This is a genomic window from Photobacterium sp. GB-210 (assembly GCF_003026075.1).
Lineage (GTDB): Bacteria > Pseudomonadota > Gammaproteobacteria > Enterobacterales > Vibrionaceae > Photobacterium.
In genome coordinates this window covers 230,686-346,028 of sequence record NZ_PYNU01000002.1, presented here as the reverse complement: position 1 = coordinate 346,028, position 115,343 = coordinate 230,686, and the positions used below count along the sequence as shown (strand labels likewise).

At 40.0% G+C, this 115,343-nt stretch carries 99 protein-coding genes, 1 pseudogene and 1 riboswitch (1 of these 101 running past the window's edge); of the genes and pseudogenes, 59 read left to right on the top strand and 41 right to left on the bottom strand.

Annotated elements, in window-relative coordinates; all coding sequences use genetic code 11:
• From oppC to moaA, 8 genes are all read right to left on the bottom strand, one after another.
• A protein-coding gene (gene oppC / locus C9J38_RS05215; protein ID WP_107206468.1) for an oligopeptide ABC transporter permease OppC crosses the window boundary here: on the bottom strand, positions 1 to 274 show its 5' end (the start). 638 nt of this gene lie to the left of the window's left edge; 274 of the gene's 912 nt are visible here — the first part of the coding sequence; the start codon lies at positions 272 to 274; the stop codon falls past the left edge of the window.
• 16 nt (positions 275 to 290) lie between these two features.
• Entirely contained in the window at positions 291 to 1,211 is a 921-nt protein-coding gene (gene oppB, locus C9J38_RS05210; protein WP_107206163.1) for an oligopeptide ABC transporter permease OppB, read from the bottom strand.
• 84 nt (positions 1,212 to 1,295) lie between these two features.
• Positions 1,296 to 2,927, bottom strand: a complete 1,632-nt coding sequence (locus C9J38_RS05205; RefSeq protein WP_107206162.1) for an ABC transporter substrate-binding protein — start codon at positions 2,925 to 2,927, stop codon at positions 1,296 to 1,298.
• A 458-nt stretch (positions 2,928 to 3,385) separates the two neighbouring features.
• The gene (locus tag C9J38_RS05200; RefSeq protein ID WP_199187014.1) at positions 3,386 to 3,550 is read right to left on the bottom strand and encodes a hypothetical protein; all 165 of its coding nucleotides are present in this window, start codon (positions 3,548 to 3,550) and stop codon (positions 3,386 to 3,388) included.
• 529 nt (positions 3,551 to 4,079) lie between these two features.
• Entirely contained in the window at positions 4,080 to 4,523 is a 444-nt protein-coding gene (gene moaE, locus C9J38_RS05195; protein WP_199189316.1) for a molybdopterin synthase catalytic subunit MoaE, read from the bottom strand.
• A 3-nt stretch (positions 4,524 to 4,526) separates the two neighbouring features.
• Positions 4,527 to 4,772 carry a molybdopterin synthase sulfur carrier subunit gene (gene moaD, locus C9J38_RS05190; protein ID WP_107206160.1) on the bottom strand — a complete coding sequence of 82 codons (246 nt, stop codon included), beginning with the start codon at positions 4,770 to 4,772 and terminating at the stop codon, positions 4,527 to 4,529.
• Entirely contained in the window at positions 4,769 to 5,248 is a 480-nt protein-coding gene (gene moaC, locus C9J38_RS05185) for a cyclic pyranopterin monophosphate synthase MoaC (protein WP_005368821.1), read from the bottom strand. The genes moaD and moaC overlap by 4 nt, the downstream gene beginning before the upstream one ends.
• 90 nt (positions 5,249 to 5,338) lie before the next feature.
• Positions 5,339 to 6,343, bottom strand: a complete 1,005-nt coding sequence (moaA, locus tag C9J38_RS05180) for a GTP 3',8-cyclase MoaA (RefSeq protein ID WP_158259265.1) — start codon at positions 6,341 to 6,343, stop codon at positions 5,339 to 5,341.
• A riboswitch (molybdenum cofactor riboswitch) is annotated at positions 6,317 to 6,485 on the bottom strand. (Overlaps the previous gene by 27 nt.)
• A gap of 184 nt (positions 6,486 to 6,669) precedes the next feature.
• Between moaA and C9J38_RS05175 the strand changes: the two genes are divergently transcribed.
• From C9J38_RS05175 to yvcK, 3 genes are all read left to right on the top strand, one after another.
• Positions 6,670 to 6,897, top strand: coding sequence for a hypothetical protein (locus C9J38_RS05175; RefSeq protein WP_107206158.1), 228 nt, complete (start codon positions 6,670 to 6,672; stop codon positions 6,895 to 6,897).
• A gap of 212 nt (positions 6,898 to 7,109) precedes the next feature.
• Positions 7,110 to 7,685: an LON peptidase substrate-binding domain-containing protein gene (locus C9J38_RS05170; protein ID WP_107206157.1), complete on the top strand. Its 576-nt coding sequence runs from the start codon at positions 7,110 to 7,112 to the stop codon at positions 7,683 to 7,685.
• Between the two features lie 106 nt (positions 7,686 to 7,791).
• Positions 7,792 to 8,688: a uridine diphosphate-N-acetylglucosamine-binding protein YvcK gene (gene yvcK / locus C9J38_RS05165; protein WP_107206156.1), complete on the top strand. Its 897-nt coding sequence runs from the start codon at positions 7,792 to 7,794 to the stop codon at positions 8,686 to 8,688.
• On the opposite strand, the gene C9J38_RS05160 is transcribed toward yvcK, so the two are convergent.
• The 4 genes from C9J38_RS05160 to pepE all read right to left on the bottom strand — a co-directional run bounded on the left by C9J38_RS05160 (position 8,650) and on the right by pepE (position 14,781).
• A complete protein-coding gene (locus C9J38_RS05160) occupies positions 8,650 to 9,009 on the bottom strand; it encodes an Hpt domain-containing protein (RefSeq protein ID WP_107206155.1) in 360 nt (119 codons plus the stop codon). The two genes, yvcK and C9J38_RS05160, sit on opposite strands and share 39 nt — an antisense overlap.
• Positions 9,010 to 10,452: a quorum-sensing sigma-54 dependent transcriptional regulator LuxO gene (luxO, locus tag C9J38_RS05155; RefSeq protein WP_107206154.1), complete on the bottom strand. Its 1,443-nt coding sequence runs from the start codon at positions 10,450 to 10,452 to the stop codon at positions 9,010 to 9,012.
• Positions 10,453 to 10,854: 402 nt separating this feature from the next.
• Positions 10,855 to 12,882, bottom strand: coding sequence for an excinuclease ABC subunit UvrB (gene uvrB, locus C9J38_RS05150; protein WP_107206153.1), 2,028 nt, complete (start codon positions 12,880 to 12,882; stop codon positions 10,855 to 10,857).
• Between the two features lie 1,161 nt (positions 12,883 to 14,043).
• Complete coding sequence (gene pepE, locus C9J38_RS05145) at positions 14,044 to 14,781, bottom strand: dipeptidase PepE (RefSeq protein WP_107206152.1); 738 nt, start codon at positions 14,779 to 14,781, stop codon at positions 14,044 to 14,046.
• 395 nt (positions 14,782 to 15,176) lie between these two features.
• On the opposite strand from pepE, the gene rsxA reads away from it, so the two are divergent.
• The 7 genes from rsxA (at position 15,177) to nth (ending at position 21,859) form a co-directional block, all read left to right on the top strand.
• A complete protein-coding gene (gene rsxA, locus C9J38_RS05140) occupies positions 15,177 to 15,758 on the top strand; it encodes an electron transport complex subunit RsxA (RefSeq protein WP_045083337.1) in 582 nt (193 codons plus the stop codon).
• Positions 15,758 to 16,342 (top strand): electron transport complex subunit RsxB, encoded by a 585-nt coding sequence (rsxB, locus tag C9J38_RS05135; RefSeq protein WP_105059814.1) that lies wholly within the window; start codon positions 15,758 to 15,760, stop codon positions 16,340 to 16,342. The genes rsxA and rsxB overlap by 1 nt, the downstream gene beginning before the upstream one ends.
• A 2-nt stretch (positions 16,343 to 16,344) precedes the next feature.
• Entirely contained in the window at positions 16,345 to 18,675 is a 2,331-nt protein-coding gene (gene rsxC / locus C9J38_RS05130; RefSeq protein ID WP_107206151.1) for an electron transport complex subunit RsxC, read from the top strand.
• A 2-nt stretch (positions 18,676 to 18,677) separates the two neighbouring features.
• Positions 18,678 to 19,724, top strand: coding sequence for an electron transport complex subunit RsxD (gene rsxD / locus C9J38_RS05125; protein ID WP_107206150.1), 1,047 nt, complete (start codon positions 18,678 to 18,680; stop codon positions 19,722 to 19,724).
• 14 nt (positions 19,725 to 19,738) lie between these two features.
• Positions 19,739 to 20,371 (top strand): electron transport complex subunit RsxG, encoded by a 633-nt coding sequence (gene rsxG, locus C9J38_RS05120; protein ID WP_107206149.1) that lies wholly within the window; start codon positions 19,739 to 19,741, stop codon positions 20,369 to 20,371.
• A gap of 1 nt (position 20,372) precedes the next feature.
• Entirely contained in the window at positions 20,373 to 21,071 is a 699-nt protein-coding gene (locus tag C9J38_RS05115) for an electron transport complex subunit E (protein WP_107206148.1), read from the top strand.
• Positions 21,072 to 21,223: 152 nt separating this feature from the next.
• The gene (gene nth, locus C9J38_RS05110; protein WP_107206147.1) at positions 21,224 to 21,859 is read left to right on the top strand and encodes an endonuclease III; all 636 of its coding nucleotides are present in this window, start codon (positions 21,224 to 21,226) and stop codon (positions 21,857 to 21,859) included.
• A gap of 66 nt (positions 21,860 to 21,925) precedes the next feature.
• Here nth and C9J38_RS05105 read toward each other — a convergent pair whose 3' ends face one another.
• Positions 21,926 to 22,375 carry a hypothetical protein gene (locus C9J38_RS05105; RefSeq protein ID WP_107206146.1) on the bottom strand — a complete coding sequence of 150 codons (450 nt, stop codon included), beginning with the start codon at positions 22,373 to 22,375 and terminating at the stop codon, positions 21,926 to 21,928.
• Positions 22,376 to 22,555: 180 nt separating this feature from the next.
• On the opposite strand from C9J38_RS05105, the gene C9J38_RS05100 reads away from it, so the two are divergent.
• Both C9J38_RS05100 and C9J38_RS05095 read left to right on the top strand, forming a co-directional pair.
• A complete protein-coding gene (locus C9J38_RS05100; protein ID WP_107206145.1) occupies positions 22,556 to 23,170 on the top strand; it encodes a superoxide dismutase in 615 nt (204 codons plus the stop codon).
• A 34-nt stretch (positions 23,171 to 23,204) separates the two neighbouring features.
• On the top strand, positions 23,205 to 23,648 hold the full coding sequence (locus tag C9J38_RS05095; RefSeq protein ID WP_107206144.1) for a DUF2753 family protein: 444 nt from the start codon (positions 23,205 to 23,207) through the stop codon (positions 23,646 to 23,648).
• A gap of 68 nt (positions 23,649 to 23,716) precedes the next feature.
• Here C9J38_RS05095 and C9J38_RS05090 read toward each other — a convergent pair whose 3' ends face one another.
• A complete protein-coding gene (locus tag C9J38_RS05090; RefSeq protein WP_107206143.1) occupies positions 23,717 to 24,610 on the bottom strand; it encodes an OmpA family protein in 894 nt (297 codons plus the stop codon).
• 228 nt (positions 24,611 to 24,838) lie between these two features.
• Between C9J38_RS05090 and rnt the strand changes: the two genes are divergently transcribed.
• The 4 genes from rnt (at position 24,839) to C9J38_RS05070 (ending at position 31,108) form a co-directional block, all read left to right on the top strand.
• Positions 24,839 to 25,504, top strand: coding sequence for a ribonuclease T (rnt, locus tag C9J38_RS05085; RefSeq protein ID WP_107206142.1), 666 nt, complete (start codon positions 24,839 to 24,841; stop codon positions 25,502 to 25,504).
• A 274-nt stretch (positions 25,505 to 25,778) separates the two neighbouring features.
• Positions 25,779 to 27,041 carry an outer membrane protein transport protein gene (locus C9J38_RS05080; RefSeq protein ID WP_107206141.1) on the top strand — a complete coding sequence of 421 codons (1,263 nt, stop codon included), beginning with the start codon at positions 25,779 to 25,781 and terminating at the stop codon, positions 27,039 to 27,041.
• Between the two features lie 37 nt (positions 27,042 to 27,078).
• On the top strand, positions 27,079 to 29,505 hold the full coding sequence (locus tag C9J38_RS05075; RefSeq protein WP_107206140.1) for a VolA/Pla-1 family phospholipase: 2,427 nt from the start codon (positions 27,079 to 27,081) through the stop codon (positions 29,503 to 29,505).
• 280 nt (positions 29,506 to 29,785) lie between these two features.
• The gene (locus tag C9J38_RS05070; RefSeq protein ID WP_107206139.1) at positions 29,786 to 31,108 is read left to right on the top strand and encodes a Na+/H+ antiporter family protein; all 1,323 of its coding nucleotides are present in this window, start codon (positions 29,786 to 29,788) and stop codon (positions 31,106 to 31,108) included.
• Between the two features lie 107 nt (positions 31,109 to 31,215).
• On the opposite strand, the gene C9J38_RS05065 is transcribed toward C9J38_RS05070, so the two are convergent.
• A complete protein-coding gene (locus tag C9J38_RS05065; protein ID WP_107206138.1) occupies positions 31,216 to 31,554 on the bottom strand; it encodes a Grx4 family monothiol glutaredoxin in 339 nt (112 codons plus the stop codon).
• A 329-nt stretch (positions 31,555 to 31,883) separates the two neighbouring features.
• Here C9J38_RS05065 and sodB point away from each other — a divergent pair, with 329 nt between their 5' ends.
• The 3 genes from sodB to C9J38_RS05045 all read left to right on the top strand — a co-directional run bounded on the left by sodB (position 31,884) and on the right by C9J38_RS05045 (position 36,937).
• Positions 31,884 to 32,468 carry a superoxide dismutase [Fe] gene (sodB, locus tag C9J38_RS05055; protein WP_107206136.1) on the top strand — a complete coding sequence of 195 codons (585 nt, stop codon included), beginning with the start codon at positions 31,884 to 31,886 and terminating at the stop codon, positions 32,466 to 32,468.
• A gap of 232 nt (positions 32,469 to 32,700) precedes the next feature.
• Entirely contained in the window at positions 32,701 to 33,858 is a 1,158-nt protein-coding gene (locus tag C9J38_RS05050; protein ID WP_107206135.1) for an efflux RND transporter periplasmic adaptor subunit, read from the top strand.
• Positions 33,845 to 36,937: an efflux RND transporter permease subunit gene (locus C9J38_RS05045; RefSeq protein ID WP_107206134.1), complete on the top strand. Its 3,093-nt coding sequence runs from the start codon at positions 33,845 to 33,847 to the stop codon at positions 36,935 to 36,937. The genes C9J38_RS05050 and C9J38_RS05045 overlap by 14 nt, the downstream gene beginning before the upstream one ends.
• Before the next feature lie 74 nt (positions 36,938 to 37,011).
• Here the strand turns inward: C9J38_RS05045 and asd are convergent, their stop codons facing one another.
• On the bottom strand, positions 37,012 to 38,130 hold the full coding sequence (asd, locus tag C9J38_RS05040; protein WP_005368890.1) for an aspartate-semialdehyde dehydrogenase: 1,119 nt from the start codon (positions 38,128 to 38,130) through the stop codon (positions 37,012 to 37,014).
• A gap of 710 nt (positions 38,131 to 38,840) precedes the next feature.
• On the opposite strand from asd, the gene nhaC reads away from it, so the two are divergent.
• From nhaC to C9J38_RS05030, 3 genes are all read left to right on the top strand, one after another.
• A complete protein-coding gene (nhaC, locus tag C9J38_RS05035) occupies positions 38,841 to 40,292 on the top strand; it encodes a Na+/H+ antiporter NhaC (protein WP_107206133.1) in 1,452 nt (483 codons plus the stop codon).
• Positions 40,293 to 40,543: 251 nt separating this feature from the next.
• A complete protein-coding gene (locus tag C9J38_RS21745; protein WP_158259266.1) occupies positions 40,544 to 40,699 on the top strand; it encodes a hypothetical protein in 156 nt (51 codons plus the stop codon).
• Positions 40,700 to 40,827: 128 nt separating this feature from the next.
• Positions 40,828 to 41,949, top strand: coding sequence for a M20 family metallopeptidase (locus C9J38_RS05030; RefSeq protein WP_107206132.1), 1,122 nt, complete (start codon positions 40,828 to 40,830; stop codon positions 41,947 to 41,949).
• A gap of 113 nt (positions 41,950 to 42,062) precedes the next feature.
• Here the strand turns inward: C9J38_RS05030 and C9J38_RS05025 are convergent, their stop codons facing one another.
• Positions 42,063 to 42,431, bottom strand: a complete 369-nt coding sequence (locus tag C9J38_RS05025) for a nitrous oxide-stimulated promoter family protein (protein ID WP_107206467.1) — start codon at positions 42,429 to 42,431, stop codon at positions 42,063 to 42,065.
• A gap of 302 nt (positions 42,432 to 42,733) precedes the next feature.
• On the opposite strand from C9J38_RS05025, the gene C9J38_RS05020 reads away from it, so the two are divergent.
• Positions 42,734 to 43,345, top strand: a complete 612-nt coding sequence (locus C9J38_RS05020) for an HAD family hydrolase (protein ID WP_107206131.1) — start codon at positions 42,734 to 42,736, stop codon at positions 43,343 to 43,345.
• Between the two features lie 51 nt (positions 43,346 to 43,396).
• On the opposite strand, the gene C9J38_RS05015 is transcribed toward C9J38_RS05020, so the two are convergent.
• A complete protein-coding gene (locus C9J38_RS05015) occupies positions 43,397 to 45,397 on the bottom strand; it encodes a methyl-accepting chemotaxis protein (RefSeq protein WP_107206130.1) in 2,001 nt (666 codons plus the stop codon).
• Between the two features lie 326 nt (positions 45,398 to 45,723).
• The gene (yejK, locus tag C9J38_RS05010; RefSeq protein ID WP_107206129.1) at positions 45,724 to 46,737 is read right to left on the bottom strand and encodes a nucleoid-associated protein YejK; all 1,014 of its coding nucleotides are present in this window, start codon (positions 46,735 to 46,737) and stop codon (positions 45,724 to 45,726) included.
• Between the two features lie 75 nt (positions 46,738 to 46,812).
• Between yejK and C9J38_RS05005 the strand changes: the two genes are divergently transcribed.
• On the top strand, positions 46,813 to 47,031 hold the full coding sequence (locus C9J38_RS05005) for a YejL family protein (protein ID WP_045083319.1): 219 nt from the start codon (positions 46,813 to 46,815) through the stop codon (positions 47,029 to 47,031).
• A gap of 51 nt (positions 47,032 to 47,082) precedes the next feature.
• Positions 47,083 to 48,966, top strand: coding sequence for a DUF3413 domain-containing protein (locus C9J38_RS05000; RefSeq protein ID WP_107206128.1), 1,884 nt, complete (start codon positions 47,083 to 47,085; stop codon positions 48,964 to 48,966).
• A gap of 57 nt (positions 48,967 to 49,023) precedes the next feature.
• Here C9J38_RS05000 and C9J38_RS04995 read toward each other — a convergent pair whose 3' ends face one another.
• Positions 49,024 to 49,299, bottom strand: coding sequence for a hypothetical protein (locus tag C9J38_RS04995; RefSeq protein WP_107206127.1), 276 nt, complete (start codon positions 49,297 to 49,299; stop codon positions 49,024 to 49,026).
• A 280-nt stretch (positions 49,300 to 49,579) separates the two neighbouring features.
• On the opposite strand from C9J38_RS04995, the gene C9J38_RS04990 reads away from it, so the two are divergent.
• Positions 49,580 to 51,199 (top strand): GGDEF domain-containing protein, encoded by a 1,620-nt coding sequence (locus C9J38_RS04990; RefSeq protein ID WP_107206126.1) that lies wholly within the window; start codon positions 49,580 to 49,582, stop codon positions 51,197 to 51,199.
• Between the two features lie 55 nt (positions 51,200 to 51,254).
• Here C9J38_RS04990 and C9J38_RS04985 read toward each other — a convergent pair whose 3' ends face one another.
• Entirely contained in the window at positions 51,255 to 53,240 is a 1,986-nt protein-coding gene (locus C9J38_RS04985) for a DNA topoisomerase III (protein WP_107206125.1), read from the bottom strand.
• 166 nt (positions 53,241 to 53,406) lie between these two features.
• Between C9J38_RS04985 and C9J38_RS04980 the strand changes: the two genes are divergently transcribed.
• Complete coding sequence (locus C9J38_RS04980; protein ID WP_107206124.1) at positions 53,407 to 54,186, top strand: glucosaminidase domain-containing protein; 780 nt, start codon at positions 53,407 to 53,409, stop codon at positions 54,184 to 54,186.
• 68 nt (positions 54,187 to 54,254) lie between these two features.
• On the opposite strand, the gene mnmH is transcribed toward C9J38_RS04980, so the two are convergent.
• From mnmH to C9J38_RS04960, 4 genes are all read right to left on the bottom strand, one after another.
• Complete coding sequence (mnmH, locus tag C9J38_RS04975; RefSeq protein WP_107206123.1) at positions 54,255 to 55,346, bottom strand: tRNA 2-selenouridine(34) synthase MnmH; 1,092 nt, start codon at positions 55,344 to 55,346, stop codon at positions 54,255 to 54,257.
• On the bottom strand, positions 55,346 to 56,380 hold the full coding sequence (gene selD / locus C9J38_RS04970) for a selenide, water dikinase SelD (RefSeq protein ID WP_107206122.1): 1,035 nt from the start codon (positions 56,378 to 56,380) through the stop codon (positions 55,346 to 55,348). Before selD ends, mnmH begins: the two co-directional genes overlap by 1 nt.
• Before the next feature lie 214 nt (positions 56,381 to 56,594).
• Entirely contained in the window at positions 56,595 to 57,143 is a 549-nt protein-coding gene (locus tag C9J38_RS04965; RefSeq protein ID WP_107206121.1) for an NAD(P)H nitroreductase, read from the bottom strand.
• Between the two features lie 116 nt (positions 57,144 to 57,259).
• Entirely contained in the window at positions 57,260 to 58,909 is a 1,650-nt protein-coding gene (locus tag C9J38_RS04960) for an APC family permease (RefSeq protein WP_107206120.1), read from the bottom strand.
• Between the two features lie 1,106 nt (positions 58,910 to 60,015).
• On the opposite strand from C9J38_RS04960, the gene C9J38_RS04955 reads away from it, so the two are divergent.
• The 18 genes from C9J38_RS04955 to C9J38_RS04870 all read left to right on the top strand — a co-directional run bounded on the left by C9J38_RS04955 (position 60,016) and on the right by C9J38_RS04870 (position 80,966).
• Complete coding sequence (locus C9J38_RS04955) at positions 60,016 to 60,390, top strand: NADH-quinone oxidoreductase subunit A (RefSeq protein ID WP_006646494.1); 375 nt, start codon at positions 60,016 to 60,018, stop codon at positions 60,388 to 60,390.
• The gene (locus C9J38_RS04950) at positions 60,387 to 60,938 is read left to right on the top strand and encodes an NADH-quinone oxidoreductase subunit B (protein ID WP_105059766.1); all 552 of its coding nucleotides are present in this window, start codon (positions 60,387 to 60,389) and stop codon (positions 60,936 to 60,938) included. The genes C9J38_RS04955 and C9J38_RS04950 overlap by 4 nt, the downstream gene beginning before the upstream one ends.
• Entirely contained in the window at positions 60,938 to 62,635 is a 1,698-nt protein-coding gene (nuoD, locus tag C9J38_RS04945) for an NADH dehydrogenase (quinone) subunit D (RefSeq protein WP_107206119.1), read from the top strand. Before C9J38_RS04950 ends, nuoD begins: the two co-directional genes overlap by 1 nt.
• 87 nt (positions 62,636 to 62,722) lie before the next feature.
• Positions 62,723 to 63,289, top strand: a complete 567-nt coding sequence (nuoE, locus tag C9J38_RS04940) for an NADH-quinone oxidoreductase subunit NuoE (protein WP_107206118.1) — start codon at positions 62,723 to 62,725, stop codon at positions 63,287 to 63,289.
• Positions 63,289 to 64,572, top strand: a complete 1,284-nt coding sequence (gene nuoF / locus C9J38_RS04935; protein ID WP_107206117.1) for an NADH-quinone oxidoreductase subunit NuoF — start codon at positions 63,289 to 63,291, stop codon at positions 64,570 to 64,572. The genes nuoE and nuoF overlap by 1 nt, the downstream gene beginning before the upstream one ends.
• A 2-nt stretch (positions 64,573 to 64,574) precedes the next feature.
• The gene (gene nuoG, locus C9J38_RS04930) at positions 64,575 to 66,941 is read left to right on the top strand and encodes an NADH-quinone oxidoreductase subunit NuoG (RefSeq protein WP_107206116.1); all 2,367 of its coding nucleotides are present in this window, start codon (positions 64,575 to 64,577) and stop codon (positions 66,939 to 66,941) included.
• On the top strand, positions 66,941 to 67,918 hold the full coding sequence (gene nuoH, locus C9J38_RS04925; RefSeq protein ID WP_045062688.1) for an NADH-quinone oxidoreductase subunit NuoH: 978 nt from the start codon (positions 66,941 to 66,943) through the stop codon (positions 67,916 to 67,918). Before nuoG ends, nuoH begins: the two co-directional genes overlap by 1 nt.
• A gap of 22 nt (positions 67,919 to 67,940) precedes the next feature.
• On the top strand, positions 67,941 to 68,477 hold the full coding sequence (nuoI, locus tag C9J38_RS04920) for an NADH-quinone oxidoreductase subunit NuoI (protein ID WP_369750685.1): 537 nt from the start codon (positions 67,941 to 67,943) through the stop codon (positions 68,475 to 68,477).
• A gap of 14 nt (positions 68,478 to 68,491) precedes the next feature.
• Positions 68,492 to 69,025: an NADH-quinone oxidoreductase subunit J gene (locus C9J38_RS04915; protein WP_107206115.1), complete on the top strand. Its 534-nt coding sequence runs from the start codon at positions 68,492 to 68,494 to the stop codon at positions 69,023 to 69,025.
• Positions 69,022 to 69,345 carry an NADH-quinone oxidoreductase subunit NuoK gene (nuoK, locus tag C9J38_RS04910; RefSeq protein WP_005368949.1) on the top strand — a complete coding sequence of 108 codons (324 nt, stop codon included), beginning with the start codon at positions 69,022 to 69,024 and terminating at the stop codon, positions 69,343 to 69,345. Before C9J38_RS04915 ends, nuoK begins: the two co-directional genes overlap by 4 nt.
• The gene (nuoL, locus tag C9J38_RS04905) at positions 69,345 to 71,225 is read left to right on the top strand and encodes an NADH-quinone oxidoreductase subunit L (RefSeq protein WP_107206114.1); all 1,881 of its coding nucleotides are present in this window, start codon (positions 69,345 to 69,347) and stop codon (positions 71,223 to 71,225) included. The genes nuoK and nuoL overlap by 1 nt, the downstream gene beginning before the upstream one ends.
• Positions 71,226 to 71,243: 18 nt before the next feature.
• The gene (locus C9J38_RS04900; RefSeq protein ID WP_105059760.1) at positions 71,244 to 72,746 is read left to right on the top strand and encodes a NuoM family protein; all 1,503 of its coding nucleotides are present in this window, start codon (positions 71,244 to 71,246) and stop codon (positions 72,744 to 72,746) included.
• Positions 72,733 to 74,175 carry an NADH-quinone oxidoreductase subunit N gene (locus C9J38_RS04895; RefSeq protein ID WP_107206113.1) on the top strand — a complete coding sequence of 481 codons (1,443 nt, stop codon included), beginning with the start codon at positions 72,733 to 72,735 and terminating at the stop codon, positions 74,173 to 74,175. The genes C9J38_RS04900 and C9J38_RS04895 overlap by 14 nt, the downstream gene beginning before the upstream one ends.
• A 557-nt stretch (positions 74,176 to 74,732) precedes the next feature.
• On the top strand, positions 74,733 to 75,848 hold the full coding sequence (ald, locus tag C9J38_RS04890; protein ID WP_107206112.1) for an alanine dehydrogenase: 1,116 nt from the start codon (positions 74,733 to 74,735) through the stop codon (positions 75,846 to 75,848).
• A 276-nt stretch (positions 75,849 to 76,124) separates the two neighbouring features.
• Entirely contained in the window at positions 76,125 to 77,381 is a 1,257-nt protein-coding gene (locus C9J38_RS04885) for an aromatic amino acid transport family protein (RefSeq protein ID WP_107206111.1), read from the top strand.
• A 450-nt stretch (positions 77,382 to 77,831) separates the two neighbouring features.
• Complete coding sequence (locus C9J38_RS04880) at positions 77,832 to 79,382, top strand: maltose/glucose-specific PTS transporter subunit IIC (RefSeq protein WP_107206110.1); 1,551 nt, start codon at positions 77,832 to 77,834, stop codon at positions 79,380 to 79,382.
• Between the two features lie 2 nt (positions 79,383 to 79,384).
• On the top strand, positions 79,385 to 80,074 hold the full coding sequence (locus C9J38_RS04875) for an N-acetylmannosamine-6-phosphate 2-epimerase (RefSeq protein ID WP_199187017.1): 690 nt from the start codon (positions 79,385 to 79,387) through the stop codon (positions 80,072 to 80,074).
• A gap of 37 nt (positions 80,075 to 80,111) precedes the next feature.
• Positions 80,112 to 80,966, top strand: a complete 855-nt coding sequence (locus tag C9J38_RS04870; protein ID WP_107206109.1) for a MurR/RpiR family transcriptional regulator — start codon at positions 80,112 to 80,114, stop codon at positions 80,964 to 80,966.
• A gap of 106 nt (positions 80,967 to 81,072) precedes the next feature.
• Here the strand turns inward: C9J38_RS04870 and tsgA are convergent, their stop codons facing one another.
• The 4 genes and pseudogenes from tsgA to C9J38_RS04850 form a co-directional block, all read right to left on the bottom strand.
• Positions 81,073 to 82,263: an MFS transporter TsgA gene (gene tsgA / locus C9J38_RS04865; protein WP_107206108.1), complete on the bottom strand. Its 1,191-nt coding sequence runs from the start codon at positions 82,261 to 82,263 to the stop codon at positions 81,073 to 81,075.
• A 234-nt stretch (positions 82,264 to 82,497) separates the two neighbouring features.
• On the bottom strand, positions 82,498 to 83,508 hold the full coding sequence (rfbB, locus tag C9J38_RS04860; protein ID WP_107206107.1) for a dTDP-glucose 4,6-dehydratase: 1,011 nt from the start codon (positions 83,506 to 83,508) through the stop codon (positions 82,498 to 82,500).
• 218 nt (positions 83,509 to 83,726) lie between these two features.
• Positions 83,727 to 84,677: a UTP--glucose-1-phosphate uridylyltransferase GalU gene (gene galU / locus C9J38_RS04855; protein WP_107206106.1), complete on the bottom strand. Its 951-nt coding sequence runs from the start codon at positions 84,675 to 84,677 to the stop codon at positions 83,727 to 83,729.
• A 25-nt stretch (positions 84,678 to 84,702) separates the two neighbouring features.
• Positions 84,703 to 85,376: pseudogene (locus C9J38_RS04850) on the bottom strand (NAD-dependent epimerase/dehydratase family protein); the annotation flags it as partial.
• Positions 85,377 to 85,485: 109 nt separating this feature from the next.
• Here C9J38_RS04850 and C9J38_RS04845 point away from each other — a divergent pair.
• Positions 85,486 to 85,896 carry a hypothetical protein gene (locus tag C9J38_RS04845; RefSeq protein ID WP_233218471.1) on the top strand — a complete coding sequence of 137 codons (411 nt, stop codon included), beginning with the start codon at positions 85,486 to 85,488 and terminating at the stop codon, positions 85,894 to 85,896.
• A gap of 40 nt (positions 85,897 to 85,936) precedes the next feature.
• Here C9J38_RS04845 and C9J38_RS04840 read toward each other — a convergent pair whose 3' ends face one another.
• From C9J38_RS04840 to C9J38_RS04830, 3 genes are all read right to left on the bottom strand, one after another.
• Positions 85,937 to 88,093, bottom strand: coding sequence for a polysaccharide biosynthesis tyrosine autokinase (locus C9J38_RS04840; RefSeq protein WP_107206105.1), 2,157 nt, complete (start codon positions 88,091 to 88,093; stop codon positions 85,937 to 85,939).
• Between the two features lie 27 nt (positions 88,094 to 88,120).
• On the bottom strand, positions 88,121 to 89,272 hold the full coding sequence (locus C9J38_RS04835; protein WP_255418761.1) for a polysaccharide export protein: 1,152 nt from the start codon (positions 89,270 to 89,272) through the stop codon (positions 88,121 to 88,123).
• A 274-nt stretch (positions 89,273 to 89,546) separates the two neighbouring features.
• Entirely contained in the window at positions 89,547 to 91,559 is a 2,013-nt protein-coding gene (locus tag C9J38_RS04830) for an NADPH-dependent 2,4-dienoyl-CoA reductase (protein ID WP_107206104.1), read from the bottom strand.
• Between the two features lie 243 nt (positions 91,560 to 91,802).
• Here C9J38_RS04830 and sppA point away from each other — a divergent pair, with 243 nt between their 5' ends.
• The 3 genes from sppA (at position 91,803) to C9J38_RS04815 (ending at position 95,745) form a co-directional block, all read left to right on the top strand.
• Positions 91,803 to 93,650 carry a signal peptide peptidase SppA gene (sppA, locus tag C9J38_RS04825; protein ID WP_107206103.1) on the top strand — a complete coding sequence of 616 codons (1,848 nt, stop codon included), beginning with the start codon at positions 91,803 to 91,805 and terminating at the stop codon, positions 93,648 to 93,650.
• Between the two features lie 250 nt (positions 93,651 to 93,900).
• The gene (gene ansA / locus C9J38_RS04820) at positions 93,901 to 94,914 is read left to right on the top strand and encodes an asparaginase (protein WP_107206102.1); all 1,014 of its coding nucleotides are present in this window, start codon (positions 93,901 to 93,903) and stop codon (positions 94,912 to 94,914) included.
• 147 nt (positions 94,915 to 95,061) lie between these two features.
• Positions 95,062 to 95,745, top strand: a complete 684-nt coding sequence (locus C9J38_RS04815) for a glutathione S-transferase family protein (RefSeq protein ID WP_107206101.1) — start codon at positions 95,062 to 95,064, stop codon at positions 95,743 to 95,745.
• A gap of 2 nt (positions 95,746 to 95,747) precedes the next feature.
• Here C9J38_RS04815 and C9J38_RS04810 read toward each other — a convergent pair whose 3' ends face one another.
• The gene (locus C9J38_RS04810) at positions 95,748 to 96,047 is read right to left on the bottom strand and encodes a YeaC family protein (RefSeq protein WP_107206100.1); all 300 of its coding nucleotides are present in this window, start codon (positions 96,045 to 96,047) and stop codon (positions 95,748 to 95,750) included.
• Positions 96,048 to 96,360: 313 nt separating this feature from the next.
• On the opposite strand from C9J38_RS04810, the gene C9J38_RS04805 reads away from it, so the two are divergent.
• Positions 96,361 to 97,134, top strand: coding sequence for a DUF2989 domain-containing protein (locus tag C9J38_RS04805; protein ID WP_107206099.1), 774 nt, complete (start codon positions 96,361 to 96,363; stop codon positions 97,132 to 97,134).
• A gap of 141 nt (positions 97,135 to 97,275) precedes the next feature.
• Here C9J38_RS04805 and msrB read toward each other — a convergent pair whose 3' ends face one another.
• Positions 97,276 to 97,662 carry a peptide-methionine (R)-S-oxide reductase MsrB gene (gene msrB, locus C9J38_RS04800; protein ID WP_107206098.1) on the bottom strand — a complete coding sequence of 129 codons (387 nt, stop codon included), beginning with the start codon at positions 97,660 to 97,662 and terminating at the stop codon, positions 97,276 to 97,278.
• A gap of 333 nt (positions 97,663 to 97,995) precedes the next feature.
• Here msrB and gap point away from each other — a divergent pair, with 333 nt between their 5' ends.
• Positions 97,996 to 98,991 (top strand): type I glyceraldehyde-3-phosphate dehydrogenase, encoded by a 996-nt coding sequence (gene gap, locus C9J38_RS04795; RefSeq protein ID WP_105059727.1) that lies wholly within the window; start codon positions 97,996 to 97,998, stop codon positions 98,989 to 98,991.
• A 240-nt stretch (positions 98,992 to 99,231) separates the two neighbouring features.
• Positions 99,232 to 100,104, top strand: coding sequence for a D-hexose-6-phosphate mutarotase (locus C9J38_RS04790; protein ID WP_107206097.1), 873 nt, complete (start codon positions 99,232 to 99,234; stop codon positions 100,102 to 100,104).
• Between the two features lie 37 nt (positions 100,105 to 100,141).
• On the opposite strand, the gene C9J38_RS04785 is transcribed toward C9J38_RS04790, so the two are convergent.
• Complete coding sequence (locus C9J38_RS04785) at positions 100,142 to 100,522, bottom strand: VOC family protein (protein WP_107206096.1); 381 nt, start codon at positions 100,520 to 100,522, stop codon at positions 100,142 to 100,144.
• A gap of 527 nt (positions 100,523 to 101,049) precedes the next feature.
• On the opposite strand from C9J38_RS04785, the gene C9J38_RS04780 reads away from it, so the two are divergent.
• The 3 genes from C9J38_RS04780 to C9J38_RS04770 all read left to right on the top strand — a co-directional run bounded on the left by C9J38_RS04780 (position 101,050) and on the right by C9J38_RS04770 (position 105,908).
• On the top strand, positions 101,050 to 102,984 hold the full coding sequence (locus C9J38_RS04780; protein ID WP_107206095.1) for a PrkA family serine protein kinase: 1,935 nt from the start codon (positions 101,050 to 101,052) through the stop codon (positions 102,982 to 102,984).
• Between the two features lie 29 nt (positions 102,985 to 103,013).
• A complete protein-coding gene (locus tag C9J38_RS04775) occupies positions 103,014 to 104,285 on the top strand; it encodes a YeaH/YhbH family protein (protein WP_105059723.1) in 1,272 nt (423 codons plus the stop codon).
• A 93-nt stretch (positions 104,286 to 104,378) separates the two neighbouring features.
• On the top strand, positions 104,379 to 105,908 hold the full coding sequence (locus tag C9J38_RS04770; protein WP_107206094.1) for a SpoVR family protein: 1,530 nt from the start codon (positions 104,379 to 104,381) through the stop codon (positions 105,906 to 105,908).
• Positions 105,909 to 105,988: 80 nt separating this feature from the next.
• On the opposite strand, the gene C9J38_RS04765 is transcribed toward C9J38_RS04770, so the two are convergent.
• From C9J38_RS04765 to fadR, 4 genes are all read right to left on the bottom strand, one after another.
• Entirely contained in the window at positions 105,989 to 106,600 is a 612-nt protein-coding gene (locus tag C9J38_RS04765) for an outer membrane protein (protein WP_107206093.1), read from the bottom strand.
• A 147-nt stretch (positions 106,601 to 106,747) separates the two neighbouring features.
• Complete coding sequence (locus tag C9J38_RS04760; protein ID WP_233217659.1) at positions 106,748 to 107,149, bottom strand: hypothetical protein; 402 nt, start codon at positions 107,147 to 107,149, stop codon at positions 106,748 to 106,750.
• A gap of 236 nt (positions 107,150 to 107,385) precedes the next feature.
• Positions 107,386 to 108,078: a winged helix-turn-helix domain-containing protein gene (locus C9J38_RS04755; RefSeq protein WP_233218469.1), complete on the bottom strand. Its 693-nt coding sequence runs from the start codon at positions 108,076 to 108,078 to the stop codon at positions 107,386 to 107,388.
• Between the two features lie 191 nt (positions 108,079 to 108,269).
• Positions 108,270 to 109,121, bottom strand: coding sequence for a fatty acid metabolism transcriptional regulator FadR (gene fadR / locus C9J38_RS04750; protein WP_045084018.1), 852 nt, complete (start codon positions 109,119 to 109,121; stop codon positions 108,270 to 108,272).
• 521 nt (positions 109,122 to 109,642) lie between these two features.
• Here fadR and nhaB point away from each other — a divergent pair.
• Together nhaB and dsbB are read left to right on the top strand one after the other, a co-directional pair.
• Positions 109,643 to 111,229 (top strand): Na(+)/H(+) antiporter NhaB, encoded by a 1,587-nt coding sequence (gene nhaB / locus C9J38_RS04745; RefSeq protein ID WP_107206091.1) that lies wholly within the window; start codon positions 109,643 to 109,645, stop codon positions 111,227 to 111,229.
• A gap of 144 nt (positions 111,230 to 111,373) precedes the next feature.
• Complete coding sequence (gene dsbB, locus C9J38_RS04740) at positions 111,374 to 111,889, top strand: disulfide bond formation protein DsbB (RefSeq protein WP_107206465.1); 516 nt, start codon at positions 111,374 to 111,376, stop codon at positions 111,887 to 111,889.
• 69 nt (positions 111,890 to 111,958) lie between these two features.
• On the opposite strand, the gene C9J38_RS04735 is transcribed toward dsbB, so the two are convergent.
• Complete coding sequence (locus tag C9J38_RS04735) at positions 111,959 to 112,366, bottom strand: (deoxy)nucleoside triphosphate pyrophosphohydrolase (RefSeq protein ID WP_107206090.1); 408 nt, start codon at positions 112,364 to 112,366, stop codon at positions 111,959 to 111,961.
• On the bottom strand, positions 112,366 to 113,019 hold the full coding sequence (locus C9J38_RS04730; protein WP_107206089.1) for an SEC-C metal-binding domain-containing protein: 654 nt from the start codon (positions 113,017 to 113,019) through the stop codon (positions 112,366 to 112,368). The genes C9J38_RS04735 and C9J38_RS04730 overlap by 1 nt, the downstream gene beginning before the upstream one ends.
• Positions 113,020 to 113,263: 244 nt before the next feature.
• Between C9J38_RS04730 and C9J38_RS04725 the strand changes: the two genes are divergently transcribed.
• Both C9J38_RS04725 and dusC read left to right on the top strand, forming a co-directional pair.
• Complete coding sequence (locus C9J38_RS04725) at positions 113,264 to 113,941, top strand: NAD(P)H-binding protein (protein WP_107206088.1); 678 nt, start codon at positions 113,264 to 113,266, stop codon at positions 113,939 to 113,941.
• Positions 113,942 to 114,020: 79 nt separating this feature from the next.
• Positions 114,021 to 114,962 (top strand): tRNA dihydrouridine(16) synthase DusC, encoded by a 942-nt coding sequence (dusC, locus tag C9J38_RS04720; protein ID WP_107206087.1) that lies wholly within the window; start codon positions 114,021 to 114,023, stop codon positions 114,960 to 114,962.
• Positions 114,963 to 115,343: the final 381 nt, after the last annotated feature.

Here is a 115,343-nt window from a genome sequence, read left to right as displayed (position 1 = left end):
GGCCTAAACTATCAGTACCAAAAAAGTGCCCTTCAGCACCGAGTGATGGCGCGGCATGTAGCGCATACCAGTCAGTATCATCAAACGCATACTGGCTAAACATTGGACCGAAAATAACAGCAAAGGTAATTAAGAATAAAATCGCTAAAGAAATCATTGCCGCTTTATTTCGCATGAAACGCACACGCGCATCTTGCCAAAGACTACGGCCTTCAATTTCCAAGTTTTCTGAAAAGTTCTCTAAGGCTTCTACACTATCTTTTTTCATTAACATCATAATTATTAGCCTCTTAGTAACGGATCTTAGGGTCAATTGTTGCGAGAACAATATCCACAATGGCGTTAAAGATAATGGTTAATGAACCAATCAAAATAGTAATACCAAGTACTAACGAATAATCACGGTTAAACGCTGCATTTACGAATAGCTTACCAATACCCGGTAAACCAAAAATGGTTTCGATAACGACAGAACCCGTAATGATGCCAACGAAAGCAGGCCCCATATAAGAAACAACAGGAAGAAGTGCAGGCCTTAAAGCGTGTTTAATGACGATGTAAGGGTAACTTAACCCTTTCGCACGCGCAGTACGAATGAAGTTACTGTTTAACGTTTCAATCATGCTACCACGAGTAATACGGGCAAACGTGGCGACGTAGAGAAGCGCCATACCAAACATCGGTAGCAACACAAATTTTGTAGAGCCGTCTTGCCAACCACCCGCAGGTAGCCACTGCAACTTAATCGAGAATATGTAGATAAGAACCGGTGCGAGAATGAAGGACGGCATAACCACCCCCGCCATCGCTGTCGACATAATTGTATAATCGAGCCAGGTATTTTGTTTCAACGCCGCAATAGTGCCAACAGCTACCCCCATCACTAACGCAAAAATAAAGGCGAAGAAGCCAATTTTTGCCGATACAGGTAAGGCTTTTGCCACCAACTCGTTAACAGTGAAATCTTTGTATTTAAAAGACGGACCAAAATCACCTTGGACAATATTGCCAAGATAGGTGGTGTATTGCTCTAAAACTGGTTTATCTAAGCCGTATTTCGCTTCGATATTTGCCATAACCTCAGGTGGAAGAGGACGATCACTTGAAAAAGGATTACCTGGTGCAAAGCGCATCAAGAAGAAAGAAATTGTGATCAATACCAATAAAGTCGGTATGGCTTCTAAAATCCGTTTAGCTATGAATTTAAACATAAACGCTACCGTGTAATTGCTGTGAGTGCAAAAGCAGCCTTCATTCCCCGAAGGCTGCATATTATTATTTTTATTTAGCGCGAATTATTTCGCTGTGAAGTACATATCTTTTGAGTAGATATTATCTTCTGGGTTTTCCATTGGGTAACCGCCTAATTGAGGGTTAACCAAGCGCGCATTAACATAATGGTAGATAGGCATGATAGGCATATCTGCAGCAAGTTTTGCTTCAGCTTGTTTATAATCAGCAGAACGCTGTGCATCTGTTGTTGCTAGTACCGCATCATCAATCGCTTTATCGTAATCAGCACTTGAATATTTCGGGTAGTTTTGTGAATGATCACTTCGCATAATAGCTAGGAATGTTGATGCTTCATTGTAGTCACCACACCAGCCTGCACGTGAAACATCAAAGTTCCCCTGACGTTTAGCATCGAGGTAGCTCTTCCACTCTTGGTTTTCTAGCGTTGCACTAACGCCTAAGCCTTTTTTCCACATTGAAGCTATCGCAACAGCCACTTTCTTGTGGTTTTCAGATGTATTGTAAAGCAGGCTAAATTTCAGAGGATTATTTTGGTCGTAACCCGCCGCTTTCAATAACTCTTTTGCTTTCGCTAAGCGTTGCTTTGGATCAAGCTTCGAGTACTCAGGCATATCAACGTCTAAGCCATTGGTTGCCAATGGTGTAAAGTTGTAAGCCGGCGTTTCTCCTTTACCTACGATAAATTTCGCCAATACATCACGATCAATGGCATATGACAGTGCTTTACGTACGTTCGCATCATCAAAAGGTTTACGTGTCATATTAAATTCGTAGTAGTACGAACATAGATATGGCGTAACTTTCACATTTTGTGGGTATTCTTTTTGCAGACGTTTAAAGTGCTCGTTTGGCATTTCGTACGTCATATCTAGCTCACCCGCTAAGAAGCGGTTCATTGCAGCAACTTGGTTTTCAATCGGTAAGAACGTTACTTTGTTAATAACGGTATCTTTGTTATCCCAGTAATTCTCATTACGAGTCAGTACAATACGCTCGTTAACCACCCACTTATCTAACTTGTATGCACCGTTAGATACATAGTTACCTACTTTCGTCCAATCATCGCCAAACTTTTCCACTGCTTTTTGATTTACAGGTTTCATTGAAGTATGAACAAGCATGGATGCGAAGTAAGACACTGGCTTATCCAATGTTACTTTTAAAGTATGTGTATCAACCGCTTCAACGCCTAATGTATCTGCTGGTTTTTTCCCTGCAATGATATCTTCGGCGTTTGCCATTGTTGTCATTTGAATATATGACGCGTAAGGAGATGCTGTTTTTGGATCCGCTAAACGGCGCCATGTATAAACAAAATCATCCGCCGTAACAGGATCACCATTAGACCATTTTGCATCTTCACGAAGGTGGAAGATCCAAGTTTTATTATCTGTTGTATCCCACGACTTAGCGGCACCTGGTACTAAGTTACCTTTACTATCTTGGTTTACTAACCCTTCAAGTAAATCACGAATAACATTTGATTCAGGTACACCTGATACTTTTTGCGGATCTAGCGATTCTGGCTCGGTTCCATTACCGCGAACAAGCTCTTGCTTATCAGCAAGTTTTACATCAGAGGGTACTTGTGCCGCAAAAGAAGAAAAAGAAGTGGCGGCTACGGCAAAACTTGCACTCATCATGAGTGCTTGAGTGATTTTATTCTTGTACATGCATTACTCCAATACATCAGTTTATTACGTCCGTGACGTTCTTCATTTGGCTACTCTAAATAGCTTTATTGGCTAGTTTTTATCCTAAAACAGGCCGATCAAACCGAAGAATTATTCAAAACGTTACCAGAATATAAATATATTTACCATATTTTAACAATTAAAAGCTTCTTTATGCTAATAAGATCACTATTCATCAGTTTTTAATACTATTAATAACAATGTAATTAACGTTTCATTTCTATAAACACTCAAAAAATAGAAAATAACACTATATAAAACCAACATATAACCAAATAAGCAGTAAATAAACTCAATAAAAACCCAAAATGCAGCTTATGAAACCTAAAAAACTAAACACTAAAGCAACATTATATTTACATTTTTGTTTCACGCACAAAAAAGCATCGATACTATCGATGCTTTTTTATTCAACTATTATAGGAAATATGGGGAAATTACTTATTTTCGCTATCTAACTGAATCAATTGTTTATCGTCACTTACTGATTGCTCTCTTTGCTCTAATAACAATTGCGACTCATTATCCTCTGGCTGATCTGTCATACCAATATCATGCATAATTTGTTTCATTTTTTTATTAGATACGCGTCTGTGCTTCATTGAACCCTCCGCTGTCAAGCTATGCCAGTAGACCTCAATTACCACTTATCCTGCTTGGTCTAACACCAGCAACTAATTTCTATTTAATAACTAACCGCATTTAAAATATGGCACACATCTACACAGTTCGCCTCTAATCTGCCATAAAACTTTATTTCTTATTTTTAAATAACTAAAAATGATTAACAATTTCACTGATAGATAGTTTTATTATATCGACATGTTTATCCATGATTTTACATACAAAACATAAAAAAGAGGGGTAATATTATTAATGTAAAGTATTTATGCTTTATTTAAAAAATATTAAAGAATAACCCACTTAATTCCATTTTAAAGAGTATTCTATGAGACCAGTAGGTTGTGCGTCACGCCCAAGTCCATCACGTTTTCGCCCTAATTACGTACCATCTAGCGTGATAACACGTGATAAAAACAAGAAGAATGATCAATCGCAATAACCTAGAACCATCTACTGCTTTATAAGTAAAAAAAAGGAGCCTTGCGGCTCCTTTCTTTTATTCATTTGCTATTTCCAGCGTTCAGCGGCTGATGTATCCGTTTCTCGAGCATCCACCCAACGGCTTTGCTCTGGTGTTTGTTCTTTTTTCCAAAAAGGTGCACGGGTTTTTAAAAAATCCATGATGAACTCACACGCTTCAAAAGCTGCGCCACGGTGGGCACTTGTTACACCCACAAACACAATCTGATCACCTAATGCCAAATCACCTACACGGTGAATGACACGTGTTTTAAGCAATGGCCAACGTTGGTGTGCTTGATCAACGATCTCTTGAAGCGATTTTTCCGTCATTCCAGGATAATGCTCCAAAGATAGCCCCGTTACGGCATCACCTTGGTTAAAATCACGTACTTTACCGATAAAAGTTACAACGGCACCAGCTTCTGTGCCTTCTGCTAACTTTTCATATTCATCAGCAACCGAGAAATCATCAAACTGAACAGAAATCATCACTTATCCCCCTGTTACTGGTGGAAAAAATGCGACTTCATCACCATCAGTTAATGGCGTATCTAGTGAACAAATAGTTTGATTGACAGCAACAAGTAACTTGCCTGATTCTAATGCCAATTGCCATTTATCGCCACGTGTTGCCAATGCTTCACGTAGCGCATCAGCTGTAGAATAAACCATATCAATTTCAAGGCTATCAGTACCTACAAGCTCTTTTACTTGAGCAAAAAAGAGAACCTTAATCATGCTTCTACCTTAAAGTGACCTGATTTACCGCCTGTTTTTTCTAGCAGACGCACTTGGCTAATTACCATATCTTTTTGTACCGCTTTACACATATCATAAATCGTTAATGCAGCAACAGAAGCAGCAGTTAATGCTTCCATCTCTACACCCGTTTTACCCGCTAGCTTACAGCAAGACTCAATACGGACTTTGTTTTCAGCTGGAATCGCTTCTAACTGTACTTCAACTTTCGAAAGTAGCAACGGATGACAAAGTGGGATCAGATCCCATGTTTTTTTGGCCGCTTGAATGCCAGCAATGCGCGCTGTTGCGAACACATCACCTTTATGATGCTGACCTGACACAATCAGCTCTAACGTTTCTGCTGCCATATGAACAAAAGCTTCTGCACGTGCTTCACGAACGGTTTCCGCTTTAGCAGAAACATCAACCATGTTGGCTTCACCTGATGCATTAATGTGTGTAAATTGATTCATTATTTAATCGTTCCTCAACGAAGCGATACGAAGCCTAGTAGAGATATTTATCTCAACTAGGTTCTCTAAAATTAGGAAAAGTAGACAGAATTAACCGCCAATGGATGCTAGGTTTGGCGTCATACCTGTTTTGCCTTCATCCAAGAAATGGCTTACCGCTTTTTCACCTAGCCCTGCTTGAATACGTGCAATTAATAATTCTTTTTGATCATCACTTGCCAGTAAATCACGCAACTCAACACCTTGTTCACCAAACAAACAAAGATGTAATTTGCCTTTCGCAGAAATTCGTAAACGGTTGCAGCTTTGACAGAAATTCTTTTCGTAAGGCATGATCAAGCCAATTTCGCCCATATAATCGGGGTGACAAAAAACTTGTGCTGGGCCATCATTACTACCTTTTATTTTCAGTAGCCAACCATTAGCGATCAAATGATTACGAATACTCACCCCTGAAAGGTGATGATTTTGAAAAAGACTGTCCATTTCGCCAGTTTGCATCAATTCAATAAAACGTAATTGAATTGGGCGAGTTTTAATCCACTCTAAAAACTTAGGTAACTCTTGTGAATTAAGGTCTTTAAGAAGTACCGTATTGATTTTAACTTGCTCAAAGCCAGCATCAAAAGCCGCATCAATGCCATCCATTACCTGATGGAACATATTCTCACCGGTAATTTGATAAAACATTTTAGGATCAAGACTATCAACACTCACATTGATATGCGTTAAGCCAGCATCGCGCCATTCGTGGACGTGCTTAGCCATACGATAACCATTAGTGGTTGTCGCTACTTTATTGATCCCAGGAATTTCAGCTACCGTTTTGATGATATCAGTAAAATCACGACGTAAACTCGGCTCACCACCTGTGATACGTATTTTACTGGTGCCACACTCAGCAAACGCTGATGCAACTCGCTGAATCTCATCCAATGTTAGAAAAGAAGGTTTTTTCTTTTCTGTTGGATGATAGCCATCTGGCAAGCAATAGGTACATTTGAAGTTACAGACATCTGTAACAGAGAGTCGCAAGTAGTAAAACTTACGATGGAAACTATCTTCTAATTGTTTCGCCACGGAACACCTTTCCAAATACGGGAGGTCAATTCATTTCTAAATAAACCCTGGTGACAAATCGTCACTGGCATTAATCACCTATCAACTTTTGGACGTATATATAATGTCCAACATCACTTAGTAACTTAGTGAAAAATGCTCGGAGTTATGGCAGTTATGCAAAGCAAATCATTCCTTGAAATAATATTACACAACAGCATTTCTTAATATAAAAGTATCAGAGTTTTTCCGTATTTGACAAATATTGGAAAAAAACACTCTGTATTCTACCTTTCGAGTAAGATCACGACAATACTAGTTAATAATTTAAGCCACAATTTACCAATAAAAGTGAGGGTATTATGGCAAATATAATGGAATCGGCTTCAATCGAAGATATCGCTCTCTATTTACAGCGAGAAGACGGTATTGATGCAGAGTCAGCACAAAATGCTGCTCAGCAAGTCATTGATGGTTTTATAGATATGCGTGATAAAGGGCTCATAAAAGGTTGGTATTTTGATGAGTTAGGGCATTTAGAACTGCTTCCTACCGACACGGCATTATCAATAATTGAGCGTCAAAAATAACACTGAACTAATGTTATTTTGCAAATGTTGATTTTCAAACTGCAATCAACATTAAGCTTGATTAACTTAAAATTAAGTCAAAAGCAGACACACTTTGATTAAAAGCTCATGAACTCAATGATAAAGCCACGTGAACGCCTTAACTTTTAGTCGGCATTAGTTTTGCATTGTCTACATAGCTAGGCATTGCTAATCTTACTATGGAGTTCCTTATGGCTAAAGTATTACCGCTACTTTTTCAAAAGCGCCATGTTCTTCCTACTGGTCGGATGCAAATCTATATCTCGCCAGTCGATCAAACACCTACCTTGAAAGCGGCACTCGCTTCAAAAGATGGGTTAGGTATTTGTATGTATAGCAATCGAAAGGAAGCTCAACATTTATTTCATATCGGTACTCGTGTCACGATTGATGATTTCAACCAAGAGCAAGGCTCCCCGTTTATAAAACTCACCGTTTCAGGTCATAATAACTTTAAGATCCAGTCGATAAAACAAACAACCGATGGTGTTTTTTGGGGAGAAACGACGCCTTTACCCTGCTGGGAAGAAATCGCAATCAATAAAGAGCAACAATTACTTGCGATTCGGCTGAAGAAAATGTTTGAAAAATTCCCTGATCTTGATGAGCTATACAAATCCAAAGACTTCAATAACCTCAGCTGGTTATGTCAACGTTGGTTAGAAATATTACCGTTACCTACTATCGATAAGCAGCATTTACTCAATAAGCCAACCTGTTTGAATACTTACGATTATTTAATGAGTATGATTAAAACAAGCCACTAATCTATTTTAAGTGAGATACCACAGGTAATTTACACAGCAAAAAATGCAATACAATACATTTTTTGATAACCTGAACGCTTATAAGCAATATTAAAAAGCCAACACTATACTTAAGGCAGATAAATTGAAAAAGAATATTGTTGCCATCGGTGGCGGTCATGGCCTAGGACGGATCTTATCCTCGCTTTCTTGTTACGGTTCAAAAGTAACGGGTATTGTCGCAACAACCGATAATGGTGGTTCAACGGGTCGTATTAGAGCTTGCCAAGGCGGTATTGCTTGGGGCGATATGCGTAACTGTATTAATCAATTAATTACAGAGCCATCGATTGGTTCGATGATTTTTGAATACCGTTTTAAAGGTAATGGTGAGTTGAATGGTCATAACCTCGGTAACTTAATGCTTACAGCATTAGATAACCTCTCAATTCGCCCACTTGATGCCATTAATCTGATCCGAGATATGCTAAATGTTGAAACTCAGATCATTCCAATGTCAGAACACCCATCAGATCTCGCTGCCATTACCTACAGTGGCGAGATTATAAATGGTGAAACCAGTGTTGATGAATTACAAGAAGTACCTAAACGTCTTTATCTTAAGCCCGCAGTGCCGGCAACAAAAGAAGCTTTAAACGCAATCAATCAAGCTGATTTGATATTACTCGGCCCTGGTAGTTTCTTAACAAGCGTTATGCCTATCTTACTGTTACGTGATTTAGGTATCGCGTTAAAAAACAGTAACGCACAAATCGTGTTTATTACTAACCTAGATAAGGAACATGGCCCTGCTGGGAAAATGTCACTAGAGACCATGTTACATTGGTGTGAAAGAGCAATGAATGGACGCAAGATAGATACAATCTTGACCGATAAACTTCATACAGATTTAAACAATAAATTTAATCTGCAAATTGAAGATCTTGCATCCAGTAATCATGAGTGGAGACATGACCGAGACAAGTTAAAGCATGCGGTTGATAAGCTCATTGTTTCCTGCTAGTTGCTTATATTCAACCACCATACCTTCGACCATTTGTCTAAATTCAGGCAAATGGTCAATCATCCAATCATCTTGTCCTTGTTTTACTCGATATTCACATTCTTGTGCCATTAATGCTAAATCGTCCGCGCCAAAACTTGCGGCGCTACTTTTTATTGCATGGCTAATTTCGCCAATTTGATCAACGGAAGGATGTGCCGATAATTGCTTTGAATACTGTTCTAATTCATCACTGAAAACATTTAATAGCAATGACACGGTGTCCTCACCAACTTCATCAGCAAGGCGTTTAATTGTCTCAGAATTTATCGTTGTTGGCATTTAATCCATCTCCCTAGCACTGGTATTAGTGTCTTGCCAAGATTGCAATTTACGATATATCGTTGATGGACTGACTTCTAGTAAGCCTGCGGCTCTTGGAATATTGCCATCGCAAGCATCAATCGCCCATTGTATCGCTCTTTTTTCTACAACCCAGAGCGGCTCAATTTTATTTTTATGATGATCATGTGAATAAATAGATTCATCAGCAAGGCTTTCTCTCTGTACTTTCTCAGGTAGAGCCTTAGGATAAGATGCAATTTCTACACCGTTAATTGAATTAATAGGCGGCGGAACCATTTCAAGTTTGACTTCATCATCAGTATTTAAAACCACAATATTACGGATCACATTTTGTAATTCACGTACATTACCAGGCCAAGAGTAGGACTCAAATAACCGTAAAACTGGCTCAGAAAAACGACTAAAGCTTTTACCTTCTTCCAACGACATCAAACCTAATAATGCATGAGCAATCTCTATAATATCTCCGCCACGCTCCCGTAACGGCGGTAAAGAGATAGGAATAACATGTAAACGGTAGTAAAGATCTTCTCGAAATCTGCCTTCTTGCACTTCCTCCCAAGGGTTTCGGTTAGTTGCACAAACAAAACGGACATCAACACTACTCATTTTTGATGAGCCGACTTTTTGATAGGTTCCAGTTTGAATAAATCGTAGCAATTTACTTTGCAAATCAAGATCCATTTCGCATAGCTCATCAAGCATTAGCGTACCATGATGTGCCATTTCAACGGCACCTTGTCGCTCCGTTGAAGCTCCTGTAAAGGCACCTTTTACATGGCCAAACAATTCACTTTCAATGAGATCTTTAGGTATAGCAGCACAGTTTAGAGCAATAAACGGTTTATCATGACGTGGGCTGGCTGCATGAATCGCTTCTGCACACACTTCTTTACCCGTACCACTTTCACCCGTGATAAATACCGTCGCTTTACTTGAAGCTGCAGATTCAATAACGCGATATACCGCCTGCATTGGTAAACTATTACCAATAAATCCTTGGTATTGTGCTCCATCTGATTGCTTGGATTGAGTACTGGTATTCGATTTACTTTCGGCTTTAAGCGCTTTGTTTACCGTAATTCGTAATCGATCAGCCTCACAAGGTTTAATTAAAAAGTCTTGTGCGCCATAACGAATAGCTTCAACCGCTATATCAATCGAACCATGTGCAGTCATTATTACAACAGGAACATTACCGTGCTCTTTTCTCACACGTTCAAGCACTTCCATTCCCGTCATATCAGGTAAACGGAGATCTAATAAAATTAGATCAGGAATTATATCTTGAATAAAGCTCAGTGCTTCCTTCCCTGTACCAACAATGCTTACATTAAGTCCAAGAGGGTTTAAGTAAGATTTGTACAAGGCCGCAACTGACGCTGTATCTTCAACCATTAATACTTGGCGTTGCTGCATTCTGCTCTCCATTGCTCCTCCTAAAACAAGCCCCTTAAACTAATTGTAATCAATAGAAAAAAATATGGGGGATAGATTTCTTTTTTTTCAATTATCTCATATTGACTCGCAAATTGATTCGCAAATTGCGAATATTTGTTTTTATTTGTGCTGTAGCACAAGCAAATAAGTGCTACCCAAAGACAGAAAACACGCTGGATTGTATAAAAAAATACGACTTTTAAAAGTTGGCACACTACATGCTTTATATAACGTGACTCTTAATTTAAGAGTCAACCTAGCCAACTGACGTTGTTTGTGGATTTTTTTCACTAAAACAATGACGCCAACCGAACCTTTTTTATCGGTTGGCTTTTTTTTACCCAAAATTCAAGATCCACAAGAAAAATAGCCAATAACCAATTAACTATTGGCGATAAATTGCTGCCTTAGTTTATGGATCTTATCGCGTGTTTCTGCCGCTTGTTCAAATTCAAGATTTTGTGCAAAGTCGTACATTTGTTTTTCCAGTACTTGAATTTGTGATTCGAGCTCTTGTGGCGAAAGCGCTGAATACGTTCCTTTGCTTTCTGCCACTTTGTGAAGATCTGCCGCTCTATTTCGCGACTTTCCTCGTGAACTTGGAGCGCCTAATTCAAGAATGTCACCAATTTTCTTATTCAACTTTTGAGGTGTAATACCGTGCTCAAGGTTATATTCAATTTGCTTTTCACGACGTCGCTGGGTTTCGTTAATTGCACGCGCCATTGAACCTGTAATACGGTCACCATACAGAATCGCTCTACCCTCTATATTACGAGCAGCTCGACCAATCGTCTGTATTAATGAACGTTCAGATCGCAAAAAACCTTCTTTATCAGCGTCTAGAATCGCAACTAATGACACTTCGGGCATGTCTAACCCTTCGCGCAATAAGTTAATGCCCACTAGCACATCAAACTCACCTAATCGTAAATCGCGAATAATTTCCACCCGCTCTACGGTATCAATATCAGAGTGTAAGTAACGCACCTTCACACCATGCTCTGTAAGGTACTCAGTGAGATCTTCTGCCATACGCTTAGTAAGGGTTGTAACTAATACTCGCTCACCTTTTTTCTCTCTAATATGTATTTCAGAAAGCAAATCATCCACTTGTGTACCAACAGGGCGTACTTCAATTTCAGGATCAAGTAATCCCGTTGGGCGTACCACCTGCTCTGCTATATCATTACCCGACTTTTCAATCTCATAATTACCCGGTGTGGCTGACACATAAATCGTTTGAGGCGCTAACGATTCAAACTCTTCAAACTTCATCGGTCGGTTATCAAGCGCAGAAGGAAGACGGAATCCATATTCAACTAAGTTTTCCTTACGAGAGCGATCACCACGGTACATCGCGCCAATTTGCGACACAGTTACGTGTGATTCATCAATGATCAGTAAGCCATCAGCAGGTAAGTAATCAAACAATGTTGGTGGTGGCTCACCCTCAGCACGCCCACTAAGATAACGTGAGTAGTTTTCAATACCAGAGCAAAAACCTAGCTCATTCATCATCTCAATATCGAATTGTGTGCGCTGACTAATTCTCTGCTCTTCGACGAGTTTATTGTTTCCTAAAAACTGCTCTTTGCGCAAAACCAGTTCTTTTTTTATCCCTTCAATCGCGTCTAAGATTTTCTCTCGTGGCGTCACATAGTGTGTTTTAGGGTAAATAGTAGTACGCGGCATATCACGATGCGTGATACTGCCAGTCAGGGGATCAAAGGATGAAATACATTCCACTTCATCATCAAATAACTCAAGACGAATCGCTTCTTTTTCTGACTCTGCAGGGAAAATATCAATCACTTCCCCACGAACTCGAAAAGTACCGCGCTCAAAGGCCATATCATTACGGGTATATTGCAACTCAGCCAGACGACGAAGAATGTCACGCTGATCAAGAAAATCACCACGCCGAACATGTAGCATCATTTTTAGGTAAGAATCAGGATCACCCAAACCATAGATCGCAGACACAGAAGCGATAATAATAACATCGCGTCGTTCCATTAATGCTTTGGTTGCTGATAGTCGCATCTGCTCAATATGCGCATTAACCGACGCATCCTTTTCAATGAATGTGTCCGTTGTAGGCACATACGCTTCGGGCTGGTAATAGTCATAGTAGGATACAAAGTATTCTACAGCACTATTTGGAAAGAACTCTTTCATCTCACCATATAACTGTGCTGCCAACGTTTTATTTGGTGCAAGGATCAAAGTCGGTCGATTAGCTTGGGCAATAACATTAGCCACGGTAAAAGTTTTACCTGAACCTGTTACGCCAAGTAACGTTTGGTGCGCTAGTCCTGAATCTAAACCATCAACCAATTGAGCAATAGCGGTAGGTTGATCGCCTGATGGTGAATATTCAGAAGCAAGAGAAAATAAGTCGCTCATAAATTACATATCCAGCAATAAATTACTGTTTACATTGTGGATAGACCATTAGTAATGTCAACTACTGGAAATACTTGCGATGAAGAAACTAAATTGCAGATAAAAAAATAGCTTCAATATTAGTTAAGTGAATACTAAGAGTTTGAACACCAAACATGACTCACAGAATAAAAGACCACAACTATTTACAACAGTCTGTAAATAGCCCCCTTTGGGTCTTAACTAACTAATATTGAAGCAAACAACATTATATTGTAAAAAGCTAACTCAACTTATAAGCAAAACGTTAAGCTAAATTTGACGTGTAGGCATTAAGTACCCTTATCTTAAATCATAAGTTTAAATGCCTGACTCGAATCCAGGAACTTAATGTGGAATGAATCATAAAGCGAAGGGCAGGCAAGGTAAAAGTTACCACGTGAATATAAATGAAGGATAAATAAGCCAGGGTTATATGTCGTTCTGAATTTCAGAATATTGATGTTTACCACCGCAGAAATAAAACCATAACTCATTAATTAATAACAATATTGTATTTAATATTATTAAATGGTGAATTTCACAATGAGCAAAAAAATTAAAAAATATATGATTTTTTTTATCTCTTTTTATGAAATTATTACCTAAATATTAATATAAAGCAGAAAAATGAATCCAGATCAATTGACCGACCATGTTGTAACACGTATTATGCTCTCCCCTTCAAAGAAACATCTAAGCTTCATACCGTTAACCTTTAAAAAACAATTAAACATTAACGTTTACATCCACAGCTTATACCTATTCTGTTCAATTTTTTAGCTCAATGAAAAGCAACCATCAGTAATATCTGTCTGCTTAACAATGGCTCTTATAGATATGCATCTAGTCAATAATAGTATTTGAAATTAGTACCTTTTTATCATCATCCCTCTCAAACATAACAAAGTGATGAATGCAAACTACCACTCTCCAATACGTTTACAAGATGAAATCAACACACTTATCCACAGTTTTTGTGGATAACTAAGTTAAACACTGGTCAAATCTACTATTCTAAAAATCAAGCATTATTTTATAAGCATCTGGGAGCAATTTTGTAAAATGAAAGCCTTCCACATAACCACTATAAAAAAACCAGCATAACGCTGGCTTTTCTTTAGTAGAATATTGTCTGATGTATTAACAGCTATATTCCATCATAAATTGAATATCTTGCCCTTCCTCAAAATAAACAGGCTCAACGTCATACTGGAATAGCTTTAATGGCTTACCATTTGCTGTGTGGTAGCTTAACTCTCCATCTAATAACTGCAGCCATGTTCCTTCTGGAATCCCCACAACCGGCTCATGCTTATTCACTTCTAAAAACTCTTGAATACGCTCATCACGGGTTTCTCCCATATGACCTTCAACCGACGCTTCTAGATAATGCGGGTTTATTTGGAAAGGAACAAAGTTAAGTGAGCTTAGCACTGCACTGGTGACAATCGGCATATCGTTAGTGGTACGAATAGTTGGGCAACCAATATTGGTACCTGCACTCCAACCAATATAGGGAATACCTTTCGCTAATACCGCCTTACGTAACGGTCCAACTAAACCTAAGTCATGAAGTTTTTTATTTAAAACCCATGTATTACCACCACTTACAATAATTCCTTCAGCTTCCTCAATGGCTTTAACTGGATCGGCTGCTTGATGAATACCTGTTGCAACACAATCAATACCTAAACGATCAAATGTCGCTTGTACCATCGCCACACGATCATCATGACTCGATCGAATCACAGCATAAGGAATAACAAGAAAATGTTTAGCGCCAGTTCGCTTAACTTGCTCAACAATTGCATCACCCGCAAATTCCATTACATGGGTATTACCTGCAATTTTACCGTTACTCAATAATAAAATATCCATCACATCTATCCTATGCTCATTCAATGATGCCATCATCTCACACGATGATCACAAGTGCCCTTACATAAAACGAGGTTTAAAACGGCTTTACAAGCTATCCAAACATATTTTGCGAAAACTTAACTCATCATCACAAGCTTTCTGGCTAAGGCATACAGTCAAATAACAATTAATAAACACAAAACCAAAAACTGATAACTTCTGCGTCATATGCAGTGGGTGTTTTTTGATCGCACAGCTAAACAAAGCCGTAGTAACTAAATTAAAAACTTATATTTCATGATCTATCTTTATGAAAAACACAATAATCACTAAAACCCTACACCACAGGAGTTGTTATAACGGCAACAAAATCAGATAATGTTTAGATCTCTTTTAATAATAATGAAGCCGGTATGACTGAATACCTCCTATTACTTATTGGTACTGTGTTGGTTAACAACTTTGTACTCGTTAAATTTTTAGGCTTATGTCCATTTATGGGCGTATCTAAAAAATTAGAAACAGCTATTGGAATGGGCTTAGCAACCACTTTTGTGCTGACGCTTGCTTCTGTTTGTGCTTATCTTGTTGAAACTTACATTTTGGATCCATTAGGGATTCAGTACCTACGCACACTAAGCTTTATTCTAGTCATTGCCGTTGTTGTGCAATTCACAGAAATGGTCGTACATAAAACAAGCCCAACGCTTTATCGTTTATTAGGTATTTTCTTACCACTTATCACCACTAACTGTGCGGTGTTAGGTGTCGCCTTATTAAACGTAAATGAGCGTCATAACTTTATTGAATCCGTTATTTATGGTTTTGGTGCTGCAGTGGGTTTCTCACTTGTGCTTGTTTTATTTGCTTCTATGCGTGAACGCATTGCTGCCGCTGATGTACCTGAGCCATTCAAAGGCGCATCCATTGCGATGATCACCGCAGGGCTAATGTCTCTTGCATTTATGGGCTTTACTGGATTGGTGAAATTGTAATGAGTGGGATCCTTATCGCAGTCATTGCCATCGTTATTCTGGCTGCCATTTTCGGACTAATTCTTGGGTTTGCTTCGGTTAAATTTAAAGTTGAAGCCGATCCTATTGTTGAACAAATCGACAGTATTCTTCCGCAAACCCAATGTGGTCAATGTGGCTATCCTGGCTGTCGCCCTTACGCAGAAGCGATTGCCAATGGCGATGTGATCAATAAGTGTCCTCCTGGCGGTCAAGTTACTATTGAAAAATTAGCTGACTTGATGGGTGTTGATGTTCCTGATTCAACCCAAGGTACAGAAGAAAACATTAAAAAAGTCGCATTTATTCATGAAGATATGTGCATTGGCTGTACTAAATGTATTCAAGCGTGCCCTGTCGATGCCATTGTTGGCGGCACTAAATCTATGCATACGGTTATCAAAGACGAATGTACAGGTTGCGATCTCTGTGTTGCTCCCTGCCCTACTGACTGTATCGAAATGATCCCAGTTAAAGAAACGCCTGATAATTGGAAATGGCAACTAAACCAAATTCCAATCGTAAATATCAGTGATGCACCGAGTACAGAAAAGGTAGAGTCGTAGTTATGCTATCTATCATTGAGCAAATCAAACAAGGTAAGTTGTGGGATTTCCACGGCGGTATTCATCCCGCTGAAAATAAAAAAATCTCAAATCAAGCACCTATCGTTAGTGCTGGTATTCCACAAGAACTCGTTTTACCACTTAAGCAGCATATTGGTTCTAAAGGTGACATTATTGTTGCTGTTGGCGACAAAGTACAAAAAGGTCAAGCTCTGACACAAGGTGACATTGCAATGTGTGTCCCTGTGCATGCGCCTACATCTGGTACAGTAATAGCCATTGAACAACGTACGACTGCTCACCCTTCAGGTTTAAGCGATTTATGTATCGTTCTTCACCCAGATCACACCGATACTTGGGGAGAGAAAAAAACCTATGCCGATTATCAAGATCGTGATCCCGCAGAACTGATCGAAACAATCCGTTTGAGTGGTATCGCTGGATTAGGTGGTGCTGGTTTCCCTACCGCAAGAAAACTTCAAGGCGGTTTAGGTAATGTTGATATTTTAATTATCAACGCGGCTGAGTGTGAGCCATATATTACTGCCGATGACCGACTCATGCGCGATTATGCTGAAGAAGTGATCGAAGGGGTTCGTATTCTTCGCCATATTATTAGCCCAAAGCTAACAATCATCGGTATTGAAGATAACAAACCTGAAGCGATTAAAGCCCTTGAGCAGCATGTCACCGAAGCAGACAACATTCTGATACGTGTTGTACCAACAAAATATCCATCTGGTAGCTCAAAGCAGTTAGTTAAAATTTTAACAGGCAGAGAAGTACCAAGTCAGTCACGTTCAACTTCTGTTGGCGTTATCATGCAAAACATAGGTACTGCTTTTGCAATTAAACGCGCCATTATCGACGGTGAACCACTAATTGAGCGTGTTGTTACGCTAACCGGTGAAGCCTTTAAGAAACGTGGTAATGTTTTTGCTATGTTAGGTACGCCGATTGCCTACTTATTAGATAAGTTTGGCTATAAAGCCGATAAAAAACATCCTCGTGTGATCATTGGTGGATCGTTAATGGGATTTACACTCCCACATTCCAATGTACCGATCACCAAAATAACAAACTGTATTTTGGCACCAAAACGCAAAGAACTCCCATTACATACCTATGAAATGGCATGTATCCGTTGTTCTGCTTGTGCGGATGTTTGCCCATCATCATTGCTCCCACAGCAATTACAGTGGTACGCCAAGGATCAAAATTACGACAAGTGTGAAGAATATAATCTGCAAGATTGTATTGAGTGCGGTGCTTGTGCATATGTCTGTCCAAGTGAGATCCCTCTTGTTCAGTACTATCGCCAAGCAAAAGCTGAGATCTGGGCACGTAGCCAAGATGAAATGAATGCAGAACGAGCTCGCCAACGCTTTGAAGCCAAACAAGCACGCATGGAACGTGATAAGGCTGAACGTGAAAACCGCTTTAAAAAAGCGGCTGATTCTCGTCGTGATGAAATGGCGAAAACTGGGGGTGATGATGCAGTCGCTGCCGCTATTGCCCGCGTAAAAGCCAAACAAGCAGCAGCCGCTAAAGCAGATACAGCAGAAGTGAAACCGGCTGTTGCAGCAGCGATTGCAAAAGCAAAAGCAAAACAAGCAGCTTCAGCACAAGGTGCAACTTCAGAAAGCCTGCCAGATAACAGTGAAATGGCGAAATTACGTGAAGAGCGTAAGCGTCAAGCTCGTGAACGTAAGGCTGAAAAAGAAGCTACAGCAAATAACCAAACCGCTACTGAAAATGACAGTAAAAAAGATGCTGTCGCAGCTGCCGTCGCCCGCGCTAAAGCAAGAAAAGCCGCACAACAAGCACAAGCGGAATCAACACCAGAATATGAAGTTGAAGCTGAAAGCGTTGATCCGAAAAAAGCCGCTGTTGCTGCTGCCGTCGCTCGTGCTAAAGCAAGAAAAGCCGCACAACAAGCAGAGGCACAAGCAGAATCAGCACCTGAACCTGTAGTTGAAGCTGAAAACGTTGATCCAAAAAAAGCCGCTGTTGCTGCTGCCGTCGCTCGTGCTAAAGCAAGAAAAGCCGCACAACAAACAGAAGCACAAGCAGAATCAGCACCAGAATCTATAGTTGAAGCTGAAAACGTTGATCCGAAAAAAGCCGCTGTTGCTGCTGCCGTCGCTCGTGCTAAAGCAAGAAAAGCCGCACAACAAACAGAAGCACAAGCAGAATCAGCACCTGAACCTGTAGTTGAAGCTGAAAACGTTGATCCGAAAAAAGCCGCTGTTGCTGCTGCCGTCGCTCGCGCTAAAGCAAGAAAAGCGGCACAACAAGCCGCCAAAGAACAACAAAACATTGAGGAAGATTAACCGTGGCGTTTAATATTGCCAGTTCACCCCATGACCATAACCGCCGAAGCACCAGCGCTATTATGCGTACAGTTATATTATGCTCGGTATTTGGCGTTATTGCTCAATGCTACTTCTTTGGTTTCGGTACTCTGATCCAAATTGTATTAGCATCTATTTCTGCAATCATATTTGAAGCGATTATTGTAAAACTGCGTAAACGTCCTGTTGTACCTTATTTAAGAGATAATACAGCTCTGCTTACTGGCGTATTAATTGGTTTATCAATCCCACCATTAGCACCTTGGTGGTTAACTGTTATTGGTGTTTTCTTTGCGATAGTCATTGCAAAACACCTTTATGGCGGTATGGGACAAAACCTCTTTAACCCCGCGATGATTGCTTATGTCGTACTGCTCATTTCATTCCCAGTACAGATGACAACCTGGTTACCACCAGCATCATTGAGTGCACAACCAGCTAACTTTATGGATAGTATTTATGCAATCTTTACTGGCTTTACTCAAGATGGATTTAGTGTTCCACAACTGAAAATGTCAGTTGATGGTTACACGATGGCAACACCGCTAGATACACTAAAAACAGCGTTACACACAGGGTTTACAACGGCTGAAACAATGACAAAACCTGTTTACGGCGCGATTGCAGGTATTGGCTGGGAGTGGATTAACATGGGCTTCCTTGTTGGTGGTTTAATCTTATTAAAGCTTCGTGTTATTCAATGGCATATCCCTGTTGCTATGCTAACGTCACTATTTGTGATCAGTAGCCTTGTTTACATTGTTCATCCTGATACGACTGGCTCTCCGTTGTTGCACCTATTCTCAGGTGCAACCATGTTAGGTGCTTTCTTTATTGCCACCGATCCAGTAACAGCATCAACGACGGTAAAAGGCCGTTTAATTTTTGGTAGCTTTATCGGTGTCATGATTTATCTGATCCGCACATGGGGTGGCTTCCCAGATGGCGTTGCCTTTGCCGTTTTACTGGGTAACTTATGTGTACCACTTATTGATTACTACACTCGTCCTCGTACTTACGGGCACTAATTAAGAGAGCAGCCATGTTTAATGCAATGAAAAAAAACGGTGCTATTCTTGCCACTTTTGCGTGTTTAGCGACAGCGCTAGTAGCCCTGACGAACTACCTAACAGAAGATCGTATAGCAGAGCAGCAGCGGGTACAGTTACTGGATACTCTAAACCAAGTGATTCCCGTAGCAAGCCACGATAACTTACTCTACAAAAGTTGTACTTTAGTAAGAGATCATAAGCGTTTAGGTACATTGGCTCAGATGCCTGCTTATATCGCTAAAAAAGATAATAAGCCTGTTGGTGTGGCAATTGAAGGGATTGCCCCTGACGGTTATAGCGGCGCAATTAAAATTATTGTTGGTTTAGACATGAATGGCGTGATCACTGGCGTTCGTGTATTACAACAAAACGAAACTCCAGGATTGGGTGATAAAATTGAAACCACTGTTAGTAACTGGATTTACAGCTTTAATGGTAAGCGGGTAAATGGTGATAACGACCCATCATTTAAAGTACGTAAAGATGGTGGTGAATTTGATCAATTCACAGGTGCGACCATAACACCGCGAGCCGTCGTCAAAGCAGTAAAAAATATTTCGTTATACTGGGATCAAAACCAGGATAAAATCATCAACCAACCACTTGATTGTGCAGGTGAGTGATATGACAACTAATAAAGAGTTAATGGCAAATGGCTTATGGCTAAATAACCCGACCATTGTTCAGCTTCTCGGCCTATGCCCTTTACTTGCCGTTTCATCAACGGTGACAAATGCTTTAGGTTTGGGGCTTGCGACGACTTTAGTACTGATAGGCTCAAACTTAATTGTGTCTTTAATTCGTCACTGGGTACCCTCTGAGATCCGTATTCCAGTGTTTGTAATGATCATTGCCTCACTCGTAACCTGCGTACAGTTATTGATGAATGCCTTTACTTTTGGTTTATACAAATCATTAGGGATCTTCATCGCCTTGATTGTAACCAACTGTATTATCATTGGTCGCGCTGAAGCCTTTGCCTCTAAAAATGCACCATTACCAGCAGTACTCGATGGTTTATGGATGGGATTAGGCATGACATCTGCGCTATTCATTCTGGGCGCAATGCGAGAACTATTGAGCAAAGGAACCTTATTTGATGGTGCTGATCGCCTACTAGGTAGCTGGGCATCAGTTTTACGAATCCAAGTATTCCATTTTGATTCAGGGTTCTTGCTTGCAATGTTACCACCGGGTGCCTTTCTTGGTGTCGGTTTGATGATTGCGGCCAAAAATGTGATTGATAAACGCCGTCAACAAAAACAGCCTAAAGAAGCATCAAAGCCAACGGTTGAACGTGCTCGCGTCACTAGCGTAGACTAAAGATCAAACCCAATAAGTATCATACTTATTGGGTTTCTTTTTATTACATATCGCGACAAAATAATGGAATAGTAAAATGCTTAATTGCAACGACAGATGCTCACTCTGTCACTCCCTACTTATATTGCAATAAGCCTTATTTGGAATAGAAAATGAATAATCAAAAACGCATCCAAATTCTTGAACGTTTACGCGCTGAAAACCCACACCCGGAAACAGAGCTTCATTGGAGCACGCCTTTCGAGTTATTGATTGCGGTATTACTCTCAGCTCAAGCTACCGATGTCAGCGTAAATAAAGCAACCGACAAGCTTTATCCTGTTGCTAATACCCCTCAAGCTATTTACGACTTAGGCGTTGACGGCGTTAAAGAATATATAAAAACCATTGGGTTATTTAATTCTAAAGCAGAAAATGTCATTAAAACCTGCCGTATTCTCTTAGATAAACATAATGGCGAGATCCCAGAAAACCGAGAAGCATTAGAAGCACTACCAGGGGTTGGTCGAAAGACCGCAAATGTTGTTTTAAATACGGCATTTGGATGGCCGACAATTGCAGTGGATACTCACATCTTCCGAGTTTGTAATCGAACTAAATTTGCCATGGGGAAAAACGTCGACCAAGTTGAAGAGAAACTCTTAAAGGTTGTGCCAAAAGAATTTAAAGTTGATGTTCACCATTGGTTAATTTTACACGGACGCTATACCTGCATTGCAAGAAAACCGCGCTGTGGCAGCTGCCTAATCGAGGACCTCTGTGAGTATAAAGATAAGGTAGACATCTGATTAATAACAAATTTAATTCAATAAAAAAGGAGCTTAATCGCTCCTTTTCACTGCTATCATCAGCAATTAAAGTGGTTCACAGTTTACTTTAAAACCGTATGCTTTACGCTTTTCTGCCATTTGTTTTGCGCCTTCACCCAACTTGGTAAACATCTCATTACGCTCTTCGGCTGAGGGTTTATCAGTACTCGCATCAATCGCTTGTTGCAGTTCCACGCGCGCTTTATCTTTATCATCCATCAAATAACTATTTTGTGCTAAAGCAATATAAGCCAAACTCCGGCCTAATGGTGTTGCGGTATGGCCTAAGGCTTCTAACTCTGCAGTTGCACCAGATTCACAGGCTTCTAGCTTACCAATCGCTTTTGCGACAGGTGCTAAATCAGCACTCACTACTTCTTTTAATACTTTTTTTGTCGTCTCATTCGCTGCTTTTTCAGTCAATTTACCCACACTGAAAATCCCCACACCTACTGCAACTAATACAACAACAGCTATTAAAACAACTTTATTCATAACGAAAATCCTTATCTAAACAATGTAAATCATAACCAAAAACCATAAATTCTTTGTTAACTAATCATCAAATTCATAATTTCACAGCTAAAAATTCATTAATATCCATACAAAACAGCGGTTGATAATGATAATAGTTATCATTAGTATCTAGTTGACGTTTTTTACTAGGTATAATTTATGAAACATCTATTCCCAAAACTACCCTATGGCTTTAATGCACTAGAACCTTATCTTGATGCAAAAACTGTTGAGATCCACTATAGCAAACACCATAGAGGTTATTTTGATAAGTTTATCGCTGCAATTGAAAATACAGATCTTACTGACCAGCCCATTGAGACCATTTTAAGCAATATATCTCAATACCCTGCAGCAGTGCGTAATAATGGCGGTGGTTTCTATAATCACAACCTCTATTGGCAATGTATGTCACCCGAAGGCGTTCGCCATCCATCAGGTTTGCTTGCAGAAGCAATTAATGCCCATTTTGAAAGTTTTGCTAAGTTTAAAGAGACATTTTCAACATTAGCTGCCAATCATTTTGGTGCCGGATTTATTTGGCTCTCTGTCGTGGATGGACGACTCGAGATCTCAGCAACGCCGAACCAAGACAACCCGTTAATGGATACAGTAACAGTACAAGGGACTCCAATTCTTGCGCTTGATGTATGGGAACATGCTTACTACTTGAGTTACCAAAACGTCCGTCCTGATTACATTAACGCATGGTGGCACTTAGTCGATTGGGAACAAGTTGAGATGAACTACCTTAGCGCGTTACAGGCTTTCTAACCGCAAAACACTACCACTTACAAAGGATAATGACATGGATATTTCAGAGTGGGAAAGACACACCTTAATGGCTGATGATGCTAAGACTAACAATAACCCTTTGATGTCTATTGTTCATTATCAACTCGCGCTATCTATTGCTCAGGAAATCACGGCAGATTCAACTGACACCGAGCAACTAACGGATCTCTTAACGATGAAAGTCGTTTCTTGCCATAACATGGCTAATTTTTGGCGACAACATGGCGATCCAGACTACGAGTTAAAGTATTTACAACTTGCCTCTGAACAAGTTATTGCATTGATCCCACAGTGTAAACAAACGCAATGCCACAGCTATATAAATTCTTTGGGGTGTTGCCAATCTGCATTGATTAGCTTTTTAAAACGACATCCTAACCCTGCTATTGCGAATCAAGTTAAAGCCATTAACAACTATTCAAGTTGTGAGCTCATCGCTTCCTTTAAACTGCATTAATAAAAAATAAGGCTCGTTACATCATTCGATAATAACGAGCCCCATCCCATCCAGTTTTCCATTACTGATTAATAAATCGGACTTTGTCCTAATGAAATCACAACTCGACGATTTAAGTTTCGTCCGATAGGGGTTGAGTTATCAGCAATAGGACGCCGCTTTCCGTACGCTTCTACTTGAACACGCTCGGCAGGTAACCCTAACGATTGAAAATACTGACGCAGTTTGTCAGCTCGTCGCTCTGACATCTCTTGGCTTTCCGTAGTACCGGCAATCGAATCATTAAACGCGGCAACTAAAACCAAATCAATATCGTCAGAATAGCGAACAAAGTCGGCAATTTGAGCCAGACGTTGTTGTGATATTTTATTTAATGTGTCGCTATTTTCACTATAGTGGAGGACAGAAAATGCGATATCTTCAAATCCATAAGGTAATAGCTTACTCAGACATTGGCTAAATGATTGATAACCTTTTTGAAACGAAACGGCAGATAATCCAACCTCTAATGGGCGATTTTGTCGCTGCCAATCTTGATACATAAATGTAGGATTTCGCCCATCTTCTAATTCAGCAAGCATATTCCACACCGTTTTCCCTTGAATATAGCCATCAAACTGCTTAAAAAATTTAAGTCGTGTCATGGTATTGGCTGAATCACCAGGCATCCAACGAGCAGGCATAGAAGTTAGACGTACGTTTCGTGTTTCTCCCATCGGACGATACATTTTTAATTCAAAGGCAACAGATTGTTTTTTGCTGGAACGTGCTACGAACTCACCGTCACCGTAACCCGGTATATGATGTGACAAGCGACACTCTAGCGGCGTATCAACAATAACATTCCACTGTGACTGATTAGGCGATGCGATATATTGCTTTCCCGCCAAACTTGGCAATGAAAACAATAAAATCAATATATACAATGACCTAGGCCATATTTTAAAAATAAGAAATGTCATTATCCAAATGTCTTAATCTAACGTCTCGAAATATAAAGGCTGACTTTTAATTGATACTAATTAAACCTTTCTTTATATCGACCATAACATCCATTGCTTTAACAATTCAGAACCCGTTTCACATTAAGAAAAAAGAGACAGACCATTTTTGTTTATACATCAGATCAAATTGGTATCAAGGGATGGATCTGACATAATAGCCCATTCCTTTATTTTGACAGCAGTGTTATGAGCCAAGATAACGAATTCAATACATTAAAAAGTCGCTTTCGCGGCTACTTTCCCGTCGTCATAGATGTAGAAACCGCGGGATTTAACGCTAAAACAGATGCATTACTTGAAATCTGCGCCGTTACATTACAAATGGATGAAGATGGGTGGCTAAAGCCAGCAACAACCATCCACTTCCATGTATCTCCTTTTGAAGGCGCGATTTTACATAAAGAAGCGTTGGATTTTAATGGGATCCGTGATCCTTTTAGTCCATTACGTGGTGCAGTATCTGAAGAGCACGCTTTAAAAGAAATCTATAAGCAGATCCGTAAAGAACAAAAAGCCTCTGATTGTTCTCGCGCCATTATGGTTGCGCACAATGCAACGTTTGATCACAGCTTTGTTATGGCGGCATCTGAGCGTGCAAAATTAAAGCGTAATCCTTTCCACCCGTTTGCAACGTTTGATACCGCCGCATTAAGTGGGCTTGCATTTGGTCAAACGGTATTAGCGAAAGCATGTCAAACAGCAAATATCACATTTGACAATCGTGAAGCACATTCTGCGCTGTATGATACAGAACGTACCGCTGAGCTATTTTGTGAAATAGTTAACAAATGGAAAAAGTTAGGTGGCTGGCCTTTAATGGCACCTCAAACAGAAGACATGGATAGCAACTAAATCTATCGCCCATCTAAACCGCAAAATTCTCCTCTAAGCTCATATTTTTATGAGCTTTTTTTTTATGCTTTTTTTATTTATAGATTTTTAAATTAAACGTTTTAAACGCTCAATTTAAAAATATGTTAAATACATGAAATTAGCATTAATTTTCACGTAACATTTAGTTAACATAAATGAAATCCGGTCTTATACTCACTCTTGTACTTAATCTTTGTTTTTCCTTTCAGGGACGAATAAGAAGCTAAATAACAACATATAGAGAGGCAGTATAATGTCCGTAAAAAAACGTTATCTCACCATTGCCGTAACCACTGCATTATTTTCAACGCAGGCTTACTCGGCTGGTTTCCAAGTTTCAGAACAATCTGCAACGGGTTTAGGGCGTGCATTTGCAGGTGAAGCTGCTATTGCTGATAACCCTGGTGTTCTTGCACGTAACCCTGCAAGCATGACAAAGTTCGATAAAATGGCTATTTCTGCACAAGGAAGTCTTGTTTTACCTAATATTGATGTCACTGCACATGATGCCCCAGTAGGTGAACAAACAGCCGAAGATGTCGCACCTCTGGCATTTGTACCTTCAACTTACTTTGTTCAACCACTGAATGATCGTTTGTCTTGGGGGATGTCTTTATTCTCTAATTACGGGGTTACAACCGATTACCCTGATGATTTTTATGACGGCACATCCGCAGGTAAAACCTCACTGCTCACCATAAACTTAAACCCAAGTGTTGCCTATAAACTCAATGACCAATGGAGTATCGGTGTTGGTGTTAGTGCTGTTTATGCACATGCTGAGCTTTACCGCCATTACGGTAAGAATGCACTACCGTTTTATCCTGCAATAAAACCCAGCGACAAAACCATTAATATGGAAGGAGAGACATGGGCATTTGGCTGGAATATAGGCACGCTATTTGAAATTGATGAGAATAACCGTTTTGGCTTAGCTTACCGTTCACAAGTTGACCTTGATTTTGACGGTGACTTTACTGATTACTCAGGACAAGTTCTCGGTGCCAATCGCCGTGGTTCAACCATCGACGCAAAACTTGCAGCCCCCCTCCCTGCTACCGCTGAGTTTTCAGGCTTTCACCAACTCAATAACCAATTCGCTTTGCACTACAGTATATTTTGGACCCAATGGAGTAAATTCACTGAGCTAAAAGCGACCAGCAGTGAATGTAACTTTGGGGGACAACTACCCGGTGTCTGCTTATTGAAAGAAGAAAAATATGACGATGCATTCCGCTGGGCTATTGGTAGTACATACAATCTTAATCCACAAATCACGTTACGTGCCGGCTTTGCTTACGATGAGCAAGGCGGTAAAGCAACATTGAGTATTCCAGATACTGACCGCTTCTGGTACTCAGCAGGAGCAAGCTATAAATACAGCGACCAATTGAGTTTTGATCTAGGCGTTAGTTATGTCTACGGCAAAGACGGCACATTTACTGAAGCAGGTGATAGCTTCACCGCAACCAGCGATGCTTTCATCGGTGCCGCGCAAGCTAATTACACTTTTTAACCCAAGACTGAACTAAGAATTGAAAGTAAGGAATACTATGAACAAGCATTTTTTATCGATCATTATAGCTGCTAGCTTGGGACTAACAGGATGTGGTGGCGACAGCAAAACAACGGGCGCCCCTACGATTGATCCCGATACTGCTGACAGCCTAAATGCAGAAACAAAAGTCAACTTTGATATTATCTCAAATCCAAGCTCGCCAGTTATTGTCACCCCGACCTATTTAGCGATGGATCAAGAAGACGGCACATTAAGTATTGAGAGTACCGCAACAGATCCAACAGATATCTCTAATCCTGTCGTTGCTATGGGTGCAACCGATGGTTGGAGTACCAGTCAACCGATTTTGGTAAACTTTACAGGTAATCCATTAAACCCAGACAGTGCGGCTGGAAGTTTCTATCTGATAAAATCAGGCGATCCTACTGACACCTCAGATAGTACAGCCCCTATAAAGCTGGTTGAAGGGCAAGATTATATTGTTCAAGCCTCTGGTGATACATTGACAGCAGTCTTACTTAAGCCCTTAAATCCTGCGAGCAATTATATGTTTGCAGTAACAAACTCACTGGAAGATGATCAAAACAACCCAGTTGGTACCAGCGGCTCTTACGCCACATTAAAATCAACGGCAACACCGCCATCTCCAGCCTTACTTCCCGCTCAAGCAGTGACCCAAGCAACCGAAGCTGCTTTTGCACAAGTAGGGGTTGATAAAGACAACATTATTTTCTCATCGTGGTTTACTACAGCCTCTGTTGGTGATGTGCTTTTTGCCGCTAAATCCGCAACAGCATTAGCGATAAATAGTAAGCCGTCTGATATTTGGAAAGGCACGGCAATCGACAGCAGTATTGATATAACTACCTTAGATACCACCCTATTTAATATTGATGTACCAACGTCTGAAGGAAATACTCCAGGCGGAAAAGGCGAAATTTTCAAGGGAACTATTCACCTACCTTATTTCTTAAGTACCGATCCCAATAATTTCTTAACTACACCTTGGCAAAGTGGTATGCCGAGCCTTGCTAGAATCCAATACGTATTAGCAAATGGTACCGATGCTGAAAAACTTGCCGTTCAAACAAAAATTGCAGAGCTCAATATCGATCCAATCGACTTTGCTAATGTAGCAACAGATCCTGCGGCACAACAACGCGTATTAACCGCATTAACTGGCGCTGAAATTCTCTTACCTGATGGTAAACAATTAGATGAAGCAAGACTGATCACCCGTTACAGCCCTGTACCTAAACTGCGCTCGATTGCCTCAATCGAGTACACTTTAGTATTACCGTCAGATAGTACAAACTGTCCATCAAATAGCGTCACTATTTATCAGCATGGCGTAACTAGTAGTAAAGAAAAATTAATTAAAGAAGAGAATATTGGGGGAGTTAATTCATCCCTTGCTGACAGTATCATAGGTGATCAATGCCGTGCGATCTTTGCGATTAACCTTCCATTGCATGGTGATCGAGATATCGGTGGCGTGACCGCAGCGGACAATCCATCTATTTATTTAAACCTTGGTGCACTAACGGTTGCCCGTGATAATTTACGTCAAAGTACGATTGATGTGATCAATCTAAAAGCATCAATTACACGTCTATTTGTACAAATAGATACTTTGGCACAAAAGGCACCAGATCAACTTGCAAACCTAGGTGCACTAGCAATGTTAAACCCTCAGGCAAAAGTTAACTTTACTGGTCACTCATTAGGTGCAATGACTGGGATTAATGTGGCAAATGTGACCAATCGTCCAACTGGCAACGACGCCGCAGATCAGTTCTTCGCGATTGATCAATTTGCCCTTGCAAATCCTGGCGCTGAGATCCCTTACCTACTCTTAAATTCAGGAGAATTTGGTAATCTCATCAAAGGGAATATTTTAGCAAGCTCAAATGCTGACTTTAAAAACCAATGTGGCGATACACCGATACCACTTTGTTATCAAGGTTATGAAGCAGGACTAATTAGTGATGGTAGTGAAACCTCATTAGCAACGCTAAGCACAATTTATGACTCATTTACACAGTTTGCTTATGCCGCACAAACAGTGCTGGATAGTGTCGATCCTATTAACCATTCGCTATTAGTGCCAAGCACGGCTTCTGTTTACCTAACCCAAGTACAAAATGATCAAACGATCCCTAATCTCACACCACCTGGCACAACAGTAACGGGCACAGAAATTCCTGTTCCTTATTCACCGTTTACAGGCACTACGCCTCTACTCAAAACGATGCAATTGGCACCAACAACCGCATCGATTAATGGCACACTAGTGAGAAATGCGGTGTTATTTAACGCAGGAAGTCATTCATCATTACTCGATCCATCATCGGATACTGCTGTAACAACTGAAATGCAATCAGAAATGCATTCATTTATTAATGGTGATGGCAAAACATTAACTATCACAGATACGTCTGTTTTAAGTTCACAACCTTAACTTATACACCTACCAAAAATCACCAAAGGCTAGCATGCTGCTAGCCTTTTTATTGCCTGATAATCCATTCTAGAACCTCCTTTTAAGTGATTTAAAATCATACAACCTCAATAAAATGTGCGGCAAAACACATTTTGTCCTCGACATGTGCAAAAAATTAAGCAAACTGATAAAAACGGTGTTATTTCACCCCTCTATTTCTGTGATTATGTACTCACTTTGAAACAGTCAAACTCGTGTAGTTCACAATTACCCAATAAAACGGATGGATCAAAGCTTTATGAACCCTGTAGTTATAGCGGTATGTATCATGCTGATACTCGCATTAATGCGAGTGAATGTGGTGGTCGCGCTAACCTTTAGTGCCATTGTTGGCGGCCTTATTGGTGGAATGTCTCTCACTGATGCGGTATCAGCCTTTGAAGGTGGTCTTGGTGGCGGTGCAACCACAGCGCTAAGTTATGCCATGCTCGGTACGTTTGCCGTTGCAATCTCACGCTCTGGTATTACTGATATCTTAGCACAAAAAGTGATCAAGAAAATCAGTGGGCATGATAACGCCGCGGCTGCAACGGGCGTCAAATACAGCGTTCTTATCATTCTAGTCTTACTTGCCATTTCTTCTCAGAACGTTATTCCGGTTCATATTGCTTTCATCCCAATTGTTATTCCGCCACTACTGCATGTCTTTGCCAAACTGAAGCTAGATCGTCGTCTAATTGCTTGTGTACTGACATTTGGTCTAGTTACGCCATACATGGTGCTACCTATTGGCTTCGGTGGTATTTTCTTAAATAACATCTTATTAAAAAACCTACACGATAACGGTTTAGATGTCGTAGCAAGTCAAGTACCTGTCGCAATGATCCTACCTGCATGTGGCATGCTATTTGGTTTACTTCTTGCAACCTTTGTCAGCTACCGTAAACCTCGCGAATATTCTGTTGAGAAAATTCTTGCCAGTGAGCCCGAGAAAAAAGAAATCGACATGCGTCATGTCTATGTCGCAGTTGCTGCTATTTTTGCTGCACTAGGCGCACAATTATACAGTGGCTCGATGATCATCGGTGGCCTTGTTGGCTTTATGGTGTTTACTTTCACGGGCGTCATTAAGTGGAAAGAAACCCATGATGTGTTTACCAAAGGTGTTCATATGATGGCGATGATCGGCTTTATTATGATTGCAGCAGCAGGGTTTGCAGCCGTCATGAAAGCAACTGGCGGGGTTGAAACCTTAGTGAATTCTCTTGAAGCTGTGATTGGTAATAACAAACCTCTTGCTTCACTGCTAATGCTGGTTGTGGGCTTATTAGTCACCATGGGGATCGGTTCTTCGTTCTCCACCATTCCAATTCTAGCCACAATTTACGTACCGCTTTGTCTATCGTTTGGTTTCTCACCAATGGCAACCATTGCGATAGTAGGTACTGCAGCGGCATTAGGTGATGCGGGCTCTCCAGCATCAGATTCAACCTTAGGTCCAACATCAGGTTTGAATGCGGATGGTCAGCACGATCATATTTGGGATTCGGTTGTACCAACATTCATCCACTATAACTTGCCATTAATTGGATTTGGTTGGTTAGCATCTATGGTGCTATAAGCCTTTCCTTAGCGACAAAAAAACCGCCAAATTTGGCGGTTTTTTATTGCCTAAAAGTGAAAGACTTCAAAATCATATCACCTTAAACAATTGGCGTTACAGAAGAATTACTCTGCTGAAGCTGCGTCGCGACGTGCTGCTGCTTCTTTAATTAGTGGCTGAAGCTCACCTTTTTGGAACATCTCAAGAATGATGTCACAACCACCGATCAACTCACCTTCAATCCATAATTGTGGGAATGTTGGCCACTGTGCGTAAATTGGAAGTTCTGCACGGATATCTGGATTTTGCAGAATATCAACGTATGCAAACTTTTCGCCACAGCCCATTAGCGCTTGAGACGCTTGAGATGAGAAACCACAGCTTGGTAGCTTAGGTGAACCTTTCATGTAAAGTAGAATTGGGTTTTCAGCGATCTGCTGCTTGATCTTGTCGATAGTTTCCATAGCTTCCTCGTACAACTTTAATAGTAATTACTTAAACCCTACCATTCTACTTGGTTATCGTCACCAATAAAAATACTTTCCCGCACCTAACCGACTGCTTTTAATCCAATCTTTAATCAGAGCATCATTTAACCTTTATAATTAAAAGGTTATTGACGATTCCTCTAACGAGGTATAGGGTATTTTTTTATAGCCAAGTCTTTTAATAAAGAAAAAACTTGCTAAAATAAAACGGTCAGATTCAAAAAATAAATTAAGTAAGCCTCGATGCTTACTGGAAGCAATAATGTCGTGGCAAACGCCACCAAACCAATATGGAGAATTGAGCAATGGCATTTGAATTACCAGCTCTACCTTTCGCAATGAACGCTCTTGAGCCACACATTTCTCAAGAAACTCTAGAGTACCACTACGGTAAGCACCACAACACTTACGTTGTTAAGCTTAACGGCCTTGTTGAAGGTACAGAGCTTGCTGAAAAGTCACTTGAAGACATCATTAAAACTTCAACTGGCGGTGTATTTAACAATGCGGCTCAAGTTTGGAACCACACGTTCTACTGGAACTGTTTAGCGCCTAACGCTGGCGGCGAACCGACAGGTGAAGTAGCAGCAGCAATCGAAAAAGCATTCGGTTCTTTCGCTGAGTTCAAAGCTAAATTCACAGATTCAGCAATCAACAACTTCGGTTCTTCTTGGACTTGGTTAGTGAAGAACGCTGACGGCTCTCTAGCTATCGTTAACACTTCTAACGCTGGTTGCCCAATCACAGAAGAAGGCGTAACACCGCTACTAACTGTTGATCTATGGGAACACGCTTACTACATCGACTACCGCAACCTACGTCCAAGCTACATGGATGGTTTCTGGTCACTAGTAAACTGGGATTTCGTTGCTAAAAACCTAGCAGCATAATTGCTCATAAAATAAGCGCAAACCCAAAATTAAAGCCGTAAATAGAAGCATCTATTTACGGTTTTTTTGTATCTGAATTCCTATCAGCTAAATTAGAAATATAACCGACATCCAAATAGATATGCGCCAAGATGCAATGATAAGCTAACCATTCACTGACAATTCATATGGCTATTTAATATAAATTAACTAAGATTGACACCCTTATCCTGAAATAAGAGAGTTATACGACGTGCACTACAAAAAGTTATCCCCACTCCTATTTACCCTTATGGCTTTAACAATATCGAACTTTGCTCACGCAAAAGATGACGAGAAACAACAAGCAGTTCCTGTTACTGTCGAGCCTATCTCTACCAAAGAGTTTGTCGCTACATTAAATGAAGTAGGTAAAATCAATGCGATTGATTTTGCTGAACTCACATTCAGTACTCCCGGTAAACTTGTTGCCATAAACTTTAAAGATGGTGATGTGGTTAAAAAAGGTCAACTAATCGCAAAACTAGATAGTAGTAAAGCAAAAGCTGATTTAGATAAAGCGGCAAGTTCTTTAACTACAGCAAGAAACAAAGTAAAACGTGTTGCTGAGTTAAATAGAAAACAACCTGGCGCATTATCTAAGCAAGATTTTGAAGAGCTTCAAGATGCCGCGAACCTTGCAGCGGCCGATTACCGCCAGCAACAAGCCATTTTGAAAGATTATGCCATTACCGCTCCTTTTGATGGTGAACTGACCAACTTCACTAAATCAGCAGGAAGTATGATTGATGCAACAACACCTCTGGTAAGTATTTATAACCTCAACCCTGTTGAAGTCTCCTACACCATTAGCCAAAACGATCTTGGTAAAGCAGTAAAAGGCCAGCCCATCACTGTGACTGTTGAAGCATACAAGGATATGATATTTAACGGTATTGTTGATTACGTCGCACCAGCCGTTAATAAAAACACGGGGCGTGTGGCTATTCATGCTCGTATCGAAAACCCAGATCATATTCTAGCACCCGGTATGTTTGCTCAAGTGAGCCAAATGGTGAATGGTCGAACTAATCGAATTGTCGCGCCACAAAACGCGATTCTTGCTCATAATGAAGATCGTTACGTATGGGTCGTTGATAAAAATAATGTTGCTACTAAGCGTTACCTAACTTTAGGTAACAACCTTAATAATGGCTATGTAATTGTTGAAAAAGGCTTAAAGGTAGATGACATTGTTGTTGTCACTGGTCATCAAAAAATCGATGATGAAACTTTAGTAAATATCATCAAGACTCAAGCATCAACAGCTGATGCACCAGCACAAGAGCAAAAAAAGAAAACAACCGATCCAGCAAAAGCAGGACAGGAAAAAACTAAATCAGTGAAGGAGCAGAGCAATGAGACTACCTGAAGTCTGTATTAAACATCCTGTTTTTGCTTCAGTGTTAAGTATTGCAATTATTCTTATTGGTTTGTTTTCTTTCCAAAAACTTGCAATTCAATATTTCCCTGATCACAACACGCCTAAAGCAACGGTTACCGCCAGTATTGATGGCGCTAGCGCAGACTTCATGTCACGAAATGTCGCAACACATTTAATTAATGCCGCAACAGGGTTAGAAAGCGTCGATATTATGACGACTGACTGTACCCAAGGTAAATGTACATTAAATGTAAAATTTAGCGATGGTATTACTGATGTTGAATATGCGAACTTAATGAATAAGTTACGTAGTAGCATTGAAGCTATCGTTGATTTTCCACCAAGTATGGTTGATAAACCGACGGTTACCGATGATTCCGGTGATAAGGGCTCAGCTAGTAACATTATTACCTTTATCAATAAAGGGAAGATGAGTTCGCAAGAGATGTACGACTTCATTGGCCAGCAAATCAAACCACAGTTTAGACATATTCAAGGTGTTGGTGGGGTATATGGACCGTATGGTGGTGCAGCAAAAGCTGTCCGTGTTTGGCTGAACCCAAACCGTATGATGGCACTCAATGTTAAGCCCGCTGATATTGTAACAACACTCAGTGCATACAGTTCATCATTCACAGTTGGTCAGATCGTTGGTGAAGCGCGTAATTTCCAAATTAACCCAGTGACTCAAGTAACCAGTGTTAAAGATGTACAAGATCTCGTTATCCGCGTCGATGATGGCAACATCATTCGCATCAAAGATGTGGCTGATGTCAAAATGGGTGAAAATAGCCTGACACCAAGCAAACTTAAAGTGAATGGTGAAACTGCAATGTCACTGCAGGTGCTACCACTGAAAAGTGAGAACCCGGTTGATGTAGCTGCTCGTGTAAAAGCTGAAATCACCAAGATGCAGCAACACTTGCCAGATGGCTTAGAAATGAAGATGGTCTATAACCAAGCCGATTTCATTCAAGAATCTATCGACCAAGGCTTCCATACCCTCTTTGAAGCTATCGTTTTAGTATCCGTAATTGTGGTACTTTTCCTTGGTTCACTGCGTATTGCATCAATCCCAATTATCACTATCCCTGTATGTATTATTGGTGTTTTTGCAGTAATGTCATTTCTTGGTTTCAGCATTAACGTGCTGACTATTTTAGCCATTATTCTTGCGATCGGCCTTGTGGTTGATGATGCTATCGTGGTGGTTGAAAATTGTTATCGCTATATAGAAGAAGGTGAAACACCGCTTAATGCCGCCATTAAGGGCAGTAATGAAATTATCTTCCCAGTAATAGCAATGACAATGACCCTTGCAGCGGTTTACCTGCCTATTGGTTTAATGTCAGGTATGACAGCTGATCTGTTCCGCCAATTTGCTTTTACTCTTGCAGCATCAGTGATCATCTCAGGTATGGTTGCATTAACACTGTCACCGATGATGTGTGCGTATTTAATTAAACCGGTAGCACAACAACCTAAATGGTTTGCTGCAATTGATAAGCAGATTCACAAACTATCACTAGGTTACACGAAACAATTATCTAAATGGTTTGATCGTAAAGCATTGATGGGGGGTATTGCACTGGCACTTATCGCACTTTCGGGTGTTGCGGTATGGTCGATGCCACAAGTATTGTTGCCAATAGAAGATACTGGCTTTATTGATGGTAGTTCAGAAGCACCGACCGGTGTCGGTCGTCGTTATCATATTAAGCATAACTCTGAGCTAAATACGGTTATGGAAGATAACAAAGATATTGCTGCGAATTTATCTTATATCGAAGCAACACCATCCAATCATATTTTACTCGAACCTTGGGGCAAACGTACTAAACCGGCAGATGAGATCGTAGCTGAGTTAACTGAAAAAGCAGCAAGTACTCTGTCTGCATACAGTATGTCATTTAGTGTGCGCTCTGCTGATGGTCTAAATGCAGCAACCAATTTGAAACTGCAGCTTAAAACCGTTAATCGAGATAATACAAAGCTCAATGATACGGCTAACCGTATCGTTAAAAAGTTAAGTGAGTATAAAGGCTTAACTCGTGTTAAAAGCTCATTACTTCGAGATCAACTGCGATATGACTTACGCATTGACCGTAACGCAATCATCTTGTCAGGCGTGGCTTATACTGACGTAACCAATGCACTATCGACCTTCCTTGGCTCATTGAAAGCGGCAAACTTACAGGCTGATGACGGCTATACCTACCCTATTCGCGTTCAAGTAAACCGTAAAGATCTGGGTAACTTTGATATTATCGATAAGCTTTATGTAGCGTCAGAATCGGGACAAAATATTCCTTTGTCTGAATTCGTTTCAATTAAAGCAGTAACATCTGAGTCCAGTTTTAAAACTTATATGGGACAAAATAGTGCTGAGATCACAGCGACATTAATGCCAGGTTATACTGCGAGTGATGTCCGTAATTACATTGATGAAAATGTACCTGAGCTACTTGATGACTCACAGAGCTATGCCTACGACGGTGTGGTTAAAGAATTAATGGACTCACAAGATGGTACACAAACGTTATTCTTAATGGCGCTCATTTTCATCTATCTGATCTTAGCTGCGCAATTTGAAAGTTTCGTTGATCCACTGATCATCCTTCTTACCGTTCCTTTGTGTATTGTAGGCGCTGTTTTGACCCTCTGGGTCTTTGGTCAAAGCCTCAATATTTACTCACAAATAGGCTTATTAACCTTAGTCGGATTGGTCACTAAACATGGGATCTTGCTGGTTGAATTTGCCAATGAGCAACGTAAGCATGGTAAAACTGCCATTGAGGCGGCAATCCATAGTGCTCGCTCACGTTTACGTCCAATTTTAATGACATCATTAACCATGATTTTAGGTGCTCTACCCCTGGCATTTGCATCAGGTCCTGGCTCATTAGGTCGCGTAAATATTGGTTTGGTCTTAGTGGGAGGATTAACCGCCGGCACATTTTTCTCACTATTTCTTGTTCCAGTTGCTTATGTCGGGATGAGTAGATTAAGAGAAAAAGACGTACTAAAAACCATCTTAAGTGGCCGTGGTTTCCGTCAACGAAAATAACACTAAATCAACGTTGCTATAAGTAAAAACGCCTGCATCACTGCAGGCGTTTTTTTATTTTCAACTAACGAATATTATGCTTTTTCAGAAAGGATAATACGCAGTGTACGACGAAGTGGCTCAGCAGCACCCCATAGTAGCTGATCACCAACAGTAAAGGCGTTCAGGTAATCATCACCCATCGCAAGTTTACGAAGACGACCAACCGGTACCGATAGTGTACCCGTTACTTTAGCAGGGCTTAACTCTTGCACTGTTACATCACGATCATTCGGGATAACTTTTACCCAATCATTATGTGATGCAATAATTTCTTCGATTTCATCTAGCGGTACATTTTTCTTCAGCTTTAATGTTAGTGCTTGGCTGTGACAGCGCATCGCACCAATACGTACACAAGTACCATCAATTGGGATTGGAGAATCCTCTAAACCAAGAATTTTGTTCGTTTCAACAGACGCTTTCCATTCTTCTTTGCTTTGACCATTTTCACGCTTCACATCGATCCAAGGGATCAAAGAACCGGCTAATGGCGCACCAAACTCTTGTGATGGGAAATCGCTTGAACGTAAGGTATCTGCCACTTTACGGTCAATATCAAGAATCGATGTTGATGGATTCGCGAGCTCGCTTGTCACTGAATCGTTAATCACACCCATTTGGCTGATCAACTCACGCATGTTCTTAGCACCCGCACCAGAAGCTGCTTGATATGTTTGTGACGTCATCCACTCAACAAGTCCTGCCTTATATAGGCCACCGACAGCCATCAGCATTAAGCTAACTGTACAGTTACCACCAACATACGTATTGGTACCATTGTGAATACCTTGCTGAATTTGATCAAAGTTAACAGGATCAAGTGTAATAATTGATTCTGGCTTCATACGTAATGTTGATGCCGCATCAATCCAGTAACCTTTCCAGCCTGCTTGACGTAACGCTGGGTACACTTTTTCAGTGTAGCCACCACCTTGACAGGTAATAATGGCATCAAGTTTTTTTAAGCTTTCTAAATCAAAGGCATCTTGCAGCATACCTGCATCTTTACCTAAATTAGGCGCTGGAATACCAATCTGAGAGGTTGAATAGAATACAGGGTCAATTAGTTTAAAATCACCCTCTTCGACCATACGTTGCATCAGTACAGAACCGACCATACCACGCCAACCAACTAAACCTACTTTCATCATTTGCTACTACACTCCCTGTCGTAATTTAACGGCTGCTGTTTCCATCTATAGAGATTTAAAGGCTTAAAAACAAGCATAATTTTAATATCCACTTCAAAATACTATCGCAAAAAAGAGTAACAATCTTTGTTAATTTATCGATATTTGAATTTCTTATTACTGGTATTAGTTATTTTTATAAGTTCAAAAATGCAACAGCAAAGAAGAATAAAACAGCAAAAAGGCTTAAAAACTAGTACTTAATGTATGTTTTTAACTCTAAATATGAAATTAAACATTCAAGACCATATAATTCAATTAAATACATATCTTTGAAAACCCCCGGCTATCCTGATAATCTCTCTAACCTAACTTTATTGGATATATTATTTATAAAATGAATGTATTTTGGTTTTTTAAACTAATTTAAACATTATCTTTATGTTTTGAAATAAATAACCAGAATAATAAAACCAATATAAAAACACAAAATAAAAACCATTATTTAACAAAATAAACACAAAAAAGCAGCACTTTTGCTCATCTTTTAAAGCAAAAGACTCAGGTCACATATAGAAACATTATTTATCGCGGTTTTAAGGCTAGCTGCTACAGTAGCCGAAGTTTGTTACAAGCTGTGATGCATGTGATTTATTAACCAGTATAGAAATATTCATTACTGACTTTGGGCTAGCAGCTCATTTACAGGTACGATAAACAAGGTTAGAAGTATGGAAAAACAGACTGTCGTGAAACTACCCTCGTTGATGCAAGTTCTTGTTGCTCTCGGTATTTTCCTTGCACTAGCATTCTCATTTACCGCTAAGTTAAATTTACCTATTCAACTAGCACTCTACATCGGCTGGTTCATTATCATTGGGTTAGGTATAAAACTAGGCCATGATTACAAATCATTAGAAAAAGCCGCCACAAAAGGTATTGCTAATGGTCTCGGTGCCGTATTAATTCTGCTTGCGGTTGGTGCGCTTGTGGGTACTTGGATTGCAGGTGGTATTGTTCCAACCATTATTTACTACGGTCTAAAAGCCATCCACCCATCCATTTTCTTGTTAGCAACAATGATCATTTGTTCATTAACAGCGTTAGCAACCGGTACTTCTTGGGGTGCAGCAGGTACGGCAGGTATCGCTATGATGGGGATTGGCCAAGGTTTAGGTATTCCCGCTCCGATGACTGCTGGTGCTGTTCTTTCTGGCTGTTACTTCGGCGATAAAATGTCACCACTATCAGATTCTGTGATCTTGGCATCTTCTATGTCTAACGTTGAAATCATGGAACATATCAAAGGTATGCTGCCTATCTCACTGATCAGTTACGTGATCACGGCCATTCTATTTACTGTTGTGGGTTACCACTACTCAGGCAATGTAGATATGACGCAAGTTGATTCAGTGATTCAAGCAATGGATAAGCAATTTGTTATCTCACCATTGTCTTTTATTCCTGTGGCTATTGTCTTGGTGTTACTGGCTTTACGCTTACCATCATTCCCTGTTATTACACTAGGTTCTCTATTGGGTATTATTTGGGCAGTGATGATCCAAGGTATGGATCCTTTAGTTGCCTTTAATACTGCATGGGCACCATTTTCTATTAGCTCTGGTGTTGAGTTTATTGATGCGATCCTAAACCGTGGTGGTATGTCGTCAATGCTTGGCTCAGTCGCCGTGATCATCTTCGGTCTTGGTTTTGGTGGTCTATTAGATAAGGTCGGTGTACTGCAAACTATTGCCCGTCTTTTTGAAAAACGCGTAAATTCCGCAGGTAGCCTATCCGTTTCCACTATTGCTACTGCTTTTCTAGGTAACGTATTTGGTTCTGCGATGTATGTTTCGCTGATCCTTACACCTAAAATTTGTGCAAAAAATTACGACCGTCTAGGCTACCAACGTAAGAACCTTTCTCGTAACGCTGAGTTTGGTGGTACGTTGACCTCAGGTATGGTGCCGTGGAGTGATAACGGTATTTATATGGCAAGCATTTTAGGTGTTGCTACGTTCTCATACGCACCATTTATGTGGTTAAGCTTCGTTTGTATTATCGTAACCATTGTCTGTTCATTCATGGGGTGGTTTGTGGATCGCTGTCCACCAGCATCAGAAGCCCAATTAGCACAAGATGATGAAGAAGAAGCACTTGCTGTTAAACAGTTAACTTCATAATATTTATTAAGCATAAAGAATAAGCCCCATTATATTAGCCAATATAATGGGGCTTATTTGTTTCTATACCTATTACTCATTTCGTCGTTCAACCCTTCCTTCCGTTACAAAAAAATCAATAATAACCTCGAGTTCCCACCGCTGCGTGTAGTCATTGTCTTTATTCACTAAAACCGTGCATAAACAGGTACATACTCATACCTTTTTCCTTAATAGCGCATCGTGACGTAACGGATTTAGATCTTGTCATTATGGCGCCTGCTATCTACCTCATGGGGTCACAAGTTCAATACATGGGACGTATCATGGGGCCTATTGGTACTGAAGGTCGTTATATCCCAGTTATGATTGCAATTTCAGTGCTAAATGCCTTCGCTGCTATGTTTGTGATGAATATCTTAGTGTGAATATTTAACTTGCCGTGGGCCCTTTCACGGCAAGCCTTTTCATTGCATGAACTTTTCATAATAGCGCTGCATATTTGCTTTTATTCTTCACCTATTGATCATTACACAGCCCTTATTTGGAGCTTTATATGTCTTTTTCTCTTGATGCTTACTTAGAAGAACTTCGTCCTTTAATCAATATTGACTGCGGTACGCTAACCGTTGACGGTATTAATGCTATTGCTGAGACCATGGCAACAAAATACCAAGATCTGGGATGGCACATTAAACGTGTCGATTGTGGTATTGCAGGAACTGGCCTAGAAATTCGTAACAAACCTGAAGCCGACCATATTGATGCCATGCTGATCGGCCACATGGATACCGTATTTCCTGTTGGTACAGCAGCTGCTCGCCCAATGACAACCGATGAAACAAAAGCTTATGGCCCCGGGGTTTCTGATATGAAATCAGGGTTATTAAATATTGTTTACGCACTACGTGGTTTAGATCAGCAGATCTTAGATAAACTTTCTATCTGTGTATGCATGAACCCAGATGAAGAAATTGGCTCATTACATTCTGAAGCATGGCTTAAAAGTGTCGCCGTTAATGCAAAGCATGTTTTCGTCGCTGAAGCGGCTCGCGCTGACGGCTCTTTAGTTAAAGCCCGTAAAGGTATGGCACGCTATCGCTTAAGCTTCCATGGTAAAGCAGCACATGCAGGAAATGAACCTGAAAATGGCCGTAGTGCAATCAGTGAGATGGCACACTGGATCATTGCGATCAATGAGCTAACCAATTTCGTTTCTGGTACTACTTTTAATGTGAGTGTAGTTAAAGGGGGAGCTGGTGCCAATATTGTGGCTGATTTTGCTGAAGCGATTGTTGATGTACGTTTCTGGGACAACGATGAGTATGCAGCCGCAGATCAGAAAATTCGTGCACTGTGTGATACTCCTTTTACTCCGAACATCACAGTTATTGCTGAGCGTGAAGCGCATAAACCATCGATGGTGCCAAGCCCACAAACAGAGCGATTAATGGCACAAGTTGAAGCGATCGGTAAAGACTTGGGTATTGATATTACATGGCAAGCCGTCGGTGGTGGATCTGATGCAAACCTAACTGCAGTGTTAGGTGTTCCAACATTAGATGGTCTAGGTCCTATTGGTGCAGGTTTCCACAGTGCTGATGAATGGCTAGATCTCACTTCGATTGAGCCGCGTATCCGTTTATTACAACGTATTTTAGAAAAGTTAGCAGCGTAAAAACAACAAAAGGCTGCATCAATGCAGCCTTTTGTTCTCTTTGGATGTAGCTAACTCCACCCGTAGAGAACAACACAACCCGTTCAAGTTTTCTTTGCTAAACCACTCCTGATTTAGCCCGTTTTTGTGAATATCTCGGCCTTTCCTGCTGATATCTGGGCACTATGTAAATTGTCTAATTTAAATTGTATAGCCCTAATTGGATGACGCCATAAGTAACGTGGAAATGTCCAACGTAACACATGGATCATTTGTAATCGTTTGGCAGATTGGTAGCAATGCCCAATACAATGCGAACAACTTGGCTTATCATCACCTAGTCGACAACCTGTTACGCGCTCCTCAACATACTCGATAAGACTTTCACATTCAGGACAAATAATTGCCCCACGGTGCAACGTTTTACAATATAGGCGAATCATCGCTTTCACTGCGTTCAGTTCACGTTGCGATCGAACTGAATGATTGTTTTGAACTATCATAGTGGCGTTATTATCCACTGGGGCCATAAAGATCCAATGATAAAGATCAATTTTTTCAAGAAATCGTAAATTTATAAGCAAATATCGAAATACGAGCCAAAAAATTGATTAAAAGACATACTTTAATACATTGTTCAAAAAAAGAACTGAATGTGAAAATGACCTTCTACGCATTTTCATAAATACTTAAACTGGAGTTATACTCCAATTTTTATGTCTGTTGACGGAAAAGTACATCGCTTAAAGTAATACCTCTTAATCATTTATCACCTTTGTTGCTAATCAATATTGTTGAGGATTCTATGATTCCATTTTCTCTCGATTTAAAAACAATCAAAGCTGTTATTTTTGATTTAGATAACACCTTGGTTACTTCAAACATAAACTTTTCTCAGTTACGCAAACAACTAGGCTGTCCTCAAGATATCGATTTATTAAGTTATATTGAAACGCTTAACGCTGATCAAAAGATGCATGCCAATAATATTGTTTTTGAACATGAGCTTTCTGATGCAGAAAGCTCTTTTCCCATGATTGGCTGCCATGAACTACTGATATATTTGCAAACAAATAAGATTAAAACAGCAATCATTACCAGAAACTGCTTGGCTGCAACCCACAGAAAACTCATTCAGAATCAAATCAGTGTTGAACGTGTAATTACCCGCGAATGTTTTCCACCGAAACCCAATCCAGCCTCTTTAGAATCATTAGCAAAGGATTGGGGACTGATGAGTAATGAAATACTTTACGTTGGTGATTATTTTTATGACTTGCAAGCAGCTTATAACGCTAGGATGCCGTCTTGCTTGGTCCATCATGGTAAGGCGTTAGCGTTTAGTGATGCAGCGTCATTAGCTTTAAATGAGCTAAGCGATTTACTTGTTCAATTTCAATCAGTAAAGAAGAACTAACAAGACCATCATAAAGATAGTCTTGTTAAATCAGTTATCATCATCAGCGACTTAGTGGGTGACAAATGTTGCCATTTGATGATTAAGTTCAGTAACTTGTTCTTTTACCTTAGAAGACGTTTCTGCTGCACTTTGACTATGATTGGATACCTGATTTACAGAATCAGTAATATCTGCCATGAGTACGGTAATTGAATTTGTTGCATGTGATTGCTGCTCTGCGGCTGCGGCAAGCTCTTCCATTTGACCATTTAATTGGCTAATTTTTGTTGTCGTAGAGAGTAAACGTGACACTGCTTTTTCAATATGTTCCGCGCCTTGATCGGCAAGAGATTGGCTACTATCAATTTCTTCAACCACAGCGTGTGTAGAGTGTCGAATCGCATTAATGATATCGTTAATCTCTGTCGTCGATTGGGTTGTTCTGGTTGCTAACATTCGAACTTCGTCTGCTACCACAGCAAAACCTCTGCCTTGATCTCCAGCTCTTGCAGCTTCAATAGCGGCATTAAGTGCGAGTAAATTCGTCTGCTCAGCTAAGCCTTCAATCACTTCCGTCACCCGGCCAATCGCTTCACTTTCTTTACTTAATCGCGTTACCTGAGTGCTCGCCGTAGCAATATTGTTGTGCAAGGTTTCCATTGTAATTTTATTTTGCTCAAGTGCATCACGCCCTAACTCAATTTCTCCTTTGGAATCTGACAACTTTTGTACCGATAACGTAACCTGTTCTAACGTATTGTCTGTGGCAGAAGCGATTTCTTCTAGTTGGTTTCCCATCTGCTCAATGCTCGCTTGTTGGTGCACCACATTCGATGATGTGACATGTGCAGAAGTCAGCAACTCTTCCATGCTTACATCAACTTGTTGAGCTTTATCAGTAACACCAGAAACAATTTCTGACAGTGAAGCATTCATTCTATTTATTGACTCAGTTAAAACGGCCAACTCATCATTCCCAACGACTTTAAGAGGAGGTTGAGATACATCACCAAAAGCAATCGTCTTTGCTCTCTCAGACAGTAATGAAATACGGCGACCAATGGTATTTCCCATATACTTTGAGATAGCAATTGCCGAACTAACAATTAATACAATGGCAATACACATAGTCGTTAGTACATTTTGAATTGATTGATTAATTCCTTGCCCGCTTTGATCTGCACGTTGTTGCTGTGCTTGCACTACCGTTTCTAAACTCTGCTCAAGGGCTACGGCTGAAGGTAACAGCTCATTTGCCATGAGTTGATTTGATTTATTCCATTCTGGTGAAAGGCGAAGGGCTATTACCTTCTCCGCTAAAGGAAAGTAAAGTTGCTGCATCTCTTTAAAAAGCGCCCATAAGGATGCATGCTCTTCCGTTAATCGATCTAACTTTTTATCAATTTCAGCCACTGATTTTTTATGTGACTCAATGAGATCTCGATACTTATCTAAGTACTCTTGTTGTCCGTATAACAAAAAATCGCGAAGTGAAGCCAATGCATTTGCTAGTGATACATAACTGTCAGCATAAACCTTAAAGAGTCTTTTTCTCTCACCGCCAAACGGGTTACTGGACTCTTCATTAATCAAACTTTGGATCTGATCTAATGCGACCTCAGCAATAGGTGCCGCTTCATTAATGAAAAGGTTATGGGCGGGTAAATTTTCACGGCTATGGCTTAAAACAAGCAATTGATTCAATGATTTTTTAACAGATTGCCATTGTTCTTGAATGGTGTTGAACTTTTGTGCTGAAATCAACGTTTGAAGCGTTGGCAAAGACTCATCAATAGAAGCAATCGTCTTGTGAACATCCTTATTCAATTGTTGGCTATGCTGATCATCACCTCCCAATAACATATAAGCACGGATAGAAGATAGCGATGCTTGTACCGATTGCTGTATACCTCGGCTCGTATCGACGGTCGGTATATCAGAAGTCAGCAAAGAAGATGCATATTGTTCAACCGTCGATATATTGCGATAGGTAAATACCGAAGAAACAATAAAAAGCAATGCCAATAAGGCAAAGCTCAGTTGTAACTTCCTTGATATCGTAAGTTTCATCCATAAACTCCTGATAAAAATATTAATAAAATATAGCTAAATTTTACAAATTGTTAAATGAAACAATAAAAATAATTAACATTTATCCGAATTTAGAGATCTACTGCAAATTGCTTTTTTATAGAACGAGTTATATAAAAACAAAGCGCCATAATTTTGACGCTTCAATGCCATGCTGAGGCTAAAGAAAATAATCAAACGTGAGAAGAAATTAAGACGTGTTTTTGAGTATTACGATAAGTAAATAGAGAACAGAGTAACATGTTCAACATCGGCCATACTTTCAACGAAAAAGAGAATGGTATGGCCGATATCGCTTATAAAGATTAATTATCCGAGTTTAAACGACGTAATAGCTGATCTTTTAAATTCGGCGGTGTGCCTTTAATGGTTAACGTATCTGTTTCTGGATCATAGAAAATACGCTCACCCAACAACATACTGTCGAAATTAAGCGTCATACCACCGCCAGAGCCAACAAATTTCGTAAGTTTACGCATTGCTGTGCGATCGGCAGGAAAGCTTTCTTCTAACTCATAACCTTGCTTTGACGTGAATTCATAAAAGTTTGTACCGTCGTCTGAGGTCGGTAATTCACCTGCAAGTTCTTTTACCGCGACTTCATCACCCGCTTGCAGTTGGCTATTACAGTAATCATAAACCTGCTTACGGTATTGCTGTTTTTCTTCTTTATCTAAACGTGAATCAGCACAGAAATCTTCCACAGCTTGCATCAGCACTTGGTTTTGCTCTTTCACATCTAAACCAACATCTGCTTGCATAAAGTCTAAGAAAAAGTCTGCAATTTTTCGCCCCACACGCCCTTTCGCGAACGTTAAGTAACGCTTAGATTCAGGATCGGTTTCCCATGAAGACAGATCAATACGCGCAACAATATCCATTTTGGCAATATCAAGGTAGTCAGTCGCACTAATACTTAATTGCTCCGTTACTTTCATACTGTGACAGGTCGGTAACATACCAATAAACAGGTAATCTGTTGCTAATGACTGGTATTCCGCCATCACAACCGTACCCGCTTCAGCAAAAGGATATTTAGCCAATTCTGTTTGTAAACGCTTAACCGCCATATCTGAAAACGTTAAGAAATCTAATTCGCCTTGACGGAATTGCTTCAGCCAATGAGAAAACTCACTGTCTTGAGCAAAAAGTGCAAAACCTTTCGCCCCCTTACTGCTGTAAATGCGATGGAGTTCAGCCACGAGATCTTCAGTCGATGCATCGTTCTCAAGAGTCTGATTTCTTAGATGTATTTCTAGTTCATCTTGGTCGTTTTTTGTCAATTGATGAAGAATGACATTAGAAAGTGTTAGGCTCATAATGAAAAGGTTTTCAAGAAAAGTGAACTCTAGGTTATCATAAGTCGCTTATGTAAACATTAAACAAGATTTCTTATGCCAATTACTTCAAAATACAGCACTAAACAAGTTGAACAAATCATTGATGACATGTTCGATGTACTTGAAAAACATAAAACATCACCAGAATTAGCACTGATGGTTGTTGGTGATATTGCAACCAATATTATTAACGCGAATGTGCCGGCTGCTCAACGCGCAGTGATTGCAGAAAAATTTGCTAAAGCTCTGCAGACCTCAATTAAAAAAGACTAAGTTTAATAGTCATATTAAACTTGCATTGAAGACTGAGAAGAATTGACATTTATGGTCGCCAGCGGAAATACCTACAAAGAGAAAGTCTCACAGCTAATTAGCTGGGGACATTGGTTCAGTTTCTTTAATATCATCGCAGCCATGCTATTGGGTACGCGATATATTACACATTCAGACTGGCCAGCAACGCTGATCGGGCAACTTTACCTTTTATTAAGTTGGGTTGGTCATTTCGGTTTTCTTGTTTTTGGCATTTATATTCTCATTATATTTCCAGCAAGCTTTTTGATCCCCTCGCAACGTTTAATGCGTTTATTTGGGGTATTAGTCAGCACCGTTGGTTTAACCGCCCTATTGCTTGATACCTATGCTTATCAAACAGTAGATTTACATTTAAGCCCATTGGTATGGGATTTATTGTTAAGTGGCGATAAGACAGAATTAAATGCCAGCTGGCAATATCTATTTGTCGTTGTTCCAGTCATCTTCCTCTTTGAGCTAATGTGCTCAGAGTGGGTATGGCGCAAACTTAGAAAGCTAACCCGCAAACATGTTGGCGGTCCTATCGCCCTTGTTTTTGGGGTTTGCTTTCTAGGTAGCCATCTCATTTACATCTGGGCGGATGCAAATTTATACCGTCCCGTTACGATGCAACGTTCTAATTTCCCATTTTCTTATCCGATGACGGCAAAAACCTTCATGGAAAAGCATGGTTTATTAGATCGACAAGAATATGCTAAACGTCGTGCAGAGCAAGGCGTGCAAAACAGTGAATTTGTTCGCTATCCGATCAGTAAGTTAAGTTTTAATGATCAAGGCACAGACCAAAATCTTCTGATCATTATGGTTGATAGTCTACGCAGTGATATGTTGACATCAACGGTTATGCCTAACTTAACGGCATTTGCTCAAAACAATCTGAATTTCACCAATAACTACAGTTCAAGTAATAGCAATTCGACTGGCGTATTTGGCCTGCTATATGGCTTACCAAGTGGCTATATCAATAGTATTCGCGCTGAGAAAAAATCACCGGTATTACTCAATACTCTTCAAGAACGCGGTTATCATTTTGGTTTATTCAGTGGCGAGAATTTTGATTTACCGATTTATCGTGAAGCTATTTTTGCCAATGCTAAACTGGCAGTAACAGATTCACGACACTCTCATGACATTGAAAGTGATTCTCATGCAATAAAAGATTGGGATCATTGGTTAAATAAACAAAAACAAAATCAACCATGGTTTAGCTTCCTTGAATTGACCTCTGTTCAACAGTTTAAAGAAGGTGAACATTATAAACCTCGCTTCACTCCGTCATTAGGCAGCAATGCCATTAATGAAAAAGGGGTCGATTCCACATTGCTGCTCAAAAATAGTTACCGTAATGCGGCGTATCATATTGATGAAATGCTCGGACGAGTGTTTGCTCAGTTAGAAGCAAAAGGTGATATGGCAAATACCATCGTGGTGATTGCCTCTAACCACGGCACTGAATTTAATGAGACAGGTAACAACACTTGGGGCTCTGGCAGTAACTACAGCCAATACCAAATAAAAGTACCGCTGATCATTCACTGGCCAGATCATTCTGCGCAAGAAGTGACACGCTTAACCAGTAATTTAGATCTGGTACCGACACTGATGGAATCATTACTTAATGTCGCTTCAGCGAGCTCAAATTACAGTTCAGGTGTGAGTTTATTTGATAACAATAATACTCGTCGTTGGTTATTAGCTGGAGATGATTCTGATATTGTCGTTGTTCAAAATAAACAAACAACCGTGGTTGATAAATATGGTAATTACAATGTCTACGATAAAAATTACCAATTAGAAGACGAAGGCAAACCAAAGCTTTCAACACTAATGCAGGTCATGAATGAATTAAAACGTTTCTATGAACCGAACCGTAATCAAGATAATGACAAGTAATTATTTATCGTAAACTAAAATAAGAAGCAGCGTTAATTAATCGCTGCTTTTTATTTATCAGTGGTAATCATCCCTTGCATCACTATAACAATGGTTAAATCCATCTTGCCAACCATTAAAATACTTACCTTGCTTTGCCATTCGTTCAGGATCACGTCTAAACCCCTCTCTATGCATCATTTCATCAAGCTTTCTGCTGTGACACCCATCTTGATAACCATCAAGATAAGGGCGTGTAAAACCTAACTCAGAAAGCTGTTGATGACGACTTGTCGTGCATCCCGTTAATATAAAATATAAACAAACATAAAAGAAAAGTGGGTAAGACTTCATTATTAACACTCACCTAATATTGTTTACACTTCACAATTATTCACTATAAATATAATTGCATTTCACATAAGTATAGTGGTGAAAATCACTTTTTCATGTCTAAATAAAAAGACAGTTTAAGCCTCGATCTGATCGCATTTTTAACGCTTAATTTCAATAACAGTACAATTTTGTGGGTTATATCGCGCCTATTTATCAATGAATCGTTAAAATATAAACTGTTATAAATATTAAAAATAATATTAAAAATGAATTAGGCTCAATTGGAATATATCCTTTAATGAAGAAGCACGTTGATCTTTTTTATCAAAACATTACAAAGCAATGGGGGAATGCGCATAGCTTACGTACCATATGTGAACTAACTTGCCGTAATCTTATGGAGTTTTTTAACGTCCATCATTGCCAGCTTATTGTGGCTTATAAAGGACATTGGCAGTCTCTCGTGCAACAGAATGAAGCCGGTATCCAGTATAGTTTTCCACCTGTTGTCATTTCAGAAGAAACACATGCCGATATTTACCAATCACTTTTAGGGCAAAACAGCACACAGCCTTTCACTACTTCTAATTCTGATTTTCATCGAGTGTGGCTGCCACTACAACGTCGTGAACAACGTATCGGCTGGCTAATTATAGATTTTCCTCATGCCGTGAAAGTAGATGTTGGGGCATTTAGTCAATTGTGTACACTCCTTGCCACTGAAATTGATGCCAACCTTTTATCGCAAACAATTAAAACTGAAAATAGCTCTCGCCGACATGTAGAGCAAGAATTAAGAAACAGCCAATACGAACAAGATCTACTACTTGAGCAACTCCAAGCTATGCATAGTATTTCTTTCATGCTATGGCGAACAAAATCAATCAAAGAAATGCTCTTTATTGCCGTTGATGAAGGAAAAAAACAACTCGAAATCGATCGTATGGCAGTCTTTCTATTTGATAAAGAATACCGCATGCATGGTACTTATGGTACTGATATTGCTGGCAATACTATTGATGAATATTATTTTGAGTCAGTGATCCCAGAACAATGGTACGCCGCACGAACACTTGAAGAAAAAGAATACCTCGCGGTTCAAGAAAACACCCCGCTTTATCACGATTTAAAGCAGGTTGGCTTTGGCTGGAGTGCCTATATTGCCTTATGGGATGAAGATACCCCAATAGGTTGGATTGCTTGCGATAATCTGTTAACAGGTCGCCCTTTCCGTACTTATCACCACCAGTTATTAAAACAATACGGATTTATCATTTCGCAGCATCTCGTTCGTCATCAGGCTGAAGATCGTCTCAAACGGCTCAATAGAGATCTCGAAAAGCGCGTACTTACCCGTACTGAAGAGCTTAATAACGTTAATAAGATGCTGGAAAAAATTTCTCGTCTTGACCCATTAACCAATATCGCTAATCGTCGCGTATTTGATAAATCGATTGCAGATGAATGGCGTCGAGCTGAAAGGCATCAGTTGCCTATTTCTTTATTAATCATGGATATTGACCACTTCAAGCAATATAACGATCATTTAGGCCATGACGCCGGTGACCTCTGCTTAAAGAAAATAGCTCACGGGCTAGCTGATATTGAAAGACGTGCAGGGGCGTTATTTGCTCGTTTCGGTGGTGAAGAGTTTGTTTTATTACTTCCAGGTCAAGACAGTAAAGCCGCTGTTTTTTCTGCGAAAAAGATCTTAACCACAATGAATGAAATGGCATTGCCTTTCCCGCAGAACGAAGAGTCAGAAACGAAAAAAAATCCGATAGTCACCCTCAGTATTGGTGTGAGCTCTATGGTACCGACTCAAGGCAGTAGTTATAAAATGCTATTTAATACTGCTGATAAGGCCTTGTACCGCGCAAAAGATGAAGGGCGAAACTGTTACAGACTCTTACTCTAGTTTCAATACAAAGTGGCGACTCAATAACGTAACCACTTTGTGTCCTCTGTATCTTCTATTTTTCTTTTGGCTTTCGTTTTCGCGTTGTTTTACCTGCAGTATTAGATGAAGATTTTGCACTTGTCGTTTTCTTTGAGTATCGACGCTTCGCTCCCCCCTTACTCCATTCGGGTGACTTTAGATCGCGTAAGCTTTGTGGAATATCGGAGACTTTTACTTTTTCCATCAGGGCTGTTATCTGTACCTCTAGTGCGCCCATAAAAGGTTGATAAGCATATTTTTTATCGGCCATATCCTGTAGTTGATGTTCCCAATGCGCTGTCATATCAGGATAGGTTGCTTCATTCGGCAAGGCATAAATTAAGCCTCTCCCTGCCTCGGTTGCATGAATGGTTTTACCTTGTCGATGTAATAGCTGACGCTTAAATAAAATTTCTAAAATCCCAGCACGTGTCGCTTCAGTGCCTAAACCATCGGTATCACGTAAAATTTTCTTTAACGATGGATCAGAAACAAAGCGAGCAATCCCCGTCATTGCTTGCAATAAGGTCGCTTCCGTAAACGCTTTGGGTGGCTCAGTCATTTTGTCTTTTATTACACCATCTCGACAAGTTAATACCGTACCTTTTGTCAACGGCGGCACTTTATCAGCCAGATCGTTATCATCACCTTTATCATCTCGCCCTAATAATACCCGCCAGCCCGCATCCATTAGTTGACGTCCTTTTGCTACAAAATGCCCGTTAGCGATAGTAAAGACTAACTTCGCTTCCGCATAAATCGCTGCTGGGTAAAATTGCATCAAATATTGTCTTGCTACTAGCTGATAGATCTTCGCTTCACTGGAACTTAAGCTTTGTGGGTTCACCGCTTTTGGCGTAGGGATAATCGCATGGTGAGCATCCACTTTTTTATCATTCCATGCTTTGGACTTTAATGCTGTATTTGCACCAGAAACCGCATTCGATAGGCTATTGTCTGTATTGGCAATAGCACCACAAACCTCACCAGCTTGCTTGAAATGATCGTTAGGTAAATAGCGACTATCAGAACGTGGGTAAGTGATCACTTTATGCTTTTCATATAACGACTGACAGATACTTAAAACATCTGCCGCACTCATACCATAGCGTTTAGCAGCATCAATTTGTAATGCTGATAAAGAGTAAGGTAAAGGCGCTGCTTGCTTGGTTTCTTTACGCTCAGATTCTGTGACTTCCGCGGCTTGTCCTTTTATACGACTCACCACATTTTCACAAAGCTGCCGACTGAGTATTCTTCCCTCTTCATCTTGATAAGGCTCGCAAGCTTTACTTGGTAGCCATCGCGCCTGAATCTCTTGCTCTGCATAAGGAATAAGTGCAAACACATCATAAAAAGGCTTAGGAATAAAATTAGCGATCTCATCATCACGACGCACCACTAAACCTAAAATCGGTGTTTGTACTCGCCCAACAGACAATACCCCCCGATACCCCCCTTTTTGCCCAAGTAAAGTATAAGCTCGAGTCATGTTCATACCATAAAGCCAATCAGCCCTAGAGCGAGCTAAGGCTGATACCGACAATGGTACAAAATCATGATTACTGCGCATAGAAGATAACGCTTTTTTAACTGCGGCTGGGTTAAGATCAGAAATAAGTAACCGTAATGCGGTCTTTTTCTTTGTCGTAGGTAATTTAGCGTAATCTATCACCTCATCCACCAGCAATTGCCCTTCACGATCAGGATCGCCAGCATGGACAATTTCTGAAGCCGATTTAGCTAACTTTTTAATTACCGCTAATTGCTGTTTCGCCGCTTTACGTGGAATAAGCTGCCATTTTTCAGGAATGATGGGTAAATCATTTAAATTCCACTTTTTATAGCGCTCGTTATAAGCATCAGGCTCGACTTGTTCAAGTAGATGTCCAATACACCACGTAACAATATCGCCATTACCGACTTCGATATAACCATTATTATTTTTATGAGGTCGAGGAAGCACTGCGGCAATCGCCCGACCTAAACTTGGTTTTTCTGCAATATATAAACGGCTCATCAAAATCTTTATATGACAGTGAATAATGCTGAAACTGTACCTAAAACAGCGCAGTGCAGCAAGAAATACTGGATATAAAAACAGTTGGCAACGCCTAATTTTGTTTCTTAGATGTGATAAAATGCGTCTTAATCAATACTGAACAGTCGATTCATAAGAGAGATAAATGCTTAATTTAAAAACATTGACCCCCGTATTCGCTGTTGTATTGCTACTTGGCTTGCTCTGGGTTGGGAGAGACTCATTGCATGATTTTATTGAACATAATGATTTCAGCCATCCCGATAAACCAAACTTTGGTGCCTTCCTCAACATTGACGAAAAAAAGAAAGCCTTCTTTGACTATCTATATCCGTTTGTTGAAGAAACTAATCACCAGATCTTAGAAGATCGTCAACAACTAGAACTCCTGAGTAAAGATCCAGCCAAGATAGATTTAGATAACGACTTAATTACAACGCTTAGTCAGCAATATGATCTGCCATTACCAAAAAAAACAATTACCCAGCAATGGCTAACAGAATTATTAAAGCGCGTTAATGTTATACCTACACAATTAGTCCTCGCACAGGCCGCATTAGAATCATCATGGGGAACATCACGCTTTGCTGAAAAAGGAAATAGTTATTTTGGCGAATGGTGCTTTACCGAAGGGTGCGGTATTCCGCCATTAGATATTGATCTTGAACATTATCATGAAGTGAAAAGTTTTCCTTCTATCCATGCAGCAGTAGAATCTTATTTTAATAACATCAATACTAATGATGCTTATAGTGAACTGCGTAATATTCGTGCAAAACTGCAACAGGATAATAAACCGATCACCGCACAAGCATTAGTTCATGGCTTACTCGAATATTCGCAAATTGGGCATCAATACATCCAACGCTTATTAGACCTAATAAACTCAAATAAAGATCTTATTCCAACCACGTCTTCTTCATAGATATTAAAAAAGCTGATCGTTAATGATGGCATTAACTGATCAGCTTCTATTTCATGTTCTCAATCACATTATGATTGCGCTTCAAACCACGCTTTTACTGTTTGATAATCACCACGAAAAACAATACGTTCTACCTTTTTACTTAACTGATAGGTGTACATTGGGTCATAATATTGTTCAAGTAAAGGCACTAACCAGCCATCATGTTCAGAAACCGAACCGGTTGATTGCATCACGTTAATCGCATGTTTCTGCGCATCGAGTATTTCTTGATAACGCTCTAGACCTAAACGCTTACGAATATTAAACATGCCTTTTTCAAGGTATTCTTCAAACAAGATCCAGCCTTGCTCTTCACCGTAATGGGCAACATAATCATGTTGCATGGTGATCACATAGTCATCCAATAAACGGCCTAAACGCACGTCTATTGGATCTTCAATAACGGCGATGGATGCTTGTTTCATCGCAGCTTGAAGCGATAATGGCACCATCACGCAGCCAATACTCTTACTTTCATCTTCATAGATAAACTGTGTCACACCACGATCGTGTTTTTTTAGCATTTGTACCGCTAAATCGTTTTCAAAAGCGATTTGCGTACGCTGTGGGGTAACAAACCGACCAAATGATGAACCACGGTGATGGGCTGCACCTTCAAGATCAATACCATTCGTAAGCTCATTGACCATAATGGTTTTACCATTCCCCGTATTACCCGCCACAATCACAGTAGGCTTTTGTGCGATATCATCAATGGTATCGATTAAAAAACGGCGAAGCGCTTTATAACCACCAGTAATAAAAGGAAAATCAATCCCCGCTTCTTTAAGCCACTGTTGGGTGATTTGTGAACGTAATCCACCACGAAAACAATATAAATACCCGCTAGGATTCGCTTCACAAAACGCTTTCCACTGGGCAACACGTGCTGCTTTTACTTCGCCATGGACTAATTCATGACCCAGTTTAATCGCTGCTTGTTGGCCTTGATTTTTATAACATGTACCTACTGCTGCACGTTCATCATCCGTCATCAAAGGACGACTAACAGAAGTAGGAAATGCGCCTTGAGTAAACTCAACCGGCGCACGCATATCCATTAACGGTGTATCATTAACAAACAGACTGCGAAAATCTTCGCAATTGGGACGTTGCATTAGCAAACCTCGATTAAGGTATCGCCATCCATCGGCTCTAACTCACCTATCGCTTCCAGCAAAATGTCGTATTTTTTCGCAATTTCAATTAATTCAGCTTCACAATCAGGTGTTGCTGCTAATAATAAGCCACCTGATGTTTGTGGATCGCATAATACTGCTTTTTGCTGATCGGTCATTTCACCAAGTTTATCGCCATAACTCATAAAGTTACGCTCAGTACCACCAGGTACACAACCTTGCTCAATGTACTCATACACACCAGGCAATGTGGGCACTTTATCAAACCACAGCTTTGCTTTTAAATTGCTGCCTTCACAGATCTCTGTTAAGTGACCCATTAAGCCAAAACCTGTGACATCCGTTAGGGCTTTAACACCCGCAACGTCAGCAAAATCTGCGCCCGGTTTATTTAATTTGCACATCCAATCGCGTGCTAATCCTTGGTGCTCATCAGCCAACTTAGATTTCTTTTCTGCTGTTGTTAATACACCAATACCCAATGGCTTAGTGATATACAGCTTACAGCCTGCTTCAGCACTGTCATTACGCTTCACACGAGCAGTATCAACAATACCTGTAACAGCAAGACCAAAAATTGGCTCAGGGGCATCAATAGAGTGGCCGCCAGCAAGTGAGATCCCTGCTTCACGACATACAGAGCGACCGCCTTCAATGACTTGTTGCGCAATTTCAGGGGCTAAGATATTGACAGGCCAACCTAAAATAGCAATCGCCATAATAGGTTTACCACCCATCGCGTACACATCGCTGATCGCATTCGTTGCGGCAATACGACCGAAATCAAATGGGTCGTCAACGATTGGCATGAAGAAGTCGGTAGTACTTATCACTGCTGTACCATTACCTAAATCATAAACGGCAGCATCATCTTTACTTTCATTACCCACCAAAAGGTTAGGATCTGAGAATGGGGCTAACTGGGTGCGTAAAATGGTGTCGAGAACTTGGGGAGAAATTTTACAACCACATCCGGCACCGTGACTGTATTGAGTTAGGCGAACATTTTCCATGACACGCTCCAAAAAAGGGAAAGAGTCAGGGATTCTACTCCTGCCCCTAACACCTGTCATCTTTAGAGCGAATATCATGCTATTTTTCCATTGATATAAATCAAAAATAGCGTTAAAAACAACCAATCTGAGCTAAAAAAGGTGACACCCCTCACGGTATTGTTCACCGAATAGGTATCACCTCTTTAAAATATAGTTTTGAAATGCTTTAGCGTTAAAGATATTCAACGAACTGGTTTAAGTCACGCTCATGCAGTTTAGCTTCACGGCAATTCGCCGAACCTAAATATAAAAAGCCCACGATCATATCTTCACCTTGTACGCCTAATGCTTCACGTACTACGGGATGATAAGCCCATGAACCTGTGCGCCAAAATCCAGAGAAGCCTTGTGCTACCGCCGCCATCTGCATCGCTTGTACCGCACAACCTGCTGATAAATGTTGCTCAATCACAGGGACTTTATGCCCTTCTGTTACCTTACTGACAACCGTAATGACCATGGGTGCACGAAATGGAGCCTTAGATGCTTTTTCAATTACAAATTCTTCGAGATCATCAGCTTTAGCCGCTGAAACTAAAATATCAGCAAGACGTTGTAATCCATCACCTTGAGAAACAATAAAACGCCATGGCATTAAACCACCGTGATCGGGGGCACGCAGACCCGCTCGAAAGATATTATCCAATGCTTCCCCTTCAGGTGCAGGTTCAACAAGTTTAGGAATAGAGCGACGATTGAGTAACAGTGATAACGCGTCCATGACAACCTCAAATGAAAATAGTTATTTTTTAAATGTATCATGGACACTACAAGAGATTAAGGTTCTAACCCTTTATTTTTAAACCTGTCTAAATATAGAGGGCTATCGCAGCAATATCAGATAGAGTGCTTAACCAATAGCGCTTTTACTGGCTCAGATTTCACATCCAATTGCGCTAACTCATGCTCTAATTTTGGTGTTAACCAAGCTGAATTAACTCCCCAGTAAAAGAAAAATAAACTGACTACAGCAACAACAGCCATATCATAACCAAATGGAATAATATTGATCCCACCAAATTGATCACTGCCAATAAACGAAAGTACAACCATAGTGACAAAATAACCGAGTAACCAAGCACTCGACTTCATGTGTTGTTTAATATTTTTCCAACCGCGTTTATTTTGAAAGTAAGCATAAATCACAAACCCTAGCAGTAGGATAAAGATCACTTTGCCCGTCAACGGCCAACGAGACCAATAAAGCACTTCAGATGAGATAGCAAAACCTAATGGTGCAATGATTTGTAACGCTTTTAAACGAACAGGACGTTCAGCATCTGGAGCAAGCTTTCTCAGTGACATCGCCGCCATCGGACCTACAATGTAGGTGACAACCGTTGCCGCAGAAATAATCCCAGCTAATTGTCCCCAGCCTCGGAATAGGTATAAGAAAATAAAGCCGACAAATAAATTCACCCACAATGCTGCACGGGGAATATGATATTTAGGGTGTAATTTTGACCACGATTTTGGTAGGTGGCCATACTCACTCATCGCAAATAACATCCGCGTTGTTGTCCCCATATAGGTAATACCAGTCCCTGACGGAGAAACAAAAGCATCAACATAAAGCAACATCACAACAAGGTTAAGGTTTAGTGCTATCGCTAATTGAGCAAATGGTGATGAGAAATCCAAACTCCAACCTTTTACAGCAAGCTCCGATGGTTCAACACCACCAATGAAAGCGGCTTGTAACCCTAAATACAAAAATACAGCGATGATAAGCGTCAGAATAATTGCTCTTGGTAAATCTTTACCGGGATTTTTAGATTCTCCAGCAAAGTGCATCGGGCTTTGAAAGCCATTATACGCAAAGACGATACCTGCTGTTGCTACGGCCGTTAGTGAGCCAGCCCATCCATAGGGCGCAAAGGAATGATTAACATCGGTAAAGTTTTGCGGATGAAAGCCTGCTGCGACAATCGAAGCGACACTGATAATTGGGATCGCTATTTTAAAGATCGTAATACTGGTCTGAGATTTACTAAATAAACTGACACTCCAGTAATTAAGTAGAAAGTAAATCAGCATTAATCCCGCCGCAATAAGTAACCCAACGAACGACAAACTTTGTGTTTGAGCATTAAATATTGTTGATGTAATAGGTTTAGCCCATTCCCACTGCCAAGAGTGCATGTACTGTACCGAAGCTTCAGCTTCAATAGGAATAACTGTCACAATTGAAAGCCAAGTAGCCCAAGCCGCCATGTAGCCGACAATGGAGCCATGAGTCAGCTCTAAAAATCGAACAGGACCGCCAGATTTAGGGAATAAGGTTGCGACCTCGGTATAAGTCAACGCAACAACCAACACAGCTATACCGCCTATCACCCATGAAACGAGTGAAGCAGGTCCTGCAATTTTTGCCGCGTGATAGGCACCAAAAAGCCAACCCGAACCAATTATCGAGCCAATACCTGTCATGGTTAATGATACTAAGCCCATCTTCCTTTTAGGCTTTAGCTCTAAATTATTATTCATTTATAGTTATCCTTCCTGTTATTAATACCGACTTTACAAACTGCTCTTATTAGAACTTAAAGCAGCCAGTGCTATACAACGTGAAAATTCTCAAATTTAACATTAATAAAAAAGTGGTTTTATAGTGGTCATATTAATAATGCTGTAGCAGAGGTAACTAAGCAGAAGTTTTTACTTATATATTTTATCGATTCCTATATTTTTTAGCATTGCATAAAGTCGTAGGTCAATAACGACAATCTTTTACTAACACGACATTACTAACTAAAAATTTCTATTTTATTCTCTGAGCATTGAATCTACTGGCGAGGAAAATAAATTTCACATTTATTTTTTCACTTTATTTTACACCCTATTTCAATGTTTATTAGGCTACATATTATAAAAATGAGAAAAAGTTTCCCCCCCAATTCTCATCAAGAAACATTAAAAAATATCCATATTAAAAACATAAAGATAGAAGCAAAACCTCATCATTCACGTTAAAAAAATTAATTGCACAACGCTTTATTAAGATCTACACCACATATTTACGTAAATATACTGATGTGTTTCATTTTTAAAAGTGGAATATTCCTAAATATTTTTTATATCAATTAACGATAGGTATATTTATCACCCTTACTTTTATTCAATATAAAAACAAATCATTCATTCAATATATATCTTTAATTTTAAAACAAACAATGTTTTATATTAAGTAAAATAGACGCCCCCTAAAATCTTTATATCTTACTTAATCAAACATAAATCAATGAATATATTAATTTTAATGTTTTTATAAAAAATTCATTAATTAAAACCGATTTTTTTTATTTCAAATATGAAAAGGTTTTGCATTTTTTTGTTAAGTGGTTGTTCAGAAAGTAACTGCTAGGTTCAATTGGTTGCATTTATTTGTCTATTTTTAACAATGCTCAAATAAGAAATAGTGACTAAGTATGCAACGTATAAAAATAACGATAGGGCTAGTTTAACGACCAATTAAATTAAGCTCTTTTGAAAGTAATGTTGAAATACGAATGAGATGTAAGCTCACGCTGTTAGCACCTTGGTTTATCAAGTGTGTTTGATGGCTAATGCATCAAATTCGACAAGGAGTGCAAATGAGTGATTTCAACCCAGGAATCATGATCGGTGTCTTCAGCCTTCTCGTCTTTGCGGTGATCGCTTCCATTTTATTTATTAGTAAGTCTATAGGTGGATTTGGTCGTCGTTTTGATAAAGAACAGCCTTTCGAATGTGGTCTTTTACCCTCTGGAACAACAAAGCATAACTTCTCTATTAGTTATTACCTCATCGCTGTTGCGTTTCTCATTTTTGAATTAGAAGCCGCAATCCTTTTTGCATGGGGAGTCGACTATTGGCAACTCGGTATACCGGGTGTCATTGCTGGCGTCACCTTTTTGGTGATTTTACTTTTAGGGTTCATTTACATGATACGTAAAGGTGTCTTTCAAATCGGAGTGTATGAGTCATGAGCGATATAATTCAAACCGTTAACGTCGGTAATTCCTCGAATGAAAAAGGCAACAACATCATTACCAATATTGTTGGTAAGGTTGATGATCTTATTTCCTATAGTCGGAAGCATTCGCTCTGGCCTTACAACTTTGGGACATCATGCTGTTTCGTTGAAATGATGACGGCAGCGACGCCTCGCTATGACATGGCAAGGTTTGGTTCTGAAGTACTTCGTGGCTCGCCACGCCAAAGTGACGTGCTTATCACCGCTGGTACCTGCTTTGTGAAAATGGCGCCGTTAATGAAGCATATTTATGATCAAATGCTTGAGCCTAAATGGGTGATTTCAATGGGGTCTTGTTCAAACTCTGGCGGTATGTATGACATTTACAGTGTTGTACAAGGCGTCGATAAAATTCTTCCTGTTGACGTCTATGTCCCTGGTTGCCCGCCTCGTCCAGACGCCCTACTCGAGGGTTTGATCATGCTTCAAGAGCACGTTCAAGCTAACCCAGTATCTGTGCTAAGTAAAAACCGTAAACCACTCGGTTTGAGGGTCGAATAATGAATAATAACGATCGTCAAATACTCATTGAGAGTTTCGGTGCTAAAGCGCCAAACCACGAAATCATTGGTTGTGAAAGTTTCGAAGTAAAAAAAGAACACCTTATCGATACCTTACATTTCCTAAAAAATGAGGCTTCTTCACAATTTGAAATGCTGTTCGACCTTTCAGCAATTGATGAATGTGAACGTGGCGGCGGACTCAGTGTGTTTTATTATCTGCTGAGTGTGAAAAATAAGGCATTTATTTCCATTCGCACACACATTGCTAATGACACCATTGAAGTACCTAGCGTAGTTGGGCTTTGGCCTAACGCGAATTGGTATGAGCGTGAAGTCTATGACATGTTCGGGATTAAATTCACTGATCACCCCGATCTACGCCGTATCTTAACTTTTGATTTTTGGAAAGGTCATCCACTACGTAAATCTTATCCTTGTCGTGCGACCTTAATGGATGAACCTTTCGATCTTGCAGGATCAGACTTTGATGATGTTATGAAGTCCTATGATATTCAAGGTAAGCAAGACGATGGCAGCATGGTACTAAACATCGGCCCTAACCACCCTGGTACCGATGGCATGATCCGCCTAAAAGTTAAAATGAAAGGCGAGTTCATTGAAGACTTGGATCAAGAAATTGGCTTCCACCATCGCGGAGCAGAGAAAATTGCCGAGCGTCATACTTTTCATAATTACATCCCTTATACCGATCGTATCGATTACTTAGGTGGTGTAGCAGGTGAACTGCCCTACTTATTAGGGCTTGAAGCAATGACAGGGATTGAAGTCCCCGAACGTGCCAAGACCATGCGGATTATGTTATGCGAATTATTCCGAATTTCGAGCCATCTCGTATGGTTTGGAAGTATCACGCATAACCTAGGGGGTATGGCTCCCGCTTTTTATGCTTTCACCGAGCGTGAGAAAATCTTCGATGTTATCGAGTTGATCTGTGGCGGTCGTATGCACCCTGCGTTCTTCAGAATTGGTGGTGTGTCTCAAGATTTACCTGATGGCTGGGAAGAAAAAGTTGAACATGCCTGCCAAGGTATCGAACAGCTTGTCCCCGATCTTGAAAAGTTAATGACCCACTCAATGATCTTCAAAGTACGGACCCAAAACATTGCGGTTTACAGTCAGTCAATGGCGCTTGATTGGGGCTTAACAGGACCAAACTTGCGTGCGACAGGTATTAACTTCGATATGCGTAAAGATTTCCCTTACATGGGTTACGAAGATTACGACTTTGACGTTCCTGTTGGCCAAGATGGTGATGCCTACACCCGTACCGTTCTCCGTGTGCAAGAAGTGGTTGAGAGTTTGAAGATCATTCGACAAGCGGCGGCACGTATGCCTGAAGGCCCTATCCTTGCTGACAATGCGCCTAACTTTGGTTTTCCTCGAAAACAAAATGCATTACGCGATATCGAAACCCTGATCCACAGCTTTGTTGATACAGGCAGAGGCTTTAACTTCCCAGTTGCTGAAACCTTTTTTGCAACAGAAACCGCTAAAGGTGTCACAAGCTACCACACCATCAGTAATGGAACAGGATGTCCTTACCGTGTCCGAATTCGAACACCTTCATTTACACATTTCCAATCCGTTAAAGCCGTTTCTAAAGGCGACTTATTGAGCAATATCATCTGTTTAATCGGCTCTATCGATTACGTACTCGCTGATATTGATCGCTAAACAATAAAAACAACATCCCATGTAGATGTTGAGACGAATAAGACGAATGTCGCTCGTCATAAATAAAGTCCGCAATGTGAGGAAATCATGTTAACAGATCAAGAAAGAGCTCATCTGGAAGAGCATATTGCTCATTACCCAGAAAAAAGAGCCGGTGCCATCTATTGTCTTTATTTTATGCAAGATAAATATGGCTATATCACGAAACCAAGTCTCAACCTTGTTAGTGAACTTACAGACCTATCAACAACGCAGCTAGATGAACTTATCACGTTTTATACGCTTTTGCGCCGACGTCCTGTTGGTCGCAATGTCATGCGTGTCTGTGACAGCATTTCTTGCCATACCCGAGGTGCGAAAAAAGTGCTAGAAGCGGCAGAAAATGCAACAGGTAAAGCATTAGGAGAGATCGCTAATGATGGCAGCATTACCGTTCTACCCAGTATTTGTCTTGGACTATGCGATCGCGCTCCAGCCGCTCTAATCAATGATGATCGTGTTGAAGGTGAACTAACACCTGAACGCATAAGAATGATCTTAACTGAATTAGCAGAAGAAGAGATCAAGCTATCAGAGAAGCCTGATTACCAAAATATTATTTCGATGCTGACTCCTCAAGATGCGCCAGCAAAACCAAATGAGGAGGTGATGTAATGGACTTAGTACTTTCACGCAACTTTCATCACCCAAAACCATTAAATTTTGCTGAGTACTGTGAAAATGGTGGTTACCAAAGCCTTAATTCTATTATTGGTCAACCAAAAGAGCCTTTACTGGCAGAACTAAAAGCATCTGGTCTACGTGGCTGTGGTGGTGGTGGTTTCCCAACTGGCGTGAAATGGGGCTTCCTTGCAAAAGATGCCAGTCACCCCGTTTACTTGGTGGTGAATTTAGATGAATCAGAACCGGGCTCGTTTAAAGATAGACAAGTGCTTTATCGCGATCCGCACACTATTTTAGAAGGCGTTATCGCAAGTAGTTACATACTTGGTGCAGACAAAGCATTTGTTTTCATTCGTGGAGAATATCGCGAAGGGGCAAAAGGTCTTGAGAAAGCGGTACAAGAAGCACGAGCGGCTGGGCTTGTGGGTGAAAATGTCATGGGCTCTGGCTGGGATCTTGATGTTGACGTTCACTTAAGTGCTGGGCGCTATATCTGTGGTGAAGAAACCGCCCTACTCAATGCCCTTGAAGGCTACCGTGGTAACCCGCGTTCTAAACCGCCCTTCCCTATCGTAAAAGGTCTGTGGGGACAGCCAACCATAGTCAACAATGTGGAATCCATCTGTCATATTCCTTGGATCGTTCATAAAGGCGCCGAGTGGTTCAAATCTCAAGGTAAAGGTGATGCCGCAGGAAGCCATATTTACCAAGTGTCTGGTCCGGTCAAAAAGCCTGGCTTCTTTGAGTTGCCATTAGGGACTACAGCTAGAGAGCTTATTTTCGAACACGCAGGTGGATTACTTGACGATCGTGAGCTTGTCGGTTTTCTACCTGGTGGTGCCTCAACGCAATTCATGCTCCCTGAACATCTCGACGTTCCCCTCGATTGGGACGGCCCAGCGACTGTTGGTTCACGTTTAGGTACTGGCGGGATCATTGTGATGGACGATACGATTTGTCCAATAGACTTCATGATCAACCTGACCGAATTTTTCGCAAGAGAATCATGTGGCTACTGCACACCTTGCCGTGATGGCTTGCCGTATGTCGTGCATGTATTGAAAAAATTTGAAACAGGAGAAGCGACCTCCAAAGATCTGGATCTGCTTCATGAGCTCTGTGAAACCATCTATCCCAACACCTTCTGTGCGCTTGCACCGGGGGCGCTGATGCCAATCATGACTGGATTAAAACACTTCAAACATGTTTTTGAATCCCATATTGAAGAGCAACGCTGTACTCACAACCACCAGCTAACTGCGGAGGCATGTTGATCATGGGAACTATCTATATAGATGACAAAGCTGTCAAGTTTGAGCCTGGGCAAAATGTGTTAGACGCTGCGCGTAAAGCGGGGATCGATACACCTTATTTTTGCTACCACCCAGCATTAGGTGCCGCAGGCTCTTGTCGTATTTGTGCCATGGAAACCGTGCCACAAAAAGAAGGTGAAAAACCGCGTACCGTCATGACTTGTAGCATTCCAGCACAAGATGGCCAGCAATTTCGTTTTAAATCGCCAAAAGCAAAACAAATCCAAAAAGCCGTGGTTGAATTTTATATGACCAACCACCCCAATGATTGCCCTGTTTGTGATGAAGGCGGTGACTGTCACCTTCAAGACACAACCATCAGTGTCGGCCATGCTTACCGCCGTTATGATGGACAAAAACGTACCATGCCGGATCAATTCCTCGGTCCGTTGGTATACCAAACCATGAACCGCTGTGTGACCTGTTATCGCTGCGTACGCTTTTATCAAGACTATGCGCTTGGTGATGATTTTGGTGCAATGGGGTCAAGCAATCACGTACTTTTCCGCCGAACAGAAGATGGCGCATTCGATAGTCCATTCTCAGGCAATTTAGTCAGCGTATGTCCAACCGGCGTTTTTACCGATAAGGTTTACCGCCGTAAATACAGCCGTATATGGATGTTAGAAAAAGCGCCTTCAATCTGCTCAGGTTGTAGTGTGGGGTGTAATATCGAAGTCGGTGGACGTGAAGGAACCCTACGACGCGTTCAACCTAACAACGAAGCATCAAAAGTAAATCCTTATTTTATCTGTGATCGTGGTCGTTATGGGTCTCATGGCACCGAGTCGTACTCAAGACCTAAATACGTATCAGAGCAAGGCAAAGTCGTAAAAACGTCACCTCTAGATGCACTGAAAATAGCCCTTGTTAGAGCTGAAGGTCATGTGGGTATTTTAGGTTCCGTAGAAGAAGATCTCACGACTAACTTGGCACTGAAAGCTATTGCAAAAGAGATGAATGCGCCGTTCTCACCATTTATTTCACCGCAACAAGAAGCCTTGACGAAAACCGCTGTAGCAGCGAATCACAATGCGCCTTCTATATCAGATATAGAGCAATCAGATGCGGTTTTCGTGGTAGGAGAGCTTACTGAACATGCGCCTATGCTTGATCTTGCGGTACGCCAAGTTATCAAGGCTAAAAAAGATGTGTATGTATTACATGCAACACCTTCTCACCTCGTTACAGCCTTGAATAAACTTCAGCGAGGCCATGTTAAAGCGTTAGCACCAAGCCAATGGCAAGACTGTTTAACACAAATTAACACAGCTGTTCATGATGGTGCTGTGGAAGATCTCTGGATTAAAGATGTTGCCAATGCACTAAAACAGGCGGAAAAACCTGTCATTATTGGTGTGGCTGAACTGCTTAACACTGCAGATATCTCTCTACTTAATACCATTACAGAGTCACTTGCACCTGCAGCCAAAATGGCGATTACTTTACCGAGTGCCGGTTCTGTTAATGCAGTATTAACAGCACAAGAAAACTCATGTGCTGAGCTGATGACGCAAATAGAGAGTGACAAAATAAAGACATTAGTTGTTGTCGGCAGCGATCCGCTGAATACCAATAACCCACAGTGGCATGCACTGCATGACAAGCTAGACCAATTGATTGTGATCGACAAAGTCTTAACCAAAACAGCACACTTAAGCGACACCTTATTGCCACTCGCAGCATGGCCAGAAAGGGACGGTATGACGATTAACTATGAAGGTAGACTACAGCGTTTTAGCAAGGCTTTCGCGAGAAAAACAGCCACGATTGACGCTCATGGCATGATTGAAACCTTAATGAAATCACCTGAGACAATCGAGCAATGGTTAACTGAGCTCGCACCGACGCTACCTCAAGCTGGTGATGACGGGATCATCATCGAAAAAGACAAGCTTAAGTGCACACAATTACCACTTGAACAGAAAACAAATCCACCTGCAATTCAAAGTACTCAGCCGCAAGTTGCACTAAGTAAATGGTTTGGTGAAGGATATGTTGCCGATCATGCGCCTGAAATCCGCTCTCTCAAGCCAGGATCTTCCGCTTCAATAAATCCTAAACTGGCTGCCTCGCTAAACCTTAGCAATAGTGATCAATTAATGATTATTTGCGGTGATCAGAAGTTGGTACGCCCTGCGGTGATTTCCTCTCAAGTTGCTGACCTCACGGTTGCTTTAAATCAAGCAGATATGCGCCTACTTCAGGCTGATATTGCTTCACCATTGTGCCTTGAGCGCACCTCCGAGCTTTTTATTGATACAGATAAAAAGGAGGAAATCAAAAACATTATTGGTAGTGCATCGGTCATCATGATGGGAGAAGCCTAATGGATTCATTGCAGTACTGGATTTTTATTCTGGTCGGTATGGTTATCACTATCTTTGGTTTGATTTTAGTTGCAGGCTATACCGTTCTATTTGAACGTCGCTGTCTTGCCTTATTGCAAGACCGTTACGGCCCTAACCGAGCAGGTCCATTAGGGTTATTCCAAGCACTATGTGATGCAGCAAAACTGCTAACAAAAGAATATTTCATGCCTGGGTTTGTCGACAAAAAGCTCTACGCTTTAGCACCAATCCTTGTTGTGGTATCGATTCTTGTTAGCTTTGCCTTACTGCCTATCGGTAAAAATATCTCATGGGCAGCAGACTTAAACATCGGTCTGCTCTTTTTGATGGGATTAAGCTCCATTCACGCTTATGGAGTCTTTTTAGGCGGATGGGCATCAAGCTCGAAATACACCATGCTTGGCGCAATTCGTACTATTGCTCAGCTAATCAGTTATGAATTGGCAATGGGTATGGCGGTATTGGGTGTGGTTATGCTTGCTGGTAGCTTTAGCTTAACGCAAATTGTTGATGCACAAACGACACCGTATATCCTCCTTCAACCGGTTGGCTTCCTTGTATTCCTAATCGCAGGTATTGCAGAAACTCACCGCTTGCCATTCGATATGCCTGAAGCCGAAAACGAGCTTAATGCAGGTTTTAATACCGAATATGGCGGTATGCCTTTTGCGATGTTTTTCCTTGGTGAATACCTAGGTGTGATCCTCGTCGGTGCAATGGCAACAACCTTGTACCTCGGCGGATGGCACGGACCATGGGCTGAAGCCTATCCGCTTGTTGGCGTTTTATGGTTTGTATTGAAAACCTTCCTGTTAGTTTTCTTCTTTGTATGGATGCGTGCCAGCTTACCGCGAACGCGTTACGACCAGCTCATGGCATTTGGTTGGAAATTCTTACTTCCAATCGGCATCGTCAACATCATTGTGACCGCCCTTGTCGGTACATTCTGGATGTAGCCCCCAACATTAGAGAGAGACAATCATGAAAGTTATACAGATTTTACAAGAGGTCACAGGGGCTTTTGCGGCAACCATTAAGCACGTTTGGGCACCACGCGATACGGTTTGTTATCCAGAGGTAAAACCAGACTTACCTGAACGCTGGCGCGGTCGCATTGTATTAACGCGCGATCCTGACGGTGATGAACGTTGTGTTGCTTGTTATTTATGCTCTTCAGTATGCCCTGCCAATGCAATCACCATTCAAGGTGCTGAGCGAGAAGATGAGCGTCGATATGCCAAAACATTCGAACTGGATTTCAGTCGCTGCATTTTCTGTGGCATGTGTGAAGAAGCATGTCCAACCCTATCGATTCAATGCACCACTGATTTTGAAATGGGTAAATATTCTCGTGACAAGCTGCTTTATGAAAAAGAAGACTTACTCATTGATGGCACAGGTAAACACCCAGACTTTAATTACTACAAGCAAGCAGGTGTAGCAATTACAGGTAAAGCTATCGGCGATGGTGAAAATGAAAAACCACCAATCGATGTGTACTCTCTGCTGCCATAAGGACATCATCATTCATGTTAACTTGGAATATTATTTTCTATGCCAGTAGTGCCATCATGCTATTGGCGGCAATCAGTTTACTGTTTGTCAAAGAGCCGATGCATGGTGCGGTGTATTTAACCACATCGCTGCTCGCACTGGCTGTTATTTTCTATTTATTGGGTGCGCCGTTTATTGCCGCGTTACAAATTATTTTGTACGTCGGGGCAATCATGGTGTTGTTTGTCTTCTTCATTATGTTGAGTCCGGCAAGCCGCACCTTCCCACTCACGGCCAATCGCACTGTCATTTTACCGGTGATCTTACTCACCGTTATGTTAGTTGAGGCTTTCATCGTTCTACATCACGGTCATCAGTTCTATACAATTGAAACGATCAAAACCATCAGCCCTAAAGCTGTTGGTGCGGATTTATTTAATCATTACAAACTCGCGATAGAAGCGCTATCAACGCTCTTACTTGGTGCGTTAGTCGCTGTGATTTATCTCGCGGCACAAATGAAAGTTCGCCACTCAGAGACTGATGAGAAAGTGGAGGAGCACGCATGAGTCCACTGACTATCTTAATTTTATCCTTTGCCATGTTCATTATTGGCCTCCTCATTGTTGTTGTTCGCCGACAGCTGTTGTTTGTACTTATGGGTATCGAAGTCATGCTTAATGGCGTTGCGTTAGCCGCGGTTGAAGCCGGTCAACATTGGGGAAATCCAACAGGACAAATCATTACTATCTTTTTGATGATTGCAGCAGGCTGTGAGCTTTCTGTTGTATTGATGCTCGCCATGTTGTCGTACAAGCACCTAAAAACAACCCGTATCGACAAACTTAACCAGCTCAGCAATACATTAATTAGTAAGGGAGAACTGTAATGAATACATGGTTATGGTTAATTCCTGCCGCTCCGCTTTTCAGCGCCGCCTTAATTGTCTTATTTGGCAAGCACTTTCCGACTCGTGCAAGCGGTATACTCGCTTCACTCTCCGTCTTAGTGTCGGCTGTACTCACAGGCATGCTATGGCTATCCAGTGATTTTAACCCAGCTTTCCACCAGCAATTATGGACCTGGATGGCTGTTGGTGATTGGAACGTCAACATTGGTTTATCGGTTGATCGCCTCTCGCTAGTAATGATGACAGTGACAAGCTGGGTTGGATTTCTTATCCACTTGTTCTCCGTTCCCTTCATGCGCCGTGATTTTGGTGAAAGACGCTACTTTTGCTATTTAAATCTATTCGTTGCTGGCATGTTGTTCTTTGTGATGGCGGATAATTTAATCCTGCTATACACAGGTTGGGAAATCATGGGGCTATGTTCATACGGACTGATTTCTCATTACTACAACAAAGAAAAGAATGTGTACTCAGGACGAAAAGCATTCGTCGTAACACGAATTGGCGATACCTTACTTGCGATTGGTATCTTACTGACATTCACCGTGTTCAAAACCGTTAACCTTAACGAGATCTATACTATTGCTAGCCAGCAATCGATGAACTTATGGTTAATTGGCGCGATTTGTCTTCTATTCTTGTTCGGCGGTATGGCCAAATCAGCCCAGTTCCCGTTTCATGTTTGGCTTCCTGAATCAATGGCAGGTCCTTCTACGGTATCGGCATTGATCCACGCAGCAACCATGGTAACGGCTGGGGTGTACTTGATTGCACGTAATCATGTGCTCTTTAATTTAGTACCTGATGTCACATGGTGGGTATCACTTGTGGGTGCATTTACGGCGTTTTATGCAGCAACATGTGCGCTGGCGCAGAACGACATCAAACGTATTCTCGCCTACTCAACCATCAGCCAAATTGGCTATATGTTTGCTGCGCTAGGTGTAGGTGCTTATGATTTAGCTATTTTCCACGTCATTGTTCATGCGTGTTTTAAAGCACTGCTATTTATCAGCTCTGGTGTCATTATCGATATGTTTAATCACGATCATGACATTCGCAAAATGGGCGGTCTCGGCAAACGACTTCCTTGGCTTAAGTGGACTTACCTAGCAGGCTCTGCAAGTTTAGCCGCACTACCTGTCATCACTGCAAGCTTCTTCTCAAAAGATGCCATCATAGCAGCAACGGAAACGGGCCATTTAGGTTGGTTACTGGGTGCGCTTGGTTTAGCGGGCGCATTATTTACCAGTATTTACAGCTTCCGTATGTACTTTATGGTCTTCAATGGTGAAAACCGTACAGCATTTAGTGAACCTCGCTACCTGAAAAATAATGGTCTTCCTTGGCAGATGAAAGTTTCAACGGGTATTTTAGCCGTTGGTTCGATCGCTATTGGTTGGATGCAGTTTCCTAACGAATGGTCTTTTGGCCCTCACCTATTCCTCCCGTGGATTGACAGTCAACTAGGTACAGCGCCAGAGATTGCAACCTCTGCAGGTCTGATGCTGCAAGTGGTGGGATCATTAGTCGCTATTGCTGGGGTATGGATTGCATACATCTTAGTAAAACAAGAGCTTAAACAGGGGCATGGCATCGGTAATTGTCAATTCCTGAACTCAGCATGGTATATCGACGACCTGTCAAAACTAACGGTTATTCGTGGCTTCAAAGGTCTTTCCAAGCTGCTAGAAACGGTTATTGAACGATGGGTGCTGAATCAGGCCATTGTGAAAGGGATCGCGGCAATGTTATCTCTCTCAGGCGAAGCCGTTAGTGATGTACAAGGCAGCCAGCTTTCTCGTTATGTAATTATGATGATTGCAGGTTCTGTTCTTCTGCTTTTTTACTTGGTTTGAGCTATTTAGGTTTGATATATGCTTAGTTTATTGATTTTCTTACCCATGGTAGCTGCACTACTTATCGGCTCAAGTTGCCGTAAGCTGCCATTTATTGCACGCTCCATGACATTAACCACACTCATTATTGAGTCAATGTTAGTAGCTTGGATATTTATCACCCATCAAGTTCATGGTTTTTCCATGACAGAAAGCCTCAACTGGATCCCTGACTTCGGCATTAAATATTTAGTCAGTATGGATGGGATCAGCTTAAGCCTGATTGGTTTAACCTGTACCTTGTTCATCGTTGCAATGCTTGTAGCTTGGCACCAAGTGAATCGTTGGCAGGCTTTTGGCCCACTAATGCTATTAACACTCAGTGGTATTATGGGGGCATTTCTTGCTCTTGATCTCATGCTCTTCTACGTATTTTGGGAACTGATGTTAATTCCGATTTACTTCATGTTGAGTTTCTGGGGCGGTAAAGATACCAAACAAGCAGCATTAAAATTTGTTCTTGTGACCATCACAGGCTCTTTATTAATGCTTGTATCGCTTGTTGCTCTTTACATCATTAATGGTAACAACACAGGTGTATGGACATTTGATTACTTCTACTTAGCTTCCCATCCAATTACGGGTGAATTGGCTATTCCAGTTGTATGCGGATTCTTAATTGCCTTCTTAATTAAAATCCCAGGTTTCCCATTTCACTTTTGGGCGCCTGACACCTACCGCGAAGGGGCACCTGCGGTATCACTACTGCTATCTGGTGTTATGGCTAACGTCGGCGCATACGGTATTTTGCGTTTCTGTTTAGCTATCTTCCCTGAAGCAATGCATCAAATGATGTATATCGGTATGGCACTGGGTGCAATCGGTAGCTTATACGCCGCCCTACTCGCTTTCCGTCAAAAAGATCTCCGTAATGTGATTGCTTACTCAAGTATCAGTCACATGAACTTAGTGGTCTTAGCGATTTTTGCATGGCAACTTCAAGCATTGAATGGTGCAGTGATCCAATTAATTGCTCACGGTCTTTCAGTGGCAGGTCTGTTTGCCGTTGTACGTATGCTTCAAGCGCGCGGGTTTAGCGGTAAGTTTGATGAAATGGGCGGCTTATATAAAGTCCTCCCGGGTATTGGCGTCTTCCTACTATTTATTGTTGCAGCAAGTGTTGGTATTCCAGGATTAGGTAACTTTGCAGGTGAAATCTTACTACTCGCAGGTAGTTTCTCTGTCTCACCTCTTTGGACAAGCTTGGCTGCATTCTCGATAGTGTTAGGTGTGGTTTACTTCTTAAGAGCCTATGGACTGGCATTCTTAGGGCCAATCTCTGACGACAATGAACAACGTAAATTAATAGATCTGACAGCACGAGAAAAGCTAACAGCATCCATCATTGTCATTGGATTGTTCTGGGTTGGCTTAGAGCCGAACTATTTACTGCAACTTATGATGTCATCAACCAAAACACTGGCATCCATTCATTCGGGTTCATATTCATTGATTGAAGGGGTTATCAATGTCATCTCATGAGTTAATTAGTGCAATACCCTTTGCCATCCTAGGATTAGGTGCTTTAGGTGTCCTACTATTGGGTGTTCTGCCGGGTAAGAACAACCAACAACTCCCTTATATGGGATCGATTGTGGTGCTATTAGCGACCATGTTATCAGTGGCTTCTTTATTCGGACACAGTGCGAATATTGAAAACTTTGTGGTTATTGATCATTTCACACTCGTTGCTTTTGAATTATTCGCAGCAGGTGGGCTAGCAACCATATTACTGGCTAAAAATTACCCAGCCCTCAACAAGCATGTTGCAGAAGAGTTTTACGCCCTGATACTGATAGCTGTACTGGGTACATTTATCTTGGCCTCAGCAAGTAACTTATTAGCAGCATTCCTAGGGATGGAAACCATTGCCATTCCAATGTTTGCGCTAATCGCATGGAACCCTCAACGTAAAGGAGCCATCGAAGGAGGGCTTAAGTATGCTGTCACAGCCACTGTTGCTGCAGCATTCTTTATGTTTGGTATTGCACTGATCTATTTTGGTGCGGGCACTATAGTTATTAGTGAAATACCAAAAGCGCTCACCAGTGCTAACGCGATGCCGATAGTCGCATTGATCGGCTTTATGTTGCTATTTGTAGGCATGTGCTTTGAACTAGCTTTAGCGCCATTTCATAGTTGGCTGGCTGATACACTGCAAGCTTCACCTGCGCCTGTGATGGCATTTATTGGTAGTATCGCCAAAATTGCAATGCTGACATTTGTTATTCACTTCGTGATTCAGATTGAACCTATTTGGGATCAAATCTCGTTTGTACTTTGGGGCTTTGTGTTATTTAGCATTGTGTTTGGTAACCTATTGGCTTTCCACCAAACTAATATCAAACGTATTCTGGCTTATTCATCCGTTGCCCACTTCGGCTACGCACTCATGGCACTAACCAGTGTGATCCCGAACAGTAGCGCCTCTTTATCAGAAGCGGTTCATGCTACTGCTTATTACGGGCTGAGCTATGCCGTGATGAATCTGGTCGCGTTTGCTGTGATTGCAATGTTAAACAAACATAACCCAACGGGTGAATTAAAAGGTTATCGCGGTTTAGGTCGACGTTACCCACTCGCTGGTGTTGCAATGGCGATTGCTGTGCTTTCATTGGCGGGCGTCCCCCCTACTGCTGGCTTTTTTGCCAAGTTCTTCCTGTTCGCAAGTGTACTTGGCAACGGATATTTAGGCATGGTTGTACTCGCTGCATTAGCTTCTGCAGTCTCCGTATTTTACTACCTTCGTATCCTACTGGCCTTCTTCGCTAAAGAGGAATATCACCACCACAACCAATCTGCGAATGTTGAAAGTGTAGAGTTTGGTTCAACAGTGGTGATCAGTGTCGGTGCGTTTGCCACTATCGCATTGGGCATCTTTGCTCAAGCAGTGCTTACTTATATGTTTTAACAAATGAGCAACCTCGCTGTACAAGCAGCGAGGTTCTTCATGTCTTCTCTTTATTTCTTTCAAGCTACACTTTCCTCATTTAATTAGCCCTATCCCTCACAAAATCCCTGCGAAAAAGCTCATCACTAAAAGTACAATCCTCTGCTATATCAACAAAAAATTAAATCTCATCTAACCAAGCAGAATATAAAACTAATTAACGTTGATTTTTGATATTAAAAATCAAAACCTCCTTTAGAAGTAACAAATGACATCAAAAATACAAGAAACATAAAAATAAAAAGTCATAAAAACCAAAATTTAAATAATAAAAAGACCTAAATACTGCAATAACAAATAAAAACCAGTTATTAGAACCAAAAAACAACCATCAGAACAAACTATCAACTGTGACGAATGTCTAATTTGGTTTTTAACACCAAAAACAAACGAAAAACTGGTTTCTTTTGTTGGTTATTAGTTAAAAAACAGTGACACATTTCAGGTTATTTTGTTTAACCTATTAATCATTCCAATAACAAGTAATAAACAAAACAACAGATATTAAGGCTTAAATTATGATCATTGGTATCCCTAAAGAAATCAAAACACATGAATATCGCGTAGGTATGATCCCAGCGTCAGTTAAAGAAGTGGTCTCTCATGGTCATCATGTTTTTGTCGAAACCAACGCAGGCACAGGTATTGGCTTTAGCGATCAAGACTACATTGATGCGGGTGCACAAATCCTAGCAACAGCATCTGATGTTTTTGCAAAAGCAGAAATGATTGTAAAAGTAAAAGAGCCTCAAGCTGTTGAGCGTGCGATGCTTCGCGAAGGGCAAATTCTATTTACTTACCTACACCTAGCCCCGGATCCAGAGCAAACGCATGATCTCATTAATAGCAAAGCCGTGTGTATTGCTTACGAAACCGTGACAGATAAAAACGGTCGTCTACCACTACTTGCACCAATGTCAGAAGTGGCTGGTCGCATGTCTATTCAAGCTGGCGCATTCGCATTAGAGAAGTCACGTGGTGGAAGTGGCATACTACTTGGTGGCGTACCAGGTGTTGAACCAGCAAAAGTTGTGATTATTGGTGGTGGTGTTGTAGGTGCAAATGCAGCACAAATGGCATTAGGTCTACAAGCTGATGTCACAGTTATTGACCGTAATATCGATGTACTTCGCCAACTAGATGTACAGTTCAACGGTAAACTAAAAACAGTTTACTCAACCAATGACTCAATTGAAAAACATGTGCTTGAAGCAGATCTTGTTATCGGTGGTGTGCTAGTCGTTGGTGCTGCGGCTCCGAAACTGGTTACTGCTGAAATGATCAAGAAGATGAAGCCAGGCGCTGCAATTGTCGATGTTGCTATCGACCAAGGTGGCTGTGTAGAAACATCCCATGCAACGACTCACAGCGAGCCTACCTACATTGTTGATGAGGTGGTTCACTACTGTGTGGCAAACATGCCAGGTGCGGTTGCTCGTACATCAGCTGTGGCACTAAACAATGTAACACTGCCTTACATTGTTAACCTTGCAAATAAAGGCTACAAAAAAGCGCTACAAGACGATAAGCACCTATTAAATGGCCTAAATGTTTACCGTGGACAAATCACTTGTGAGAGCGTAGCAACATCATTGGATTTACCTTACGTTGATGCAGACTCTGCTATCGCGTGATTCATAGCATTCCCCCCCTCCTCCTGCTGGTTATCTCATTCACTCCTCCAGCAGGAGTTTTTACGTCCTCAAAACCCCATCAACACAAAATATTAAACCATTAAAATCACACTCAGCAAAATAAAATCAAATAAAAATCTAAACAAACCAAAATATTAATGCGATCAAAGTAACAAGTATTCCTATTTAGAATACTGCAAAGATTACCAATTTGTTAACATTGTATTCGATATGAAAAAACCTATAACAAATACATTAACCAATAAGGTCAATCACATGTCGACTTCCAATAACATTGAAATATCCACCCACGCAGAACAAAAACTCACCCTCAATAAACACGATAAAACTTGGATCATAAGCTTATTTGGCACAGCCGTTGGCGCAGGGATATTATTCTTACCAATCAATATTGGTGTAAATGGTTTCTGGCCTTTGATCACTATAGCCTTGCTGGCAGGACCAATGACATTTTTGGCCCACCGTGGCTTGGCACGATTTATTTTATCGTCAAATAACTCGAAAGCTGAGTTTACTGATGTTGCCGAAGAACATTTTGGTCACCGCTTCGGTTTTCTGATCTCACTTCTCTACTTCTTATCTATTTTTCCGATTTTAATGATTTATGGAGTGGGATTAACCAATACCGTTGAAAGCTTTATGGTAAATCAGATGGGTATGGCTACACCGTCGCGGGTGTTGCTATCTGGTGTTCTAGTTGCCCTCCTAATTGGAGTGATGACAGCCGGTGAAAAAACCGTATTACGTGCCTTTGAAGTGATTGTTTATCCATTAGTCTTCATCTTATTTGGGATCTCGGTTTATATGATCCCTAATTGGCAAATGCCAAACTTTACCGATATGCCAGATGCAAAAACATTTACTCAAACTCTATGGCTCGCTATTCCTACCACCATTTTTGCATTCAGCCACACCGCTGCGATTTCCACTTTTTCTGTTGCCCAAAAAAGACATTACGGAGAGCAGGCAGGTAAACGTGTCGACTTTATCTTAAAACACACATCGATGATGTTAATCACCTTTGTATTATTCTTCGTTTTCTCTTGTGCGCTCAGCTTAACCCCCGCTCAATTAGCCGAAGCTAAGGCACAAAACATTTCTATTTTGTCTTACCTTGCAAATGTGACTGGAAGTGGCTTGATTGGGTCATTTGGTCCCTTCATTGCTTGTATTGCTATCATCTCATCGTTCTTTGGTCACTTCCTTGGTGGACGAGAAAGTTTAAGCGGGATCATTGCCAAACATACCAACCTAAAACCTAACGTTGTTAATAAACTTACCATTGGTATTTTATTTTTCTCGGTATGGTATGCCGCAGTAAAGAATCCAAGTGTACTGGGTATTATGGAAACATTTTCAGGCCCTGTGATCGCCCTGATTTTATTTATTTTGCCGATGTATGCGATTAGAAATGTTGAATCAATGAAGAAATATCGCGGAAAGATAAGTAATATTTTCGTGACTGTTATCGGCTTAATTGCTATCTCAGCGATTCTATATAATTTGGTATAAATCGTGCGATAAGAAAACAGCTGATTCGTTAGCTGTTTTCTTTACTGATAAATATATCAATTAAATAACTTAGGCTATTACCCCGTCCCCCCCCTACCTCCACATCCCCTTTAAAAACAATCAATAAGCATAAAATCAAAACCTTACGGTGACAGCTTTTATTCAAAAATGGGAAAAATGAGACGACATTAATGACATCGCAGTGTCTTAAAATAGGCAAAAAGCATGACGTATTGATAAAAATTGCTGACGGGCAACGTTGAATAAATTCAACATACACTATACCCATTAATCCCCCCCTTTTTTTGTGTGTTTACATCACAGTTTTTACACTGCAAATTGCGCGCAGATAAAACTGTGAGCTGTCCCTCTTTCCCCATCTTAAAATGAAAATAAACTCCACTTATCGCAACATGCAAAGACAATTCTAATTTTACGGAGTTTTTCACCATGTTAGACCGCATCAAAAATGGCTTTTTTGAACAAGCACAAAAGTTCGGAAAATCCTTAATGTTACCCATTGCCGTATTACCCGCAGCAGGCTTATTGCTCGGTATTGGGGGCGCACTTTCTAACCCAAATACATTGCAAGCTTATCCTTTTCTCGATATTTGGTTACTGCAATGTATCTTCACGCTCATGGCCAGTGCCGGCTCTGTTATTTTTGGTAATTTACCGGTCCTTTTTGCAGTTGGTTTAGCCGTCGGACTCGCACGCAGTGATAAAGGTACCGCAGGTCTTGCAGCGCTATTAGGTTACTTTGTCATGAACGCGACCATTAATGCGCTATTGGTGCTTAATGGACAACTTCTTACCGAAAACTTGGGGAATGCCGGTCAAGGTATGATCCTTGGTATGCAAGTGTTAGATACTGGGGTTTTTGGCGGGGTCATCGTGGGATTGATGACTTACAGTCTCCATAACCGTTTTAGCAAAATTGAATTACCTCAAATTCTTGGCTTCTTTGGCGGCTCTCGCTTTATACCGATTATCACCTCATTCAGTGCTATTTTGCTGGGTGTCTTGATGTACATTGTTTGGCCGTTTGTCCAATCCGGCATTGGTACGCTGGGTTCACTCGTCGATGCTTCTGGTTACCTCGGCACGTTTATTTACGGCTTTGTGCTTCGTTTACTTGGTCCTTTTGGTCTTCATCATATTTTTTACCTTCCATTCTGGCAGACCGCATTAGGTGGCAGTTTAATCGTTGACGGCACGCTAGTTGAAGGGACCCAACGTATTTTCTTTGCCCAACTCGCCGATCCGAATACACAACAGTTTTATGAAGGCACTGCCCGTTTTATGTCTGGTCGCTTCATTACCATGATGTTTGGTCTATTGGGTGCCGCATTCGCCATCTATAAGTGTGCTAAAAAAGAGCATAAAACACGCGTCGCTAGTCTGATGTTCACCGCTGTACTGACTTCTTTCTTAACGGGGATCACTGAGCCTTTAGAGTTCGCTTTCTTGTTTGTCGCTCCTGTCTTGTACTTCATCCACGCCATCTTTGACGGTCTGGCTTTCATGATGGCTCATATCTTCAATATTACGATTGGACAAACATTCTCAGGTGGTTTTATTGACTTCATTTTATTTGGTGTTTTGCAGGGTAACGCAAAGACAAACTGGGTCATGGTTCCGGTGATTGGTAGTGTGTGGTTTGCACTTTATTACTTTAGTTTCTCTTTCATTATCAAACGAAAAAACCTGAAAACACCAGGTCGTGAGGATGATGACAGCGCCATCATCGAGAACATTGCAGGCTCTGAACGTACTGAAAAAATCATCGAAGGACTGGGTGGCCGCGACAACATTAAAGACGTTGATTGTTGTGCGACACGATTACGTATCTCCGTCATCAAGGGTGAAAACGTCAATGAAGCACTATTAAAAATGACGGGCGCACGTGCCGTGATCATCAAAGGCAATGGGATCCAAATCGTCTATGGACCACAAGTCACCATTATTAAAACTGAAGTAGAAGAAGCAGTAGGATGTTAAGTATGAATATGTTGTCAATCGTGAAAAATAATCTGATTGTTTCTTGCCAAGCATTAGAAGATGAACCGCTGCATAGCAGTTTCATTATGGGTCGGATGGCATTAGCGGCAAAAGAGGGCGGAGCCAGTGCAATACGGGCTAACTCACCACAGGACATCATTGAAATTAAGCAAGTTACGCAATTACCTGTTATTGGTATTTTAAAGCGAGATTACGACAATTCGTCCATTTACATTACCGCAACGATGAAAGAAATCGATGAACTCATGGTAGCGAATCCTGACATGATCGCGCTTGATGCCTCATTAGGGTTACGTCCTGACGGTATGACACTTCAAGAGATGATCAAGAACATTCGACAGCGCTATCCATCAGTGTTATTGATGGCCGACATCGCCACATTAGAAGAAGCATTAACGGCACAAGAATTAGGATTTGATTGTGTATCCACTACCCTTCATGGGTATACTACTGAAACGAAAGGAATGAAACTTTACAACCATGATTTTTCATTCTTACGTGCTGTCGTTGATGCTGTTTCTATTCCGGTAATTGCAGAAGGAAATGTCGGTACGCCGGCGCAAGCAAAACGCTGCCTTGAGCTAGGTGCCTACTCCGTCGTTGTTGGTGGTGCAATCACTCGACCAAAGCAGATCACTACAGCATTTATTGATGAAATTAAAATGTGTTAGGTCATAACAATGAGGCCTAACCTTGTTAGGCCTTTTTATGACTTCAACAACATCATTACTAAAAGAAATTCAAAAAAACCAAGAAACCTTTACTAAATCGGGCCGAAAACTAGCAGAATATATTCTGATGCATAGTGATGATGTCGTCACTATTTCCATCTCAGATCTCGCCCTAAAGGCTACTGTTGGTGAAGCCAGCGTGACACGTTTTTGTCGTCAGTTAGGATTTCATCGCTTCCAAGATTTCAAAACAGCGCTTGCTGTTGACGCTACGCAACAAGAATACGGTATTGATCCTAATCTTGGCTCTTTTGAATTATCAACAACAGATGATGTTATTGATGTCGCTAGTAAGTTAAAGAACAACCTCAATACAATTTTAAACGATACCATATCACCTATTAAGCCAAACGAAATAAAATTACTTGTAGATAAAATCACTCGCTGTCGTGACATTTGCTTTTTTGGTATCGGATCATCCGGTATTGCTGCCAATTATGCCTACACAAAGTTAATGCGTATTGGATTAAAGGCAGAATCACTCCACAACAACCACATGATGTATATACGTGCGAGCTTGTTAAATAAGGAAGATATTGCTTTTTTTATTTCTCATAAAGGCGAGTCACAAGAAATCATCAAATCACTTTCCTTAGCTAAGGAAGAAGGTGCAACAACGATAGCACTCACACATTGTCATCAATCAACGGTAGCAAAGATGGCAGATCATGTATTGATCACCGGTGATGATCAAACTTTCATTCAGGGGGACTCTATCGGAACGGTTATGTCGCAATTGTTTATGATCGATCTTATTTATACACTCCTCATTCAACGCGAACCTCAAAAAGCACAAGACGTTAAAATGAAGACAATTAAAGCATTAGGATAATGTAAAAATATTTAAAACTGGCAATAGTGGCTTTTATTCTTGCTATTAAAAAAAAGCCACCGTACTTACATACGATGGCTTTCAATATTCTTTTTACTGTACGTTTTTATTCAGCGTCAGCGTGACCATGGATACGGTGTTTAGTGACAAAGCCGACTAAGAAACACATCAAGAAGACAACCGCATACAAGCCGTTCGCGGTAACTAATGCCGCATGTGTGCCAAAGTTCTCTACGATTGGGCTGGTTACCACAAAGGTCAACATAGTACCGATGGTGCCACAAAGTAAAATGAAGTTCACCAACTTCGGTGATGATGCTTTAGTCTGCTGTGAGCCTAGCGTAATAATAGATGTGTAAATCGCACTACTAAAGAAGCCAAGAATAGAGATCACATACAGTAATGTTTTGGCATCAGTATCTTTATTAAACCAATACATTAATCCTGTCGCTAATGCCGATAACACCATGACAAGACGCTGTAAGTCGAACTTTTTCAAAATAGCACTGAAGATCCACATACCAACCATGTATGCGCCCCAGAAGTAACTGACTAAATGACCCGCATCGGTGATCGACATGCCCAAATCTTTAGTGGCATATTCAGGGATCCAAGAAACAAAACCTAGCTGACCAAGAATGTAGCATAAGGCCGCAATCGCTAAGAACACAACGCCTAAGCCCCATTTCTCTTTTTCAGGGATGACTTCAAATTCTTCTTCGTCTTTTTTACCCAGTACAGGGAATTCAGCAAATAACGTCAGCACAAAAATCGCTAGATAAATAATACCGATAGCCACATACACCCAGTACCACTGAAGATGATGAGCCAGAACCGCTGCAGAAATTATTGGGAAAATCATCCCTGCCATACTAAAAAATGAGTCTGTAAACAGTAGACGCGAGCCGCGTTGCTTACCTTCATAGATATGGGTGATCAAATAGGTACCAATTGACATGGTGATACCACTCACGACACCTAATACAAACATGCAGCCAGAGAAAATCGCGATACTATGCCCAAACATCAGCCCGAATATCGCCAAGACCATAAGACAAAAACCAAAGATGAGCTGGCGTTTTAACGGCACAATTTCCATCAACCATACATTAAGGAAGATGGAGATTAAGATACCTGTATTTAAAAAGGTAAAGGTGTTACTCATGCTTGATATTGGTAAGTTGAAGTACTTAGCAATATCCCCCATCACAATACCTGTGACGATAATCAATGAGCCTGTTAGCGCATATGATAAAAAACTAATCCATGTCAGGAGGTTGCGATTTGTGTTTGTCATTGCAAATCCTGAAAACGTTCTAATAGATAATAATATGATGAATGCTATCAATTCATATTACTCTTAATTGTGATTATACTCACAAAGAATATTTATTATGGGTTTTACTCCGATTAAACACCAATTTTTTCAGTTTTTATTCAGCCATCAATACACAACAGAGTGAGTATTAATCTAACTACTCAAACTATTTACTGGTTAAAACTTACTCTTTGACTGCTATTACATTGCTAGCTACCATGATGGATTAGCTAAATACCATTCGACTGTTTTTCTTAAACCCGTTTCAAAACTCTCTTGCGGTGTCCAGCCAACTTCTTGAGAAATTTTGGATGCATTAATCGCATAGCGTTTATCATGACCAGGACGATCATCCACATAAGTGATCAAATCACGGTATGCCTTAACCCCTTGCGGTTTATTAGGCACTAAGATCTCCAATACATCGCAGATAGCATGAACAACAGCAATATTGGTTTGTTCATTATTACCACCAATATTATACGTCTCGCCGACTTTTCCCTTTTCCAGAACCGCCACTAACGCTTTAGCATGGTCATCAACATACAGCCAGTCACGCACTTGCTGACCGTTACCATAGATAGGAAGTGGTTTCCCAGCTAAAGCATTTAAGATCACCACTGGTATTAGTTTTTCAGGGTACTGATACGCTCCATAATTATTTGAACAATTCGTTACAATCACAGGCAAACCGTAAGTACGGTGCCATGCTCTGACTAAATGATCGCTTGACGCTTTCGAGGCCGAATAAGGACTCGATGGCTGATACGGTGAGATTTCAGTAAACGGTTGTGCTTGTGGCGAAAGATCGCCATAAACCTCATCGGTTGATACATGAATAAACCGAAATAGCTGACGACGACTATCAGAAAGAGCAGAAAAATAGTGCCTTGCCACGTCTAGTAATACATACGTTCCAATCACATTGGTTTCAATAAATGCCGCAGGCCCATCAATCGAGCGGTCAACATGACTTTCAGCCGCCAAATGCATCACAGCATCTAGCTGATATTTTGAAAAAACACGCTCAATCTCAATTCGGTTAGTGATATCTACCTGTTCAAAACTGTACCTTTCATCATCACTGACACATTCAAGTGACGCTAAATTGCCAGCATACGTGAGCTTGTCTATGTTCATCACTTGATGAGATGTATTTTGTATCAAGTGGCGAATAACCGCTGAGCCAATGAACCCAGCACCACCTGTTATTAGAATTTTCAATACAATGGACCTTATTTTTAAAACATGCCATTGTAACGCTTAATTACTAACAGTAAGAAAAAATATAATATAATCTTTAACTATTAATTGTAGAAAATAAAATTGAAACGAGCAGTCTTAATTGATGCTTTAGCCCAAAACAAAAACAGCCCGATATTATTAAGCACTAGTAATCAAGAGCTAATATCGGGCTGTTTTATTTAAGCGAGAACAGGCAATTACGCGTCTGTTTTTTCTCTTAATGGTGTTAAATTTAAACCATCAGTAAACGAGGTATCATTGAGTGATTTAATAAAAGCAGTAAAGGCTTCGCCTAATGCTTTATCTCGCATACCGTATTCAACAAAGGCTTTCGCGTAGCCTAGCTTGTCACCACAATCGTGAGAGCGACCTGTCATGTGGAAAGCTTCAACGGTTTCATCTTGCATTAGCATGTCGATAGCATCAGTAAGCTGGATTTCATCACCTGCACCTGGTGGCGTCATTGCAAGCTTATCCAAAATGCTATGAGATAAAACATAACGACCAACCACAGCAAGATTAGATGGCGCATCTTCAACCGCAGGCTTTTCAACCATACGCGTCATAGGACAAGACTCACCGGCTTTTAATTCAGTGCCGTTACAGTCAACTACACCGTATTTAGAGACATCGCTCATTGGTACTGGCTCAACCATAATTTGGCTTGCATCGGTTTGTTCAAAATGGCTGATCATTGCCGCTAAGTTTTCTTTTCTTTGATCGGCAGAGTATTCATCCAAAATCACATCAGGCAAAACAACAGCAAACGGATCATTACCTACTAGCGGTTTGGCACACAATACAGCATGACCTAAGCCTTTTGCCTGACCTTGACGCACATGCATAATAGTTACGTCTTTCGGGCAAATGGCTTGGACTTCATCTAACAACTGACGTTTAACACGCGTTTCTAACGTTGCTTCTAATTCAAATGAGGTATCAAAGTGGTTTTCAATCGCGTTTTTAGAAGAGTGCGTCACTAATACAATTTCTTTGATGCCTGCATTTACACACTCATTCACGATATATTGAATAAGCGGCTTATCAACTAACGGCAGCATTTCTTTTGGAATTGCTTTGGTTGCCGGAAGCATACGCGTACCTAACCCTGCCACAGGAATGACAGCTTTATTTATTTTGTTATTCATTATTTATCCGTATTAAATGAAGAACTTATTTATTGTAAAAGTCGCGATACCACTGAACAAAGTTCTCAACACCTTCTTTAATTGGTGTTTGAGGTTCATAACCAGCAGCTTCAAACAAACCGCTACTATCAGCATAGGTTTTATATACATCATCCGATTGTATTGGCATGAAATTTTTCTTCGCTTTAATATCTAAATTTAACTCAAGGGCTTCAATATAATCCATTAACTTTTCACACTTACCATTACCAATATTGTAAACACGATAAGGTGCAGAGCTGTCTGCTGGTGAACCTGTGTCTACAGACCAGCCGGCTTGTTTCTGAAGTACTACATCTTAAATGCGTAGAATACCTTCAACAATACCATCGATATATGTAAAGTCACGTTGCATATCACCATTCTTATAAATTTCGATCGCCTCGCCATTCATTATCTTATTGGTGAACTTAAACAATGCCATATCAGGACGGTTCCAAGGACCATAAACTGTAAAGAAACGTAAGCCTGTTGTTGGCCAGTTATAGTGTGAGCCATTAACTTTTTTGCTTTTTTGCTGGCTACGTAGAGTGAAATTGGGTGATCAACAGAGTCACTTGTTTCAAATGGCGTTTTAGCGTTTAATCTATAAATAGAGCTAGAAGAGGCATAAATTAGGTGCTTAACATTATTATGGCGATAGAATTCTAATACATTTAAAACAGCTATAGAAGCAGAGACTATAGAAGATATTCAAAAAATCCCGGCTTTAAATGAAGCAATAAAAAAACAGCAGAATCAAAAGAGCCGAATAGACCAGAAGATCCAGATGCACTTCCTACTGGTGATACTGGCGATGGTGACGGTACTGGTAACTTCTAGTCACTGGTTAGGAGATACTAAATTAAGTATTAACTACCTAACTTCGAAAGCAAAAGGTAGCAGTGAATATGAAGACTTTGTTGCCGTTAGTATTGCCATCCCATTAACACCTTGGCGTGATATGAAGCCTGACTATGCTCAGGTATGTGGTATCGATCAGTTTGTATACTCATTGCAAACACGCGTAGGTGAAAGCCACAATAACTTAAACTCTGGTTTAGGGGCTTCATCGGATCTTCAGCATAACATTGTTCGTCAATATGAGAACCGTGGCCGACTTTCTCCTGCTTACTTCAAAGCAAACACTCAACGTTTAAGAAATGCATACATCAAATATGTGAAAGTAACCGTAGAGTAAAATAATAAAGGATATTTAGGACTTCGCTAGTTAAAAATATTTATTTATCAACATAACTATAATTATAATATCCATAGGTATTACTGATTTTTTTCTCTACCGAGTTAAGTATAAAGCCGGTGATCTCTACGCCAGCATGATTAAATCGCTCTTTTGCTACTTCAATTTCATGTATAGATGTCTTTTTAAATCGACCAACTAAGAAATTAGCCCCTGCATACTTACCAACTAATGCTGCATCAGTCACAGCTAATAATGATGGGGTATCTACAATAACAATATCATAGTTTTCATTAGCCCAGTCCATTAATTCAGACAACCTATTTCCCATTAGTAACTCAGAAGGATTGGGGGGTATACAACCACAAGAAATAACATCTAAATTATCAACATTAGCTTTTTGTACAATTTCATCTAAATTACCTTGATAACTTAAATATTCAGAAAGTCCATTTTTACCTTTTAAATTAAATACTTTAGTACTCTTTCCTTTTCGCATATCAGTATCAATAAATAATACTTTCTTTTTAGCTTGAGAAAATACTATGGCTAAATTTTTCGATAAAAATGACTTACCAAGATCAGGACTTGAACCTGAAATCATTATTATCTTATTTTTCGCAGTAGATATTGAAAAATATAAACTTGTTCGTAACGATTTTATTGCCTCTATCGCTAAGTCATCAGGGTAAAGACACGCAAGTAACATCCCCTCTTCATTAAATTCACGACTGCTTTTACTTTTTTTAAGTAATTTACTTTGATTAACGGAGTATGGCACAGTTGCATAAAGAGGAAGTCCTAACGATGATATTTGACGAGGATCATCAATACCACTCATAACAGTTTTCTTTAATAAAACAATTACAATAGAAAGCATCCCACCAAGTAAGGTAGCGAGAACAACGATAAGGGCTTTTTTAGGTTTAATTGGAATTGGTGACGTTTCTGCTGAGTCAATTAATCTTACACTACCAACTGTACTTTCCTGACTTATTCTTAATTGCTGAACTTTATTAATAAGCGATATATATATATGTTGAGCTGCCATCACATCACGATTTAACGTAATTATTTTTTGATTTGTTTTAGGCATAGCGCTAACTTCATTTTCTAATTCAGCTTTTCTTTTTAGTAGTGTCCTTTGTTGTTGTAATAATGAAACATATGCAGGATGCTCTTTGGTATATAATTTAGATATTTCAGACTCTTTGAAACCCAAATCAATTAATTTACTTTCAACTGATGCTAAAACATTAAGTGTCGACTTAGCTTGATAATCCATATCAATAGAATCGCTAGACACTTTAAATGCATTTAGTTTATTTTCAGCAATATCCAACTCTTTTTTAACTTCAGGTAACTGATTTTCTATAAAAGCTAAACTTTTAGCTGCTTCTAGCGCATTATGATCGATATTTTGTGCCAACTCATTATTAGCGATATCATTTAAAATAGTCTCCATCCGCAGAGGATTACTACCTACTAATGAGAGCTGTAAAATACCTGTGTCTTGGCCAGACTCCTTTATAGATAAGCTTTTTCTAAGAGATGATACCGTATTATAACGATTAAGTTTCTTAATGATAAACTTCTGCCCAACCTCACCATTCAGCTGTAAAATAAGTAACTGATATCCATTTTTATTTACTAGTTTTCCAACTTCACCGGAGAAAATCAGTTCATTATTTTTATTAAAAAAATCGTATACCCCTTTCTTAGCATCATTTATTTTTACAATATACTCACCACCTCTATTACCACTTGATTTATTATCATTTTCAGGTGTTATCAATAGTGAAACTTTAATCTCAGGTACATCACCTAAAAAATACGCTATCTTTTTACCTATGATAGGCGTAAATATGGGTGAAGAATATAAAGTTAGATTTAGATTATCAACAGTTCTCCCCAGCACCATACGAGACTTAATAATCTCTATTTCTGTATTTGCTGTAGACTGTGATATAAATAAGTTTGAAATATCATTCACGTGAAAATCTAAATGCTGATGCTGTGTCTCTACTTGTAGTCTTGCTACCGCTTGATAAGTTAAAGGTGTTGACTTCGCATAGAGCACACCTAGTATAGTAAAAAAACACGTGATACTTAAAATTAGCTTCCAAGATTCAAGAACTGATTTAAATAAATATATTAGATCAATCTCATCATGATTTAAATTACTATTACTATCCATTCTTATTTCATCCCTAATTTAATCATGTTATTTAAGGTCCGTATAATAATCCACACCTTGAGTTAGTGTGGTAAAGTTTGTAATGGTTGGTAGAACCTGCGCCATCACTCTATTCCACCTTCCCATTGGTGATGCGGTAACATAGATTATATCTTGAGGGTTTAATTCGAATTGATTGGCAATAATCATAGCTGCTGCACTTTTCATATTCAGTTGATAAATATCTGCAACTTTATCCTCTTTATCCTCTTTATCCTCTTTATTTATTCTAATAACAAAGACACCTTCAGCATCAGCACTGATTTCATTAATCCCGCCAACGGTACTGAGCGCCTCAGTTAAATTCATTCCTGAACGGTCAATTTGAAGCGTTTGGGGGTTATTCACCTCCCCCATTACGAATACTTTTAAATCGTCATTATTAGCTATATGTATAATATCATTATTTTTTAATAATATATTCTGAGTTAAATCGCCGTTTTGAATAAGATCGTAAGCCGATAAATGAATAACATTATTATTTCTTGTTACAGTAACATTATGCCAATCAGCATCAATACTAAAACCCCTCGCCTTATTAATAGCAAGCAATAATGTTAATGCCTTATCTGTAATAGCTTGCTCTCCAGGAAGCTTCACTGAACCTGTTACATAAACTTGTTTTGATTTATAAGCTGCCACTGAAACTTCAATTTGTGGCATTTCAATATATCTCGCTAACTTCTTTGTTAACACACTTTGTATATAAGATAATTTGTGTCCTGCAACATGAATAAAGCCAACATAAGGATAAAAAATACGCCCATCAGCATGCACGCGAGTACCCGCCTCTTCAGGTGTACGTTCCGGTCCTTGCGGAATTGTTAGCTCTGGATGATTCCAAACGGTAATATTTAATACATCAGTGGGTCCAACAATATAACTATAATTGTTTATATCTGTTTGTAACTGTTCATTCGTCTTAGCTTTTACTTCTTTTTTTCTTACTTTGTTTATCACACTACTATCTAAATAATAAATATTTACCTTGTTCAAAATAGATTCATTTTTAGTGTTTTTTATCTCTTTATTTTTTATATTCAAATGCATTCCAGGCATACTGCAACCGGAGAGAAAAAACAGACAAAAAAAACCAACTAAACATACATTTTGTAAAGCTTTACATCTATAGAAGGGCATTATTTAAATATTCATAAGTCAATAAATGATAACAATTATACCAAATAAGAATCATAAAAACTCATTGCATAGTATTTATGTATGCTTTTAATGACCAACATCATAATAATTAATGAAATATAACCCACAATCAAAAAAAACACATAAGTATGACAATTAAATAAAAATAGTAATAAATCTATTTAAATAGCTTTTTACAGTTTTTTATTTTTAAAATATAAAAAAGGTGAGATATAAACCTCACCTTTTGGAGCAATAATGCTTTAATTACTGTTTATAGCTTTGCAGCTAATTCAACACCTTGACGAATTACACGTTTAGCATCTACCTCTCCGGCAACATCCGCACCGCCAATCACATGAACATTAATGCCTTGCTCAGTGAGCTTTTCTGACAGTTCTTCAACCGATGTTTGACCTGTACAAAGTACAATATTATCGGCATCTAATATTCGAGATTGTCCTTCAACAGTAATATGTAAACCTGCATCATCGATTTTGTCATAACTAACCCCACCAAGCAGTTCAACACCGCGTTTTTCTAATGTTCTACGGTGGATCCAGCCTGTTGTTCTGCCCGGACCTTTACCGACTTTGCCCGGTTTTCTCTGCATTAACCATACTTGTCGCGGGCTAATGTATTCATCATGCGGTAATAAGCCACCTTCATGAGTCAATGTTTTATCAATCCCCCACTCTTCAAGCCATTGATCAAGATTTTGATTTTCAGGCTCGGTTAGCATGGTAGATACATCAACCCCAATACCACCAGCACCAATAACAGCGACTTTTTGTCCTAACTGTACTTTATCTCTAATCAAAGTTTGATAATCGATAACCTTAGGATTATCGACGCCAGGAATAGGCGGAATACGCGGTTTAACCCCCGTTGCGATAATGACTTCATCATAGTTAGCTAAATCATCTTCCGTTGCAGCATAACCAAGTTTTACGTTTACACCTGTTTGTTCTAAACGACGAGTAAAATAACGAATCGTTTCTTTAAACTCTTCTTTTCCTGGTATTTGCATCGCAAGGTTAAATTGCCCACCAACGTGGTCATTTTTCTCAAATACATCGACGGTAAAACCTCGCTCTGCAACAGCAACAGCGCACGCCATTCCAGCAGGTCCAGCTCCAACAATCGCCACTTTTCTATTTTGTGCTACCGGGGTTAATACCAGTTCGGTCTCATAACACGCTTGAGGGTTAACTAAACAACTCGCACGTTTACCAACAAAAGCATGATCTAAACAGGCCTGGTTACATCCAATACAGGTATTAATATCATCAGCGCGATCTTGCGCGGCTTTTTCGACAAAATCAGGATCGGCAAGGAACGGTCGTGCCATCGATACCATATCAGCTTGCCCTGACGATAGAATATCTTCAGCCACTTGTGGGGTATTAATACGATTACAAGTAACTAAAGGAATAGAGACTTCTTGTTTAAGCCTTTCTGTAACCCAAGCAAATGCGGCACGTGGGACTTGCGTGGCAATCGTCGGAACACGTGCTTCATGCCAACCAATGCCGGTATTTAAAATGGTTACACCAGCTTGTTCTAGAGCCTTTGCAAGCATTACCACTTCTTCATGAGTACTGCCTTGCTCAACTAAATCCAGCATTGAAAGACGGAAGATAATAATAAAGTCACGTCCAACTCGCGCGCGAACCGCTTTCACAATTTCTAGTGGGAAACGAATTCGATTTTCATAACTCCCACCCCAATCGTCATAACGTAAGTTCGAACGCTGGCAGATGAACTGATTAATCAGATAGCCTTCTGATCCCATCAGTTCAACCCCATCATAGCCAGCTTCGCGAGCAAGCTCGGCGCTTTTTGCAAAAGCATTGATGGTTTTTAAAATCTGACGTTCAGACATTTCACTTGGGGTGAATTTAGAAATAGGTGAACGAATAGCAGAGGCACTCACTGCAAAAGGCGACATTGCATAGCGCCCAGCATGTAGTAACTGAAGCGCTATTTTTCCACCTTCATTATGTACTGCATCTGTAATGTTTTTATGTGCCCGAGCTGCACGTGATGAACTAAATTCAGCACTTAACGGATGTAGTCGCCCACGAAAGTTGGGAGAGAAACCGCCAGTGACAATTAGTCCTACACCACCACGCGCACGTGCGGCATAGAACGCAGATAATTTTTTAAATCCATCTCGTGATTCTTCAAGCCCTGTGTGCATAGAGCCCATTAACACACGGTTTCGTAGGGTAGTAAAACCAAGATCCAATGGCGCTAACAAATGAGGGTATGCTTTATTGTCCATGGCTTTTGCTTCTCTTTTTATTATGGTCTGACCAGTATATTAACCCTGTTATGCCATTTCAAACATTTGTTTACATTAAGTTAACATTTGTGCTTTCGCGCACTTTTCTTATGCCTTGGATGACTAACAATACGGCTATTTATTCAATACCTTGTTTTGATATCTCTTCTTAATAGTAAATTTACTGAAATTAGTTAATGAGTACGATACGATATGTCTCAAGAATCATTAAAGAGAGCATCCATGAAAGCCATATTCAAAGGGATTGGAGCGTTTTTCAGAACAATCTGGAAGTTAATCAACTTTGCCCGTAAGTTTATTCTTAACTTAATTTTCCTACTGATTGTAGGTGCCATTATTTTTGCTTTTAGTGATAACGATGATAACGCTGAAAAGCCAGAAGCATCGGCGCTGGTACTAAACCTATCAGGCCCGATTGTTGAGCAGAAAAACTATGATAATCCATTAGATAACGTTATTAGTGATGTGATGGGGCAACCACCTGTTGAACAAAACGTTTTATTCGATATTGTCGAAGCCATCCGCACTGCAACTACCGATAGCTCTATCACTGGCCTTGTATTAAATCTTAAAAACATGCCAGAAACGAGCCTGACAAAACTGCGTTACATTGCAAAAGCCATTCAAGAATTTAAAGCATCCGGTAAACCTGTTTATGCTTATGGCGGTCATTACAGTCAAAGCCAGTACTACCTTGCAAGTTATGCCGATAAGATCTTTATGTCACCTGATGGCGGTATCATGTTAACGGGTTATGGCACCTATACGCTTTACTATAAAACATTATTAGAAAAGCTAGATGTCACTACTCACGTTTTCCGTGTCGGTACTTACAAATCATTTGTCGAACCGTATATCCGTGATGGCATGTCAGCCGCAGCAAAAGAAGCCAATACGGTTTGGTTAGATCAATTATGGGATGCTTATACCTCCGATGTGGCGAAAAACCGCAATATCGATGCTAAATCATTGACGCCTGAAATGAACAGCTTTGTTGAACAACTCACTGCTGTTAATGGCGATTTTGCTCAACTGAGTAAAAAAATGGGTCTTGTTGATGAGTTGGTAACTCGTCCTCAATTAAGCCAAATCTTAATCAAAGAATTTGGTGATAACGGTGAGCACAGCTTTAAACAGATCAGCTACTACGATTACTTATCGATGCTGGTTGATGATCAACAACCATCCAATAACAAAGTAGCTGTCGTTGTTGCAAGTGGCGCCATTGTTGATGGCAAGAGTAGTCAAGGTACAGCAGGTGGTGACACGATTGCAGCACTACTTCGCAAAGCTCGCTTTGATAACGATGTTAAATCTGTGATCTTACGTGTCGATAGCCCAGGAGGCAGCGCCTTTGCTTCTGAGGTGATCCGTAATGAAGTCGATGCCTTAAAAGCGGCGGGGAAACCTGTTGTTGTTTCGATGTCGAGTGTTGCAGCATCAGGTGGTTACTGGATCTCTTCAAGTGCCGATAAAATTATCGCACAACCAACAACGATCACCGGCTCTATTGGTATCTTTGCGATTTTAACCACATTTGAAAAAAGCTTAGAAAAGCTAGGCGTTTACAGTGATGGGGTGGGAACGACTCCTTTCTCAGGTGTCGGCGTAACACGTGCTCTTCCTGAAAATGTCGGCAAAGTTTTCCAGCTTGGGGTTGATAATGGCTACCAGCGCTTTATTGGTTTAGTCAGCAAATACCGCCATATGTCACTTGAGCAAGCAGATAAAATTGCCCAAGGCCGAGTATGGACAGGTAAGGACGCGAAAGAACGTGGTTTAGTCGATGAGCTCGGTGACTTTGATACTGCAATAACGGAAGCGGTGTCGCTCGCTAAAGTAGATGATTACCAATTGGTCTGGATGCAACAGCCTCTTTCTCCTATCCAGCAATTCTTTAAAGAAATGTCAGGTGAAGTAAAAGCACAGGTTGTGGCAATGGTTCTTGGTGACACACCAAATGCATTAGCGCCAGTGACTAAAGTTGCAAAAGATCTGACTTCTCTTAGTAACTTTAACGATCCTAATGGTCGTTATGCGTTCTGCTTAAATTGCAGCACCGTTAACTAGTAACAAAAACGTTATCAGCAACCAATAATTAAAAAGCTCGGCGATATGTCGAGCTTTTTATTATGCAAAAACGCTTAAATAAGCCAGCCAATCAACATTAGTGATAAAAACCGAAATAACTCAAAAGATAAGCACATCAATCTTAGTTCACATTTCAATGCAATAAGTATCACTCTAAAAATCGCTTAACTCGCATCTTCATACAGTTTGCGTATAATGCGCACACCAACCGTTAACTCTGTGCTTAAAAATGGAAAGAAAACATATTTATATCGCCTACACTGGCGGCACCATTGGTATGCAAAAATCTGATCATGGCTATATTCCTGTATCAGGTTTTATGCAAAAGCAATTAGCTAGCATGCCAGAATTCCATCGCCCAGAAATGCCTGAGTTCACTATCCATGAGTATTCACCTTTAATCGACTCATCAGATATGACACCTGCGGATTGGCAACGCATTGCTGACGATATAAAAGATAATTACGAAAAGTATGATGGTTTTGTGATCCTTCATGGCACAGATACTATGGCGTACACCGCTTCTGCTTTATCTTTTATGTTCGAAAATTTAGATAAGCCTGTCATTGTCACCGGTTCTCAAATCCCGTTAGTTGAACTTCGCTCTGATGGTCAAAGCAACTTATTGAATGCGTTACACATTGCGGCTAATTACCCGATCAATGAAGTGACCGTATTTTTCAACAACCAACTGATCCGTGGTAACCGCAGTACTAAGGCTCATGCCGATGGTTTTGGCGCGTTTATCTCACCAAACTTGCCACCATTATTAGAAGCAGGCATTAACATAACCGTTAATAGCGGAACGGAATTAAATAAAAAACCGAACGGTGAATTTAAAGTTCACACCATTACGCCACAGCCTATTGGTGTGATCACCATGTATCCTGGGATCTCACCAGAGGTTATACGTAATACCCTACGCCAACCTGTAAATGCGATGATCCTACTGACTTTTGGCGTAGGTAATGCGCCTCAAAATAAAGAGCTGCTTGATCAGTTAAAAGAAGCATCGAGTCGCGGTGTGATTGTCATGAACTTAACCCAATGTTTATCAGGTAAAGTTAATATGGGTGGATACGCAACGGGTTGTGCGCTAGCGGATGCTGGCGTGCTAAGTGGCTATGATATGACACCTGAAGCGGCATTGGCTAAATTACATTACTTACTCAGCCAAGATTTACCGATAGAAACAATGCGCACGCTGATGCAGCAAGATCTCCGTGGTGAGTTAACCTTGTAAGTTAGCAGTACTTGTTTAATAACGAAAAGAGCCGAACGGGCTCTTTTTTATTTTTAGCTATCATAAAATAAAAACACCACTCCCCCAAAATTTTCCAACCGAACTACAATTACAGCTAATAGCAATCTACCTTCATGGGTTGAAACAATGATGATTTTACACGGTGCCTCTATTTCGCCCTTCGTCAGAAAAATCATGTTGGCACTTAATTACAAAGGGATACGTTATGAACTCCAACCTCTCACCCCCTTTTTAGAAAAAGAGCTTGCGCACAAACGCCACCCAATGGGAAAAGTCCCTGTACTTGAACATAACGATACAACAATCATTGATTCAACCGTTATTGCCCATTATCTTGACGATACCTACCCCGTTCCCCCACTTTATCCGGGCGACGCTAAACAACGAGCGAAAATTCGTTGGTTTGAAGCTTATGCTGCAACGCGTGTCACGTCATTACTCGGTGGCGTTTTGTTTTACCAAAAAGTATTGCGCGATAAAATGCAAGATAAGTCGTGTGATGAAGAAGCAGTGGCTCAATGCCTTACTCATCATCTTCCTAATGTGTTGAATTACCTTGAAGAGCAACTCCCCGAGCTAGGGTATGTTGGCGATCATTTCTCAATGGCTGAAATAAGTATCTGGAGTATTTTTAGAACGGGATGGATGGCAGGGCTACGATTGCAACCCCATTATCCTACTCTACACCACTATCTACACCGTATAGAGCAAGAGCCATGGATAGCCAATATTGTGTCAGAAGAAGATCATCAATTACAAAGTTTCTATTGCGAAGCTATGATATGGTCTAACCTGCATGATAAAGTCTAATGTTAGATATCATCATGTTCAAAGCGAGCTATCTCTGGCGACTTTCCAAGAGTCCCTTGAGTAGCAAAATCACGTTTTAATTCAGCTTTACTCTTAAATTTTATTTCGCCACCGGCTGCAACCGTCATGTGTTGCGCATCACTATTATGGCGAGACTGATAAAGCATCACAGCCTGCATAGCAGAATCTCTTTGATTAGCCGTTAATACTGAACCATCAGGCCACTTTCCGGTTTCTACTGCAGTTGATATCCGCTCAAAAACTTCTGGCGTCATAGCCTTCAATAATTGCGACACATCCATATCCACTCCTCATTTTGATACTAACAGGCTTGTTTAAGTACATCGCTGTAGCTTATAAAATACGTAATAACAGTCAACGCTTTCCCCTCAAACTGTAATAGCGATCACAGGTTGATAGCTCTATCAAAATAAATTCACCATTTTCGAGATCATCCGTCGATAACAACAAATGACATCGTTATATTTATCCTTATTCGTAACCAACATGTAGGTCACTATGGCGTATTACTCCGCAATTATAGAAACATCAAAAAGAGTAGTGCCGACAAGGTTGCTCTTAAACAGTACTAAACGTCTTATCACAACGATCAGTATGAGCTTATTATTAACTGGCTGTTTTGAACGACACCGTACCACAGATAGCTTATGTGAAAGTTATCCTGAATTGTGTACCCAGCTCAACGTCAATGATGGTCAATGTCGTATTCAACGAACAGGATTAATTTGGCAACGTTATGATGTGTTGAAAAATCCAACCGACCAAGAAAAATTTAAAGAGCTTGAAGCGACGCAAAAGTACATTTTTTGCTTGGAATATGCCGCTCGTATTGAACCAACAGAGCTAAAAGATCGAAAGACTATTCGTATGAACGCACTCTACGATAGCTATAACAATGTAACACGCCTAAACAAAGAGCTATCGTTGTCGACCGATCCAGAGATTATTTACTACCGTTGGAGTCAAGGTGATGAACAAGCACAACAACAATTTCTCGCTCTCGAAGGTAAAAAGGAGTTAGAAACCCCGGATCTTCAGCTTGCGCTTGCCAGCTACTACATCAGCAAAGATAAGGATAAAACCTATCAATTACTGCATCATGCACTTTCACTCTATAAGAAAAATGAAACAGTAAACCAAGATATTATTAAATCATTGGCAACCTTATCTCAGCAGCAAAAAAAACTGAAGGAAGCTTATATCTGGGTATTAATTGCTAATGATATGAATATGCCTGTAGTCGAGGCCAAAAATATCGCCAGCTTATTTTTATTAACAGAAGATGAACAGAAGGTTTTAAATAAAAAAGCAGTCAATATTTTAGATAATTTACAAAATGGCAGCTATGAACGAAAAATGATTAATTAAAATTTTATTGCAAATATCAAATAATTTTATAATTGATACATACAAGATTTAATCATTAAACTTATTTAATTTTAAGCGTTATATTTTAGATATTTATTTCAGCGACGGTCAATAATTATATATTACCGTCACTCATACGTTTTATTCATCTGCAAAAATTAGAGAAACAGAATTAACACAGTAACGTTCACCTGTTGTTTGCGGGCCATCAGTAAAAACATGTCCAAGATGACTATCACAATGCTTACAGCGAATTTCTATGCGCTGCATACCATGACTATTATCTTCTAAATAAGTGATACAATCGTTATCAATAGGCGCATCAAAGCTAGGCCAACCGCACCCTGAGTCATACTTATTCGCTGAAGAAAACAGTGGGGAATCACAACAGACACATGAATAAACACCTGTTTTATGATTATGAAGAAGCGTACCGCTAAAGGGAGGTTCAGTTGCCTGTTGTCGACAAACTTGATAAGCCTCTGCTGATAATTTCTCTTGCCAATAAGTATCAGGTTTATTTTTCATCACACCCTTCCCTTCTTTCCCTCAATATTACTTTTCAAAATATATTTTTTATTTATAAAGACTGTAACACATATGGCTGTTTTAAAAATTCACAGTTTAAAGAAAAACCGTCTAATGTATTTATCAGCGATATAAAATTGAAAATTACGCCGCTGTTAAATCACACAGTATTTGTATGATTTACCGCCGTTGTAGTCGAAATGTAAATTAAATCCGATCTTTTTTTTGATTTTAAGCAATATAAACGATTTTTTTGCTTGCAGGGTCACGTAGTATTATGTAATTTTACTACCAGTTATCTTTCATTAGAAATTAAGTTGTGGAGCAACTGTAATGACAATTAAAGTAGGTATTAACGGTTTCGGCCGTATCGGTCGTTTTGTTTTCCGTGCAGCGCAAGAGCGCAACGACATTGAAGTTGTTGGTATCAACGACCTTATCGATGTTGAGTACATGGCATACATGCTTAAGTACGATTCAACTCACGGCCGTTTCAACGGTACTGTTGAAGTTGAAGGCGGTAACCTAATCGTTAACGGTAAAACTGTTCGTGTAACAGCTGAACGTAACCCAGAAGATCTTAAGTGGGATGCAATCAACGTTGACGTTGTTGCTGAAGCAACTGGTCTTTTCCTAACTGACGAGACTGCACGTAAGCACATCACTGCTGGTGCTAAGAAAGTTGTTCTTACTGGTCCATCTAAAGACGCAACTCCAATGTTCGTTATGGGTGTTAACCAAGACACTTACGCAGGTCAAGATATCGTTTCTAACGCTTCTTGTACTACTAACTGTCTAGCGCCTATCGCTAAAGTTCTTAACGACAAGTTCGGTATCGAATCTGGTCTTATGACTACAGTTCACGCAACTACAGCTACTCAGAAGACTGTTGACGGTCCTTCTGCTAAAGACTGGCGTGGCGGTCGTGGTGCTTCTCAGAACATCATCCCATCATCAACTGGTGCAGCTAAAGCTGTAGGTGTTGTTCTTCCTGAGCTAAACGGCAAACTAACTGGTATGGCTTTCCGCGTTCCAACTGCTAACGTTTCTGTAGTTGACCTAACAGTTAACCTTAAGAACGGTGCATCTTACGAAGCTATCTGTGCTGCTATGAAAGAAGCATCAGAAGGCGCTCTAAAAGGCGTTCTTGGCTACACTGAAGATCAAGTTGTTTCTCAAGATTTCATCGGCGAAACTCAAACTTCAGTATTCGATGCTAAAGCTGGTATCGCACTAACTGATAACTTCGTTAAAGTTGTATCTTGGTACGACAACGAAATCGGCTACTCAAACAAAGTTCTAGACCTAATCGCTCACATCTCTAAGTAATGTAAGCAATTAGCTCGCTTTCTTTGAAAGCAATTAAAAAGGCGGCGCATTTTGCGGCGCCTTTTTTATATCTAGTACAATACAAAAAACGATCAGAACTCTTCACTGCTTTAACAAATTAATTTTCATATTTTTTGATATTTTAAAGCGAAAAATAAGTGTTTTTTTGCTTAATGTTTAATGCACGAATAAACGCTAAACAAATAAGCACTTCCTGCTTTTAACTTTTAAGGAATGAAGATGAACCTACGTCAACTTTCTACTGTTAACGCTTTATCCGACAACGTCACAGTTTGTGAATATCAAGGGATTAATATCATTCGAGTGATCCACCCTCTTGCTGAAGCTGGAATTTCACTGCATGGTGGCCACCTGTTATGGTTTAAACCACAAGGTGAAAAAGACATTATTTGGTTAAGTGAAAAGGCCATTTTTGATCAGTCAAAAGCGGTACGTGGCGGTATTCCAATTTGTTGGCCTTGGTTTGGTCAAGCTGGTACCCCATCTCATGGTTTTGCCCGCACATCGCAGTGGTCATTATTAGAACACCGTGAAAATGAAAACGGCGTTATTGTCAGCCTAGCACTGGAAGATAATGAAGAAACCTATGCGATTTGGCCGCATAAGTTTAAAAACGTCTTAACGTTTGAAATCGGTCAAGAACTCAAAGTAAGCCTGACATCGACTAATACCGACAATCAACCATGGTCATACAGCGGCGCATTGCATACTTACTTTGATATTGCCAATATTAACGATATTGATATTACAGGAATGGGGCCAAACTACCTTGATAGCACACAGCAAGGCAAAGCGTGTGAAGGTGGTTCTACACTGACCTTCAACAGCGAAACTGATCGTGTATATACTCAGCCAGAAGCCACTATCACGATTAATGATAAAAACAATAATCGTGAAATTTTGGTCACTAACGAAGGTCACAATGCTGCTGTAATTTGGAACCCTTGGCAAGCTCTATCCATTAGTATGGGTGATATGGCTGATAATAGTTTTGAAACTATGGTATGCGTGGAATCAACAATCCACCAACCAAGTATTGAGCTAGCGCCTGAACAGTCACATACTTTAGTGACAACGATTTCTAGCCGTTAATTAGAAACGAACCACGGGCAATATTATTGCTCGTGGTTCAAGCATACATTTTTGCAGAAGCTTCAATCAATACCCAGCCATTTCCATCGGGATCATTAAACGTAGCAAACTTACCACCGACTAAATTAACAATACTTGATAATAATACACCACGTTGCTTGAGCTCTTTATGTGTTAGCTGTATATCATCCGTTTGTACGACTAAACCTTGCACTGTACCTGCTTCCATTCCGCCAAATGGCGTCACTAAACTGATTGTCGTTTCTGCACCTCTTGGTGCTAATTGCAGCCAGCGTTTTTTATTATTCGAACAATGATCTCGGATCAATTCAAAACCAAGTGCATCTCGATAAAACTTCAAAGCCTGATTTTGATCCGAAACCGGAATGGAAACAGTATCGACACGTGAAATTGTCATAAAGCCACCTACCTATACAATTTTTAGGACTTCATTTCAGCTTATGTCAGAGAAAGCTGTTTCGTGGAAAAAAAATATCTTAGGCTCAAATACACAAAAAAATTCTCAATAATTGTCCTTCTCTATCAATAATTCAAAAAAAAACAAATAAAACCAAACAAAGCCAATAGACCAAAACAATAATTCAACACAAAAAAGTTTTATAGTTTTTTACTTCAACATAATCCACAAAAACAAGATTCTTCATTAATTACTATAATTAACAGTAGATTTACATATTAACAATAAAAAACAAAAGCATTTTAGCGTCAAAAGCGCTTGCAGAACCCATCCCATAAGAGGATAGTAAAAATATACGGTTAAAAAACATCCAGTTTTAAACCGTTATCACAAGCTATTTTTTATTTAGAAATCATTAACTCAGTACAGCAAATTGATTAGTTCGGTCTAGGCTTACAGTAAGGGATGCAAAAGAGGTTGATTTTCGTCCTGTCTAAATGATCAAAGAACGATTCAGGGGGCATACCATGAGTATTTTTGACCACTATCGTCATCGCTATGAAGAATCCAAGGACGAAGAACTTTCATTACAAGAATTCCTTGATATTTGTCGTAACGATCGCAGCGCCTACGTCAACGCCGCAGAGCGTCTATTGATGGCGATTGGCGAACCAGAAATGATTGATACCGCACAAGACCCATATCTTAGCCGTCTCTTCTCTAATCGGGTCATCTCTCGTTATAAAACGTTTGAAGACTTCTACGGTATGGAAGATGCGATAGAACAAATCGTCTCTTACCTCAAACATGCAGCCCAAGGGCTTGAAGAGCGTAAGCAAATTCTTTATTTATTAGGCCCTGTCGGCGGTGGTAAATCGTCGCTAGCAGAAAAATTAAAAAGCTTAATGCAGAAAATGCCTATTTATATTCTAACGGCAAATGGTGAGCGTAGCCCAGTTAATGATCACCCTTTCAGTTTATTTGATAAATCAGAAGATGGTGATCTACTTGCCAATGAATACAATATTCCATCACGCTATTTAAATACCATCATGTCACCGTGGGCGGCAAAACGACTCCATGAATTTGGTGGCGATATTACACAATTTAAAGTGGTGAAAGTGCGTCCGTCCATCCTTGACCAAGTCGGTATCGCAAAAACTGAACCGGGAGATGAAAATAACCAAGATATTTCATCGCTAGTTGGTAAGGTAGATATACGTCAACTTGAACATTATTCTCAAGACGATCCTGATGCTTATAGTTATTCAGGTGCTCTATGTAAAGCTAACCAAGGCTTAATGGAGTTTGTTGAGATGTTTAAAGCGCCGTTAAAAGTACTTCACCCACTTCTTACCGCAACACAAGAGGGTAACTACAACGGTACTGAAGGGTTATCCGCATTACCTTTCGATGGAATGATCCTTGCTCACTCTAATGAGTCAGAATGGCAAACCTTTAGAAATAACAAAACGAATGAGGCTTTCTTAGATCGTGTTTATATCGTCAAGGTCCCTTATTGTTTACGGGTTTCTGAAGAAATAAAAATCTACCAAAAACTACTTGAAAATAGTGAGCTATCAGCCGCGCCTTGCTCACCAAGTACGCTTGAGATCCTTGCTCGATTCACCGTTCTGTCTCGCTTGAAAGAGCCTGAAAACTCAAGTGTGTATTCAAAAATGCGAGTCTATGACGGTGAAACACTAAAAGATACCGATCCAAAAGCAAAATCGTACCAAGAATATCGCGATTACGCAGGTGTCGATGAAGGTATGAATGGGTTATCAACTCGTTTCGCCTTTAAGATTTTATCGCGGGTCTTTAACTTCGATCATTCAGAAGTTGCAGCAAACCCTGTTCACTTGTTTTACGTGCTTGAGCAGCAAATTGAACGTGAACAATTTCCACAAGACATTGCTGAAAAATACCTTGAGCACTTAAAAGGCTTCCTCACACCGAAGTATGTCGAGTTCATTGGTAAAGAGATCCAAACCGCTTATCTCGAATCTTACTCCGAATATGGTCAAAACATTTTTGACCGCTATGTCAGCTACGCCGACTTCTGGATTCAAGACCAAGAGTACCGTGATCCTGAAACTGGACAGCTCTTTAATCGCGAAGCACTTAATAACGAATTAGAGAAAATAGAGAAACCAGCGGGGATCAGTAACCCTAAAGATTTCCGAAATGAAATTGTTAACTTCGTTTTACGTGCTAGAGCAAACAATGCAGGCAAAAACCCCAACTGGACCAGCTATGAGAAACTCAGAACAGTCATAGAGAAGAAGATGTTCTCAAATACTGAAGAGCTACTTCCTGTTATTTCATTTAATGCAAAAACATCAACAGATGAGCAAAAGAAACATGATGATTTCGTCGCTCGTATGATGGAAAAAGGCTATACCCGCAAGCAAGTACGCTTATTGTCTGAATGGTATTTACGCGTACGTAAATCGTCGTAAACCAGCTGCAAATGAAATAAGGGGGAGCTATGGCATATTTTATCGACCGCAGGCTCAATGGTAAAAATAAAAGTACGGTTAATCGCCAGCGCTTTTTACGCCGCCATAAGCAGCAAATAAAAGAATCTATTGCTGATGCGGTAAATAAACGCTCGATCACGGATGTTGATAGTGGTGAAGATATCACTATCCCATCTCGTGATATCCGAGAACCTAGCTTTCATCAAGGTAAAGGTGGACAACGTGATGTTGTCCACCCTGGCAACGACCAATTCACACCCGGTGATCGTATCGAGCGACCGCCAGGTGGCGCTGGTCAAGGTGGGGCTGGTAAAGGAGATGCAAGTCCTGATGGCGAAGGCAATGATGAGTTTGTTTTCCAAATATCTAAAGATGAATATCTTGATCTTTTATTTGAAGATCTTGAATTACCTAATTTACAAAAAAACCAAATGAACAAAATAGTCGAGTGGAAAACCTTCCGTTCAGGCTATAAATCACAAGGTGTTCCCGCAAATATTGCCATTGTGAAAACCTTGCAAAATTCATTAGCAAGACGTACCGCAATGACCGCAGGAAAAAGAAGAAAACTGCGTGATTTAGAGCAAGCGCTCACTTTATTATTTAACACTGAACCTGCACAACCTTTTGAAGAAGAAAGGATAAAGCAAGAAATCGAGTCATTGAAACAAAAAATAAATAGAACACCATTTATTGATACCTTTGATCTTCGCTATAAAAATTATGAACGCCGACCGCAACCATCAAGTCAAGCGGTGATGTTTTGTTTGATGGATGTATCAGGCTCGATGGATCAAGCCACAAAAGATATTGCTAAACGTTTTTATATTTTGCTTTATCTCTTTTTAAACCGTACCTATAAAAATGTGGATGTTGTTTTTATTCGCCACCATACCCAAGCAAAAGAAGTGGATGAACACGAATTTTTCTATTCACAGGAAACTGGCGGCACCATTGTTTCAAGCGCACTACGTATGATGAATGATATTGTAAAAGACCGATATCGTCCTGAAGAGTGGAATATTTATGCGGCTCAAGCTTCTGATGGCGATAACTGGGCTGATGACTCACCCGGTTGTCGAGAGCTATTAGATAAGCATATATTGCCATTTTCACGTTATTACTCATACATAGAAATCACACGACGAGCACATCAAACATTATGGCGTGAGTATGAAGCGCTACATAACAGCCATGATAATTTTGCGATGCAAAACATACGGACTGTAGATGATATTTTCCCAGTATTTAGAGAGCTATTTAAAAAACAAGTAAGTTAATATTTGAAAGCTTACTAAACGATAGTCAGCGATATTGAAACAATATCGCTACTCTTTCTGGCCGGTATCACGCGCTTTAAGGGGATCTTAGTCATGAATACAAAGACAAAAACAAAAACACTCAGCGATGGACCGGATTGGACCTTCGACTTATTAGAACAATACCATGTCGAGATCAAGCGAGTTGCAGAGCACTATCGCCTAGATGCCTATCCGAACCAAATTGAGATCATTACTGCCGAACAAATGATGGATGCCTATTCAAGCATTGGTATGCCCATCAATTATCATCATTGGTCTTTTGGTAAACGTTTTATCGAAACCGAGCGAGGCTATAAGCATGGGCAAATGGGACTCGCTTATGAGATCGTTATCAATTCGAACCCTTGCATCGCTTATTTAATGGAAGAAAACACCATCACAATGCAAGCCTTAGTAATGGCACATGCCTGCTATGGTCATAATTCATTTTTTAAAGGTAATTACCTGTTTAAAACATGGACTGATGCAAGTTCAATCATCGATTATCTTCTCTTTGCTCGAAAGTACATTACTGAATGTGAGGAGAAATACGGCGTCAATGACGTCGAAAAGCTCATTGATTCCTGCCATGCATTAATGAACTACGGTGTGGATCGTTACAAACGCCCACAAAAAATTTCATTAGTCGAAGAAAAGGCGCGTCAAAAAGCCCGTGAAGATTACCTTCAATCACAAGTTAATTCGCTATGGCGCACCATTCCTGTTCAAGCCGAAAAAGAAACCGTGATTGAAGAAACACGATTTCCTTCTGAGCCACAGGAAAATATTCTCTATTTCTTCGAAAAGCACGCTCCGTTGCTTGAACCTTGGCAACGTGAATTAGTCCGGATAGTACGTAAGATAAGCCAATATTTTTATCCTCAAAAACAAACTCAGGTTATGAATGAAGGCTGGGCGACATTTTGGCACTACACGATTCTTAATCACCTCTATGATGAAGGCTTGGTGACTGAGCGTTTCATTATGGAATTTCTCCATAGTCACACTAATGTTGTTGCCCAGCCTGAATATAACAGCCCCTATTACAGTGGTATAAACCCTTATGCTTTAGGGTTTGCTATGTTTCAAGATATACGTCGAATATGTGAAAATCCTACAGAAGAGGATAAGCATTGGTTTCCTGATATAGCAGGATCTAATTGGCTTGATACCCTACATTTTGCGATGGAAAATTTTAAAGACGAAAGTTTTATTAGCCAGTTTCTTTCACCTAAAGTTATGCGAGATTTTAAACTTTTTGCAGTAAATGATGATGATCGTCATAACTATGTTGAAGTGAGCGCTATACATAATGAAGAAGGTTATCGTGCGATAAGAGAAAAACTCTCTTCACAATATAACCTCAGTAATAATGAACCCAATATTCAAGTCTGGGATGTTGCTTTGCGCGGTGATCGCTCATTAACACTACGCTATATTCCCCATAATCGGATCCCACTTGGTGATAGCCATAAAGAAGTAATTAAACATCTTCATCGACTTTGGGGATTTGATGTTACATTAGAAGAAGAATTACCGGACGGACGTACCCAAATCATTGCGACTTGTCCAATTAAGACACAATATAATACTGAGATTTAAATTTTCTATCTCTCGTTAAAAACAACGCCACTGAAATCTTTAATTTCAGTGGCGTTTTATTTATTAGAGTAAATTAGTAATTAAAACTTATAGGTTGCGCCTAAGTACCAAGAGCCAACAGACATATCATAATCTTTATTCGTCGCTTCAAGTGTATAGAAGTCTGCTTCATAAGCTGTTCGAATACCTAAACCTGGTGCTTGTTTAATTTGATACTCGAAACCCGCACCTAAACGAATTAAACCACCATCATCTTTAAATCCAGGCTCTTTAACAGAGATTTGACCTAAACCAACAAGAGCAAAAGGGCGTAAACCATTATCAAAGGTATAACCCAAGTTTGCAGCTAGGCTGAAAGATTGATGCTCTGTTTTACCAGTGAACTTGTGACCTTTTACTTCTAATGTATTTTTAATATCACCATAGGTCGTGTATTGCGCTTCTAAAGCAACTACGCGGTTAAACTGATAACCCGTAATTAGTTTATAACTTTCACCATCAGCTTTATTTGAATAACCAATTTCGTGGTTATTTTCAAAACTGTTTGTAAGTGATTTATCATAATGAAAATCAGTAGTACCCACACCAGCACCAATATAAAAACCATTATATTTATTAGATGGGTTTTCAGATGCTGAAGCATAAGATGAAGTTAGTGTGCCAATAAGTGTCACTAATAATAATTTTTTCATATTTTTACGTTTTAAACTGCTTTACAAAAGAGGTGCCCAGCTTAGTAAATCATGTATAAAAAAAACAAACGAAAACCAAACCTTAACTACACTAAAAATAAATCAACATAAAAAACAAACAAAATCATAATGATACATTTAAATTGGTTACTGCTTGTCGGTATAACAAACCATATCAAACGCTTCATTTTTGCTATCAGTGAAAAAATACAATCTATTATCTATTCTCTTATAGCGATAATAGATGCTGTAGCCTTCATAATCTTTATAGGCTCTATTTAAATTAGGATCATCATGTTCTTTTAAAATTCTAACACGATTAAAATTCAAGGTTAAATGTTCTCTCGTTTGTATATAGTCGCCTTCATAATAAAGCTCCATCAGCTTATACTCATCATCCCCTTCCTGAGCTTGTATAAATTCATTAATCAAAAAGCTTCTTTTAGAGCTAAATGTTAAGATCATACTTTCAGATATATGACTATATTTAGTATAAGATTTTGATATAAACCCCGACTTTATTTGGTCGCATACCCATGTCGTTGACACTAAATTATCTTTATTTGTAAATAAGTAACAAAGACCTAATATAAGGAGAAAAAAAACGACCATTAATACTGCATTAATATACTTCAACATACTACTTTTTTACTCTTCAAATAGTCATTTAACTGTTTAGAAAATCTACCATTAATAAATTTTGACATTCTAAAATTAAATGTTCTACCATCTGATGTAATTATAAACACTACGACTGCCGTATTGTTCGCTATTCTCGTATTATACTAAAATTGTATAAAAACCTTAGAGTCACATATTGATGAAACACCTTTCTTTATATCTTTAATAAAGAAAACTTTATCAACCTTATATTTATCGATATTATTGAAATATATATTATTACTACCAATACTGAGTTCATTACTATAATTTTTAGTATCAATAAAATACGGTAATGAATGTATTTTATTATTTGTATAAATAAATATGCTTACTAACACAACAGTCAGAAAAAGTAGCAAATAAAAAAAACGTTTATGAGCATAGAATGACAGTTTTATTTCTTTAATCTTATCATCACCTTTCTCGATAGCATCATCCTCTGAAACTGGTTCAGGTGTAATATCGCAACTTTCTTGGTGGCATTGAGTTATAAAACTTTTTTCTTTTATTTCAAGTAAATACCCTGATTTACTGACGGTTGTGATCGTAATCATCTCTAAAGCATGATTGGCTAATACTTTTCTAAGTTTAGAAATCACATTCGTTAAGGCCTGCTCAGATACAATCGTATCTCCCCAACACTGAGATAATAAAAACTCTTTTTCTACACATTTTCCTTGGTGCGCCAGTAAAAGTAAAAATACATCACTCACACGAGGCGTAAAATACTCTGTCTGTCCATTGTCATGAGTAAGAGTTCGTGTGGAACTGTCGTAGGTTACGGAACCAATTCGGTACACTTCACTGCTTGCCATACTGACCATTTTATTAACATAATTAATCCTTAATTATTAGTTATGCTAACTATACAATCAACTTACAATCAAGTTATTCACCTTCAAGCATTCCTATTTACATCAAGATGCTGATTTAAACAGCAGAAATACAGGCATAAAAAAACCAAGTGCTTAACACTTGGTCTAATATTCGCCGCAGTAATTTTAAATTATTGCTCTTCTTCGTACATATATTTTGAAATTTCAACACGGTGACTATACCAGATCGCACCACTTTCACGTCCATATAAACGAATACGATCAGCAACTAGCTCTGGTTTATTTTCATCACAGTATGATTTCATGTCGCGGTAGAAGTTTAATGCTAATTCACATGCTTCTGGCTTCATAAAATAATAACCACCAACACGCGTATAAATTTTACGTAAGCCATTAATAGTTAAAACATAAAGTGTATTACCAGACTTACCCGCCATACCTTGGAATAGACGATAATCATAATAGTTGAACGCACGAGCTAAACAAATTTCTTCACAAAGCTGTGGATCATCTTTGCCGTATTTATCTACGATTTTTTTAACTTCTTGAATAAGATCAATACGATCATCGCTGTTTTCAATAAACTCAGCAAAGCTTGATGCTTTTCGAAGTCTTTCAACTGAGTCAATGACATGCTGAATTAGAAGACTTGATTCTTCTGCATTACCTCTTACAGCATAACGCATAAATACGCTACTAATGTCAGTTCGAGCAGCAAGAAGATCGGTTAATACTCGTTGAACATCCTGCCCATCTAGTGTCACTAAGGTATCAAGGATATTTAAACCTGAAGTATCCATGTAGTTATTAACACGTGTTGGCTTACCATGTTGGATGGTTAACCATCCATCACGTGCTAAACGCTGCAATACTTCACGTAATGTTGTTCGAGTTACGCCAATTAACTCTGAAAGTTCACGCTCAGCAGGAAGAATCGACCCCTGAGGAAAGTGATTATTCCAAATGCTTTCAATAATATATTTCTCAGCAAATGTCGCTGGGCTATCTGCCTTAATGACCATCTAAGTAAAATCCAGTTCGCTTCATGCACTTTTATAATTGCACTCATCATACCACTAGTTTCTTATTAGAAGAAACCTCACTATTAACTCTGACATGAACATGAAAGAGAAGTATAAAAATACAACGATATTGTTAAACTGATCACTAAAAAAAAGGGAATTTGAATGCATCTAACAATTCCAGTCATATTTTCTGTATACTGTGCGGTTTATAACACTGACATATTCAACTCCCATTTCAAGATGAAAATGTAACGAAATAATTGCATTATTGTTTAACTTATTGACTAATACCTCTTAAACGGTAGAGTTATATAAAGATGAACTGGGAGCGAATGGAAGCTGCTGCCTAAGAAAGTTAAAACATCCGAGAACCATATTCTTGTTTAACTTTGATACCTCAATCTCGACCATTAATCTTTTGCAAGAAGCGACTGATTACCCTGCTGATTGATCAATCAAGGCATTTAGCCAACATCAGATCCATACTATTTTGCGCTAATAATAAAGAGATCCAACACATGGCTATATCGCTAGGGAATGCCTTTATCAAAAATTTTTTGGGTAAGGCACCTGACTGGTACAAAATTGCAATCATTACTTTTTTGATCATTAACCCTATTGTCTTTTTTCTTATTGATCCGTTTGTTGCTGGCTGGTTGTTAGTAATTGAATTCATCTTTACTCTCGCAATGGCATTAAAGTGTTACCCATTACAACCTGGTGGGTTATTGGCAATAGAAGCTGTTGCTATTGGAATGACAAGCCCAGATCAAGTAAAACATGAACTTGTTGCAAATATTGAAGTTTTACTCTTACTGGTCTTTATGGTCGCGGGTATCTACTTCATGAAACAGCTTTTGTTGTTCATGTTTACTAAAATATTAATCGGCATCCGCTCTAAAATTTTACTTTCTCTCGCTTTTTGTGTGATGGCCGCTTTTCTTTCCGCTTTCCTTGATGCTCTAACCGTTATTGCGGTTGTTATCAGTGTAACGGTAGGTTTCTACAGCATTTATCATAAGGTTGCTTCAGGGCAAGATCCTCATTCTAATCATGATCATACCAATGATAATCACGTTCCAGAGCTCAGCCGCGATGACTTAGAAAACTACCGCGCTTTCCTACGTAGTTTGCTAATGCATGCTGGTGTAGGTACCGCGCTAGGTGGCGTAATGACAATGGTGGGTGAACCACAAAACTTAATTATTGCCGATCAAGCCGGATGGGATTTTGGTGAGTTTATTATTCGTATGGCGCCCGTTACTGTCCCTGTCTTTTTCTGTGGCTTGTTAACCTGTGCACTGGTTGAGAAATTTAAAATTTGTGGCTATGGTGCTGAATTACCTGAAAATGTTCGCCAAATCTTAGTCGACTTTGATAATGAAGAACGTAAATCACGTACTAACCTTGACTACGCGAAATTGATTATTCAAGCGGCAATAGCAGTATGGTTAATTATCGGCCTTGCAATGCACTTGGCTGCGGTGGGTTTAATCGGTTTAACCGTTATTATTTTGGCAACATCGTTTACTGGGATCACCGAAGAGCACGCTTTGGGTAAAGCATTTGAAGAAGCACTGCCCTTTACCGCACTACTTGCTGTGTTCTTCTCTGTCGTTGCAGTCATCATTGATCAACAGCTATTCGCACCTATTATTCATTGGGTGTTAAGCCTTGAAGGTAGTTCACAGCTTACTATGTTCTACATTGCGAATGGCTTGCTATCGATGGTTTCAGACAATGTATTCGTTGGTACGGTATATATTAACGAAGTAAAAACCGCGCTAACAAACGGTGTTATTAACCGTAGTCAGTTTGATATGTTAGCCGTTGCTATCAATACAGGTACTAACTTACCATCAGTAGCAACGCCAAATGGTCAAGCGGCATTCCTGTTTGCTTTAACCTCTGCTATTGCACCACTTATCCGTCTTTCTTACGGTCGTATGGTATACATGGCGTTACCTTACACTATTGTTCTTGCATCCGTAGGTTTAGCCGGCATTGAGCTAATGCTAGTTCCTATGACAGATTGGTTCTATACCATGGGCTGGATCACTGATGCATCATCAGCTGCCGCAACAATACCTGCACTTGCTCACTAATTCACAATAGCGAAATTGACAGATGATTTACTTCTCTATAAAGCTATGATTGAATATTGGTGTTAGATTAGTGTCATAACGTATATGAAAACCCTGATAGTTCAGGGTTTTCTTTTATCTTAATTAGTACGTAGAGTATCGATGATGCAATACCTCAATACCTTTTCAAAATCACGTTTAGCATGGCTGCTACTACTTCTTTCTATTGTTACCTTTGAAGGTTGTGCCCTATTCTTTCAACATGTAATGAACCTTGCACCGTGTGTGATGTGTGTTTATGAACGTGTCGCGATGATGGGGATCGGTTTTGCCGCTCTTGTTGGTCTTCTCGCCCCTCAAAATGCCTTTTTCCGTTGGATTGGTTTAGCCGGTTGGGGATATTGTGCATACCGTGGTGTTGTATTGGCCTATCAACATGTGGGTTTTCAGTTAAACCCATCACCATTTGCAACCTGTGATTTATTCGTCCGATTTCCAAGCTGGGCGCCAATAAATCATTGGGCTCCTTGGATGTTTGAAGCATACGGTGATTGTGCAAAAATTGTTTGGCATTTCTTAACACTTACGATGCCACAATGGTTGGTTGTTATTTTTGCTGGAAACCTCATTGTTTGGGCTGTCATGGTTATCGCGCAGCTCTTCGGTAAGAAATCAGCTTAAGTTCGAAGCGAATAAATAAGACAGAAAAAGCGAAGACTAACAATTTAGGCTTCGCTTTTTTGTTAGTCGTTACTTCGTTAATACATGTTGTTCTAAGGCGGTTAGAATAGGGTAATCAGCAGGACATAATGGATAACGTTTAAATTCGTTTAAACTCACCCATACCATTGCTTGATGCGTATTTAATACAATATCGCCTTCACACCATCGAGTTAAATAACCTTTTAATTCAATGATTTTATCACCGTAATCAAACACGCTATCAGCCAACCATTGTTGTGTTTTAGTCGTGATCGCTAACTCTTCCATAAGCTCACGCTCTAATGCGTACTCTGGTAATTCCCCCACTTCAACTTTACCGCCAGGAAATTCCCATAAACCACCTTGGCTCGCATTATCTAATCGCTGAGCAAGTAGGTACTTACCTTCTTTCTCAATCACTCCCGCAACAACAACGATTGTTTTAAGCTTTTGCATTAATGTGACTTACCGCAGCACTGTTTGAATTTCTTACCGCTATCACATGGGCAAGGATCATTACGACCAATATTTTTATAAGGGTTAATCGCTTGTGCTCCTGCGCCAATTTGAAGTTGATCCGCAGCCATCATTACTTCAGTTAGCATCAATGGTAGTTGCGAATAAAGCTCACTTGGTGCAGGCATTCCTGTTACGCCCGCTTGCTCCATTTGTTCCAGAGTACCCGCTTCATCAACACATAACATTAGCGTTGTCAGTAATGCTGATAACATACGCATTGTGCCATCTGAAATCGACATCTCTTCCCAGTTTGGTTCAATGTAATACCAAACAGCTAAAAAGCCTTGAGCAAACTGTGAAAGTGCCTCATTTGTATCACCACTTTCTTGCCATTTAAGCTCTACCGGTAATTGGTATTCACCCGCTTTTACTGTGCGATACTGCATTTCAAAGTGGTTTAATACGGCAACTTTATCGGTTTCTGAAAGCGCTATATCATTATCTTCTGTGACAACACCAGTTAATAACACAGGTAACCAAATCTCTGGCTCCATAGGTTTCGGGTTTGCATTTGCAGCAAATAACGCGCCTTCAATAAAAGGAGCAGACATGCCATCCCAGCCAGTTGGGAGTGTCATTAATGTATTCATGATAATTTCCAATAAAAGTTTCTATCGCCATTATACCTGAACTCATCCTTTAACTTCATATCATCACTTATTGAGTAGAATAAATCGCAATATTGATTGTTTCTGATAACAATGTAAGTCGTGCTGATTAAAAATTTATTATGCTAATTACTTGATATTTGATGCAGTTCAGCGAAATTAAACATATATTCTGTTTAATTACAGATAAATGTCATCATTTATAATCTATGCGATGGGAATAGCCATGGATAATCACGATTTAAATGCAATCATTGCTGGCGCGAGTGGTTTAGTTGGAGATGAACTCTTACACCAGTTACTTGCCAATAAAAAATTTAAACATATTTATGCTCTGTCTCGTCGTGATTTACCGTTTCACAGCAGTAAATTACACCAAATCATTGATCCGCTCCTTCGAATAAATAACTGGGAGCACGAAACGCCTCAGCCGCAATATGGCTTCATTTGTTTAGGTACGACAAAACGTAAGGCGGGCAGTAAATCGGCACTTGCAGCAGTTGATCTCGATTTGGTAAAAGATGTCGCCACCACAATGAAAAATCTGGGCGTTAGACACATTATTGTCGTATCCAGTCTTGGTGCATCAAGCCGCTCTCCTTCCCACTACTTACGCTGCAAAGGAAAAATGGAGCAAGCAATCACTAAGATGGGATTTGAACACTGTATTTTTATTCGACCAGGCCCTTTAAAAGGTGAGCGCAGTGAAATGCGTACTGACGAGCAATTATTACAACACGTGTTTGATGTGATCAATCCATTGGTTGTCGGTCCCCTAAAGCATTTCTCCCCAATACCAGCTGAGTGCGTGGCACGTAGCATGGTGAAAATGGCGCTATCTTGTCAACAACATCAACTTGAGCAAAAAACCATTGTTTCGGGTCATCAACTCCGCACTATTTAAAATCAATGGTGACAAATTAACCCTCTCGCACTAGAATCTTGCCCCTTATATGTAATTACCGAGCAGAGCTATAACCACTATGCGAGTTATTTTAGGCCCGATGGAAGGCGTCTTAGACCATTTAATGCGTGAGATGCTGACTGAAATTAATGACTACGATCTTTGTGTCACTGAATTTGTCCGTGTCATTGATAGCCTATTGCCTAGCAGTGTTTTCTATCGTCTATGTCCCGAGTTACGTCAAGGTGGAAAAACACGCTCAGGTACCCCTGTGCGGGTACAAATTTTAGGACAAGATCCTAACTGGATGGCTGAAAATGCGCAGCGTGCATGTTCACTAGGCTCTGCTGGTGTTGATATTAACTTTGGTTGTCCAGCAAAAGCGGTCAATAAAAGTCGTGGTGGTGCTGTTTTGCTAAAAGAGCCAGAGCGTATTTATCAAATAGTTAAAGCTTGTCGCGCTGCTGTCAATCCCATTAAGCCTTTAACGGCAAAAGTACGTTTAGGCTGGGATGATCCTGCCCAATGTTTTGAAATTGCAGATGCTATTGCCCAAGCCGGCGCAGATGAAATGGTGGTCCATGCGCGTACTAAAGAAGATGGTTACCGTGCAGAGACGATTAAATGGGATTATATTAAGCAGCTTAAACAAAGTGTCACTATCCCAATTATTGCTAATGGCGAAGTCTGGAATTATCAGGATGGTCAAGCATGCCTATCTGCCACCAATACAGATGCATTAATGGTCTGTCGCGGCGCGCTTAATTTGCCAAATTTAGGCAATGTCGTAAAACATAACCAAGCGCATATGAGTTGGGAAGAAGTACTCTCTTTATTATTAACTTACTCTCAATTTGAGATCAAAGGAGATAAAGGGCTTTACTACCCTAATAGGGTAAAGCAATGGTTCTCTTACCTACGTCATGAGTACCCCCAAGCGAAATTATTATTTACCGATATTCGCGCCTTAAATAAAGCTACCCCCATCATCGAAGTGCTTCAGCGCGCGCAGCAGCAGTAGCAGTAGCAGTAGCAGTAGCAGTAGCATCAATGGACAGCCCAACCTAATTAGGCTGTCTTCTTTTACCTTCCACCATCATTGAATACTCCCCATTCTTCACACTTGTGCATAAATGGCAGGCCATGCCGTTCAACTTGACGGTTTTACACATCGCACCTCTGCACAACGTATTAAATAGTTTAAGAAAAGGCTATAAACTGACGATCCTCGTCAATGCAATTCCTTTAACACGTTGTAATCATTTCCTCACTAATCAGCCTAATTAGCATACTTATTTATTAGACTATATTTTATTTCAGCTATCTCTCACTTCTTATAAAAATTACTTTGCTCCCAACCGTGTATTTTGTATATATCTCGCTGTATTAGGACTCTTTCAAG

Coding starts and splice junctions, on each gene's coding strand:
- C9J38_RS04830 (WP_107206104.1), bottom strand. CDS start 91,559: ATGGACAATAAAGCATACCCTCATTTGTTAGCGCCATTGGATCTTGGT.
- dusC (WP_107206087.1), top strand. CDS start 114,021: ATGCGAGTTATTTTAGGCCCGATGGAAGGCGTCTTAGACCATTTAATG.
- C9J38_RS04885 (WP_107206111.1), top strand. CDS start 76,125: ATGTCGACTTCCAATAACATTGAAATATCCACCCACGCAGAACAAAAA.
- C9J38_RS04950 (WP_105059766.1), top strand. CDS start 60,387: ATGAGCGATATAATTCAAACCGTTAACGTCGGTAATTCCTCGAATGAA.
- nuoG (WP_107206116.1), top strand. CDS start 64,575: ATGGGAACTATCTATATAGATGACAAAGCTGTCAAGTTTGAGCCTGGG.
- C9J38_RS04870 (WP_107206109.1), top strand. CDS start 80,112: ATGACTTCAACAACATCATTACTAAAAGAAATTCAAAAAAACCAAGAA.
- C9J38_RS04785 (WP_107206096.1), bottom strand. CDS start 100,522: ATGACAATTTCACGTGTCGATACTGTTTCCATTCCGGTTTCGGATCAA.
- moaC (WP_005368821.1), bottom strand. CDS start 5,248: ATGAATCAATTTACACACATTAATGCATCAGGTGAAGCCAACATGGTT.
- nhaC (WP_107206133.1), top strand. CDS start 38,841: ATGGAAAAACAGACTGTCGTGAAACTACCCTCGTTGATGCAAGTTCTT.
- C9J38_RS04805 (WP_107206099.1), top strand. CDS start 96,361: ATGAGCTTATTATTAACTGGCTGTTTTGAACGACACCGTACCACAGAT.
- C9J38_RS05030 (WP_107206132.1), top strand. CDS start 40,828: ATGTCTTTTTCTCTTGATGCTTACTTAGAAGAACTTCGTCCTTTAATC.
- C9J38_RS05205 (WP_107206162.1), bottom strand. CDS start 2,927: ATGTACAAGAATAAAATCACTCAAGCACTCATGATGAGTGCAAGTTTT.
- C9J38_RS05000 (WP_107206128.1), top strand. CDS start 47,083: ATGGTCGCCAGCGGAAATACCTACAAAGAGAAAGTCTCACAGCTAATT.
- C9J38_RS05175 (WP_107206158.1), top strand. CDS start 6,670: ATGGCAAATATAATGGAATCGGCTTCAATCGAAGATATCGCTCTCTAT.
- asd (WP_005368890.1), bottom strand. CDS start 38,130: ATGATGAAAGTAGGTTTAGTTGGTTGGCGTGGTATGGTCGGTTCTGTA.
- C9J38_RS05095 (WP_107206144.1), top strand. CDS start 23,205: ATGGATATTTCAGAGTGGGAAAGACACACCTTAATGGCTGATGATGCT.
- C9J38_RS04845 (WP_233218471.1), top strand. CDS start 85,486: ATGCACTTCCTACTGGTGATACTGGCGATGGTGACGGTACTGGTAACT.
- rsxC (WP_107206151.1), top strand. CDS start 16,345: ATGCTATCTATCATTGAGCAAATCAAACAAGGTAAGTTGTGGGATTTC.
- ansA (WP_107206102.1), top strand. CDS start 93,901: ATGGAAAGAAAACATATTTATATCGCCTACACTGGCGGCACCATTGGT.
- C9J38_RS04735 (WP_107206090.1), bottom strand. CDS start 112,366: ATGCAAAAGCTTAAAACAATCGTTGTTGTTGCGGGAGTGATTGAGAAA.
- C9J38_RS04790 (WP_107206097.1), top strand. CDS start 99,232: ATGAACCTACGTCAACTTTCTACTGTTAACGCTTTATCCGACAACGTC.
- galU (WP_107206106.1), bottom strand. CDS start 84,677: ATGAATAACAAAATAAATAAAGCTGTCATTCCTGTGGCAGGGTTAGGT.
- C9J38_RS04775 (WP_105059723.1), top strand. CDS start 103,014: ATGGCATATTTTATCGACCGCAGGCTCAATGGTAAAAATAAAAGTACG.
- rsxA (WP_045083337.1), top strand. CDS start 15,177: ATGACTGAATACCTCCTATTACTTATTGGTACTGTGTTGGTTAACAAC.
- dsbB (WP_107206465.1), top strand. CDS start 111,374: ATGCAATACCTCAATACCTTTTCAAAATCACGTTTAGCATGGCTGCTA.
- msrB (WP_107206098.1), bottom strand. CDS start 97,662: ATGAAAAATAAACCTGATACTTATTGGCAAGAGAAATTATCAGCAGAG.
- oppB (WP_107206163.1), bottom strand. CDS start 1,211: ATGTTTAAATTCATAGCTAAACGGATTTTAGAAGCCATACCGACTTTA.
- C9J38_RS04780 (WP_107206095.1), top strand. CDS start 101,050: ATGAGTATTTTTGACCACTATCGTCATCGCTATGAAGAATCCAAGGAC.
- nuoE (WP_107206118.1), top strand. CDS start 62,723: ATGTTAACAGATCAAGAAAGAGCTCATCTGGAAGAGCATATTGCTCAT.
- C9J38_RS05200 (WP_199187014.1), bottom strand. CDS start 3,550: ATGAAGCACAGACGCGTATCTAATAAAAAAATGAAACAAATTATGCAT.
- C9J38_RS05090 (WP_107206143.1), bottom strand. CDS start 24,610: ATGACATTTCTTATTTTTAAAATATGGCCTAGGTCATTGTATATATTG.
- uvrB (WP_107206153.1), bottom strand. CDS start 12,882: ATGAGCGACTTATTTTCTCTTGCTTCTGAATATTCACCATCAGGCGAT.
- yejK (WP_107206129.1), bottom strand. CDS start 46,737: ATGAGCCTAACACTTTCTAATGTCATTCTTCATCAATTGACAAAAAAC.
- C9J38_RS04765 (WP_107206093.1), bottom strand. CDS start 106,600: ATGAAAAAATTATTATTAGTGACACTTATTGGCACACTAACTTCATCT.
- C9J38_RS05160 (WP_107206155.1), bottom strand. CDS start 9,009: ATGCCAACAACGATAAATTCTGAGACAATTAAACGCCTTGCTGATGAA.
- C9J38_RS05065 (WP_107206138.1), bottom strand. CDS start 31,554: ATGGAAACTATCGACAAGATCAAGCAGCAGATCGCTGAAAACCCAATT.
- rsxB (WP_105059814.1), top strand. CDS start 15,758: ATGAGTGGGATCCTTATCGCAGTCATTGCCATCGTTATTCTGGCTGCC.
- C9J38_RS04880 (WP_107206110.1), top strand. CDS start 77,832: ATGTTAGACCGCATCAAAAATGGCTTTTTTGAACAAGCACAAAAGTTC.
- C9J38_RS04835 (WP_255418761.1), bottom strand. CDS start 89,272: ATGCCCTTCTATAGATGTAAAGCTTTACAAAATGTATGTTTAGTTGGT.
- rnt (WP_107206142.1), top strand. CDS start 24,839: ATGAGCCAAGATAACGAATTCAATACATTAAAAAGTCGCTTTCGCGGC.
- C9J38_RS04995 (WP_107206127.1), bottom strand. CDS start 49,299: ATGAAGTCTTACCCACTTTTCTTTTATGTTTGTTTATATTTTATATTA.
- C9J38_RS21745 (WP_158259266.1), top strand. CDS start 40,544: ATGGCGCCTGCTATCTACCTCATGGGGTCACAAGTTCAATACATGGGA.
- C9J38_RS05080 (WP_107206141.1), top strand. CDS start 25,779: ATGTCCGTAAAAAAACGTTATCTCACCATTGCCGTAACCACTGCATTA.
- C9J38_RS04810 (WP_107206100.1), bottom strand. CDS start 96,047: ATGGATGTGTCGCAATTATTGAAGGCTATGACGCCAGAAGTTTTTGAG.
- C9J38_RS05005 (WP_045083319.1), top strand. CDS start 46,813: ATGCCAATTACTTCAAAATACAGCACTAAACAAGTTGAACAAATCATT.
- C9J38_RS05170 (WP_107206157.1), top strand. CDS start 7,110: ATGGCTAAAGTATTACCGCTACTTTTTCAAAAGCGCCATGTTCTTCCT.
- C9J38_RS05075 (WP_107206140.1), top strand. CDS start 27,079: ATGAACAAGCATTTTTTATCGATCATTATAGCTGCTAGCTTGGGACTA.
- C9J38_RS05100 (WP_107206145.1), top strand. CDS start 22,556: ATGAAACATCTATTCCCAAAACTACCCTATGGCTTTAATGCACTAGAA.
- C9J38_RS04770 (WP_107206094.1), top strand. CDS start 104,379: ATGAATACAAAGACAAAAACAAAAACACTCAGCGATGGACCGGATTGG.
- C9J38_RS05015 (WP_107206130.1), bottom strand. CDS start 45,397: ATGAAACTTACGATATCAAGGAAGTTACAACTGAGCTTTGCCTTATTG.
- tsgA (WP_107206108.1), bottom strand. CDS start 82,263: ATGACAAACACAAATCGCAACCTCCTGACATGGATTAGTTTTTTATCA.
- nuoD (WP_107206119.1), top strand. CDS start 60,938: ATGAATAATAACGATCGTCAAATACTCATTGAGAGTTTCGGTGCTAAA.
- C9J38_RS04980 (WP_107206124.1), top strand. CDS start 53,407: ATGCTTAATTTAAAAACATTGACCCCCGTATTCGCTGTTGTATTGCTA.
- moaD (WP_107206160.1), bottom strand. CDS start 4,772: ATGATTAAGGTTCTCTTTTTTGCTCAAGTAAAAGAGCTTGTAGGTACT.
- nhaB (WP_107206091.1), top strand. CDS start 109,643: ATGGCTATATCGCTAGGGAATGCCTTTATCAAAAATTTTTTGGGTAAG.
- fadR (WP_045084018.1), bottom strand. CDS start 109,121: ATGGTCATTAAGGCAGATAGCCCAGCGACATTTGCTGAGAAATATATT.
- sodB (WP_107206136.1), top strand. CDS start 31,884: ATGGCATTTGAATTACCAGCTCTACCTTTCGCAATGAACGCTCTTGAG.
- ald (WP_107206112.1), top strand. CDS start 74,733: ATGATCATTGGTATCCCTAAAGAAATCAAAACACATGAATATCGCGTA.
- moaE (WP_199189316.1), bottom strand. CDS start 4,523: ATGATTTCTGTTCAGTTTGATGATTTCTCGGTTGCTGATGAATATGAA.
- C9J38_RS04985 (WP_107206125.1), bottom strand. CDS start 53,240: ATGAGCCGTTTATATATTGCAGAAAAACCAAGTTTAGGTCGGGCGATT.
- C9J38_RS04915 (WP_107206115.1), top strand. CDS start 68,492: ATGTTAACTTGGAATATTATTTTCTATGCCAGTAGTGCCATCATGCTA.
- selD (WP_107206122.1), bottom strand. CDS start 56,380: ATGGAAAATGTTCGCCTAACTCAATACAGTCACGGTGCCGGATGTGGT.
- C9J38_RS04815 (WP_107206101.1), top strand. CDS start 95,062: ATGATGATTTTACACGGTGCCTCTATTTCGCCCTTCGTCAGAAAAATC.
- nuoH (WP_045062688.1), top strand. CDS start 66,941: ATGGATTCATTGCAGTACTGGATTTTTATTCTGGTCGGTATGGTTATC.
- pepE (WP_107206152.1), bottom strand. CDS start 14,781: ATGGATATTTTATTATTGAGTAACGGTAAAATTGCAGGTAATACCCAT.
- C9J38_RS05045 (WP_107206134.1), top strand. CDS start 33,845: ATGAGACTACCTGAAGTCTGTATTAAACATCCTGTTTTTGCTTCAGTG.
- C9J38_RS04875 (WP_199187017.1), top strand. CDS start 79,385: ATGAATATGTTGTCAATCGTGAAAAATAATCTGATTGTTTCTTGCCAA.
- nuoL (WP_107206114.1), top strand. CDS start 69,345: ATGAATACATGGTTATGGTTAATTCCTGCCGCTCCGCTTTTCAGCGCC.
- luxO (WP_107206154.1), bottom strand. CDS start 10,452: ATGCAGCAACGCCAAGTATTAATGGTTGAAGATACAGCGTCAGTTGCG.
- C9J38_RS04900 (WP_105059760.1), top strand. CDS start 71,244: ATGCTTAGTTTATTGATTTTCTTACCCATGGTAGCTGCACTACTTATC.
- C9J38_RS05115 (WP_107206148.1), top strand. CDS start 20,373: ATGACAACTAATAAAGAGTTAATGGCAAATGGCTTATGGCTAAATAAC.
- C9J38_RS05025 (WP_107206467.1), bottom strand. CDS start 42,431: ATGATAGTTCAAAACAATCATTCAGTTCGATCGCAACGTGAACTGAAC.
- C9J38_RS04965 (WP_107206121.1), bottom strand. CDS start 57,143: ATGGACGCGTTATCACTGTTACTCAATCGTCGCTCTATTCCTAAACTT.
- nuoK (WP_005368949.1), top strand. CDS start 69,022: ATGAGTCCACTGACTATCTTAATTTTATCCTTTGCCATGTTCATTATT.
- nuoF (WP_107206117.1), top strand. CDS start 63,289: ATGGACTTAGTACTTTCACGCAACTTTCATCACCCAAAACCATTAAAT.
- C9J38_RS04960 (WP_107206120.1), bottom strand. CDS start 58,909: ATGAATAATAATTTAGAGCTAAAGCCTAAAAGGAAGATGGGCTTAGTA.
- rsxG (WP_107206149.1), top strand. CDS start 19,739: ATGTTTAATGCAATGAAAAAAAACGGTGCTATTCTTGCCACTTTTGCG.
- C9J38_RS04840 (WP_107206105.1), bottom strand. CDS start 88,093: ATGGATAGTAATAGTAATTTAAATCATGATGAGATTGATCTAATATAT.
- C9J38_RS04990 (WP_107206126.1), top strand. CDS start 49,580: ATGAAGAAGCACGTTGATCTTTTTTATCAAAACATTACAAAGCAATGG.
- mnmH (WP_107206123.1), bottom strand. CDS start 55,346: ATGCAACGTCCCAATTGCGAAGATTTTCGCAGTCTGTTTGTTAATGAT.
- C9J38_RS04955 (WP_006646494.1), top strand. CDS start 60,016: ATGAGTGATTTCAACCCAGGAATCATGATCGGTGTCTTCAGCCTTCTC.
- sppA (WP_107206103.1), top strand. CDS start 91,803: ATGAAAGCCATATTCAAAGGGATTGGAGCGTTTTTCAGAACAATCTGG.
- nth (WP_107206147.1), top strand. CDS start 21,224: ATGAATAATCAAAAACGCATCCAAATTCTTGAACGTTTACGCGCTGAA.
- C9J38_RS04725 (WP_107206088.1), top strand. CDS start 113,264: ATGGATAATCACGATTTAAATGCAATCATTGCTGGCGCGAGTGGTTTA.
- C9J38_RS05105 (WP_107206146.1), bottom strand. CDS start 22,375: ATGAATAAAGTTGTTTTAATAGCTGTTGTTGTATTAGTTGCAGTAGGT.
- C9J38_RS04755 (WP_233218469.1), bottom strand. CDS start 108,078: ATGGCAAGCAGTGAAGTGTACCGAATTGGTTCCGTAACCTACGACAGT.
- C9J38_RS04895 (WP_107206113.1), top strand. CDS start 72,733: ATGTCATCTCATGAGTTAATTAGTGCAATACCCTTTGCCATCCTAGGA.
- C9J38_RS05070 (WP_107206139.1), top strand. CDS start 29,786: ATGAACCCTGTAGTTATAGCGGTATGTATCATGCTGATACTCGCATTA.
- C9J38_RS05020 (WP_107206131.1), top strand. CDS start 42,734: ATGATTCCATTTTCTCTCGATTTAAAAACAATCAAAGCTGTTATTTTT.
- C9J38_RS04730 (WP_107206089.1), bottom strand. CDS start 113,019: ATGAATACATTAATGACACTCCCAACTGGCTGGGATGGCATGTCTGCT.
- gap (WP_105059727.1), top strand. CDS start 97,996: ATGACAATTAAAGTAGGTATTAACGGTTTCGGCCGTATCGGTCGTTTT.